Here is a 115343-nt window from a genome sequence, read left to right as displayed (position 1 = left end):
ATGAAGGATCAATAGATACTTTAACTAAAAATGGTATTACAGTAGATTTTTCTTCAAGGTTAGTAAAGGTAGAAGGAGTAAATATTAATTTAACACATACCGAATTTGAAATCTTAACATATTTAATGCAAAATCAAGGAATCGTGATTACAAGAGAACAACTCTTATATAAGATTTGGGGACATGACTACTTTGGTGATGATCGAACGATCAATACACATATTCGTAATTTACGAGCGAAATTAGGAAGCAAATCAAAACTGATTTCAACGATTATTCGAACAGGATATAAGTTTGAGGAGAGTTTATGAAATTCGGTATTGTTTTAAAATTATTTTTATTAACAACAACGTTATGTTTGTTAATTACAGGTACAATTTATATTGGTCAGACCATCTTCTTTAAGCAATACTATGAAAATCAGAAAGTAAATGATTTGAAATCAAGTATCAAATCATTTGAGAAACAATACTTAAAAAGTAATGGAAATGTGCAATCCATCCAGCAATTAGAGCAAGATTTTTATCGTACTCACAATACATGGATAACCACATTGGATCAAAATGGAAATATTATATCTTCAAATGATTATTATGCAGAAATTAAAATAAGTGACGCTAAAAATTCAAATCAATTCGTAACGATTCCACTGTATCATTTATTAAAAGGAGAAGATGTTTATAAAGATACTCCAACCATTATAATAGGAGAGGAAGTGGATCTTTATACGATTGAAAAAAATAATATAATAATCCCGTTTTATCTATATTTGGCACAGAATGATTCATATTTGGTAAATCAATTTATTTGGACAAACCTTGATAAGGAGTTCCAAATGGATCATCATAAAGAATTTAATCTGCAAGATAAAATAGCATTAACAATTAAATATCAATCTCAATATCATTCTAATTTTCAAATCAGTCAATCAAAAGGAATCATACAGAATGTACGATTTCCTGATCAAAATGATGTTTCCAGTATCATCTATAGTAATAGCTTATTTATGGAGCGTATTAGTGAATTCCAAACAGATTTATTGTTTAATGAAGAAAATCATTTCACAACGATCAAAACGCTTGATTATGAGCAAAATGGAATAAAATATAAGCTGTTCATTGATCCGGTTAAAGAAAAAAATGGGAACATCAGTTATATCTTTTCAATGGCTTCCTTACAACCTGTAGATGAAGCTGCACAAATGGTCAACGATTATTTTATATATTTGATAGCTTTTGTGTTACTACTAACTATTTTGGCTTCTTTTTACTATTCAATCAAAATTGCAAGACCATTATTAAAAATCAACAATTCAACTAGAAAAATTGCAGGCTTAGATTTTTCAGAACGAATTGAATATTACTCTAAAGATGAAATAGGCGATTTATCTCAGAATATAAATTTACTATCGGATACACTACATTCGCACATTACTCAGCTACAGCAAGACATTGAAAAAGAAAAACAGTTAGAGAATACTAGAAAAGAATTTATCTCAAGTGTCTCACATGAATTGAAGACCCCACTAAGTATTATGAAAAGTTGTATTTCGATCCTGAGAGACGGTGTTGCTAGTCATAAGAAGGATTACTACTTTGAAGCGATGGAAAAAGAAGTCGACAAGATGGATCGTTTAATTATTGATATGCTTGAACTAGCAAAGTACGAGTCCGGAACGTACAGAATGAAAATGGAATCTTTTTATTTAGACAAAGTAATTGAGCATATTTGTCATGAATTACATTTAGAAATAGAGAAAAAGCAATTAACCATTCATAAAGAATTGAATTCAATAAAAGTTTTAGCAAATCAACATCTTATCGAACAAGTCATTACGAACTACATTACAAATGCAATCCGTTATACGCCTTTGAATGAGCATATCTATATTTCGACCATCGTAGAGAATGAGCAGGTAAAAGTTTGCGTGGAAAATAAAGGGTCGCATATTCCAGTTGACCAATTAGAAAAGGTTTGGGAACGATTCTATCGAGGTGATACGTCTAGACAACGATCAGAAGGTAGTACTGGATTAGGCCTTGCCATTTCGAAAAATATATTAAATCTACATGGTGTGAAGTGTGGTGTCATGAATACTTCAGATGGAGTACTATTTTACTTTTATTTAAATATGAATCTTTGAAATGTACTGTATTTAAACATCACGTTACCATCCAATCTTTCATTTGAAGTAGATGACTGTTATTAAATGTGGTATGAAAGAAAGAGCGTCCTCCTAGCGAACTGCTATGAGACAGGGATCAAATCTCACCCATGTTTTGATTTGTGTTTATTTGGTTTTATAGATACTCAGCTATCTTAATTCACTTGCTCTTTTTAACTTCTGCTGGATAACTTACTATTGTACCCATATAAAAACACCTCCAAGTTGTCTTTAGGTATTACATACCTGTTTTTCAACTTAAGGTGTTTTTATTTGTCTCAAACTATGGGGTCAGTTCCCAGTCAAAAAGAGGAGGCATTCTTGTTTTACTTAAGATTTTAATATTCGAATTTTCTTAAATCGGTAAAGCGGTGAAACAGAATATTAATTCCAAGGTGTTTCAGTTCTGTGCTCAATTACTTTTGTGCTCAATTACTTGTAATACTTTCGGTTCAATATCTTTTAAACGTTGTTCCATTGAAGCAGAGTTTTTAGGAACTTCTCCATTTTCTTCACCTTGAATCTGCACGATAGTTTGTGCTTTCGCAATGACCTCAATCACTTGTTGTGTAGAAACATTTTTAGATGATGCAATTTCATCAACCGATTTTCCAGTTGCTAATTCTTGTTTTAATTCTGCACCATTCATATTTAATAAAGAAAATAGGTCCTGATTATTTAAAAACTCATTCGCAAAGTAATCAGGCTGACCATCCCATGTGAAAAAAGCCTCATCAGTAAAACTATATTGAGTTGGTATTTTTTTGCTTTCTTGTACTTTTACTTCTTGTTTTGTTATTTCATTCGATTCTTTGTTAACTATTTGTACCGCTTTTACTGACTCATCTTTCTGATTTTGTGTAGCATAGGCACTTCCAGTTCCTACTAATAATGCTGTTGAAATACTAAGTACAGTGAATAAATTCTTTTTACCCATTTAAATTCCTCATTTCATAGTTTTATTTGCCTTACAAAAACGATTATAATTGGACAATGTAAAGATGAAACCAAGACGATATCAATTGGAAATAAAGTTTTTTAACTTCTGTGAAATTTTAATATCCCTCATTTCATTGTTTTATTTGTCTTACAAAATGATTATCACCAGACAATGTTAAGATGAAGTCAAGAAGGTATCAATTGGAAATAAAGTTTTTGTATTTTGTGGAATTTTAAACCAAAAGATTACCGATTAACTTACCATAAAGATACTTGCCGTTATTGTTTAATTTTTTTAAAATCCAATTAGTCTTGTCAATGCAGTTCAGAAGTATTTTTGATTATTTTTTATAGACATTAACTTCTTATTTTTTTATATGTGGTTTAAATATTACTACTTAAAGAATCGATTATTCCGTCAACAATTGAATTTGCCGTGTTTTTTTGAAACTCTTCTGAAGTCATACGCGCTTCATCTTTTGAATTTGAGATGAACCCAAGTTCAAGTAAGATGGCTGGTCTTGAGTTTTCTCTTAATACATAAAGGTCTCCTAATCTTACTCCACGATTTCTAGCATCTAGTCCATTTTTAAATATATTTTCATGTATTAATTTCGCTATAGGCTCGTCCGTATTATTATAATAAGTTGTAATGCCTTCAACATCATTTGTAAAAAAGGCATCAAAGTGTATACTAACAAACAGATCTGCATTCTCTTCTTCTGCAATTTTCACACGATCTTCAAGTGATACTTTCACATCGTCTTTACGGGTTAAAATAACAGTAGCACCAGTACGTTCCTCTAAATTATTTTGAATATTTTTAGACATTGTTAATGTTACATCTTTTTCAATTGTTCCATTCTGTCCACTTGCACCAATATCCCCTCCGCCATGACCGGGATCAATTACGATTGTTTTACCTGTTAAGATCTTTGTAGTAGTTTTTACTTTATTTTCATAAGATGCTTCAGCTGAATTCACAATCTTTTCAGAAGATTCTTTAGCTAAACCTTCATTATTTCCCAGCATTCCATTACCTTGAAGTTTTATGATAGAAAATACCACTATAAATGCCATTACTAATAAAAAAATATATCCGTTCTTATTCTTTCTCTTTCGCATGAATATTCCCCCTAATTTTAATAACTATCTTCTAGATTTTAAAAGTCTAATTGTTGTTAATGGCGATAAAATCAATATTTTAGATATGATGAGTATGTAGATTATCCATTTTAAAGACGCCCATCATCCCAGAAATTTAATGGGAAATGTTCTTCGGGATTATATACCTTAATTTCATATTCTTCGCTTCTTAAATAGTTAATAATTTCTGGAAGTGCGTCCAAAGTCGATTGATTTTCATGGAATAAAATGACTTCAATATTTTTTGTTGTTTGCCTTCTTACTTCATTTACAACTTTTGAAGAGTTAACAGAATCCCTCCAATCCTGTGTATCCACACTCCAATCCCAAATTTTAAATCCTGCTTCAACTGAATCATTGCGAAGTCCTAAATTCAAACCTGGTTTCGATCCATAAGGGGCGCGTACTAAAGTGGTATCTTCACCTGTCACTTGTTTGATAATTGAGATTGTTTGTTGCATTTCTAGTACAAATTGATTTTCTTTATAAAGGCTATGATAGTCATGCGTCATACTGTGAGCTCCGACATAATTACCTTCGGTAACGGCACGTTTCACTTCATTGGGATAGCGATTTATGCGGTCTCCAACCATAAAGAAAGTCGCATTTATTTGTTCCCTATTTAATACGTCAAGAAATTGGTGTGTCAACTCACTAGGTCCATCATCGAATGTCAAATAGACGACTTTCTGATTTTTGCCAGAGGGTTGTTTGTTATTTGTTTGAATTACATCACTTTCTGGGTTTGGATTAATTGGATCAGTTTGGTTATTTTCTTTTTTTTCATTTGGTTTCTCCACAGGTGGTTTCATATCATTTGAAAGGTTTGTATCGTCGTTTGCTATCTCTTTGGTGCCATTTTTCGGTTTCTTTATTTGCTGCTGTGCATTCACTGAACCTCTTGCTACATTTACATCTCCAAAATCTTTTAACATTCCAATGAAAAGGTAAATGAGTGAGAATACAATTACTAGCCCAAACAGGCTTACAATTCCTCTTTTTAATCTCTTTTGTTTTCTCGTTTCTCGAGATCTCATCTATATTTCACCACGCTCTCCTCTACTTACAAATTATTACTATTAATCTGCTAACAATAATGATAATGCTCGTAAATAAAGATGGGCTAAAGATGAGATAAATACTAAGGCAAGATTTGAATGAAGTTTACTTCGTCATAAATGATATGTAATAGAAGAGAAGTTGCATCCTAACTAAAGGGGCAGCATTCCTGTTAGAAAGATTTCCGGGGGCTTGCAAGAAAAAGAGCCTTCAACGATGAAAGAAACTCAGAAGACAGAAGTAGTTGTTGGAATTGAACCTACGGGTCACTACTGGATGAATTTAGCTTATTTCCTAGACCAATATGGAATCCCACTCGTCATGGGCAATCCAATGCACGTCAAACGATCGAAAGAACTAGATGATAATTTACCAACCAAACATGAGGAGGGGATGAGAGTTCCACAGTTACCAAGTCCCGAAATTCTTCGTTATTGAAAAATAAAAACAGGTAATGTCTAATAGACAGCACCTGTTTTTATAATACTTACATTTACTTTTGGCTCTATTTGAACATTTTTATAATCTTCATCCCAATTCATTTTCTTCCATATGTCAGGATGTGTATTAGCTAATCTCATTCCAATACCAAATGCATCGCAATTTGCTTGTAAAAGAATAGCTATTACTTCCTTAGCCTGATTGGTTAATTCTACAGAAATTTCTTTATTTAATTTTTTTATATTTAAATCTTTAGTGAGATTTTGTGGATAGGTATTCACTTCTATTTGGATGCTAATATCTATGTTACAAGTTATATCTCCACTTGTTTTGTCTACCTTTATCTCCATATTTCTTTTCATCTTCCGTGTAGAAAAAGCAATGGATCGATCTTCTTCACTCGCTTGAATTAGCATGAGTTCCATATTGTTCGTCTTTTTTAATTGATCGAGTAATAGTAATAATAAACTGCTTTGCTCCTTTGATAAGGTTTTTCCAGAAAACTTATCTCCATTAAAAAGGGCTACCCCAGCAATCGCAATTTTATCTGATTCTCCTTTTTCTAAATATGGTAAGATAAAGTCTTTGCCAGTAGTTAGAATGTTTGTCCATACAGTAAAAATAGTTTCTTCTGGTAATAAGGTAGATTCCTCTGCTTCTTCAATCGTTTGTAAAATAAAGAATGCAATCGGGCTTTTTTCTTTTTCCGAAGATATGATATCTTCTGCTTTGCCTTTTGTAATCGCAATTTTGGCTACAATATTCGAGTCTTTTCCTCGATAAAAAGGATCTAGTAATTGAAGAATCCCATTTTGAGCCAATTCATCACCGATTAAAATAATATGTGCTTGACTGAAATCCACCTGCCCAGCTGTCATGCTATTAATATCGATTCCTAAACCCGCCAAAGTAGGTCTTTCAGCACTCACAAGTTCATCTTCAATTTCAAATTGTCCTCCTCCTTTACTTTTTATATTCAAGGCTCGAACTGTAGCGTGTATTTTGCCTTCTTCTGTTAAATCAAAACTGATTCCGTTTACGAGTGTTTTATTAACAAGCTGGTGTTGGTCCCAACAACCTGCCAAAAAGATATTTATGATTATCAAAATTAGTAAGAGTCTGTTTCTCAAGCTGTATCACCAGTTTCATGCTTTTTAAATATGATTGACAGAATTAATAAGAGAGCTGGAATGACAAAGACAACGGCATAACTTAAATAAGTAACATATTTGCTAAAAAGAAGCGTGATTTCATCAGTATGAGGAATAAGTGAAATCAAAAATATAAGAATTCCATTTATCACGACAGTCTTTTTATAAGACTTTTTCTCATTACTAATACTTTTACTTGCAAGGAATAAATAAGCAATAATTGACGTTGTCATTGGTACAATCCAAATCGAGAGAAAAATCAAATCTACGTGATCAATCATTTTATAAGATAGTCCCCTTAAAAGATATAACACTGGCTCTCTTATTTGATTCATTTGATCAGGACTAAAACTGATTAAACAAATGAAGACTAAATAGGTGTAGAAGCCTGTGACGAAGATATTTGCCATTGATATGGTTTTTAATACTCCTTTGTTATTATGAATAATAAAGGGATATAAAAACAATAATCCTTCAAAACCCAACTTCGATAATAATGCACTCTTGCTGCCAATTAGAATGTTTTTAATGCCTGAACTCCCAATTGGAAGGATGAATTGAATCTCTTTCGGAAGTATTAGAGTAAAAAGAGTAATAAACAGTAATACGATTATCAGCGTAGAAGCTAGAACAAAAAATCTGGCTATTATTTTTAAATTGCTGACGGTCAAATAAATACTGGTGATTAATAAAAGCAAGGATATAGCCCAGTTCGGCGTTAAAGGCAATAATAGTAATTTTATTACTTTCACCATTAGAATGGTTAATAAACTTCCGGTCATAATAAAATAAAAGTAAAAGATAAAATTTAATATTTTTCCCAAAAAACCGCCAAGGATATTCTGGGTTATTTTTGTAAATGTATCATTTGGAAATCTTTTTAATAATAACCAATATACAACCAACAAGAATTGGACAATTATCCCTGCTAAAATGATCGATATCCACGAGTCCCCTTTTGCTGATTCTTGGACAACATTTGGTAAAGAAAAAAGACCAATACCAATCTGACTTTGAATTAATACAAAAAACAACTGAAACTTTGTAATTGATATTTTTTCAGTAATCACTTCTTCTTCCACCCCCGTGTATGCCATTGTTGTTTTTTGTATACGGGCTTGGAGTCTGTTGGTCGTGTGTTAAGTTTCCAAAAAGGGAGTCTCACGAATGTATCTTTTATGTCCGCTATGTTAAAAGGTGCGAATGGCGCAAAGTAAGGCATACCAAAGGATTCTAATTTACAAAGGTGAATAACGAGCACCATTAATGCAAGTACAATTCCAAAAAACCCGAACAATGATGCGGCTATCATGACAGGAAATCCCAATAACCTAGCACTGGTTCCCATTTCATTTACTGGTGCTATGAATGAAGCTATGGCAGTGAGTCCAATTACAACAATCATCGTATTTGAAACTAAATTCGCTTCCACTACGGCTGTCCCAATTACAAGCCCCCCCACAATACCAATTGTTTGAGCAATCGGAGTAGGTAAACGAATGGAAGCTTCTTTTAGTAACTCAAGAATGATTTGCATCGTAAAAGCTTCTATTAAAGGATGAAAGGGGACGTATTCTAATGAAACCCTGATGGAATATAAAATTCCAATTGGAAGTACTTCAGAATGAAAAGAAACGATGGCAATGTAAATTGCCGGCAAACTGATAGCAATGATAAAACTAAAGAAGCGAATAAATCGAAAAAAAGAACCTACTAGCCAACGACTATTATAATCATCAGGCGATTGGTAAAATGCAAAAAAAGTAATTGGCAAAATTAAAATTCTAGGACTACCATCAACAAGTAATATGATTTTCCCTTCGGTTAAGTACGACGCAGCTCTATCAGGCCTTTCAGTAGACAACATTTGAGGAAAAGGAGTATAAGGATTGTCCTCAATGTAATCCTCTACTTCGCCAATTGAAAGTAGTTGATCAACTTCAATAGAAGTAATTCTTCGTTCAACTTCTTCTAGAATTTTTTTATTTGCAAGATTTTCTATAAACACCATACTTACTTTCGTATTTGTAAGTTTTCCTAAAGTGAAAAATTTCACTTTTAATTGAGGGCTTTTTATTCTCCTTCTCAAAAGTAGAATATTAGTACCTAAATTTTCGACAAACCCATCATGAGAACTTATAATACTCCGTTCATTAACAGGTTCTTCTATAGTACGCGCTGAAATTTCTCCTACAGCGACTGACTTTGCAATCGCATCATTCTCTAATAAAATAGTACAGAAACCTTCTAATAAACTAGCCCCTACTTCTGAAATTTTTGAAGAACATTTCAATTCAGTAGCCTTCACTACATTTTGAATTTCTCCTGATTTCATTTCCAATATAGGACCTATAACAGAAGATTGAAGAAAATCTTTTTTCACCATCGAATCTAGAAAAAGAATAGTGCAATCCTTGTTATTAAACATCATATCTTTAACTATTAAGTCTTCTGTTTGACAAAGATATTCTCGGATAGTATGTATATTTTTGTTAATATCATTAGTAAGTTGTTGATCGCTTTCATTGACATGATAATTGTGTAATGAATTTTTTTTAAAGAAACTCATCTTAGAATACTCCTCGCCTCGACTTCTAGTTGCTATTATTCTTTCCGTTTTTTAGCTTTGCTATGCTTATCAAATTATTTTGCTGGATGAAAAACCGAAAGGATTCCATTTTCTGGACCACCTGATGTATGGGCAGCTTCATTGGTGAATTGGCTTTTAGGTTAGCTACTGCAAAAGAAATAAAAGTATATACATCAGAAGATGAACCTAAGAGATATAAAGTATGGGTAGAGTAGAGTTTCCCAATTAAGAGTAAAAATATATCGGCAGGTGCTTTAGTTAAAGAACATTGGGCTGATTTCAGCTCTTTTTTTGAACTAACGGGGCAGTTTAGTTGAAGAAAGATTTGGTACAAAAGGGACGATATACTAAGTTGATTAAAGGAGAGACGATATGATTACTGTCCAAAATGCTGAAGGTTTCCTCAAAGAGAAGATTGGTGAAAATACAACTAATATAGCAAATGTTTGGAATGAATTTAAATCGTTTGGAAGATAACCAGTTGAAGGAGAAGAGGAAATAGCTTACTCTTCCAATGTGGAGTATACGTTTTTACAGGAGAAAAATTATTTTATTTTGATTTCGTTAGACAATTTACTGTCTATGAAGATAACGAATATTCAGTGATGGAACAACTCCATTGTGAATTTGTATTTTCCCCAACTAATGAACTTAGAAGTTTGGAAACGTCAGAATGGTATTTTGATACCGATGGTGATGTGGATGATTTTTATCATTTGGTCGAAAATCTTGAAGAGTTTAAAATACCATTAAAAATAGAACCTTTACGATTAAATTGTTATCAAGAACAAATATAGGTTATTTAACTACCTAGTGCATTGCTTCAATAAGGGAAGCAAAGCACCTTTCTTATTGAACTAACGGGGCAGTTTAGTTCAACAGGGATAGTTAAATAAATTATCTTTAATGATGTAATCACTACATTTAGAGTGGTAGGATATAGAAAAAATGAATGGGGAATTATTATATGGAAAAGTTTAACAGTGTCGAACTAAAGCATTTTTCAAGTGAGTATATGAAAGTATTGAACTCTTTTGTACTTACAGAAGAACAAAAACAATTTTCTGCATTACCAAACAAATTTGGGGAAGTTACAGAAGGACAGTATCGTATTGTTATTTTAAGTGATAATACACCTGTTGGTTTCTTTCTACTAAATTCAAATGACCGAGTAAAGAAATACTCCACTAATCTGAACGCTTTGTTATTAACTGCTCTATCAATTAATAATACAGAGCAAGGAAAAGGCTACGCTAAACAAGGGATGTCATTACTGATTGAGTTTGTTAAATCAGAATTCCCTAAATGTGATGAAATTGTATTAGTTGTAGATAAAGATAATATTCCAGCACAAAAACTATATTTAAAAGTAGGATTTGAAGATACAAATGAGAGACAAATAGGACGTATCGGCGAAGAAATTATCATGAGACTATCAATAAAATAATGTATAAGACCACAACTAAAAATAACTGCATTTTACGATGCACCAAATTTATCAATTATACAAATAGAAAAACGGTTAGCTAATTACCATAAATTTTTAAAAAAGATTGATTAAAATGGATTCATTCGTTGTGATTTAGTTTGCATTATATGAGAATTAAAAGATCAGTTAAATACTAAGTAATACTTTCCGTTTAGAAACGTGTTCGCCAATGATCTTTGAATAAATCGTTACTAAACAGCTGAATATTTGGTAATTCATTTACAGGGGAGTTTATCTGTGATAATATAACTAAATATTCCCAAGATTAAAGGAGATTGAATGATGAAAAAACTATTATTGCTTATTGCTTCACTTTCTTTAGTTCTTGCAGCTTGTACTGAAGACAAAGAAGAGAAAAAAGTTACAACGACTGAAGGAACTAAACCTGAAGAAACTATATCTGAAGAAAAAGCGAACCCTGCTGGAGATATGATGAAGTTTTACTTATCAATCTCTCAATCTATTAATGCTGTAGATGCAGATCTAAATGCATATGAAAATATAGATGTAGAAGCACCTCCAGAAGCTGCTGAGCTTAAAAAAATGCGGGATGCTGCAAAAATAGCTGCTGGAAATGCTGCGGTTAAAGTAGAAGAATTAGAAGTTCCAGCTGGATTAAAAGATCATCAAGAAACAATTGACTTAGCATTAAACAAAATGCAAGAAGCTTATACAATGAAAGCAGACGCATTAGCTGCAGAAGGTGACGTTGTATTAGATGAGGCAAATGCTAAATTTGAAGAGGCTGAAGCTGAATTAAATAAGGTACTTAAAGAAGTCGGCTTAGCAGAATCAAGTATTGCCAGCGAAGTAGCACAATAAGAAAAAATCGTCCGATAGAACGGACGATTTTTTTTTTTAACATTATGTCAGTTGGTATATATACCATGTGAAGCCAGCTGCCTTTAAAGGGCAGCTTTTCTTATGGAGTTATGAAATCGAATACTTCCCAATCCGGGTGTTATGTCTACTAGGAGTGCATGCAGCACACTCGTTCAGCGATAGAATAGATATTTTACAGAACGCATTTTTTCTTCAACTAACTGGTGCTTTACTTCAATAAGGAGTGAAGCCTTTTTTCTTATTGAACTAACAGGGCAGTTTAGTTCAATAAGAGAATGACTGTGTAATGTTGCTTTTGACACAAACTGTGCAACAAAATAAATGAAAAAACGAACACCAAAGGATGTTCGTTAAGAAGTTAAATCTTTGTTGGTGTATTGCCCATTGCAATAGAGATTCTATTCCAACTGTTTATCTGATTAATAATAAGAACTAGATCAACATATTGTTTTTCATCATAATGTTCTCGGACACGCTTGTATAAGTCATCAGGAACTCTTTTAGTAGGGATTAGAGTAATATGCTCAGATAGTTCGAGAGCAACTTTCTCTTCAGGTGTATAAAAAGAACATTCATTCCAAGCATTTAAACAATAAATGCGTTGTTCGGATTCACCCATCTTACGAGCATCAGATGTATGCATATCTATACAGAAGGCACAACCGTTAATTTGAGAGGCTCTAATTTTGATTAACTCTCTAGTAGTTCTATTAATTGTAGTCTGCTTAGTGTACTTCTCCATATCCATCATAATTTTCATACCATCAGGTGCAATATCATAATAGGGAACTCTTTGACTCATAAGGCAAGACTCCTTTGATTTTAAGATACTAATATTATACCTTTATACGAAAATTAGCACTAAGATTTTGTTTGTATGACATTCAAAATCAAGAGGAACTTCAGATGTAATTAGTTGCTTCACAGTTCGATGATGATATGCAAAAGTAGATGCTAACTCAGCTAACGGATGCTTTACTTCAAAAAGAGTAATGCATTTCTTGTTCAACTAACGGGGTCTCCAAATATTGAGGTTATTAAAGAGTTATTGTCAATTTGGGTTTTAGATGATGAATTCACTTATCGACTGACTATTTTTCATTAGAAATGTTAGAATATTTTCCTTTTTCTCCAGCACCATCTTTAATGATGTTTCAAAAGTGGAATATAAATGTCTAGAGTTCGGTAAGATCCGGATATGTTGCCATTTCTGAAAATCAGGACAGGTGTTTATCAATAGTTACGGAGCTGCCGGAGGAGTCCAAATACCTTTTGGAGGATACAAAAAAAAGCGGAATTGGCAGAGAAAAAATCCATCTTGCCTTGAGCAATTACGTCCATTAAATTAGGGATCTAATATAACTAAAATATAGGGAGCGTGTCAGTATGTCAAAATACGTTGAAATTGGTTACCCAATTTATGAAGGAATGCCCGTTTATCCAGGTTTGCCTGAAGTGAAATTAGAACCAAGAGAACGCTTGAACAAAGGAGATGACTGGAACGGCAGCGTATTGAGTATGTATCTTCATGCCGGGACCCATGTTGATGCCCCGCGACATCATTTGAATAATGGCAAGGGAATAGACGCTATTCCTATTGAAGATTTTATCTATCGGAAGCCTTTGGTAATCGATTGCCCGGTAGGCCCTAACGGCTTTATCACCATTGAAAAGTTAGAGGAATATGAAGAGCTGAACGAAGCTGATATTCTAATCTTCAATACGAGTCATTGGAAACACCGGGATACGGATTTCGAGAAATACGCCAATAATTTCCCGGCTGTCTCCCCGGAAGCCGCCGAATATATCCGAACAAAATTGCCTAACTGCAAAGCTGTGGCCATTGATACGTTGAGCATTGAAAACCTGACAGAAGCAAAAGGAAACGGCTATTTTGTGCATCATGCCTTCTTGGATCATGAAAAGTATGAAGAACCGACGATGCTCATCTATGAAGACATCAATCCAGAGCCATTGATCGGCAAAAAGCTCACTTCTGCCTTTACAGCACCGCTTCGCATCAAAGATCACGATGCCTCTATCGTCAATATCGTCGTTGAAGTTGAAGAATAAAAGCCCTTCCTGAATTCTGAAAAGTATGCGAAGCCCATAAAATTCAAAACTTGTAAATAAGGCAGTGGTTTTGGTATCGTACGCTCACGATCTAGGAAATCACGCGTCAAAGTAATTAAATCTATGGGTTGATTATTCAGAATTGAAGAAAGTTAAGAAGGTAAAACAGATATATTTTCAAGATGCATATCTGAAATGTGTAATACGCGAAATGGCTCTCCATCTATTGGTGTATCATCATTTTATAAAAATATTGTTAACGATAAACTGCTTGGTATTCTTATTCCCTCTATAAAAAAAAGAGATAAGACAGTTCAATAAAAATACTAATCAATAACATTCTTAATCTCTTCCTTAATAAATCATAAAACAGAGGAGGAGTGGAGGTTAGCTGTAATTAATTCGATTACTTCCATAGAATATGCCGATAACAGCAAGATGAAGTTAATTTATTTAAGTATAATTAACTCCAGATTCCTAATACTAACTAAACTTTCGAAGCATAACATGGAGGTAGGTTAATCGCGATGAGATTTATTGCTTGGAGTGCAGTAGGTGCTGGGCAAAGTTATATGCCCTAGAGGATTCCACATTTTGGGGGCTTTTTTATTGAACCTCTCATTTTTATTAGGCTTGATCTATTATATAAAAGGCTAATCAATTCATTTATTTTAATTGAAAAATAAGAATTAGTGCACTTTTTTATTGAAGTAGAACAAGGATTTTCTAATTGAGATAACTGTAGCAGAATAGTTACATTTGTAAATGATGGTAAAGAGCGGTGGATTAGTTATGGGAGAACATATTGACTCAAAAATAACCCGATGGGACGACAGTCATCGCCAATGGCCACTACCACATTTACCATGGACGATGAAGCAGACTTGGAACGACCTTTTATTTGCCCACTATCCTATTAAACTTGAGGTGTTACGAAGACTAGTACCCGATGTGCTAGCGATAGACTCTTTTAATGATATGGGCTGGATAGGTGTAGTTCCATTTCATATGACTGGCATACGATTACGAGGCTTACCGCCTCTGCCTGGTACTAATCGCTTTCCTGAGCTCAACGTCCGAACGTATGTAACGATTGATGGTAAGCCAGGCATTTACTTTTTTAGTCTGGATGCTACCAATTTGCTTGCAATAAAGACGGCTAAAATATTTTACCACTTACCATATTTATATGCTGATATTGTGGTGAAGCATAATGGACCTACCGTTGAATATGAAAGCAGGAGACTAAGTGACGATAATTCAAAATTGCTCTGTAGCTATTGGCCAATTTCTGAACCGTTTCACGCAGCTAAAGGCACTTTTGATGAATGGATGTCCGAGCGCTATTGTTTATATACACTGAACAAAAGGGGAGTACCCTTACGATGTGATATTTTGCATCAACCATGGATGCTTCAGCACGCAGAAGCAGAAATAAGTCATAACACGATATTATCCAACCAGGGAATTCAAGTTGAAAGTGCCCAGCCTATCTTGCATTTCTCAAAAAAAATAGAGGTCCGCATGTGGCCTTTAGTACATGCAATTGACTAATCGATAGGATACTTAGGCCCAATTTATATGCGAATTTGGAATCCTTTTTGTATGTTTAATTTAGAGTTTGTACCAGATAACTGAGCGGGTTAAGTGTTTTGTGGAAGGGCTATTATTTTTGGTCACTCGGAGTGAAAAACAAAGAAGAAAGCCACCCACTGGGCTATATGTAACACACTATATCATTAAAAGAAAAAACACCATCTCATAAGAGATAGTGTTTTTTTGGAAGAACTCTTCGTTCCTTAAGAGTTCTCGAGGGTTTGGCACCCAATAAATCTGACTGAGTTGAAAACAAAACATTAACTTCAAACTAACAATCCAAATTATTGGAAGCCAAAACTACAATATGTTAGTGAACTTAAAGTTCACGACTGTTATCATAATAGAACATAATGCAATACAAAACAATGATTATTTTTACTCATAATATTTCAATCAAAATGTAGCCTATTAAAACCTCAACCTTCAAACGAAAAACGATAGCCATTTCGTAATTTAACAGAGCCAAATAAAAAAACCGGTTAGTATACCTAACCAGTTTTACATCACGCCTGAGTTATTTGAAAGTGACCTTCTAGTTTTATTTACTACTTCTCCATTATATTCAAGCCATTTTTCTTTTTCTCGCTCTACTGCTCGATTTTGCCATTCAAACCAAACAAACGTACATTCACTACAATGATTGTCTACACCACTATTATTGTTCATATCTCTACGTGTAAATAAGGTTCTTTTAAGACAGTTGTAGCAATAAATTATTTTATCATCACTTTTTATTATCATAATTATCTTTCCCTCCAATTATACAATATTTATTGTCTATTAATTGGCTACTTATACTTTAATTAAATAATTTTACTAAATAAATAGGACTGTTATTAATTATTAGATGCTAGTAGTCATTCTTATGCACGGTATTAACGCAAATAATGCACCCAATAAAAGCATCGTAAAGGTGGCTATTCAAATGGAAAATTGGATTGAATTATCCGCATTAGAATAGAAAGAGGTATGGGATAGGATTATGATGAATTTAATTTTGAACCATGCATATCAAACTTCCCATCTTTTGAAGTTCCAAATCTATTTATCACCTATGATGTATCTCCGTATTTAAATTGGTCCGGAAATTCAGATACTTATGATGAGATTTATAATGACCTGGAGGATAAGTCATTGCTTGTTTTTCAAGAACTCGTACAGAAGAATGAATATATGTATGCCGTAGATTGGCAGTTTCCAGGTTATTGGGTAAATCCCCGTTTGGAGTTTCCAAAAAGTGAGTTTGATGAATGGACATTACCTATTTTTCCAAACGGTGATTATTACTTTTTTATTCACAACAATTTTGAATGGGGATTATTGGGACACCCGTGGGAAGAGACCCTCACTATTTTTGGGGAAAAATTGATAAAAGGTTTTGAAAAACATCAACCAAGAATGTTTCAAAAGATATTACGTTAGGGATAATTCAGACCTTGTTAAACTAACGGGACAGGTTAGTTGAAGAAGCGTAGTATGGTTGAACTGTGCGACACATCTTGTTCGAACTTGTGCAGTACCTATTTGGTGCAAATTAGAAATTAATAATATAATCTAGAATTGAAGGTAAAATCTTCCACTTTAAATGGTTTTTAATACCAAAGAAAGGAGGAACATTAAATGACTGAGAAGATCCAAGTAGTACTTGAGTCTCTTAAAGCCTATAATTCAGGAGAACTAGAACTATTCAAGAGCTATTATGATGACTCTTGTACTTTCCGTTATGCATCTACCGACAAAATATTAACAATGGAAGAAGTATTTAAGTTTTATGAATCTGCTTTCCAAGCATCACCTAACGCACACTGTGAAGTTGTAAATATTACGTGTGTAGGTGATTTCGTGTCAGTACATGAGCGATTCACTGGAATCATAGACTCTAATGGTGAAGAAACAATCCCTGAGACTATAGCTGTTTACAAAATTCATAATCAGAAAATAATAGAATTACGACATCATTTTGCATAACGTATGATACCAAGACTCATTTAGAGTTTTGGTATCAATTTTTTCAATACTTTTTCAAACTCCTATGAGAGAAGAGTAAATGCATCCTATCTTAGTAATCCTTTTAGTGCGTAGTTTAAGTCAACACTACAATAAGTCTTGTTCAACTAACGGGTGCTTTAGTTGAATAAGAAAAAAGAAAAAAGCTAACGTCTGAGAAAAGACGTTAGCTTTCTGTATTTACAGGTATGCTCCGCATGAACCCTTGAAATATATGGGTTTCAGGCGTTTCTTATTTTCATGTTTAGTTAAGGAAAGTGCATCTAACCGTAAACAAGTAGTAGTAACGAGTATTTAAATAGAACAGAAGATTTTAAAGCCATTGACATGTATAAGGAGGCAAGGGGATTGAATTATATTGTTATAACATAATATCAATATATCGGATATTACATAATGCTTACATTAGATTTACACTCTATTAATATTTATCGCTTACCATTAAGCAGAAAAGCAAATTTGATACTGTAGGGGGGCTTAAAATAATGTTCGGCCGTTTGTAAAAAAGTTGCACCGTTTATAAAAAAGATTGATTAGAATACAGTACATATTTTATAAGAACATTGATAAATCATGATTTATCAATGTTTTTTGATCGAACTTTATTCTGAAAATGTGGTCAACATGAGAGGATTAATGGATTTGATCAATCTTTTTTCAAAAAATAAACTACGTCGTATAAAAAAAATTAAGGGAGATGTTTATGGTTACCTTAACGAAGTTTAACAAGTCATTATTTTCATTTATCCTGATAGTTGGATTCCTGCTCAGCACCAGTGTTGGCTATATGCCGGTGCATGCAGCAAGCGATGCATATAGTCTGACAGAAGCAGAAAGCTTTAGTTCCAAGTCGGGTGCCTACCTAAAAGTCGAAGCTTGCCCAGATGGTGGACAATGTATAGGAGGTACTAATGACAACCAGTATTTAGCATATAACAATATTGACTTTGGTAGCGACGTTAATGGCGCTACGAAATTTAGTGCAAGACTTTCAGTTAAGGGATCAAATGCAGGGGGAAATATTGAAGTATGGATTGACGGTCCGACAAGCGCGAATGGTAAAAAAGTGGGGACACTTACTACCGCAGCTACCGCACCGGATAACTGGAATGTCTATAAAACTATGTCAACCGATATTACTGACGTTACAGGAATTCATGATGTATACCTTGTAGTAAAGGTAGCGGCGGGAAAAACATATGTAGCCAACCTCAACTGGTTTCAGTTTTCAAAGACATTGAAAAGCATTGAGCTTACAAAAACACCAGCAAAGACTGTATACCGTATTGGAGAGAGCCTTGATATCACGGGTATGGAAGTCACAGGCACCTATATTGACGGTTCGACTAGGGGGGAGGAAGTCAGAGCTTCCGACGTAAGCGGATTTAACAGTTCATCTGCAGTGGCAAGCCAGATACTAACCGTCACAGTACGCGGTAAGACAGTAACTTATCCAGTAGAAATAAAGCCGAAGGTACTAACAAGCATCACAGCACCTGCAGCGATTACTGGTGTAGTAAACGGAACAGCGCCTACACCGGTGGCCCTTGGATTGCCTAGCACAGTAGTACAGGTGACCGACGGCGGTAATTTGAATGCACCTGTAACCTGGAATATTGATGCATCAGGCTATGTTCCGTCCGTAAAAACCGAGCAGAGTTTCACGGTAAAGGGAACAGTAAATCTGCCAACAGGGGTTACAAATCCGGATAATGTAGCATTGTCAACAAGCATCAATGTTACGGTTCTTGCTTCAACAACACCTGACAGGGATACTAGTTATAAATTCAGCTTTATGTCCATTTCTGATACACATGCAAATGTACAAGGGGATATCGCCGATGTCAGACTTGACAATGCATTGCAGGAAGCAGTTAGCAATAATGTGCAATCCGTTAGCGTTGGTGGAGATCTTACTGAATATGGCACAGATGCACAATATAATACATTAATGAAAACAATGAACAAATATCCTCAACTTGATCGCAACTTGATTTTAGGGAACCATGATGTAAGGTGGATGGGAGGATTTGAAACCGCTAAAAACAGATTTTTGACACATACTGGTATGCCAGGTGTTTATTATGATAAGTGGATAAGCGGATACCACTTCATCTATTTGGCAACGGAGACTGATGATAAAGACAGTGCATATATATCGGATACCCAGATGAAGTGGTTAAGCGATAAGTTGGCGGAGAATGCAAGTAAAGACAAACCCATATTTCTCTTCCTTCATCAGCCACTAGATAATACTGTATATGAGGAATATCCTTGGGATCCTTATCAAAGCGATGAGGTACAGGATCAAAAGTTAAAGGACATAATTGGAAAATATCCTCAAAGCGTTTTCATAACGGGACATATACATTATCCTCTCACGTTACCGGGTACTTTCTATAACAAACAGTACTTTACAATGATGAGAGATGGAGCTATCAAGGATTCAGGTCAAGGCTTGATTTTAGATGTTTATGCCGACAGGGTGGTAATAAATGGAAGAGACTTCTCGAAAAAAAGTACGGTAACTACCTGGACCATAAATAATTACACTGCGGATGCACTTGCAGCAGATAAACAAGCGCCTACCGAACCAACCAATGTCTCAACGAAAGTAGTAACAGACAAGATGGCAATGCTGTCATGGGATGCAGCTACAGATAATTTTACGGGTAATGTAGGTGTTACAGGCTACGATATATATAATGGAAAAAAACTGATTGGATCTACAACAGGGCGTACGAACTTTAAAGTGACAGGGCTGAAGAAAAAAAAGACCTATCAATTTACTGTAAAAGCCAGGGATGCAGCAGGAAATGTTTCAGTGGCCAGTAGTCCATTAAAAGTTACCACTTTAGCTTTCGATCCAGCTTCGGTAAATTTGGTTCTGAATAAGGAGATTACAGCCAACGGAAGTGTGGTGGGATACGAACCGTCCAAGGCAGTAGATGGATCGGCTGAGAGCGGCCGAAAGTGGTCTTCCAATACGACCGGGGACAAATGGCTGATGGTCGATCTTGGAGGAAATTATGATATAAGCAGGTGGGTAGTAAAGCATGCTGGAGAAGGCGGAGATACCTTATCCCTGAATACAAAAAATTATAAGCTTCAGGGAAGTCTGGATGGAACTACCTGGACTGACCTAGATTCAGTAGAAGGAAACGTTTCGAACAGCACGGACAGGTATATAACGAAATCCACCGCAAGGTATGTAAGACTTTATATTACAACGCCGCAAAATTATGCGGAAACAGGAACAGCAAATATTTATGAATTTGAAGTCTATGGGCGGTAACGATTATGCTCTGCCGCATAGAGGAAGCGGATTCAAGCATGACTGAGTTTTTTACTAGCTAATTATTATAAAACGTAGTGACTTAGTTATTTAGGTAAAAGCAATTAACGGGTTCTGTTTTCGAGTACAAAAAATTAAATAGCACCAATTAGCAGTCATTTTCGTAACTGAATCTGACTGCTTCTTTTTGTGATATGACTGGAATTGGGGACAAAATATAAAAACGCTTTAATTTATACATTTTTTATATCCTAAGGAAATCTTGTATATTGTACCAGTTTAATTCTAGATAGAGATGGTTTTCAGGAATACCATAGTTTTGAACTAAGAGCCCAAATTCACATACGAATTGGGCTCTTTTAAAACGCCTTTATATCAGTATGGTGTTATAACTAAATTAAGAAATTGGTTTAGATATATAAATTCCAAACTTAATTCTCTTTAAAATTTTCTAAGTAGCGATAACCATCATTATCGCTACTTAGAAAAGAATGAAGTTGATTATTCCTACTTTCTAGGGATTATTGATTTGGATTCCGACTAAAGATACTTACTCACTTCCTCGCATTTTTTAAAAACTAAACGAATATGTTTAGTTGTATTGAATTTATGCTATAGGAAGGACGAATTTTGTGAACGGTACCCTATCAGACGAAATTAATCGAATTATAAGCATCTTGAAGAAGGATCAATCTGAAGTTGGAACTTGGGATTATCCTTTTGAAACAGGTATTACAACGGATGCCTATATGATTATTTTATTGCGTTCATTAACTATTGATGATGAAAAATTAATAAAGGAACTAGTAGATCGGATTTTAAGCGAACAACAAGATAGTGGGGCTTGGAAGCTGTTTTATGATGAAGAAGATGACGGTAATGTAGCTGCCACGATTGAAGCTTATTACGCCCTTCTATATTCCGGCTATTGTTCTCACGATGATGTACGAATGCAAGTAGCAAGACAGTTTATTTTATCAAATGGGGGAATAGACAAAAGTAATTTACTAACAAAAATTATGCTGGCAGTAACTGGGCAATTTTCATGGTCAAAAATTTTTACTGTCCCGACAGAATTTGTTTTACTACCACACTCATTCCCAATGAACTTTTTCGACTTTTCTGTCTTTGGTAGGGCAAATATCGCTCCACTCATGATTCTCGCTGATAAGAAATACATAATTAAAACAAATAAAAGTCCAAACATTTCAGATTTATATATTTTGAACCACAACCGGTGGGATGAAGAATATTTGTCAAGAATCCTCTCAAATGAATGGAGTCCTTTTCTTTTATCCATTCAAAAAAGAATTGAGGACCTAATTGGTTTGCCAAAGCAAATTGAGGAACTTGCAGTAGATAAGACAAAACAGTATATGCTGGAACGAATTGAACCAGATGGCACCTTATACAGTTACTTCAGTTCGACATTTCTGCTAATTTTCGCGTTGCTTTCCCTTGGATATAAGAAAGACCATCCCACAATCATTCATGCGGTAAACGGTTTAAAGTCTATGAAATGCCAAGTTGATGGGAAGACTCATATGCAATTCACCACAGCAACGGTATGGAATACAGCTTTAATTAGTTATGCCATGCAAGAAGCAGGCGTTTCCGAATTAGATCCCGTTATAAAAAAAGCAAACCAATTTTTATTAACACGACAGCATTATAAATATGGGGATTGGGTCATACACAGTCCACATAGTCTCCCAGGGGGATGGGGTTTCTCAAATGTAAATACAATGAACCCTGATATTGATGATACTACTGCATCCTTAAGGTCAATTTGCAAAACTGTCATTAAAAAACCCAAGGTCCATACATCTTGGGACAGAGGAATCAATTGGGTATTTTCAATGCAAAATGATGATGGAGGATGGCCATCATTCGAAAAAGGCGTGAATAAAAGCATTCTGTCTATGATTCCAATTGAAGATGCTGAATATTTACTTGCAGATCCATCAAGTGCAGATTTAACAGGAAGAACATTGGAATTTTTCGGGAAATTCACTAACTTAAAGAAGAGTCACGACTCTATAAAGTTAGGTGTAAATTGGCTATTCGATCATCAAGAACCGAATGGATCGTGGTATGGCAGATGGGGCATATGTTATATTTATGGTGCTTGGGCTGCTATAACCGGGCTTGTTGCAGCAGGTATATCATCGGACCATCCTTCTATTCTAAAATCAGTCAAATGGCTTCGTGATATTCAAAATTCGGATGGGGGATGGGGAGAGTCTTGTAAAAGTGACAAAATGAAGACGTACGTTCCATTGGGAGCCAGTACGTTAACTCATACAGCCTGGGCATTGGATGCGCTGATTGCTGCTGAAGACGAACTCACACCAGAAATAATATCCGGCATCAAATATATTTTAGAAAATAATGATAAAGATGACTGGACAACTTCTTATCCAAAAGGACAGGGAATGGCTGGCAGTTTCTATATTCATTATCATAGTTATCGATATATTTTCCCTCTAATTGCACTTGCGCATTATCAAAAAAAATTTCCGAATGAAAGCTTCTTAACTCTCAAGAACGAATAGGTATGAAAGGTAACATACTATACTACGGTGCAAACGGGATAGTTGATTATATAAATCAGTTGATTTTTAATGAAGATCTAATTTTATTGACTGAAGATGGAGGGTAATTTGAAGAATTTGCTAATCGCTCAATCGCTCAATATTTTACTGGATAATATTGGGTTAATAATCATGCTCATGAACAAGAGAAGATCGTCAAAGGCGGTCTTTTTTTAGTTGCCTAAAGTCCATGACGAATCATCCGACAGGGAAAAGCAAAACCGCCAAAAGCCGTCATATCAACGATGTATATTTTCTGTATAAATGATTGGCAAGGAAAAGAAGTGAGGAGTGACTCGTATTATCAGTGGGGATTATTATGAAAAAAACATTGAATATAAGATTGGTTATATTAATCAAATTTATTGAGGGGTTAATTGTGAACCCAGTCACGTTAATTGATTCACCTTCTGAATCCTTATTGCCACTCGTAACTCCCAGAGGATTAGGTATAATATTTTTTAGAAATAGTATTTTGTAGATTTATTTAGCTATTTCACCACATATTACCAAGAATGTTTCGTTAAAAATATTATTCTGAAATAATTATTGACAAATTCACTTCTAATCCGTATAGTATGGGATATTATAAAAAAAATCAGATATAGTTTTCAAAACACAAAGATCAGGAGTAGTAAAAGCTCATTATTCGGTAAAGAGAGCTGCGGGTTGGTGCAACGCAGTCCAATGATACTTTGAACTTGCCTAGGAGTGGTAAAGTGAAAGTTTAGATTTAATCTATTCTCTTATTTTAACGATTGACCTTCGTTACAAGGTTTTTAAAGCAGGGTTCGTAAAGAGCCAATAAGAGTGGTACCGCGGTAAGCTTAAGGCATATCGTCTCTTTCTTCATTTGATTGTGAAGGAAGAGACGATATGCCTTTTTTGATTTTTGGGGAGGTTAGGATATGGAAACCGACAAACAGAATTTACAGAGGACAATGACTTCAAGACATATTACGATGATGGCATTAGGCGGTGCCATTGGGGCAGGTTTATTTAAAGGAAGCAGTTCAGCCATTGATATGGCAGGACCATCCGTAATAATTGCTTACTTGATAGGGGGCATCATCCTATTATTCATCATGCAAGGTTTAGCTGAAATGGCAGTCAGCAATAGCGGTGCAAGAACATTTAGGGATCTTGTCCAATCTATTTTAGGAAAGTATCCTGCCTATTTCCTGGATTGGATCTATTGGAAAATGTGGGTATTGAACATCACCGCAGAATCAGTCGTTGCGGCTATTTTCATTCAATATTGGCTGCCTGAATATCCAATCTGGATACTGGCATTAGCTGTTTCGGTGTTAGTTACAGCGATCAACTTGCTATCGGTAAAGGTTTTTGCTGAAACGGAGTACTGGCTTGCTTTAATTAAAATTACCGTCATCATTGTGTTCATCATAGCTGGATTATTGTTACTGCTAGTGACTTTTGGTGATCATACAGCAATTGGTTTCTCTAACTTGACTGACCATGGTGGTTTTTTTCCGAATGGATCAACAGGTTTAATCACAGCGATGCTGGTGGTAATCTATTCATATGGTGGTACAGAAATTATTGGGGTAACATTGGCAGAAACGAAAGATCCCGAAAAAGTGGTTCCAAAAGCTGTTCGCAGTACATTGGTCAGGATTATTTCTTTCTATATCATTCCATTTTTCATCATCGTTAGTTTAATTCCTTGGAATGAAGTAAACGGGGTGCCTGAAAGTCCGTTTGTGATGGTCTTTCAAAAAATAGGGATTCCAGGTGCTGACCATATTATGAACGCCGTTGTTCTACTAGCGATTATTTCATCAATGAACTCTGGATTGTATGGTTCATCTCGCGTTCTGTATACACAAGCCATCGACGGTCGCATTCCGAAAATATTTTCACGTTTATCCAAGAAGAAAGTGCCTGTTTACGCAATATTAATGTGTACTTCCGCTTTATATGGTGGTGTACTGATTTCCTTATTTGCTGGAAGCAAGACCTTCGATTTCCTGATGGGATCACTGGGATATACCGTATTATTCATCTGGTTAATCATTGCCTTCGCTCATTTAAAATCACGTAAACAACAGTCTGGAAAAACAAGTGCCTATACAGTTAAATGGTTCCCATATACGACTTGGGCTGCGATCATCGCTTTAATTACGATCCTAATCGGAATCATTTTTACGACATCTATCATCGTAACGATCATTACACTTTGCATCTACATCTTTATTACCTTAACTTATGTATGGAAAAGACGCCTTAACAAAATCTAGAGACTTCCTCGATGTATTTTGTAGACTATATAATTTTGATCAGATTCTTTATGTTACCGAGTTATTGGTAAAATAGAATATAGAAAATCATTAAAAAAAATTTCACCATTTTTCTAGGAACTTTTTAGGGAAGGAAGTGCAACGCAGCTATGCAAAAAATGACCAGTGAACAAATGATTGAACTAATGAAAAACATGGATAATGGGGAACGAATTAAATACCTAGAGTGGCTATTTCATAACCATTTCGATTCAAGACCAACAGGTGATATGACTTTAGCAACAAAGAATCATATTGAGGATTCCATAGACAGGAATTTAACGGAAGAAGAAACTTTAATTATGAAGTTAGCTTATGATACTGGTTATAGTGTTGGGTGTAAAAACGGAACGGAACAGTTGTTAAAAAGTAAGGACGAGGACTGATACAAAAAAAGGCAAGGAATAAGTACAATTACTTAAACCCTGCCTTTTTTAAATCGTTTATAACTATCTCACGAATAACACCAAATCCCTATTGAAGAATCGATTTCCGAAATAATCAAACATTTTTATAAAAGTGAATAGCAATAAACAGGTGAAACCTCATATTTTGATCAAAATTTGTTCAAAATGCGAGGTTTATTTTTACCTGGAAAATTGAGTATTCTCGCTAAATATTAATCAATCGTTTTTCAAATATTACATACGCAGCTCTTTTTTCTTCTTGAATTAACGGGGCAGTTTAGTTGAACAAGAAGAGGGAAAATTTATTAGATAGAGAATATTAATTACTACCAAACTTGTAGAAAAAATTGGAGGTATTTATGAGAGTTTTAACGGATAGAAATAAAGTAGATGCGGTAGTATTGGATTTAGATGGTACATTATTAAATTCTGATAAGAAAGTAAGTAATAGAAATTTAGATTCAATAATAGAAATACATAAACTTGGAATACCAATCATAATTGCAACAGCAAGACCTCCAAGAACAGTAAAAGAGTTTCTTCCAAAGGAATTACATGAAGTAGCAATTATTGTTTTTTATAATGGTGCATTAATTATTAATAACCCCTTACAATTAAACGAACATTATTCTATCGATTCAACTTTAAATCAACAAATTATTGAATACTTAATTACCAATGAACCTGAACACTTATTTTCTATTGAAGTCAATGATACTTGGTACAGTTATAAAGATATTGATTATCGCTCATTTACTAAGGTTTCTGAGAATCCTGAAATTATTGAGATTGTTGAAATAAAATTAAAAAGCCCAACCAAAATACTTGTTTCAAACTTAAAGAATATAGAAGACTTTACTAAAAAGTTCGGTGATAAATTAGAAGTGATTAATACGGACTCGAATCAACTTACACAAATAATGAGATTAGGTATTTCAAAAGAATCTGCAATAGCAAATCTTGCTGAAAGATTAGAGTTTTCATTAGAAAAAACAATGGTTTTCGGTGATGATTTTAACGACTTAGGTTTATTTAAGCTATGTGGAATTCCAATAGCTATGGACAATTCGATTGACGAATTAAAAAGTATTGCAAAAGAAATTACAACTTCAAATGATGAAGATGGTGTAGCTAATATCCTGGAAAAGTTCTTCAACTAACGAGTGCTTTAGTTGAAGAAGAAAAGACTGTCATTTGACGGTCTTTTTTGTTTGTGCGCCCAGCATGGGCGTAGTATATAGGGTGTAAGTCCCGAACTACGAAGACAGAAGTAGTAGTTAGCTTAACGCAAGGGTGTCCATGGTGACTTGGAATCTATTTCTATAGGTATTAATTAGAACTCCTTGAATCTAGGGAGTTCTTTTTTCGTGATCAAATGCATACATTGTGGCGAATTACTGAGCTCCGTGGCGAGCAAATTTGGGCCATAAGTGATTTTTCGCATTAGTGATGACAAGCTGCCGCGAATCGCTTATTACGCATAGTGGGAAAGCAAAAAGTTTATTTTAAATAACGATTGCTTAAAAAGAACCTGCAGATTAAGATTTAAATAATCAAGTAGTTTTACCAATATTACCCATTACGGATTACGGATTTTTCATGAAGATAATCAGGAGGTAATTTATGGAGCTTATTATTGAAAGCGTGAGTAAAAAATATAAGGGGAATTTTTACGGGCTTCGTGACTTATCGCTGGAGATCAACACAGGCATTTTGGGATTGTTAGGTCCCAACGGTGTTGGGAAGTCTACATTGATGCGGATTTTATCAACAATTACTAAGCCTACCGAGGGTAAGGTGAGTTGGAACGGGATTGATATTACGAAAGATCCCAATTCTGTACGAGCCATATTAGGTTATTTGCCGCAAGATTTCGGCGTATATCCTCATTTAAATGCAGTTGAGTTTTTGGAGTATTTAGCGGCGATTAGAGGGTTGGATCATAAAATGGCAAGAAAGAGAATTGAAGAGTTACTTCATTTGGTCAATCTTTATGAGGTTCGCAAAAAACCGTTAAATAGTTTTTCAGGTGGTATGAAACAACGTGTAGGTATAGCTCAGGCCTTATTGAACGACCCCAAGCTATTAATCGTTGACGAGCCAACGGTTGGACTTGATCCAGAAGAACGTATTCGTTTCCGCAATCTATTATCTGAATTATCAGGCGACCGAATTATTATCCTATCAACCCATATCGTATCCGACATCGAGGCGACCGCAACAGATATTGCTATTGTTAATCAAGGACGGCTCGTGATACAGGCTGCTCCGAGCAGATTATTGGCAGCGGTGGAGGGAAAAGTATGGGAGTGGTTGATACCGAGTGATACTTGGATGGAAGTGCGCAAACAATTGTTAATCAGCAGCACCATTCAAAGCAGTGAAGGAGTGCGTGTGAGAGTCATCGCCGATATTCAGCCTTCAGCAGAAAGTCGCTTGGTGACACCGACTTTGGAGGATGCGTATTTGTATTACATTTCGGCAAATAAGCAGGAGGCGAAAGCATGACATCGCTTCGTATACTATTTCATATGATGAAAGCTGATTATTTAGAAAGGGTCCGTAGATACAGCTTTTTGATTACAGTACTAGTATCGATTTTTATTGTGTTTAAGTACATTCCTTCAAGTAATGACAATTATTTAACTTTATCGCTACACGGTATACGAGGCATATATAATTCCGCTTGGGTCGGCAGTGCAATAGCTGTATTAGCCTCAATGCTGTTAAGCCTACCAGCGTTTTTTCTCTTGAATAATGCGATTGAGCGAGATATGCAAACTGGGGTGGGACAAATAATAGCAACGACTCCAATTACCCGATGGATATACACCATGGGCAAAATGTGGAGTAACTTAGCTCTCTTGATGACTTATGTTGCTGTATTAATTGTATCTGCTATTGCCATGCAACTGATTAGAGGGGAAGCTTATACGATTGATTTGGTGAATCTATTGTTTCCATTTCTTTACTCTACATTGCCGACTATGGCTTTGGTGGCTTCAATTGCCATACTTTTTGAATCTGTACCATTGTTACGTAAGGGAATTGGCAATTTTATTTATTTTATTTTATGGGGCGTTTCTCTTAAATTTTCTACAACGGCGATTCATTCAAGCCAGGATATGCTCGGCCTTTCTCCGATCCTTAATAGGCTGTCGAGCGAGGCGAATGCGAGGCTTCCTCATAACGATGGGGGCCATATCTCTGGTATAAGTCCGTTGAAGGAAGATTTATTAACATACAACTGGAACGGTGTAAACTGGACTTTACAGATGTTTTTAGAACGTTATATTTGGTTAGCCGTGGCGGTAGTGATTGTAGTAGTGGCTTCAATCTTCTTTCATCGGTTTGATCTAACACGTTCATCCAAAATAAATATAAAAGGTAAACACAAAGAATTTAGAAAAGCTGAGCTACACATTAAGCCTGTGCTTAGGAATGACATTCAAATAAAGTTAACTCCTTATAATCATACACAAGGGCAATCCAGCTATATCAAGACATTAGCCATGGAACTGCGTCTCATGCTCAAAGGCTTACATTTTTGGTGGTACTTGATCGCATTAGTTTTAATCGTTCTAGGTTTATTGTTGGCAATAGATGACGTAATAAAGTTTGTTTTACCCTTTACCTGGGTTTGGCCAATTCTGATTTGGTCGTCAATGGGCACGAATGAAACGTATCATCGTACCCATCAATTGATTTTCACTGCCATGCATCCTGTTCGAAATCAATTTATTGTATTGTGGATGTCTGGAATTATCGTTGCTTATTTGACAGGCAGTGGGGCTATGATTCATTTTCTTGTCGCAGGTGAGTGGGAAAGCTTAACGACCATGGCAGTAGGCGGATTGTTTATTCCAACGCTGGCTATAGCTTTAGGTGTATGGTCGGGGAATGGAAAGCTATTCCAAGTGGTATTTATGTTAATGTGGTATCTGGGTCCCCTAAACAAATGGGGTATTATGGACTTTATAGGTACTACACAACAATCCCTTGACAGAGGTTACTATCGATATTATCTACTAGTCACATTGATTTTGTTATTGTTATCTGTAATTGGACGAGTGCGTCAAGTGAAAGCGTATAATTGAACTTCATAATATGCGAAAAGAACAACCATCCAAATAGGTTGTTCTTTTCTTTGAGATAAAAATTCGCATCTCGAGTGAAACGGTGAACCGTACCAAAAGTAAATGAGGTTTATAAAAAAAATTTGAGAAGGCTTTTTCTTCTGCGTTATTGTTAAAATCAGGAGTTCAATTACGAATAAAAAATTCATAATAATCATAAATGACGACGCATGTACGGAATACGCTTTCTATTATGGAGGATACGAGCAGCATCGAAGGTATCTGAATGTCAGGTTGCGTAATCGTGTCGAGGAACTGCTTGAGATGTATATAAATATGTAAAGTCCAACCACTGATTTGTGGAAGGGCTTGTTTATTTGCACCAAAAAAGAGAAGGCTCACACCATCTCTAATTTCTTCCTATTCAATTCCTCAAACAACTTTGATATTGACCAGATTGAAATCCCCGAAAAACTTTAGTTAGAGTTGAAAAATGAATATTTCTTGTTCAACTAACGGGTGCTTAGTTGAAGATTCGATTTCCGAAATCATCAAATATTTTTATAAAAGTGAATAGCAATAAACAGGTAAAACCTTGTATTTTGATCAAACTTTGTTCAAAATACGAGGTTTATTTATTCAAAGGTTACATTGACGCCATCTAATTTAATTGTTGGTGGTTTGTTTAAGCCAATTATTTCAATTGATATTGTTTTGAATTCATTCGCCATCCTTCAACCCTCCACAATCATATTTACTATTTAACCGATAGCTCGAAGATAATAGATCACTCTCCATTTCTCGAATTTAACTTAGAGTATTGCAAGAATGACCACCGACCTTAATGAGCTAGAAAAAGCACCCACAATTTGTGAGCGCCTAAATGCTTCAATTTCTTTTTCAAGAAAATAAAAAGCACCTCCGAAGAGATGCTTTAGTTCACATAATAAGTATTCACGGATAGTAGCAATGTCCATTATTAGTACAGATAGGCTTAGGACCATTACCTTCGTGATCGTCCATGGCACTTGCTCCCGTAGCAAAAGATAAACTCAATAGTAATAGAAATCCTGTAGCTACTGACAATAATCTCTTTTTCTTTTTCATAATTTCCAGCCTCCATTTTTTTACCATTATTGTGTCACATTTGTTATATTCTACAATATTTTCTAAATTCCTTTTTATTTATTAGAATTTTTAAACTTTTCTAAAGTAAACTTAGACAGTAGTCAATCCTTAATTAATCGTGAATGAACGTATTCATATTGGATATACTTTTAAAGATATTCTAATCAAAAATCGAACTGATGAATATATAACACTGTGAATTACTTCTTCAGTTCGATTTTTTTATAAAATAACATACTGCAATCTACTTTTTAGCAACTCAAATTCTTACTCAAGAAAAACTAAAACTTCAAAGCTACCGCATAATAAAAAGCGAGTAGAAGAAAATTTCCTCTTACTCGCCTGTCTTAAAATTGATTGGAAATTTTAATGAGTGGTAGCAGCTACTTCCTTAATTCCTAATTTTTCTTGTAATATTTCGAGTTCTTTTTTCGCTTCTTCACTCAATTCTTCTTTTTCAGGTACAATTTTCTAACCCTAATTCAACTGCCTCAATTTTATCTAGCAATTCTTTACCTTATTTGTGAATCCACGACCATAACGATTGCATTAGGCTTTATTTTGTTGCTTATAAAGATAAGAATAACATGGAAGAAAAGGATATTTGGAGTAAGATCTGCTCTTGTATGAACTCGTTAACCGTTGTTTTAGGAGTAAGAGTGCTAATGCAGGGAGAGAAACTATGGAGGCTTATGAGATTGCTATGTACATGGTAGAATGTCAGCCTGAGGTCTTGGAAAGGATGTACAGTGTAACAGTAAGTAAACAGTTGGGAGAGCTGAGGTTATATGCTGGCTCTCCTTTTTTCAACTTTTTAGAATTACAGTATACTGGAATACATTTACAAATAATTAATATCATTGTATATTTTTAGAAGGATAACAAAATGGAGGGTAAAAGATGGCTTTAACTGATGAACAGTTTGACTTGCTACTGGAAGATGAAGAACTTGAGAAATACATTAAAGAGTATCAAGATTATAAGATGACCTATAGAGATTGTAAAGCTAAGAGGGATAATATATATAAGAGGCATGGCATAGAGGTTGAAAATATACCTATTAACCATCAGGAAAGAATGGAAAAACTTGAGGAGCTATTGGATGAGGGATATATTGATAAAGCCAATTATGAAAAAAAATTAAAAAGGATAGAGCAGGATATAAAGGATGATAGTTACAGTTTAGAAAAGAAAAAACAGTTAGGTATAGAGATTGATGGCTGTGTATTTGCTGATAATGGAGATATTGACCTAGATGATTTCCTTGATAAATTCATTGAGTTTGTGGAGTCCAATGGATGGCATTATGGTGGAGGTACAAATCAGGTGGATGAGGATGGTAACAACATAAAGTAGGAAATTGGAGCTGTGCTGATGCTGGGCTCTTTTTTTGTCTATTTTTAGCTCAGCCTGTCACAGTCTGTAGTTCCTCTCTAAATACAGCTCTGTAAGAAACATTACAGACAGGAGTTATGGGATTGGTCATAAAGTAATTTACCGCCAGCAGTTAAATGATCAATAGACCCTTTTCGATGCGGATTTCCTGGATTCGCAATTGCTTCTCGAATATATTCTTTGAATTTATCTGTATTTTTTCCCAATATTTCTCACATAATTTTTGAACAGCATTTAAATGTTCTTGAACTGTTTGTATGTCTCCATCTTTTTCACGTATATGTGCAATATACTTCATAATTAACCCCTTTTAAGATTGAAAATTCAAACATTAATATCCGGACATTTTCGTCAAAAATGATTATATTTGAATAAAGATAGCACTGCTGAGTTGTAGTTTTGAAATAAAGTTGTGTTTATCCGAGCAGGATTAACGCTTATTGAACTAACGGGGCAGGTTAGTGGAATAAAAAGTGAATTAATCCATTATTATCTGTATTATGTTAACTGCATAAATCAGTTGTACAGATAATGAAGGAAATATCTTCTTACTGTCGAATATTTGCCTAGAACCATAATTAACTATTCCGATGAGGAGGATTCTTGTGCGTCCACGACCATTATTTATTGAAAATCCAGAGCATGCTAGGTTTGTTAGTCTTGTGCCAGATGGAGATATTGAAGAAATACTTAGTAAGCAACGAACTAAGACCATTACCCTCTTAAGCAGCGTATCAGAGGAGGCAGCAAGGAAGTCGTACGCTCCAGGGAAATGGACTTTAAAAGAAGTGATTGGGCATATGACCGACTCGGAACGTGTGATGTCGTATCGAATGCTTGCCATTGCACGAAATGAAAGTGCACCACTCCCAGCAATGGATCAGGATCAATACGTTGCTGCGGCAAACTTCAACAAATTATCCTGGGAGCAGTTACTAGCTGGTTTTGACACAGTACGCTCCAACACGTTAAGTCTTATTTCAACCATTGATGATGCAGCGTGGGTTCGTAATGGAACTGTAATGAACAGCCCAGTTTCGATAGGTACCATTGCATATGGTATTGCCGGGCACGAGTTACACCATATGAAAGTGATTAGTGATAAATACTTATAAGTCTTTTTCTATTAATGAAAAAACCTAATTTTTCAGCATTAAATGAGAAATTAGGTTTTTTAATATTGAAACTTCCTTAACGTTGTAAATCTGCATTTTCCTGACGCTACCCCTTATAGCGAATTTACTATAGTTTCAATCAGAACTAAGGAGATAATTTATGTTGGATTTAGAAAAACAAAAGAAAAAATCATTGCCTTAGATGAGTCAGATGCTAAAAAGCATTGAAATGATGACCGCCGCATATTTGGAAATGGCAAAAGACGGAAAAGATGACTTTACAAGCGATAAATATGTAGATGTACTAAAAGAGATGTATAAGAAAAAACATCAAGAGAATTAAATAAAACTTCTTATTCAACTAACGGGTGCTTTAGTTGAAGATCACCGGGCTGCTTAGGCAGCTTTTTTCTTATTGAACTAAAGGGGCAGGTTAGTTGAATAAGGGGAAAATCGGAAGGTTACCTATATAACCCTAATAACGTGGAAATTATGGAAAACCTTCTGCTTCAACCACTTTTATTCGTTATTTTTATACTCAATAAGTTCAGAAATAGTTACAAATTTGTACCCTTGTTTTTGAAGTTCAGGCAAAATCTCCTTAAGTGCTTTCACCGTCTGTTTACGATTACCGCCACCATCATGGAAAAGAATGATGTCGCCCTGTTTTGTAACATTCAATACTTTATTGACGATTTTTTTAACACCGGGGTTTTTCCAATCCTCTGTATCTTGATGCCATGACCACATTACAACTGTGTATCCTTTGTCCACAGCCAACTTTATCATGTCATCTGTATATTGCCCGCCAACAGGTCGAAACAACTTTGGGTAAGAACCCGTAATACTGTATATTGTTTCATTGGTCTGTTTTAATTCTTTCTCTAATTTTGTGATTGTTGTTTTTAAAGGATGTGTATATGTGTGATTTGCTATTTCATGCCCTTCATTGTGTACTCTTAATACAAGTTCCGGATATTTTTCTGCATTTTCTCCAATAATAAAGAAAGTAGCTTTAGCATCGTAATTAGCTAATAAATCTAAAACTTCAGCAGTATATTTTCGGTGGGGACCGTCGTCAAATGTAAGAGCTACTATTTTTTCTTCCGTTTTTATATCCCACACCACTTCCCCAGTTTGTTCGTAATGGCGACGTCCCTTATCAGCAAATACATTAAATCCAACATGGAAAATGGAACTTACAAGAATAATTGTAGATAACACTAAAACATACTTTCCCTTCAATTCTTCACTTCCCTAATCCAATTATTATCAAGTATCACATCCATTATATTTTTTACTTTAAGCAATAAATTATACCTTTTTAGCGCTCACTAAATTCGACCTGCTTAGGGCAATTTTGGTCGAACAATGTTTATCAAATCGCCAATTTCCTTTTACTTAGCATTAGAACTCAGAGTGATTATGAAAACACTTGAGGGGGACTTTTGTTGAAGAAATTACTGTGCTGTGACTAACAGGTTCTGTTTAGGTGCACAAAACATTAAAACACAACCGAAAAGGAATTATAAACCGCAATCATTTTTTACGGCGGAAATGCTTAGACATATAGAAAAATAAAGAGTCCGATTCATAAAAGAATCAGGACTCTTTTTAGTAATTGCTTACTTGTACCTCAAAACAGATCCGGTTACTCTGTGACGGTCTTTTATTATTTTGACCAACAAATGCTTGTTCATCTTTACCCTTCTTCAACTAACGGGTGCTTTAGTAAAAATCATTGGGCTGCTTAGGCAGCTTTTTTTCTTATTGAACTAACGGGGCAGGTTAGTTGAACAAATTAACCTGAGAAAGGAGAAAAAATGGAATCGAATCAAAGAAAAATGATGGATAATGCCTTAAAAAAATTGTGATACCGGCTTTAAGAAAACAAGAATTTAAAGGCTCGTTTCCTCACTTTAGACGGACAAATGAAAAGATTATAGATTTAATTACTATCCAATTCAACAGATTGGGTGGTTCATTTGGAGTTGAATTGGAAACGTGTCCAATAGAAGGTGTAACTATGAGTTGGGGAGAAAAAATCCCACCAAACAAAGCAACTACTCATCATCTAAACAATCGGTTTAGGTTAGGAGCAAAATCAGTTGATGAAGAAGGAATATGGTTTGATTTTGAGAATGCAAAAACAGAAGACGATTTTGAGGAAATAGCTTCAAGTGTTGTGGGTTTATTAAATACATCAGACCGTTTTTGGATTTCTATGTTGTTAAACTAACGGGGCAGTTTAGTTGAAGAAGGTGGGGAGCTTCTAATTGGTAAATTATGTTATAGTTTATTTATAAGGGGGGGAGTGATGAGAACTAAGATTTTTGAATGGATTGGTTTCATTATCGTTTGCGTCTCGATATATGCTAATGCATCTATTCGTGCAGATGGTACTAACACGGGGACAGGAATAAACTTAACAGTAATTGGGATGATTATGGGTGCAATTCTTACTTGTACTTTTTTCTATATTTGGAAGTTTGGAAATAAATGGGTACATAAGAAGTCGACAAATTAACCTGCTATTTTATTTAACTAACGAGTGCTTTAGTGGAAGATTCCTAAGTTACTTTTACAACTATAGAGTAGGTCATTTTAATAACGGGAGGATCATATGTTCTTGATAAAGTTGGCACTCTTTGTGTTGATAGTGTTTGGTTTAAATGTGGTAGTAAAGCTTCTTTTGAAAAAAGTACTTAAGATTGAAAAAGAAAAAAATTCCTTTTTTTCTTACAACCACATAAACAATCTGCACAGGAAAATTGATTGGGGTATCAGAATTACTTCTATTATCACAATTATAATTACCAATATATTGGTGATAGTTGAAAATTATCCAAATTACCTTTTACTAATACCAATTTTCTGCATTGGATTAGATTATCCTGTAAGAGCATTTTTTGAGAGGAAATATTCGCAGAACCCCAAACAATATATTCTAACTCTTAGCGAAGGGGTAATAATGTTACTTGCAATAGTAATAGTCATTCAATTTAATTTATTTATTACACAGTAAAACTGCTTAGTAGACAGTGTGGTTGCTAAGTCAGTAAGTAAGTCTTCCTCAACTAACGGGTGCTTTAGTTGAAGATTCGATTTCCGAAATAATCAAACATTTTTTTAAAAAGTGAATAGCAATAAACAGCTGAAACCTTGTATTTTGATCAAACTTTGTTCAAAATACGAGGTTTATTTTTTAACTAGAAATTGAGGATGCTCGCTAAATTTTAATCGAATTTTTTTAAAAGCTTCATAAAGTTTACTATAATTTGTTAAGACAATACCGGATTGTCTGACTAAAGAGGTGGCTTTAGGTTAAGACAATAGATAATTATATTAATATTTCGAATTATATGGTTATAACAACATATCAACATTACAAAATATTTACGTTGGATATACACTCTATTAAAATTTATCACTTACCATTAAGCAGTTAAGCAAATTTGATTCTGGAGGGGGTGGAAATCTTGTAGCAAGTGTTGTATAGGATCAATGCTTGCGAATTTAGCTCAAAAACTTTACGACGAGGGAGGGACAACAAGATTCGACGTTAACGGGGTTTCGCCTTCAAAACACGAATTTTTCCAGCTAAGTGATTAAGTAATATAAAATCCTGATTTTCAACCCCTCTAAGGGACCCCTTAACGGTCTAAGCAAGACGACAAACGGCATATTGAGTATTACAAGAAAAAACAGGAGGATTAATTATGCTATTTCTTAAAAGGCTAAAAAAGTCATTTCTATCACTCATGCTGGTGAATGTAGCCCTGATGGGTGTAGTAGGCAGTACTTCGGCAGAAAGCTCTGCAGCAGGGGTAGAAAACACTACGGAAGATCCTATCTTCAGCTTCATGTCAATGTCGGACACGCATAGCGATACGGGTAAAACGGCTAAAGCTGTAACGGATGCTAAAAATAATAATGTAAGTGCAATAGTTTTAGCCGGGGATATAACCAATCTCGGGGATAGCGGTGAATATGACGCCATAAGAAATGCTATCAATTCTGTAAAAGATCATCCGCCGGTATATTATGCAATGGGAAATCATGAATACGATTGGCAGCCGGATTTTAATGTAGCGAAGAACAGATTTATACAAAAGGCAGGAATACCAGAAGAGAAGGTGTATTACCACCGGGAAATACAAGAATATGATTTCATATTTTTAGGGTTTGATAAGAAACCGACCAATTACGCGTATATGTCCGACGAACAGTTAGCCTGGTTTGAAAGCAAGCTTGCTGAAAATGCTGTTCCGGACAAGCCGATTTTTGTGTTCACGCATAATCCTATTCACCAGACAGTATCCAAGTCATATTCTTCGGACAATTATAATGAAAATTTGGTACAGGAACAGAAGTTCAGAGATATCCTTGAAAAATATCCACAGGTTATTTTAACAACAGGACATCTTCACGACGATACTAAGATAGAAGGCAACATGTACACCAATGGATTCACTGCAGTAAGAGACGGTGCCGTTTTAAATAATCAAGCTATGATTGTTGATGTATATAAAGACAAGTTACATATAAAGGGAAGGGATGTAAATACACAAAAAACCATTTGGGAAGGTACTATGAGTCTGCACCCGAATACAACCGGCATGTATGAAGCCGAGGATAGTGTATTCGCATATGCAACCGCTGGCGACGACGTAAATCCGTCCGGCGGCAAGTACGTGAAAATGAACGATGGAAAAGCATATATCGAGTCGCTCAAGGTTGACGGAGGAGCTTCTGGCGGCAACAAAATATTGAAAATCAGGTATGCTACCGATGCTGCCAATGTTACCAAGGGAATATATGTAAATGGAGCCAAAGTACAGACGCTCAGCTTTCCGACTACCGGAAGCATGAGTTCGTATAACGAATTGGTGGTACCTGTTGAGCTGAATACGGGTCCAAATAACAAGATCGTCATAAAAAGCGATAGCAATGCAGCGGGTGTGCACATAGATAAATTCCAAATTATGGATAGTAACGATCCCAAAAGGATGTGGGGATTTAACGGCAATGGCAACGACAGTATCAAGAATGGGTTTAATGCAACTTTGCATGGAAGTGCTGCCTATGATAAGACGGATAAAATGGAAGGTTCCGCTTCACTCAGCCTGAACGGTGCAGACGATAATTATGCAAGTACAGATCTTGTATCCAATAAAAAGAACAATCTAACGCTAACAGCCTGGGTGAAGTGGAATGGTGCAACCTCAGGATCTCAACAAATATTGTCCAATGGTGATGGCTTTACCAATGGATATTCCATCGTGTTGGATCATGACCAAGGCGATAAGGTGTCCATTGCAATCAACGGGCAGACGATCCTTGGATCGCAGACTGCTTTGACGGCGGGCCAATGGACCAATATCACGGCGGCAAGAAGAAGCGGCACCTGGGAGCTTTATATCAATGGCAAGAGCACACCGGTAACCAATAATACAACAGCTCCTTATACGCCAACAACGGGAACGTATATCGGTGCAGACAGTAGAGGCCAACAAAGCTTCAATGGACGTATTGATGCAGTAAGGGTTTACAATCAAGCATTGTCTACAGATCAGATCATGGCAATTGCCAACGAGACTTCTAACGTTAAGTTGCAAAGCATCGAAATAACTAAACTGCCAACAAAGTTGAATTACCTGCAGGGAGATGGGCTTAATATAGACGGGCTGGTTGTGACAGGCACTTACAGCGATGGAACAACAAAAGTGGAAAACGTAACGGTTGATAATATTACCGGCTTTAAGTCCTTTCGTATAGGAAAAGTGCAACTGGCTGTGACTCTAGGTGGAAAGACAGCCAGCTTTAATGTAAATATTTTAGATGTATTGCCTGGTTCAGCATTGGTGCCAGGAAGGATAGAAAGTGCAAACTACAATTCGAAACAAGGTGCTGTACTTAGAAATCAACGGATTAATGATGGCGGACCCGCATGGCGAGTGGGTGCTATGGAAATAGGCGACTGGATGGAATATAACGTAGATGTGGCAAAATCGGGATTCTATCAATTAAATTACAAGGTGGCATCAAACGCGGGGTATACGGGAGAGGTTGAATTCCTGGTAGATGGAGTACCTCAAACGAGAACCTCAATCTCAACTGGGGGTCCGACCAACTATGTCATTAAATCCGAAACGGTCAGACTGAGTGAAGGCTCACATAAAATAAGGCTGAATGTAAATGCAGGTTTTTGGGTTTTTCGCTGGTTTGAATTGATAGAGATTCAAGAAAAAAAATTGAACAGCATCACAGTACCTGCTGACATAACAGAGGTGGCAATCGGAACGGCGAAGACAGCGGACGCCCTTGGATTGCCAAAGACAGTATCCTTGGATACCGATGCAGGCAGGGTGGATAATGCCAATGTGACATGGAATGTAGATGCTTCAAACTATGATCCCACTGCCACGACGGCGCAGACCTTCACTGTAAATGGAACTGTAACTTTGCCAACTGGGGTGGCAAATCCCAATAACGTGCCTTTAACAACAAGCATTAGAGTAACTGTTAATAAGATCCCAGCGTGGACCGCCGCAGTTACCGCTTCATCGTATTACGATGCCGCTCGTTCTCCCGACAAAGTGTTCGATGGCATCATAGGGCAATCGGGCGAATGGGCGTCAAAGGGAGAACAGAATCCATGGATCCAGGTGAATTGGACGTCGAATCAAACGATCAGCAAGATTACCTTCTATGATCGACCTTATTTAGCTGACTGGGCGCCCGGCGGAACGCTTACCTTTAGCGACGGAAGCACTGTGACGGTTTCAGGAATCCCGAATGACGGGAGCGCTTATTCTGTAACTTTCCCTGACAAGACGGTGACATGGGTCAAATTCCAGGTATCCGGTGGAAGCGGACCAAATGTCGGTTTGTCGGAAATGAAAATTTTAGCGCCAGTGCTTCCGGCTACGGAGATTAGCGTCCTTGAAACAGAAAGTGTAATACCGAAGACATCGTAGACTTCAAACCGGTTGCCGTGAATACGAACGTAGGAGAAATACCCGCACTTCCTGCTAAGGTTGAGGCCATATACAATGACGGAACAACAGGGGCAGTGAATATTGTATGGGAGGAAATCACAGCAGCATGTGCTGCGGGGCGCTCAATATTCATTGACACAATTACGATTCGCTCAATGGATTAGATTTAAACTTTGATGAAAAGAGGTCCCGCGGCAAAATATTTGCTGCGGGACGTTCTATATTAAGGCGCTCAATATTTATTGACACAATTACGATTCGCTCCGAGGGATTAGATTTTAACTTTGATGAAAAGAGGTCTCGCTTTGAAACTACGTGCATTCCTGTCCTTGTTCATAGTCACCTTAATATTTTGTGCGAATGCCAGCACTTCATTTGCCCATACCGACAAAAGTAGGGGTTACTCGAATTTAAACATTAAAGGGAAAACGATTGACTATGAACTTTTTCTTGATCAAATAGACATGCTGGAACAATTTGATACCAACAAGGATAAATATCTGGATAACGAGGAACTGTCCTCGCAGAAAGAAAGAATCGAATCGGTATTACAGAAAGATCTTCGTATAGATGTGGATTCGAAGCCCTTAACGATGGAAATGCTTTCGATGGAGTTGGCAGAAAAGGGTTCCACGATTGGCGTAATTTTTAAATTAAGGATAACCGCCGATGAAGCTATCGAACAATTTAATCTTCATTACAATCTGATGTTTGAAGATGCGCCTCTACATACGAATGTACTTTTGGTCCATTCAGGGGATTATTTCTATCAGAATATTCTTGATACCAAAAAAAAAGATGTTCAGATCACCATTGCTCAGCCTGAAAGTGAATCCGTCCTATGGAAATACTTTGTACTTGGAATCGAACACATTTTGACCGGGTTCGATCATATGCTGTTTTTGTTATCCTTAGTATTAATCGCATCTCGCTTCAAGGATGCGTTGAAAATTGTTACTGCTTTTACAATCGGCCACAGCATAACACTATTCTTGGTGGCCACCGACCGTATTCAGGTCAGTTCGCATTGGGTCGAAGTTTTTATAGCGCTGACCATCTGTTATGTGGCAGTGGAAAATATATTTGTTCAAAAGGTGAAATGGCGGTGGCTATTGACAGCCATATTTGGCCTGATTCACGGTATGGGTTTCGCCGGGGCTTTGACTGAAATAGGACTTCCAAAGAGCAATCTGATTGGCACACTCCTCTCATTTAATTTAGGAGTGGAAACGGGTCAGTTCATGGTATTGTGTCTATTACTGCCTCTCTTGAATTGGCTGCGCAGGTTCCCATGGTATCGTAAAATGATGATCTCAGCGTCTTGCCTTATTTTTGTTTTAGCATTTTATTGGTTGCTTCAACGTCTGCAGTAAACTATAAAATTGTAACTATATCTTTGGAGCAATATTGGAAAGATAAGACAAAGTATGAGCTAGTATGTAAAACGGAATTAAAAAATGAAGAGCCTGAATAGGCAGTATTTTATGTACTCCAATTAGCAGCGCAACTTGGAAATGAAATCTAATGTAGTTGGTCCTTTGACATACGAAGAAAACAATGTAGTGTTTGAAGGGTAATGCTCATCGCCTAAAATAGTAGGATAAAGTTGGTTCCACTTTAATATTGATAATTTTAAATAACCTTCTTCAACAAACGGGTGCTTTACTTCAATAAGGAATGAAGCCTTTTTTCTTATTGAACTATCGGAGCAGTTTTAGCTTTCGGTATTTACAGGTATGCTCCGCATGTATCGTTTTAACGCAAATAACCCACCATTCTTGTAACGCCCAAAACCCTTGATAGATAAAGGTTTTAGGCGTTTTTTGTTTAGGTGTTAAGGTTATAGAAAGAAGGATTAACGCATTTTTCGAACCATTCAGGAGGACCTACTGTTGTATCTGGATCAATGGCAAGATGAACAAACCAACTATCAGCTGCAGCACCATGCCAGTGTTTACATTTGGAAGTATTTCCACTACATCTCCTGGATATATTTCTTGAGCAGGTTTTCCTTTTTCCTAATACCAGCCTCTTCCGCCAGTAACCAAAAGAATCTGTCCACTCGGATGTGCATGCCAATTGTTCGTTAGGTTTTGATTAGATATTGGCTTTAATACAGCACTCCTTTCATTTTAATAAATACTCTGTGATGATATCTCTAAGTCCGTCCAAAGTGGGCTTTTCTTAATAGAATAGTTGGAAATAAAGCATATTTGTTAGAATATGGTTCTATCTTTTCCGTTTTTGATTACACTAAATGTATGTAAGAGAGAGTGAGTGGAGGTGAAGTGGATTTGACGAAAAAATGGGGAATTAATGCTCTTTTCTTATTTGGGGTATATGCTTTCCTGATGTATGTTTATATCTTCCATAGTGGCAGTGGGGGTATACCTGCAACTTTAAAAGGAACTGTTGCAGATCCGCATGTTTTTATGTCGGATCGAGAATTGTACCTTAGTGAGGAGTATTCAAGAATAAAGAATTTTCTCTTTTTTGTATCAATACCGTTTGAATGGCTTGTCTATTTATTTATACTGATTACTGGACTTTCACAAGCGTTTGAAAGATGGATTCCTTTGCAAAAAAAATGGGCAATTTTGCAAAATGCAGTATATGTATTTTTACTGTCTGTTCTTACGTTTATTGTTTTATTTCCTTTAGACTATTACAGATATTTCTTAAGTAAAAAATATGGGATTAGTACCCAGGATTTCAATTCTTGGATGCGAGATAATGTCATTGATTTTTGGGTTAACTTAGGAACGACTGTAGTGATTGTAACGGTTCTTTATTGGCTTATAAATAAAAGCACAAAGAGATGGTGGTTCAATGCCTGGTTACTAATGATTCCTTTCTCCATTTTCCTCATGTTTATTCAACCAGTAATAATCGACCCCTTATATAATGATTTTTATCCACTAACAAATAAAGAATTAGAGACGAAAATTCTCACGTTGGCTGAGCAAGCAAAAATTCCAACAGAACATGTGTATGAAGTTAACATGGCGGAAAAGACAAATGCTCTAAATGCTTATGTTACGGGGATTGGGAATAATTCAAGAATAGTATTATGGGATACGACTTTGAACCGCTTATCAGAAAATGAAATTCTCTTCATCATGGCTCATGAGATGGGGCATTATGTGGAGAAACATATATATTTTGGAATCGCTCGTTATATCCTAATGATGCTTGTCGGGCTCTGGTTAACCGCTAAAATAATGCCTTGGGCTATCCATCGCTTTGGACGTGTATTAAAAATTAAACGAGTAAACGCTATTCATTCATTGCCATTATTTTTACTTATTACATCTTTTCTATTATTCGTTTCAAGTCCAATTTCAAATTATATTTCTAGATATCAGGAAACAAGAGCTGATCAGTATGCAATAAACCTAATGGACGACCCGGAGGCAGCTGTCAAAACTTTTCAAGAACTTACGAAGGCAGGATTGAATGAGGTGAATCCTCCACTACTCGTAAAATGGTTTCGTTATTCACATCCGACAATGCTAGAAAGAATAAATAAAGTTGCAAATGAAAATGAATCAAAAGAGTGAGGGGCAAAATAGTATTATTGTAAATTTAATCGTTCTTCAACTAACGGGGAGCTGCAGTCGGTGCAGGTACAGGCAGACTAGCTGGAGCATTAATTGGGATGGGCATTCCGGAAGATGAGGCAGATTAATACGAACGGGATGTTAAAGATGGAAAGCTGCTCGTGTTGTTAGATCCGAATGCCAGAAAAACGGATTCATTCGGTAACAATGAATTACACATAACTTCAGGTACTACTAGACATTAAGTACAATAAATTCACAAAAAACAAGGTCAATCCTTTCTGAGGATTGGCCTTGTTTTTATGAGCTAAGGAAAGTAGAAACATTCTTAGCTCATATTATAGAAACCTGATTGCTTTATACTATTTCACTATTCTCTTTCTTCAAGTGAAGGAAACGCGGTTGAAATGATGTATTTAACAGAAAATCCAGTTCAATTAAGTGGAGAAAAGTATGAAAATGAAATTAACTATTTACCCCTATATATATAAGGAATACAAGAAACAATTTCTTGGATGAAGAAAAGGGCATGAATGTATTTAACTGTATTTCGTTACATTCAAAATTTTTTTGAAAGTATGTATAAAAGTCAAATTAGTTGCTAATAATATAAGCAAATGACCCAATTTCTTCATTATTGAATTAATAGTTTTATTAATAGATTTGTCCTTAAACTTATCAAATAGTAGATATAGTATATAAAATAAAATATGTAATAGGGTTATTTCTTGAGTTGCTATATGAAAGAGAAAAGAAGAAGGGAGGAAATAACTCTTATGAAAACGTTTATAAACAAATTTGCAGAAGCGATTGGCATAGGTATCCTTTTACTATTATTTAATCCTGAGTTAATGGTGGTAGGATCTAGTATTCGAGAGAATGCATATGAGACGATTGTAGTCAGCCTATTAGTAATAATAATCGTTTTGATTTTAAGAAAACCCAGATCACGAGCATAATGATTGAAAAAAATAAAAATCGTCAATTCTGAGCGAACTATACCCAACTTAATTATAGGGTTAATTAACTTGGAATGTTTCGGATAAAATTAAGGGAGAAGATGAATGACATTATTCCTATTAGCTTCTTCAACTAACTGGTACCTTAGTTTAAGAACTTGCTGCCTTTACAGGGCAGCTTTTTCTTATGGAGTAATGAATTTGATCACTTTATAATCCGGATGTAATGTCAACCTACTATGAATGAAAGGTTTATAGTCTTTAATGTTTAATAATAGATCATTTACAAATCTATAACAGTTAAGATGTATTTTATTAACAATACAGCTTTAATATATATATTAGTGGGGATAGCTTGAGTGGCTATCATGGTATTTGGCGAAGGAGGAGCCAATACCTTTTTATTGTTCGTTTTATTTTTTTGTTCGTTTCTTTCGTTACTAATAAATTATAAATTTAGGGGGCTTACAATGTTAACGTTGTCTGAAAATAATAATGAAGTGCTACCAATGACCCTAAATATTAAAGAAATTGACAAGCAATATATCATTAAGCAAAAAATATTTGAAGCATTAAATTTTTCAGTATACATAGTTACGTGTAAACAAGAAGGTACATTCTATGAACTCCTATTAATTAAAGATTTCAATTCAGAAGGACCATCAGCACATATTTGGCACAAAAAGCTTTGTAAGAACTCAACTATTATAGAGATTGCAAAAGAAGTTGCTGAAGCTATCCAATCTGGATTCATTAAAAACGAATCCTCTCTTGTGTTGGTTTGTAATAAAGTTTGATCAAAAGCATGCTACAAAAATTGATTTTTCAACAGAAGAAACCCAAACATTTTGAAAAAAGTTTGGTCAAAATGCTTGGGTTGTTTGTTGCTAGTGAATAATTTTTTATAAAAAAGTTTTGATCATTTTCTACCTGTGTTTGCACAACAATAGCGCCCTATAATGGAATAACGAAATTACTTTATTAATTTTCAACGGAAACCCTCTTCATTAATCGCTTTAATTTCTTTTCTGTATCTGTTTCCTCTACTGGTGTATAGATACTGCACCGTAAATCCATATCACCTTGAACTTGGAGAGAAGTTAAATTAAACAACATTTTGCCTGCTTTAGCATGTCTGAATTCAATTATCATTTCTGGAGCCTTACTCACTTGACTTTCTAGCCATAAATCTTGGAATTCTGGATGTGAATGACTCATTTCTTTAATAAATTGGTTGTACCATTCATCGCCTAAATAGTGTCCATAATAGGTACGGAAAATGGCAAGAAAACCTTTCGCAAAATGTTCCCAATTGACGGCCAATGCTTTGAATTCTTTTCTGGTGAACACTAAACGAATCAAATTTCTTTGATCATTCGGTATTTGTTCAAAATCTAAAAAAACATGAGCAGCTGCAGGATTCCAGCCCACAATATGGCAATGTCGATCCGTAATGATAGTCGGACAATATGTTAATTCAGCTAGTATTCGTTTTAAAGAAGGGCTAAGCTCTGATTGATCCTTTTTTGGATGTGTAATTTCCGATTTTGCTTCTAATGCCAGGTCATATAAGTAGTCTCTTTCATCATTATTTAATTGCAAAGCTGTAGAAATACAATCAAATACGATTGAAGAAACTTTTATATCTCTTCCCTGCTCTAGCCATGTATACCAAGTGGTACTTACACCTGCTAGTTGTGCAACCTCTTCTCTTCGTAACCCAGGTGTCCTTCTCCGGGTTCCGACAGGCAAACCAATTGACTCTGGCTTAATTTGAGCACGCTTAGCTTTTAAGAATGTCGACAAAGCTTCAAGCCTAGTTTTATCATTCATTTTTAAAACTCCTCATCATACCAATTTAACCTAGTGGTAATTATACCAGGATAAACAATCACTTGTAATAGGATAAAGTGACTGTAAAATACAAGTATATTATTGATTTGGAGTGATGAACAGTGGAAAGAGTTGTGATTACAGGTATGGGAGTAGTCTCTCCTATTGGAAACAACCTCAAGACATTTTGGAACAATCTGATTAACGGAGAGTCTGGTATATCCCTTATTGATACATTTGATGTTACTAATCATAAGGCAAAAATTGCAGGTGTCATACGAGATTTTGATGCAGATGAAATTTTTGGAAAGAAAGAAGCAAGACGTTTAGATCGCTTTTCTCAATTTTCTTTGGCTGCAGCCGAACAAGCTTGGACAGACTCTGAGTTAGACCTCAAACGTATAGACGGAGAAAGGTTAGGCGTATACGTAGGTTCAGGTATAGGGGGACTTGAAACCTTAATTGAAAATATTGATGCGCTTAGACAGAAGGGACCAAGAAGAGTCAGCCCAACTCTAGTACCTGCCATGATTTCTAATGCTGCTGCTGCACAAATTAGTATCCAATGGAACGCCATGGGACCTTCTATGTCTCCTGTTTCCGCATGTGCAATTGGAAATACAGCTATCGGAGAAGCCTTTAGACTAATCCGTTCTGGAGAAGTTGACGTTATGTTTGCGGGTGGAACAGAGGCAGCTATAACAGACTTATCAATAGCAAGCTTTGGTAATGCTACAGCATTATCAACAAGAAACGACGATCCAACTAAAGCTAGTCGTCCATTTGATGAAAATCGAGATGGATTTGTCATGTCAGAAGGAGCTGGAATTCTAATCTTAGAATCCTTATCTCATGCTTTACGTAGAGAGGCAAAGATTTATGCAGAAGTCATTGGATATGGTGCAAGTTCAGATGCACACCATATGGTAGCTACACACCCAGAAGGTAGAGGGGCCTATCTTGCAATGAGATCAGCTTTAAAAAATGCCAATATATCTCCTGAGGAAATTGATGTTATTAGTGCCCATGCAACAAGTACAAAAGTGGGGGACATCTCTGAAACGATGGCTATTAAGCAGCTATTTGGAAAGCTAGCTTATCAGATTCCAATAACAGCTAATAAATCTATGCTTGGTCATATGTTAGGGGCAGCTGGTGGAGTTGAAGCAATTGCTTTAGCAATGAGCATAAAGGAAGAGATAGTTCCTCCAACAATTAACTTAGAAAATCCTGATCCATTATGTGATCTAGATTATGTACCGTCTGTTGCTCGCCAAGTGAAAATAAATATGGGGCTATCTAACTCATTTGGTTTTGGAGGTCATAATGCGGCTATTGTTTTAAAAAAATACGAGTGAATAAACTTTCTCTCGTAAATCTAACCGTTTCCTCTAGAAACGGTTAGATTTATTCAATTAAATGGCCCTTTAGTTGAGTAACTTTATTGCTACTCAATAGTTCCTTAATCCGCGCTTTCCGTTCAGAACTTCTTTTCACTTTTCACTATAAAAACACCCCTTTATATAAACAGATCCAAAGGGGCAAAACATCGCTACTTTTTTATAAACGTCGCGATTTTATTCAAAACATCGCGTCTTTTTTAAAAACATCGTGACTTTATTTAAAAACAGCATCTTGTGTAGTAGCCTGGTTTTGCGCTACATGGATGGCTAACTGCTTAGTTTAAGCTGCCTTTACACGGAGCTTTTTCTTAATGGTAATGAAGTTAATGACTTCACTATAGTAGCATTTGATAGTTAATGCAGAGGGTGATTATGGCGGGTTAGTGCGGAGTGGCAATAGGGGGCGTTCTTTTCTTTAAGCCGTTTGCGTTGTCGCGCCTTCGGTTTTTTTGTTTACCTTCCTGATGTCCCCTAGTTCAACTTTTAACTGAAGGTGATCACTTCCTCATCCGGAAGTATGTCAACCAATGTGCAAGGGCATCCCCTTTCAAATAAAACATTTACTGCCCAACATTCACTTAAAAAAGGGGTGCCGAAAACTCCGGCACTCCTTTTCATTAGGGTCAATTTAATGAGTATTCTATCAAACTATAAAACAGTCAAGTAAAAGTGGATGTAGAGATTACTCTGCTGCATTTGGATCCAATGTTTCCAGCTGTGTTGCCCACCGCTCAATATTAGCTGCGGGGTTCGTTCCTTCGGCAGGATAGTCGGTGATGTGGTACCAGCTGATTGTCCGTTTTTCGCCTGCTGCTACACTTGCATCAAAGGAGGCACCGAAAATATAACCGAAGGCACTGATCCCAGTTGGTTTGTCTTTGACCCAGGCAATCCCATGTGCCGGGCTGTTTATAGCGGTTTTAGGCCCATCATACACATAATTCCCCGTCCATCCGGAAGTCTTGAAGCCGGGATTAACGTTTGCAAAACCTGGAACTATTGCCGTGTCATCAGAACTGTCTGGATCGAGTAAATATTGGAAGTATCCTTTGAAATCTTTTGTTCCGGTATTTTCTAATTCCAAGGTTAGCTTGGCCACCGGTGCATCCGGAAGCAATTGGTAGGTGACCGACGTCTTGATGGACGGATCAATTTGTGCTTCTCCGGAAGCTTTTATTGCGTTTCCTAAGGTCTCGATTTTAGGAAGAGACAGCCATTCTCCAGAACGGTTCCATGGAACTTGTGGATCATTCATAGTCGGTGAAAGGATTAACTCGCTCCAATCCAAGGTTTCCATGGCATTATCATCCTGTAGGGCAAAATCGCCTAGCCATCCAGGCTGGAAAGTACCTGCCTGATTATTGGCAGCCACTTGTGTTGAGATGGTCGCCTCTACCTTGTTATTGATGATGTAATGGTACGGGTTGTCTGTTGTTGCGTCCAAGCGGGTGCTTCCTGCATGAAAATCTGGAGCTTCCTGAGATTCTCCTGCAATCGGCTCGGTGATGGCGTTTAGCTTTAGTTCCTTCGTTTCATTTTTCCCCTCTACCATCGTGACAGAAAGAGAAGTGTCTGAATAAAACCCTCTTCGTTTTGTAGAAAGAGTATATTTGCCTGGTTTTAATCCGATCAGGTATTGGCCATCAGCATTGGCTACTGAAGTCTGGCGGTTCCCCTCGGTATCGGTCGCTACAACGGTCGCACCGGCTACCGGTTTTCCGGTATCAGCATCCGTCACCTTACCGGTTACTCGCGGCCATCTTTGGGCAGATTTTCCTCCAGGTGTGTATGCATAAAGGTTTCCATCATGAGCACCAACAACAAGTGTATTTCCTGAAATCGCAGGGGAAGATGCCACCCAAGCTCCAATTTCATGATGCCATAATGGCTGTCCTGTTATTCGGTCAAGCGCATAAAGATTTCCGTCGTTGGAACCGATGAAGATGGTTTCTCCACTAACGGCTGCTGATGAAATGATTCCGCCATCCGTACGATATTTCCATTTTAAGGAACCTGTGCCCGCGTCTATTGCAGCAACGTTTCCGTCAGGGAATCCCATGTAGACGACTCCATCCGCTACGGCAGGGGAGGAACCAGTTGCCTGACCATGAATGTAGGATTTATCGGAGCTCTTATAGCGCCATAGCTCGTTGCCTGTCGAGGCGTCGAGTGAGACGATTAAACCGCCCTGGTACCCCATAAACACACGGCCATCTGAGATGGAAGGCATGGAGTGCATCCAGCCGCCTGCTGGTTTTTTGCGCCAGATTTCCTTGCCTGTAGCAGCGTCAAGAGAGATCAGCCAGCCGCCGTCTGCACCAACAAATACCTTGCCATCTTGTACTACAGGTGTGGATTCAACGATCCAGCCGCCTGCTAAAGGAGCATTCCATAATTGTTCGCCAGTTTTGGCATCAAGAGCCATGATTGCACCTCCGCTGCCTGTGCTGTATGCCTGGTATAGGATTCCATCGGCTACTGTTGGAGAATAATACATCCAGGATCTCTGTACTTGATCCTTGCCAACGGATTTTTCCCAAATCCTTTCCCCGGTTTTTGCATTCATCGCATAGAGTGTGCCGCGAATCGAATTCGCATAAACGACTCCGTCTGCTACTGCTGGGGATGCTTGGACCTGGGCATCTGCTTTTACTGCCCATTTCTTTAGGCCGGTTTCCAGGTCAACCGCATGGATAGCATTTTGGTCCGTTCCGTTTTCATCACGTGTCCCGATATAAACCATTCCATTTGCAATGGCAGGGGAGGAGGTAAGAATCGTACCTGGTGTCCGGTAGGTCCAACCTAATCGCATACCCGCTTCGAGTGTATCTTTTGCCTCTCCGGTATGCTGGGCATTGCCGTGGAACATCGTCCAGTCAGAACCGCCCTTAGGTGAGATACGCTGAGAGTCCACGATGTTGAACGTGTTGTTTTTAACCCAAACCTTTCCTGCATCGTCGGTTACCCTAACTTCTATGGCATGCTTGCCTTTTGATGCTTTTTTAGCATTCCATTGGGTAAACCAGGCCATTCCGCTGCTTTGTTTCAGTTTTTTCCATGAGCCGCCATCTACTCTGTATTCCACTTTAGAGATATTGCTTGTCGTATTATAGGCATTTACCAATATGTCCACTTCGCCCTTTGGAACATCGCTTCCGGCCGCTGGATGGACAATCGCTGCGCTTTGTTTAACGTCATACATCTTATACTTAGCATTCTTGTGGTCGCCCTGGAAAGAAACCATCCGGAATCCGTTCGGTGACTGATCGATCGTATAAGCACTTGAAACAGTCGTTACATGGTTAGCACCTGGAATCGTATCTTGTGCCACATCGTTAACATGGGTATGTCCAACCATCACCAGTCGTGTCTGATACTGGCTAAGAAGTTCAATAAACTTCTTCGTGTTATCAGGTGACGGGGTTTCCGGTGTATTCAAAGGCTTATGGACGAATACTACTACTTCTTTGTCTTTTGCATTTTGGGCGAGATCCTGTTTTAACCATTCCAATTGGTCATTTTCATTGAAGCCCAATGTATTTTCCAATGTGACAAAATGCCTGTTGCCATAATCGAATGAATACCACTCAGGTCCGAGATACTTGCGGTAACGGTCTACTCTTGTTTGATAGCTAGAACCTGGGGCAAAGTCATGGTTTCCGACAGCTGGGTAGACAGGAACAGCAGATGTAGCTGTGCTCGCTGTATAATCCTGATATTCTGCATCGGTCGCCCGGTTGGTCAAGTCGCCACTAATGGCGATAAAGGCCGGGTTTCCTGTCGATTCGTTAATTTGCGCTAGCTGTGATGTGAATCGTTCACGGTTATTATTTGACCCTGCTTCCACGTGAACATCGGCCACGTTGGCAAAGGAAAAGTTAGGATTATTGCTTTCAGGCTTAAGTAGCAGTCCGAAGTTTTGTTCTCGTGTTTCACCGGCCTCGAGGTTGCCAAGTTGCTTATAGAACTGGGGTGTTTTGTTTTCGTCTGTTGGGACGCTATACCCGCTAGGAACGGTAACAAAGACGATATCCGACTGGCGTCTTTCAATGTTTGCCGTCAGTGTATACTTTCCTGAATCATCGGTAACGGAAATGCTCTTACCATCTGATACAGACACATTTGGAATTCCTTGTTCGTTGTTATCGCGGACTCCATTTCCATTTTTGTCTGCGAACACCGTTCCCGTAACAGTAGCATTAGGATTATCTGCGACAACCGGTTTGACGACAGCCGCCAAAGCAAGACTACACATCACGGCTACGGTAATCGGTTTAAGCTTTTCCTTCACCGTTTTCCCTTTTTCATTTAAAGGTTTCATTCTTATTCCTCCTATTAATCTCGTATTTTTAACACCCTTAAGCTACTCTTTTTGAACCACCCCCTATAAGAAAAGGAAAGAGATTCAGCATTAGGCTAAAAATCGCTCAAAATACCAGAATAATCCCATTCCAAAAATACCAGCGGTTGCCGATCCGTAGACGACAGTTGACCATTCGAATCGGCGGATATAAAGAAGAATGGGAAATAGCAGCATGATGATCAGTGCTTGTCCTACTTCAACACCAACGTTAAAAGACAAAATGGACAAAAGCGAACGCCAGGTTACATCATTTGACAGCTGTAATGCACCGGCAAATCCCACCCCATGGATCAGTCCAAAGCCAAATACGACGGCAAAACGGAGCTTCGTAGAGAATCCGAAGAAATGTTCCAGGGCGACGAATGCAATACTTAACGCAATGAGAGGCTCTATAATCTCGGAAGGGAGATTGATTAGCTTTAAGGCAGTGAGGCCTAGTGTAATACTGTGGGCCAAAGTAAACACAGTAATAATTTTGAGAATATCTGAAAATCGGCGCGTACCAAGTAAAAGAGCGATCACAAACAGGATATGGTCATACCCGATCATAATATGGTGGAATCCGAGTTGAATAAACCGGATGATTTGGCCGATGATGGTTTCCTTGCCGATTTGCAGTTCCCGTTCACCCCCATGAAAAACAAATTGTCCTTTTACTTTATCCAAGTTATAGGTTGCGATGTTCCTGTGCATGGGGTCATTATCGTCAAAAAAGACGCTGTACTGAATTTGGATCGATTTCTCTTTGGCAGGGCGGGGGAACTCAAGCGTGATTTTGGCATAATCTCGGTTCGTTCTTTTTACAACCTCTGTTGCCTTTATCATTCCTTCTGATTTAGCTCCATCCGTGAATAGTTGAAAATGGGAGGCCAGGTATTCCGTTACAGCATCCTGTTTATCTTCCAATGCCTTTGTCAATTGGTCCTTAGAGGAACCTGGATTAACCTCGAAATCTATCAACCTTCCAAGCTCAAAATAGTCTATATAAAGCTCTACATTCAGCTTATCTCGATCCAGCGTGATGTTTGAATATCCCTCGCTGTTATCTGTGTGAGCTGAAGCGTTAACAGGACACAACGTTATCGTAATAATGAATAAGAGCATCATGTTCCATAAAACGAACTTTCTCACCTCTACACACCCTTCAATCTAGTAAATTTTCCTTTGCTTACTCTCCGTCTCTTATGGAGTCGGCAACTTTTTTTAAAGAAAAAGCTGCGTCATCCCAATACCTATGACAACGCTTTAGCTGCATAACCAAAAAAATAATGTATCTCTCTTCTGGGATCAGGGGAAATCGGCTTAGGTGCCGGAGTCTTTAATGCAAGGTAGTTTTCCAATTAAGATCCGAGAAGAGAGAATTCATTCATAGTATTCCTGTCTGGCTTATTGTGAATGAATAGCTCTTAAGTGCATAAAGTGTTTCCTATGCTCAAAAATCCAAAATTCTTACCGGAAATAGTGTAAGCTGTCACCCATCTACTTTTGTCCATTATTAAATGGCTCGTTTCGTTCAAGTTTGATAACAGCGGTCACTGGGAGATGATCAGAAGCTAAAGTTTGAATCACCTCGGCATTGACTGTTTCGATATTATCGGTTGTGAAAATATAGTCGATTCTCACAGTAGGGTTTATTGAAGAATAAGTGTAAGCTGTAGGTTGATCAGCAAAAGCATCACTAAAATTGGAAATCATCAGCTGCATTTCCGGGCTTTCCGGTTTTGCGTTTAAATCACCCATGATAATTTTAGGTCCTTTAACTTGCCCAGCAAGTTCATTGACTTCCCGAATCTGGATTTCGCGTTCTGCGGAAGTCAGCGCTAGGTGAGTATTATAAAAGTGAACTTGATTTCCTTTAACATTGATCGTCGCCTCTAGCAGGCCTCTCTGCTCCGTGTTTCCAATTTTAGTAAGTTTGTGGTTTTCAGAATCTAAGATTGGATATTTGCTTAAAATCGCTGTCCCATACTGGCTGCGCGGTTCCCCTTCGATTAATGGTGCATTATCAAGGTTTGCTCCATACACATAAAACATGCCAAGCCGTTTTGCCAGCCAATTTGCCTGGTCTTCGAAGTTGCTGCGACTAGACCAATGATTGTCCACTTCCTGCAAGCCAATGATATCTGCCTCCGAGTTTTCAATAACCTGAGCAATCCGTTCCAAATCCAAAACCTTATCTGTCCCTTCACCGTGATGAATGTTATAAGACATTACCTTAACGTCAACCGATTCTCCGCGTGGGAACTCGGTTTCATCGGCAAAGGAGTTTTGTCCGAAACCAGAAAGAGCAACAATGGCACAAGCAACAGTCAACATGAACGATACTGCTTTTCGTCTTTGATATTTTGTCATCATAATGAATCCTCCTAATCGATTTATGTATTTCTACTTTAATCATACAAAAGGAATTTATGGTTTTTATAGAAACTAAATTAAGAAAATGTATAATTATGTTACTATTTTGTAAATTATGGTTATTGGGACCTATGACAATGGTACTGTTGAAAATTTATTTTCTTTGGACAAAAAAGTGACCGAAGGAAAAGAAAATGGATAGTTTAGAAAGCCTCCTAAAGAAGAAAATTCTTTAGGAGGTTTTTTATTGGAATATAAACTCGACTTAGAACAGAAACGTAAAGTAGCTTTAGCATTAATAGAGGAGTGGGAGAGGAAACTAGAAGAGGGAAGTGAAATAATCGTGTCTAATATTAATCAGTCACAGAAAATGGACTTATAACCAGAAGTGTTAAGAGTGATATTTAATGAAGAAAGAAGAAATTGAGTCATACCCTCTTGTATTAACAGCAAAAGAGATTAGTTCAATCCTGAAAATTTCTAAACCCAATACATACGAGGTGATGAAAAGAATAGATTTTCTACTTATAAAAATTGGAAGATGTAAGGGAGTATTAAGAGATGAATTTTTTCGTTGGTTAATGAGCCAACAATAGAAAAGGAAAATTTGGTCTTTAAGAAAATCTTCCTTAAGTGAAACAGTATATAACAGTATCAATTAATTTCTATGTAATGTTTATATACTCATGAATATCTTCACATGAGAATAAATTTTAGTCCATTTATAAATATGATAGAATAATAAAAACAAACTATTCTAACAGTTAATAAGGATGTGAGGCAGTTGAAACGAATGCTTGCCATAAGTGATATTCATGGTGATATAGAAAAGTTCGAGAGACTTTTGGAGCTTGTTCAATATGACAAAGACAGAGACCAGTTACTTTTATTAGGTGATTTTGTGGATCGGGGGTCCCATTCAAAAGCTGTTTTAGATAAAGTCATTCAGCTGAAGTGCGAGGGAGCGATTGCTTTAATTGGCAATCATGAAAAGATGATGATAGATACTTTTCATGGTGATCTGATGAACTTGAAAAGATGGTATTACAATGGCGGAATAAAAACGCTTCAAAATTACTACTATGACATTGAAAAGGACGATGCTGAGTATTGGTTTACGACCGACGAAATGCCTGAGCCTATTCAAATGAATGATGACATCCGCACACATATTGAAATACTAAAAGAGTTTCCATACTACTATGAAACAGAAACCCACATCTTTGTTCATGCAGGAGTTGATCCGGAAACACCAATAAAGTCGTCAGAACCTCATACATTAGTGTGGATTCGTGAGGAGTTCCACAAGGGATACAAGGGAGTAAAGACCGTTGTATTCGGACATACACCGACAAAGTATTTGCACGAAAGCAGCGAAGTATACTTTGGGGATAATAATATCATTGGAATTGATGGCGGCTGTGCTTATGGTGGAAGGTTGTATTGTCTGGAGGTTGGGAGTTCACAAGTTTTTTATGTTGAATAGTACATATTAGAGCATGATTTACTTGATAGGTTCGCTCTCTTGAGACTAACATTAGAGTAATTTTTTTCAGAACACTTGGAGATTAGATGAAACAGAAATATTGTTCCAGTCAATTTTTCTTGGAACATTACAATACAAGACGTAAGCAATGGAATCTAAAAAAGATGACTCCAGCACAATACCGGAGTCATCTGATCGCTGCATAATTGCAGGGTACCTTTTATTTAAGTGTCCGTAATTAAGGGTTAGTTCACAACGGTAGAGAAAGCTCTTCTTTCCTATGCAACTTCTGACGATAAAGTTTACTGTGAATATGAAAAATACATACAATTACAAAATCGAAAATTATATGGAGTAGAATCTAGTTGTGTAATAGTTGGTTGTATAGATAAGAGGATCCATGATAAGAAAGGTAATGATTTATGAACTTTAAAGAAATCGAAGTCCCTCAAGAATACTCTTTGCCTTTTCAACTAAAGTTCTTGTCATTCTGTATCCCTTCTTTCATTCAAGACTAGACAGTCATTAACCGGTGCTTTAGTTAAAGATCATTGGGCTGTTTAAACAGCCCTTTTTCTTATAGAACTAACGGGGCAGGTTAGTTGAAGAAGGTTTTTTCAGTTTTAGATATAATTATTAGGAAAAACAAACTGAATTACAGGTGGGGTAAGAAATGAAAAATGATTTAATCAGTGAACTTGAAAATCTTTATAATACAGAATTAATGAATGAATTCCCAAACGAAGATATTGAACAGATTGAAAAAGATTTCGAGGATAGTATCTCAGAAGAAGATTGGCTGGATGCTGATTTTAATGAATTTTGTATGCTTATCGCAGGAAGTTCCTCTTATGTATTAGGTTATAAAAAAATCCCTAATAATCAAATGCAATTCCTATATAAAGACTTTTTTTCACTTTATCCTAAACATTCATTTTTAAAAGATTCCGTAAGTAATTATCCTCATTTTTATAAAGAACTTGTAAGTTTTGAAAAGGCACGAGAATTATTACTGGTTATTATTCAGAATAAATAAGTCTTGTTGAACTAACGAGTGCTTGAGTTGAAGATCAGTGAGCTTATTGAACTAACGGGGCAGTTTAGTTTAACTAAGGTGTGATAAAATATTCCATGTAAATTAGGAGGGGAAAAATGGTATCTAAATTAAAAAAACTTGTTAGTTATTTTATATTTAAGATTGGACAGAAATCAAAACAAAGTTCGGTGGGATGGACAACCTTTGCACCATTAAGAATCGTACCCGAATATACAAATATAGATTTAGAGAAAAAACAAGTCACAGGGGTAGTAAAATATAATGGTGAAGCATATTTAACTGTAATTGTGGATGTTCAAAAAAATAAAACAATGATAAAAGGAAGTCTAAGAAGGATTGGTGAATTAACAAAACCTTTTAAAAAAAGTAACTACATTGAAATAATTAAATCTGAAGCTGAGTATTGCAGGAATTCATACTAAAGGAAAAAGCCTGAAAACGCTGTAATAACAACGTTTTCAGGCTTGAAAATAAGATGATCCCGACTGGGCTCGAACCAGCGACCTCCACCCTGTCAAGGTGGCGCTCTCCCAGCTGAGCTACAAGATCGTTTTTACTAGGACAAATTCTATTATATCGTTCATAGGCTAATAGTCAATGACCTAATAAAGAAATATGCGAATAATTTACTTTAAAAAATATGTCCATTCAGTTTGTGCATGTCCATTTACAATCGACCAGCATTCCAGCGCGACCGCCTTGCCTGATTGTGGTTCAAACGCTAAGCTGGCTCTCTGGAAAAGCGGACCCCACGCTGTGAGAGGCACTTTGTTAATCAGTGATGAATGAGGAACCCATTTACCTGGCAGGTAGGGAGATATTTCATTCGTATGTAAATGCGAAATTAATGAAAATAATTCCCGATGAAACGTCTCCAATTCTTTTGTAACGACGGGAGCCACAAAAAAAGTACCATTCTGTTTGAAGAAACCTAATGAAGAAAAAGAAATGTCTAGTTGTTTTTGTTGTTCTATCCATTTGTTTACTTGTTCTTTTAATGTCGCCGGATTGATCTTTTCAAAAGAAAACAGGCTAATATGTGGAGGCATTTGCGTTTCATTGCCCCGTCTTGAAGCTAAGTGTAAGTCTTTGCTATCATGCTCTAATTTTGTGGAAAGTTTGTAATCAAACCTTAAGACAAGTACTTGCATATTCATTTCTCCTTTACTTATTCCCCAGATTTTTTAAATCCTGCATCCAATGCTTGCTGCTCTGAACAAAACCATTTTTCTGGTTTTGTTTGATTATAATATTTTCCTGTTGGTGTGTGATAAATTTTCTTGTTTTCACGATTGATATTGCCTTTAATTAAGCATTCGCTCGGATGTTTATTTACTTCTGTTTTTTCTTCTTCAACTTTTGTTTCATCGAATCCTCTTTTGGTTACATAGTTTTTATATTCCCATACTCCCAAATTGTTTTTACGGGCAATTGCTTCAGCTTCTTTGTAAGCATCTACATAACGATCATTTGGAGGGAAAACATAGGCAACACGAGCAAGCCCTTCTGATAGCAACGTTTCTTGGACGGATTGTCCATCTGCATAAACATATGCCAAAAGACGCTCGTAATCATCATAGCGGTCTCCTTCATCAAATTTGAGAGACACAGCAACATTCTTCAGTAACTGTTCATTGCGTTCACTCGCTTCGTCACCAAAAGGCTGATTCCCAAGTGTTTGGTGTCTTACTTCGGGAGTATCGATTAATAAATACCTGACAGTTTCTATCTTTCCGTTATACTTTACTTTAATGGTATCTCCATCAATGACAGCAATCAATTCGACTGGAATCGTATCGTTTGCACTGGTTGATTTATCAGTAAAATTCGAACTCACATCACAGCCTGCGAAGAGAACTGGAACGAGAAGGAGCCACAACCATTTTTTCATTTATATCCCTCGATTCTTACTGTCAAAATGTATGTACTAAATATAACCGAACAGGAAGGAAACGACTATGGCAGAAACTATTCATTTAGATTTCCCTTATAATTTCGAGCGTGTGCTCGATCGATTATCAATGGACCCATTAATTTCTTTAAACAAAGAAAAGCGATATGTAATGGTGCCAACTGAAGAGCGCAAAATTTATAAAGTTCAAGCCTTTGGTACAACCGATGAGCCTGTATTCAAAATAATAGGACTTGAAGACGATAAAGAAATCCAGAAAATCAAAGAAATTTTTCATTTCGACCGTTCCCTAGAACCTATTCATGAACACTTTGCAAAAACGAACCTTGCTTTACTATTTGAAGAACACCGGGGGACACCCATCATTCGGGAATTTTCGTTGTATGCGACCTTAATGAAAAGCATTATTCACCAGCAGCTGAATTTATCCTTTGCACATACATTAACAGAGCGATTTGTTCATACATTCGGCGAACAAGTGGAAGGAGTATGGGTGTATCCTGATCCTTTTGCAGTAGGGGAACTTCAAGTTGAAGATCTGCGGAAATTGCAATTCAGTACGAGAAAAGCAGAATATGTAATCGGTGTTTCAAAAGCGATTGCAAACGGAGAATTGGATCTCGAATCACTTTCTTATCAAGATGATGAAACAATTATTGAGACTCTAGTGAAATATCGTGGAATCGGCCCATGGACAGCGGGAAGTTTTTTGCTTTTCGGATTGGGCAGACCTAATTTATTTCCACTTGCAGATATCGGTTTGCAAAATGCATTAAAAAAAATTTGGGGAACAGCAGATAAACCGAAAGCTGCGGAAATTTCTTCACATTTTCCGGAATGGTCTCCTTATTTAAGCTACGCATCGCTTTATTTATGGAGAAGTATTGAGTAAATTCTGTCATTCAGTCGAATTATGTATGTCTATTTTATTGGTCCCAATGATACAATAATTTTATGAAATATCAGATAATGATCTTGGGGAGTAGACATCATGAGAATTAGAGATTGGGATCGAAGTTTGAGAGCAAGGTTAATAGGAGAAGCGTTTATGAACATTACGTTTTGGATGTTTTTCCCTTTCCTTGCCATTTATTTTGCAGAGGAGTTTGGTAAAACCACTGCCGGTTTATTGCTTATCTTATCGCAAGTATTTTCAGTAGGAGCCAATTTAGCGGGAGGCTATTGTGCTGATCAGTTTGGTCGAAGAACGATGATGGTCATATCCTCGTTTGGTCAAGGGGGCGCATTTTTCCTGTTTGCACTTGCAAATTCACCTATTTTAGATTCACCTAGCTTAGGATTTATCGCATTCACTATCGCAAGTATGTTTGGCTCTCTCTATTGGCCAGCAAGTCAGGCTATGGTAGCAGATGTAGTACCAGAAGAGCACCGTAGTGATGTCTTTGCCGTTTTTTATACTTCAATAAATATTGCCGTTGTTATTGGACCGATTCTTGGAGGGATTTTCTTTTTCAGCTATAGATTCGGGTTGATGGTAACCGCAGGTCTCGTTTGTTTATTACTGGCATGGATCCTCATTAAATTTACTGAAGAGACGAAACCAGTTCGTTCAGATGATGATGCACAAGGGGCACCACGTGGATTTATGCATGCCATCCAAAAACAAGTGAAAGATTACGGTGTGATTCTGAACGACAAATTGTTTCTGCTTTTCATTATTGCAGGAATACTAAGTGCACAAACGTTTATGCAATTGGATTTACTGCTACCGGTATATATTAAGGAAGTAATCGGAAATCAATCTTTGGGAACTTGGTTTGGAACAGATATAAAGCTTACAGGTGAACTTGCCTTTAGTGTACTTATTTCAGAGAATGGATTACTTGTAGCTTTGTTGACAGTTGCTGTTACACGGTTTGTTGCGTCGTTTAAAGAGAAAAACATTTTCTTCATCTCATCCATCTTGTATGCATTGGCCATGATTGTTTTTTCTCTGTTTGATTTATTTTGGATTTTTCTTTTGGCGATGGCAATCTTTACATTTGGTGAGTTAATGATTGTAGGCTTGCAACAAAGCTTTATTTCAAAATTGGCACCAGAACATATGCGTGGCCAGTATTTTGCGGCTGCTAGTCTACGTTACACAATTGGCCGAATGATTGCCCCATTATCCATTCCACTAACAGTTTGGTTCGGCTTCTTTTGGACATTTACCATCATTGCGATACTAGCTGTAGTAAGCGCTTTTGTATATTACGGCATGTTCTATTTATTCGAACAAAAAAAGACAGCTTCTCCGTCATCTTCTTGAAGGGGAAGCGGTCTTATGTAGGTTGGAATCGAAATTCTATATTCAAATTTATTGTTCCGTCGTTTCAATTTGTTCAATTTCATTGAAGTAGATGAAGGATTCTTCTTCTAATTCAGCTAAACGTTCCTTATTGATACCTAGGCTTAAGTTTCCTGAAAAGATAGGTTCCCACCAAGTTTCTGTTTTTAACATGTTATTTCCTCCTTTGATTGTCTTAAATTATTTGTTAGTTCTTTACCCTAAAAAGTTACACATATAAACAACTTTTTTGATAAATACTTCTTAAGACCTTAAATTGATGCACAAACTATACGAAGGAGTGAGCGATATGAATCAAACAACATTTGCGGTTATTGGTACTGGAATTGTAGGAGAACGTATTATCAATCAACTTTTAGCTAATCCTAATTGCAAAATTGTCAGTGCGTTTGATGAGAATATACAACGATTACAAGAAATGAAAAGTAAATACGAGTTGCCAATAGCAAATTCTATTGAAGAATTATTTGAGACGAAACCACACTGGGTGTATATAGGAACACCTCCTAATAGTCATGCCTCTCTTGCTTTACAAGCAGCTGAAAAAGGCTGTTTGGTGTTATCTGAAAAGCCACTCGCTCACGATGTGGAAAGCGGGAAATTAATGGTTGAAAGTGCTAAACAAGCAAATATCTTAACGGCGATGCATTTTCCTCTTATGTATAGTCCAGCAATTCAAACGTTAATGAATGAAGTTGCAGACAATACACTTGGAGAAATACTTCGCGTTGAACTTCAAACATATTTCCCGCATTGGCCAAGAAAATGGCAACAGAATCCATGGATTGGTTCTCGTGCTCAAGGTGGGTTTATAAGAGAAGTATTTCCACATTATCTTCAAATCATGTATCGACTTTTTGGGGAATTTACATTTTCAGCACATCATACAAAATATCCTGAAGATCAAAGTTTATCTGAAACAGGAACTTCTGCATTCGGTCAAACTTACAGTGGCATTCCGATTCTAATCAATGGTTTAAGTGGAGTAGGACAGGAAGAACTTTTGGAATTCAAAGTGTTTGGAACAAAGAAAGTGATGACAATTAGAAATTGGTCAGAACTATGGGTAAGCGAAAAGGATGAGCCGGAGAAGAAAGTCGAAATCAATAAAACAACCAAATCTTTGTGGGATGCTTGTCATGATGCGAGAAGTGGAAAAGAAGCTTCGCTTGTGTCCTTTGAAGAAGGGTTAATCGTGCAGCGTTGGATTGATGAATTATTGACTTGAGTAAATTCCTTTTAGGTAAGTGGAATACATATGTAGACACCTTTTTTGAAGGTGTCTTTTTTGCGTGCAATCACACTACACGTTACAATAAAGTGATAGATGACGGGAGTGATAGAATGAATTTCACAGTGCAGGACGTTGACCATATGATTCAATCTCAACATGATTTTTACTATACAGGCGCCACAAAATCAGCAGCATTTCGAAAGCAGCAATTAACTAAACTGAAGCAGGCTATACAACTTCATGAACAAGAAATCGTACGGGCACTTTATGATGATTTACATAAAAGTGAATTTGAAGCATATGCCACAGAAGTAGGGTTTGTATTAGATAGTATCGGATATATGTTGAAGAATCTAGAGGAATGGATGAAACCGGAAGCAGTTAAAACGGCTCTTCATTTACAACCAGCAAAAAGTTTCATTATTCGTGAACCTTATGGCTCTGTCTTGATTATTGGTCCATTCAACTACCCATTTCAACTGGTCATGGAACCACTGATTGGTGCGATGATTGGAGGGAATTGTGCTATCGTCAAACCTTCGGAATCGGCTGCTCATACGGCCATCGTTATCAAGAAAATCATTGAATCAACATTTCCACCAGAATATATTCGTGTGGTTGAGGGTGAACGGGATGAGACATCCATTCTTATTCATGCACCGTTCGATAAAATTTTCTTCACCGGAAGTGTTCAAGTCGGAAAAATCGTCATGAAAGCTGCAGCTGAAAGATTGACTCCTGTGACGTTAGAACTTGGCGGAAAAAGTCCTGCAATCATTGATCATACCGCAAATTTAGAAGTCGCTGCGAAGCGTATCGTCTGGGGTAAATTCGTCAATGCCGGACAAACTTGTGTGGCTCCTGATTATTTACTGGTGAATCACAAAGTAAAAGATCAATTTATTGAGTTATTAAGGAAAACAATAAAAGACTTTTACGGGAAAGACCTACAAAAGAGTCCGGATTATGGCCGTATTATTAATCAAAAACAGTTCGATCGATTAAAACAGTTAATCAGACATGAAGGTGCCCACATTGTCTCCGGTGGAAATATGGATGAAAGTGACTTATATATTGAACCAACCATTCTAGACGGGGTTTCGTGGAATAGCCCGTCTATGGAAGATGAGATTTTTGGACCAATTTTACCAATCATGACTTATGATCGATTGGAAAGTGCAATAAGACAAATTAGAAAGTTACCAAAACCATTGTCTGCTTATTTATTTTCTGAAAATGAAAATGCCATTCAGTACTTTTTGGATGAACTGCCTTTCGGTGGAGGGTGTATCAATGATACAGTGACCCATGTAGGGAGTGCTCATTTGCCGTTTGGCGGTGTGGGGTCATCCGGTCTGAACGCTTATCATGGGAAATATAGTTTCGAAGCATTTACTCATGCCAAATCAATATTGAAAAAGAGTACCAAGTTTCCAGTGAATATTGTATTTCCACCATATAAAAACAAAGTGAAACTTGTGAAGACTCTTCTTAAATAGATGGTTATGTTAACATTTATTAAGATTAGAGGGAATCAGCTCCCTTTCCGCGGATGAACTAGCAAGCCTCCTCGGGGCAACAGGAGGTTGGTCACGAAGGCGTTGCCACACGAGGTGGCGTTCTTAGCCTTCGTTCCTTGAACAGTACAGTTTTACAAAGCTAAGAAAAAAATATACTAATACTAAAAAATCAGCGACCTTCATTTTAATTGGAAGTCGCTGATTTTTCTGCTTTATTATAAGGGAGTAAGATTGATACGGTAGTGCCTTTATTGAGTTGGCTATTAATAGTAATTTTCCCGGCATGCTCCTGAATGATTTTTTCGGAAATCATCATTCCAAGTCCAGTACCTGTGGTTTTCGTCGTGAAGAAGGGTTCAAATATTTGATTCACAACTTCCGGCGTCATACCAGCACCATTATCACGAATATGAATACTGACAAATCCCTCTGTCTCCAAATCTGTAGAGATTTCTAGGGAGCCTTCATTGGTCAGTGCTTCAATTGCATTTTTAACAATATTGATTATTACCTGTTTAATTTGATTCTGCTCACCAATAACTATTGCATTTTGGGCATTCCAAGATTCTTTCAGTAAAATACTTCTTAAATTAAGCTCTGGACTAAATAGAAGCACGACATCTTGAATGATTCTTTCAATATGAAATTCTTTTGCCTTTGTCACATGAGGTTTTGCGAGAATTAAAAACTCACTGATGATTAAGTTGATTCGCTCAAGTTCTGAAGCTATTAACTTTGTATAAGTTTGATAGGGGTGTTGATCATCTGTATTCATCATTTGAATGAAACCTGAAATCACAGTCATTGGATTACGGATTTCATGCGCAACTCCAGCAGCAATTTCTCCTGCCAGTTTCAGCTTTTCAGTCTGGACAATCAGTTTTTCTGCTTCTTTACGATAAGAAATATCCCGTGTAATAACGGACATTGCTACTATATCCCCACTTTTGTTGTAAATGGGACTTAACGTCAATTGCGCATCAAAGAAAGTGCCATTTTTTTTCATATCTTTTGTTTCGAAAGAGTAAAAACTTTCTCCTTTTAAAACTTTTTCGATTCTTTCGTTTGCTGCTGCCACATTCTCAGGTGGTACAAGTGGAATGTGGTTGCCGATACATTCCTCTCGACTCCAGCCATAGAGCAGCTCAAAAGCTGGATTCAGTGCAATAATGCGGGCATCTAAATCAAATACTGCAATGCCATCCTTGGCATTCTCAAAAAACATATGTAAATAGCCTTCCCTGGAATCTAGGGCTCTTTCCAGTGTCGATTGCTGTTCTTCCATTCGATGCCATGTGTTGCGCATAAAGAGTGAATGGACAACAGCTGTCAAACTTATTAAAATCAAAAACAATAGGACAACATATAGATTACCGAATTCAATGGTGCTTTCAAAATTTATATAGTTTTTTTGGAAAAGATAAATGACTTCCAGTGCAGTAATTGGTAAAAGAATTAAACTTGATATGATTGAATGGTATAATGAAGCGATGAATAGTGGATATACAAAAAGTAAAATATGTATGTAATAAGGTGTATCAATAATTAGATATAAAATATATCCATTCATTCCGCCCAGTATCAGGGTTTGCATCACATAATTATTTATGTTCATTCTCCGAAGAATATATAACAGGATACAATATAGGATAGCGAAAAGTGGGATGGAAACTGGATTTTGGTAATGGATAAACAGACTTGATAATGTATGTAAAAGTAATCCAACTGCAAATAAATTTATGAACAATCGATTGCGTTTTGTCAGGAGCATAGATTTGTCCATTTTTCACCTCGTTAATAAGTAGTTATTCCTATATCATACATGATTTAGCGGTGTGCGAACATGCTGAATTTTGATATGATATTTATCATACAGGGGGTTAATCATGTCAAGTGTGTTTAAAGAGAAAGAAACAGTTCAATTACTTAAAAAACTTGTAGAGATTCCAAGTCCTTCGGGATATACGAAAGAAATCATGAATTTTATGGCTTCGCTTTTAGATAACATGCACGTATCATACCACCGATCAAACAAAGGGGCATTAATTGCCACGATTGAGGGAAAAGATAATTCTAAACATAGATTGTTAACAGCACATACAGATACGCTCGGTGCGATGGTAAAAGAAATCAAAGGTAGTGGACGACTTAAACTATCGATGATTGGTGGATTTAATTGGAATGCGGTAGAAGGCGAATATTGTCACATACATACAGCCTCTGGTAAAAAAGTCCGCGGAACGATTTTGATGCATCAAACGACTGTTCATGTCTATAAGAATGCCGGTTCTGCAGAACGCAATGTTGAAAATATCGAAGTACGTATAGACGAGAAAGTGACGAATGCAGAGGAAACAAAAGCACTTGGAATAGAAGTGGGTGACTTTGTATCTTTTGATCCTAGATTTGAGCAAGTAGAATCAGGCTTTATCAAATCACGTCACTTGGACGATAAGGCTAGTACAGCTTTATTATTACAATTGATTGCTTCCATAAAAGAAAATGATTTGAAACTTCCATATACCACTCATTTCTATATTTCGAACAATGAAGAGATTGGCTATGGTGGTAATTCGAATATTCCTGACGAAGTAGTGGAGTATATCGCTGTCGACATGGGTGCAATTGGTGATGGGCAAACATCCGATGAATACACGGTCTCCATTTGTGCGAAGGATTCTTCAGGTCCCTACCATTACGAACTTACACGACATTTGGTTGAATTGGCTAAACAGCAAGGCATTGATTATAAGCTGGATATTTACCCGTATTATGGTTCTGACGCCTCGGCTGCAATTCGCGCTGGATTCGACGTCAAACATGCCTTATTCGGACCAGGTATTGAAGCATCACATGCATACGAACGGACACATATTGATTCATTGAAACACACTTCAGCACTGCTAGAAGCATATGTGCTCTCTCCAATGGAGACAGAATAGGAGGAAAGCAAATGCAGTCAATTGACTTAATCAGCTGCTTGCCGGTTAAAGAAATTCACGGATCACTTCCAGCCGAAGTGTTTGATATAGCGGTTGATTCACGTAGTGTTCAACCAGAAAGTATTTTTATCTGTATTAAGGGATATACCGTAGATGGCCATGAATATGCCTTGCAAGCAATTGAAAGTGGAGCAAAAATAATTGTTTCAGAAAAACAACTGGAATTGGACTATTCCCGAGTCGCCTGTGTAGTCGTTGACGATACAACGCGAGCGGTCGCGTTACTGGCCTCCAAGTTTTATGGATACCCATCCAAAGATTTAACAATGATTGGTGTAACCGGTACAAATGGTAAAACAAGTGTAAGTGGCATCATTCAAAATATGCTTCAAGGACTTGCTGTGAAATCTGCCTTGACTGGTACAATCGGTTTTAATTTAAATGGAGTTTTGTATGATTCTGCGAATACGACAAGTGACGCATTAAGCACACAATTAATGATTCAACGTGCGAAAAGCGAAGGCTGTCAGACAATGATTATGGAAGTCTCTTCTCACGGATTGGTACTAGGGCGTCTAACTGGTGTAGATTTTGATATTGCCATCTTTACAAATTTAACTCACGATCATCTGGATTTTCATGGAACAATGGAACAATATGGACAAGCAAAAGGTCTATTGTTCTCACAATTGGGTCAAGATTTACAACGTACAAAACATGCAATTGTTAATGGAGATGATCCCTGGTCTAACCGATTGAAAGAAATGACGGGTTATCCTGTATGGACATATGCGATTCATTCGGATGCACATTTCCAGGGGCGTAATATTCTGTTGCAATCAAATTGTACAAAATTTGAGATGAAGACGCCTGAAGGGATTTTTCCTGTACGTATGAATCTTCTTGGCGAGTTCAATGTATATAATGCATTGGCTTCAACAACGGCTTTGTATACACAAGGATATACAATTCCACAAATCATTGAACAACTTGAAAAAATTCCGCCAGTTAAAGGACGAATGGAAAAGTTGGATAGTGAGTTGCCCATATCCATCTTTATTGATTATGCTCATACACCGGACGCGATTGAAAAAGCGATTTCATCAGTCCTACCGTATCGAACAAATCGTCTCATCTTCTTAGTCGGAACGGGTGGTAATAGAGATCGATCAAAACGTCCTGCAATGGCTCAGATGGCTTCGGTCGCTGATTATGTGATTTTAACGACGGACGATCCACGCGACGAGCCATACGAATCAATTCTTACTGACTTGGAAAAAGGAATGTTGCATAAGAATTATGCGTGTATTGGTAACCGTGAAGCGGCTGTAAAGCATGCAATCGAGATTGCTGAGCCAGGTGATATTATCATTTTTGCAGGTAAAGGACATGAAGATTATCAAATCATTGGACGTACTAAGTTCCCGCATAGCGATGGAGATATAGCATTGGCTGCTGGTAAATTGAAATTCCAGGATTCTCCCTCTCGTTCTTGAAATAGCAGAAGTTTACACTGAAGCGAGAAATCGGGCTGGAGCTTAGTGCTGGAAATCGTAACAAAGAACCGATCACATTTGCCGATCGGTTCTTTCGACTTTTTGTTCACTTGTAATTTTTTGAAAAACTCCATATGATGATAAAGGAAAAAAAGAAGGAGAATACCTAATAATGACTAATCAAGTTCAAGACCAAATACAAGCAAGAAGAACATTCGCGATTATTTCCCATCCCGATGCCGGTAAAACAACAATGACAGAAAAATTGCTGTTTTTTGGTGGAGCCATTCGTGATGCAGGGACGGTAAAGGCTAAAAAAACCGGTAAGTTCGCTACATCGGACTGGATGGAAATCGAAAAGCAACGTGGGATTTCTGTAACTTCTTCAGTTATGCAATTCGATTACGACAATTGCCGTATCAATATTCTAGATACACCAGGTCACCAAGATTTCAGTGAGGACACATACCGTACATTAATGGCGGTAGATAGCGCGGTGATGATTGTTGATGCTGCAAAAGGAATTGAAGCTCAGACGATAAAATTATTTAAAGTTTGTCGTTTACGTGGGATTCCTATTTTTACGTTCATCAATAAATTGGATCGCCAGGGTAAAGAACCTCTGGAACTAATGGAAGAACTCGAAGAAGTGCTGGGAATTGAGTCGTATGCAATGAACTGGCCAATTGGTATGGGGAAAGAATTTTTAGGGATTTATGACCGTTTCAATAATCGTATTGAACAGTTCCGTACCGATGAGAAGGAACGCTTTTTGCCATTAGACGAAGATGGTGGATTAGCTGTCGATCATTCAATGAAACAAACTTCTTATTACAAACAAGCTTTAGATGATATTTTGTTGTTAAATGAAGCGGGTAATGACTTTGACCTTGAGAAATTAAAAAATGGAAAAATGACACCTGTATTCTTTGGCAGTGCCTTAACGAATTTTGGTGTTCAAACATTCTTGGAAACTTACTTACAATTTGCGCCGACTCCACAACCTCGAAAAACTGATGCTGAAGAAGTGATTAATCCAGTAACAGAGGAATTCTCAGGGTTTATCTTTAAAATTCAAGCCAATATGAATCCTGCTCACCGTGACCGTATTGCATTTGTGCGTATCGTATCGGGTAAATTTGAACGTGGTATGACTGTGACTTTATCCCGTACTGGTAAAACGTTTAAACTGACTCAATCGACTCAGTTTTTAGCGGACGATCGTGAAACAGTGGACTACGCAGTTGCAGGAGATATTATCGGTTTGCATGATACAGGCAGTTATCAAATTGGGGATACCATTGTTGGTGGTAAAAAGTCCTTTAATTATGAGAGACTTCCACAATTTACACCAGAATTATTTGTCCGTGTTACAGCCAAAAACGTAATGAAATCAAAGCATTTCCACAAAGGCATCATGCAATTGGTGCAAGAAGGTGCCATTCAATATTATAAAACGCTTCATACGGAAGACGTCATTTTAGGAGCGGTAGGGCAGCTTCAATTTGAAGTGTTTGAACACCGAATGAAAAATGAGTACAACGTAGAGGTTCGAATGGAACCTATCGGTAATAAAATTGCCCGTTGGATTGAGAACGAAACTGAAGTTCAGGAATCTATGTCAAGTCCTCGAAGCATGCTCGTTCGTGATCGTTATGATCGATATGTGTTCTTATTTGAAAATGATTTTGCAATGCGCTGGTTCCAAGATAAAAACGAAAATATCGAGCTATATAGTTTGTTATAAGGAGAAAACCTGTCTTTTGACAGGTTTTTTATTTTGTTGGCTATGTAAATTTTTAATGGTGTTTTATATGCTCACTTTCCGCGGACCATGGACAATTTGGTTCTAATCTTTGCGACGATTAGCCGCAGGAGTATCGCAAATTCCCTTACAATCAACAACATTACATAACAGAGACTATAGAAAAAATATGTTATCGTTTACAACCGATAATTAAGGACGCAGCTAACACCATTTATTAGTGAATTAATATAGAAATATTGTCAATCACGTTTCCGAATAAAGTTTTACACGATTCACGTTTGAAGTAAGTGGGCGTAACGAATATGATAGAGAGAGAAGTTTTTGCAGGAGAGGAAATTATGAAATGAAAATCAGCGATTTTTCGATAAAACGTCCCGTTTTTACAACAGTCATTATGTTTTTGGTTATTATCTTAGGTTTAGTATCGTACTTCAAAATACCAGTTACGTTAATTCCTGAATTGAACCCTCCTATTGGTGTGGTAGTTACAAGTTATCCAGGGGCGAGCCCGACTGAAGTCAGTGAAAAAGTGACAAAGCCACTTGAATCAAGTTTGTCAACTTTACCGGGGATAAAAACATTGCAATCTACTTCGCAAGAAGGCGTCAATATTATTGTATTGCAATTTGATTGGTCAACCAATATTGATGATATACAAAACGATATCATGCAGCGTATCGATCAAACTCCAGTACCTGACGATTCTCAAAAACCTCGCTTTTTGAAATTTGACCCAGCACAGTTTCCTATCATTCAGTTATCACTTCGTGCTCCTGAAAATGAGGGAGACGTCCGAATCATCGCAGAACAACTGGAAAAAGAACTGCGACGTACAGACGGCGTAGCGAGTGTCAATGTTTCAGGGGCGTTAGTGGAAGAAGTACAAATTTTATTGGATCAACAAAAGCTTGAAGCTAAAGGATTAGCGCAATCTGACATCGTGCAGTTGATTCAAGCAAATAATGTTTCGTTTCCTGGTGATCCAATCGAAACACAAGATGGAAAGCAACTGACTACACGTATTGTCAGTACACTGACAAATGTCGAAGATATAAAGAATTTAGTGGTGACGGTCAATCCTATGGACGGTAAGAACATAACCGTTGCAGACGTAGCAACGGTTGAGTTGGCAGAACAAGAAACCTCAACTGAAACTCGTGCGAATGATGAACCCGCGGTTTTGATGTCAGTACTGCAAGAATCTGGAGCCAATACAGCAGATGTTTCAACCTCGTTAAAAGAATCTTTAGATGAACTTTTAAAGAAGGATGAGTATAAAGGGGTAGAAGCGGATATTTTGTTTGACCAAGGTGATTATGTGAAGTTAGCCATCGGAAACATTGGTTCTTCGCTCATATTTGGTGGACTCTTCGCCATGCTTGTACTTTTTGTTTTTTTACGCGGAATAAAGAGTCCAATTATCATTGGAATCGCTATTCCATATTCAGTCATCGTAACGTTCGTGCTAATGTATTTTGCTGATTTTGCTCTAAATATCATGACGTTGGGTGCACTTGCACTTGGTATTGGGATGTTGGTAGATAATGCAATAGTGGTCATCGAAAACATCGAACGTCATCTCGGTATGGGGAAAGACTCTAAAACTGCTGCTTCTGAGGGAACAAAGGAAGTGGCAGGGGCAATTATAGCATCAACTTTAACAACTGTTGCTGTGTTCGTTCCTGTTATCTTTATCACAGGTTTAATTGGCCAAATTTTCACTGAGTTTGCCTTAACCATTTCCTTTAGTTTAATTGCTTCTTTGGTAGTAGCACTTACCGTCATTCCGATGCTTGCAAGTAGAATGATGAAAAAACCTAGAGGCGACTTCGAAGCAAAACGTCGACGTTCAAAATCATATAATAATTTTGAACGCTCGGTTAAATGGGCTCTAGGACATCGATTAATGGTATTGATTATCACTTCAATCATGCTAATAATTGCAACTTATGGGATGTTCCAAGTGGGAACCGAGTTTTTACCGGCTACTGATGAAGGATTCGTTAGTGTCAATGTCGAGTTAGATAATGGATCTTCTGTAAAAGCAACAAAAGCAGTAGTGAAAAAAATAGAAAATCAATTAAACAAAGAAAAAGATGTGGATGTATATGTGAGTCTCGTTGGAGGAACACAACAAGGCCAATCTCGAGGAACTTCAGAATCGAATAGAGCGGAAGTATATATCAAGCTCATTCCTTTAGATAAACGTGAGCGTTCTGTATTTGAATTTGTGGATGAAGTACAACCAAAAGTATTGAAAGACGTAGGGGATGAGGCAGAAGTAAGTTTTAATTTACAAACTGCTGCTGGCTCCACACCAAATTCATTATCATTTTCCGTAACAGATACGGATGACAAACGTTTAGAAAAAGCCGTTTCTGATATTCAAGGCACTTTAAGTGAATTTGATTCAATTACAGAAATCACGAATGATTTAGATGAGAAAATAGATGAAGTGCAAGTGTCCGTGAATAAAGATGCAGCAACCGAATATGGACTGGCTCCTGCACAAATTGCCCAAACGGTGAACAGTGTGACGAGAGGCGATTTTGCTACACAAATTATTTCAGAAAATGAAGATGTTTATGGTGTATATGTAAAATATGATGAAAAATACCGTAGCAGCATTCAGCAATTGAAGAAACTGAAATTGCGAACACCTTCAGGTCAATTTATTGAATTGCAGGAAGTGGCAGAAATAGAAATTGCCGAAGGTCCTGTTTCCATTCGTCGAATTGACCAAGCAGCTTCGGTCAGCTTTAAGCTAAAATATGAATCGTCTTATACTTTAGGTGAAATGTCCGATCAAGTTGACGAGGCAATTGAAAAATTAAACTTGCCAGAAGAGGTTGATATTAAGTTCGGTGGTGACCGTGAATTATTCGAGAATGCCATTAATGATATGTTGTTGGCAGTCATTCTTGCAATTGTACTTGTCTATATTGTTATGGCTGCACAGTTTGAATCGTTCAAATATCCATTTGTCATCATGTTCTCAGTCCCACTGATGATTATCGGAGTAGCACTGGGGTTGTTTATCACTCAGACTCCAGTCAGTATTACAGCAGTAATTGGCTTATTAGTGCTTGTAGGTATTGTAGTTAATAACGGGATTATGCTGGTCGATTTTATTAATCAACGCAAAAAAGAAGGATATAATTCTTATGATTCAATTGTTTCCTCAGCACGTGATCGAGTGAGACCGATATTAATGACCGCGCTAACCACGATTCTTGGTTTGTTGCCACTAGCGATTGGGATAGGTGAAGGAACTGAGATTAATCAACCTATGGGTATTGTCGTAATCGGTGGTCTGATCAGTTCGACATTGCTGACGCTGTATGTCATTCCAGTAATTTATAGTTTGTTTGATCGTGAAACACGTCGAAGTGCAAAAGAACCGATATCTTGAACAGACAACGTCTATTAATAAATAGACGTTGTTTTTTGTTGTTAATTTTCGTACTATTCAATTATTAAGAGTTTCGGAGGAGAATATATGCAAATTCCATTAATTACTGGATTTCCTGGATTCATTGCACGGCAGATTATACAAGAGTTGATATCCCAAAACAAAGTAGAGACGATATACACATTGGTCTTATCTTCTCAAATGAAACTCGCTAAAGAAATTTCCCAGGAAATTATGAAAGATTCTCCTAATGTAATGATTAAATTAGTAGAAGGGGATATCACATATCCAGGTTTGGATATTGCTACCGAGGAACTTGAAACACTTTGTAGAGAAGTAAACACGGTGTGGCATTTAGCTGCAATCTATGACTTGGCTGTTGCTAGAGATACCGCGTGGAAAGTAAATGTCCACGGTACGTATCACGTAAATGATTTTGTAAAAACGTTACCGAACTTAACGAGGTATATATATTTCAGTACGGCATATGTAGCAGGGAGCAGAGAAGGTCTACTACGTGAAGATGAATTGATTCGTCCTAAGGCGTTTAAAAATTATTATGAAGAAACGAAATTTGAAGCGGAAGTTCTGGTTGAAAAAATGAAGTCTTTAGTCCCGACAACGATTATCCGTCCAGGCATCGTACGGGGACATTCCATTTCAGGGGAAACAATAAAATTCGACGGTCCCTATTTCTTCATCAATATGATTGATAACATAAGGAAGCTTCCAGTGATCCCTTACATCGGCAAGTCTCAATCATTGATAAATGTTGTACCAATCGATTTTGTTATTAAAGCAGTGGTATATTGCAGTGAGGATGTAGGTGCTATAGGTAAGACCATTCATTTAACGGATCCAAAACCTCACCCAGTGGAAGAAGTATACCGACAGATGGTTTGGCATGTAACCGGAAAATGGCCAAAAGGACGAATACCTCTGGCGCTTGCAAAAATGGGTATGCAATTGAAAGTACTGAGAAAAAGCTTGGGTGTTGAAAAAGAAACATTGGACTATTTGACATGGAACGCTCAGTTCGATACGACAGTTGCGAAAGTTATCTTGAAGGACAGTGGAATTCGATGTGCGGATTTTATCGAATCCCTGCCAAGTATGATTGCTTTTTATCAGCTTCATAAAAAAGAACAGTCTTATCATATTCAGATAAAGTAGTGTTAGTTTACAACTCCGTTCAATATGTTATAATTATTGTACATGAAAACTTAATATACTTTTGACTGTTGTCAAAGGGGAGTAGCTATAGGGAAACCTATTTCATAGTCGTCATTACATGGTATACACCATCGGTTATGATAGCCATTTACATAATGTGCTTAGCAAGACCTTTGCCTTTTTATAAGGCAGGGGTCTTTTTGTTTTCAAAAATATTTATTAAAGGAGATCGTTATGGATATTTTTACAGTTGAATTTTTAGTAGCTCTACTATCAATCATTATGATTGACTTAGTTTTAGCAGGAGACAATGCCATCGTTATTGGGATGTCTGCGAAAAACTTGCCCATTCATCACCGAAGAAAAGCCATCATGTGGGGAACAGCTGGAGCTGTAGTGATTCGAGTTCTTGCGACACTTGCCATTGTATGGATTTTGAAAATTCCTGGCTTGCAACTTGTGGGGGGACTTATTTTAATCTGGATAGCTTATAAATTGTTAGTTGAAGATGGGGATGCTGGTGATCATAAAGCATCTAAGACCTTAATGTCAGCTATCGGTACAATAATCGTTGCAGATACAATTATGGGGTTAGACAATGTATTAGCAGTTGCTGGTGCAGCAAATGCTTCAAACCATAGCTTTTTATTAGTTGTAATTGGTTTGATTATCAGTATTCCAATTATGGTCTGGGGAAGTACGCTCTTCGTGAAACTGATTGATAAATACCCAATTATCATTTATATCGGATCTGCTGTTTTGGCATTCACTGCAGCAAGAATGATTACACATGAACCGTTCTTACACGATTTCTTTGATGCTAACCCGTACGTAGGCTGGATTATGATTGCATTGGTGACGGTTGGAGTAGTAATGGCCGGACGATACAAAAATCGTAAGCAATAATTTCAGGATTTAACAGTAAGCTGCGTAAAATCGAAAAGATTTTACGCAGCTTTTTTTGTACCCCCTAAAAAATTAGATATGGCATCGAATAGTTTGATGACGTGAAAGCGTACGCATTTTACAAGGGGTGGCACACATTGAAAAAATTCCAAAAAATCAGTGCAGCTTTGCTAGCAACAGGATTAGTAGCTTCAACTTCTTTTCCGGCCTTTGCCAATGACACCGAAAAAGTAGATTCATCCAATTTTGAAACAGTAAATTTACAAGAGGCATTGAACAATTTGAAAGAACAAACGACTTCAGTTGAAGATTTGCAAACGATTTCCACAAATATTCCTTTGGGTTACCTTGCAAATAATATTTTTGCACTTTCCCTGAACATTGAAAAAATAAATAACCCAACTGCAAAAGCGGCTCTTCAGAGAAATATTGATAAAGCTATTGCCAAATGGGAAGAGAAGAACAAAGAAGAAGATAAAGTAGAAATTCCAACTACAGAAACAACACCATCTGACGAGGCAACTGAACCTGCCCAAACTGATGAAGACACTGTGGAGAATGATAAAGAAAAAACTGAAACTGAAAAAGATTCAGAAGTAGTAAAAGCTGAGAAAAAAGCTGCTAAAGAAGTGAAAAAAGCTGAAAAAGCAGTAGAAAAGCAAGAACGTAAAGATGCTCAACATGCAAAACAACAAGGACGCAAAAATACACATCACGCTAAAAAAGAAGAGCATAAAGCATCGCATCATGCAAAAAAAGAGCATCGTCATGAAGGCGAAAAACATAATGAAGATCACAAAAACAAATAACACTTGGGTTAATTGTTAAGAAAATGAAATACAATGCATCTTTTCATTTTATCAAGAACCCGTTACAATCGATAGGACTTAACTATTGTGCGGAAATGGGGTGAGCTTGTGATACTAGCAACGATTCAAGGACTTTTTCCTAAGAAACAATCAAAAAACGATCTTGAATTGCTAGTAATTCAAGCAAAAGAAGGGAATGAAGAAGTTCTACATGAACTTCTTTCTTCCTACACTCCTTTTATGAAAAAAACTGCTTCGTTTATATGTAAACGTTATATTGGGGAACAAGATGACGAGTATAGTATTGCAATGTACGCATTCCATGAAGCGATCGTTCATTTTGAACATGATAAAAATGCATCATTCTTAACATTTGCTCATTTGCTGATTCGGCGTAAACTGATTGACTTTATTCGAAAAGAAGCAAGAAGAAAAGAAATTAGTCTAGGTCAAATGACTTCTGATTCTGAGATTGAATCAAGTTCTTTTTCAATCCTAGAATCTTCTCATTCATTTGAACAATTTACAGCGACGCAGCAGGCAGATGAAAGAAAACATCAAATTGCTGTATACGAATCTTTGTTAAAACCATTTGGACTAAGCTTTCAGGAACTTGTTAAAGTTTCTCCATCGCATGAAGACTCAAGAAAGACCGCTATCCAAATAGCACAACTCATTGTGGAAACGGACGAGTTTTACGAAGTTCTTCAAACAAAAAAGAAATTACCAATAAAAGAATTGGAAGAATTAGTTGAGGTTTCACGTAAAACCTTGGAAAGACAACGAAAATTTATAATAGCAATTGCTATTCTTCTAAAAAGTGACCTGCACTATATAAAAGATTATTTAAAAGGACGGATGTCATGATGAACACGCGAAGAGGGATCGTGTTTGAGACAACATCTTCATATAGTATTTTCTTCACGGAAGATGGAGTATTTGAAAAAGGCATACCACTTTCTGCTTCTGTTGAAATAGGTGAAGAAGCATTTTATAAACCTTTATTAAACAAGAGAAGCTATAAAGCAACATTTAATTCTTCATGGACAGCGCCGGTTCTTTCGATGGTTGCGACACTTGTATTGCTATTTTCAATATTGCTGCCTTCACAAACTCCAGTGTCTGCATATGTACAGATTGATATCAATCCGAGTGTTGAACTGGGTCTTGATCAGGAAGGGACAGTGTATTCTTTTAAGGGGCTCAATGACGATGGAGAGGCACTTAAGAGAGATATTGCTTTCTGGAAAGGAAAGCCTTTAACATGGGTTTTACATCAAATTGTAGATCGTACGGAAACAACTATCAAGACACAAGAGGAGATTGAGATTACCACCATCTATGAAAATAAAGAAAACCATGCAAAGCTGGAAAAAGTAATTGTTTCGGCAGTGTCAAATTCCAACAGTAAAAGTATGATGCAGAAATACTCCGTAAATGTTAATGAAGCCTCTTTAGAGGATCGTCAAGCTGCTAACAATGAAGGTATTTCCGTACAGAAATACAAGGCACAATTCAAAGACAATAAGGTAGAAAAGCAACAGCAGAAGATAAAGAAAAAAGATGAAAAACAACAGGAAATAAAGAAAAAAGATGAAAATAAGAAACACGAAGACAATAATAAACTGCAGAAAGAAAACAAAAAAGAATCGCAAATACCTGCTGTTGACATGAAAGATCACAAGAACACTCATAATAAAAGTAAACAAAATCCTCAACACCAAAAACAAGAATCTAAACAAGTTAAGCCTAACAAGAAGTGGGATAAGCCAGCAAAATCAGAAGGAAAGACTCAAAGTCATCAACCGAATCAACAAAATGATTCGAATAGAGAAGGAAAAGATAACGGCCAGTCAAAAACAAGTGGCAACCATCCTTCTGAAAAAAAAACGAATTCAGATCACCACGATAACCCTCGCCAAGATAAAAAAGGGAAAAATAAAGATCATGAAAGAAAAGATAATGATCAAAAAAGAAAACAAGATAAAAAACAAAGTGGTAAAGAACAATCAGAACAAGGCAAAAATCGCAATCATAAAAATCATTAATCCGGGTGCTTCTCAATCGAGAAGCACTTTTTTTAAAAGAATAAATACTTGTTCTTTCTTTTTTACGTAATGTTTTTTAGAATAGGAAGATGACCTATTCGTGTCATTTGAAAGGACTTGACCTTTTTATGAATCCAATTATTAAACGCATACGAAATTTAACGCCCGCTCAAGCAATCGTTTCTTATTATTTTTTAGCCATTGGGTTATCTGTGGGGTTATTAAACCTACCTGGAGTTCACCAACCTGGAGTCAGTGTGGCTTTTATTGATAGTTTGTTTACAGCAGTCAGTGCTGTCAGCGTTACAGGTTTAAGTGTATTAAATATTTCAGAAACGTACTCAACTTTTGGAATCGCCATGTTAATGATTATCCTCCAACTTGGTGGAATTGGAATCATGTCTCTTGGTACATTTGTGTGGTTACTGGTTGGAAAAAAAATAGGCTTACGCGAACGACAATTAATCATGATAGATCATAACCAGCATTCTCTGTCAGGGGTCGTTAATTTAATTATTGAAATCATAAAGATTTTATTGCTTATCGAGTTGTTGGGCGCACTCATTCTTACGTTCTACTTTACTCAATTTTATGAAACACTGTCAGAAGCTTTTCTCCATGGTTTGTTTGCCTCTGTTTCAGCAACAACGAATGGTGGCTTTGATATTACGGGCGAATCCATGATCCCGTATCATGATGATTATTTTGTGCAAATCATAAACATGATCTTAATCATTTTAGGAGCAATCGGTTTCCCTGTTTTAATCGAAATTAAAGCCTTTTTATCGAATAAAAATAAAAATTTCCGATTCTCGCTGTTTACGAAGATTACAACTGTTACATTTGGTTTATTGCTGGTCGTAGGAACTGTTGTCATTCTTGCTTTGGAAATGTTCAAATCTTTTCGCGGTATGTCATGGCATGAAGCCTTATTTACTGCAATGTTTCACTCTGTGTCGTCACGCTCGGGTGGTCTTGTTACTGTTGATATCACAGAGTTTACACAAGGTACCGACATATTCTTGAGTGCATTGATGTTTATTGGAGCCTCGCCAAGTTCAGTAGGTGGAGGGATTCGCACTACGACGTTTGCAATAGCGATCCTATTTTTGATTAACTATGCGCGTGGGAAAAATGAAATACAAATATTTAATCGTGAAATTCAATTAATCGACGTGTTACGTTCATATGCGGTAATCATTTTATCTATTTTCATTGTGTTACTTGCAACCATCGCCTTATCAATTTCAGAACCCACATTGTCAATGACGGCAATCATTTTTGAAATTACCTCAGCTTTTGGAACATGCGGTATGTCTTTAGGCATCACGGATAAATTATCGACTTTCGGTAAAATATTGATTATGCTTTTGATGTTCGTAGGGCGCATCGGATTAATCTCCTTCCTATATACTATAGGCGGTCGTACAACCAAAACCAAATTCCATTATCCAAAAGAACGTGTTATCATAGGCTGAAAAAAAGAGCAGGTCCTGTATTCAGGATACCTGCTCTTTTGCTATAAACGAAAATTGTGGTGCTTGTCCCGATTTGAAGAAAGTTAGTAAATAGCCATCCTTCGATACGACTTGCTCTTGGTCAAGCTGTTGTAAATCAAGTGAGAAGGGAACAAGGAGCGTCTGTTTGTAAACTTCACGTTCATGAAGATTGAGTTTTGCAAAAGACTGACCGGCTAGACTTGGATTTTCAATAATTTTTCGATAAATTGCAGACTGTGATTCTTTTTCCATTTCTTTTTCCCACCATGGCTTGCGCGGTTGGAATTGATGATGTACCAAGTAATCAATCTTCATCAAACTTCTAACGACTGCCATGTCAGCACGACCGTCCTGAAGTAAAAATTCTTCTAGTCGTTTAAATAAGTCTTCAAGTTGGTGGCCAATTCGGGACCAACCTTTTTCTTCCCAATAGCTGCCAAAGTCCTGGAAGAAATCAAAAGGCGTTTCAAACGTTTCAGAAACTAAATAGCCAACTGTACGATCGAGTCTATGTGCATTCCAATATTTTTCAAGAACATCTTCAGCTTGTTTGATTCTGAGCATATCATCAAACGACAGGACATTATTGGCGAAGATCTCATATGGGGCTTGATCGACATATACGTAGCCATATTCTTCAGCTTGAACACGCAACCCTGTTCCACGTAACAGTTTTAAGAAGCCTAATTGCAATTCTTCAGGTCCCATTGCAAATACATCATTAAACGTTTGTTTGAATGAAGCATAATCTTCTTCAGGTAACCCGGCAATCAAGTCTAAATGCTGCGCAATTTTTCCGCCTTCTTTTACCATTGTCACAGTACGTGTTAATTTGGCAAAGTTTTGTTTTCTTTTTACGAGTTCATTCGTCAATTCATTCGTTGACTGAACGCCGATTTCAAATCGGAATAATCCAGCAGGTGCATTTTCATTTAAAAACTGAATGACTTCAGGTCGCATAATATCAGCTGTAATTTCGAATTGAAAAACAACACCAGGGCGATGTTCGTCAATCAAAAATTGAAACATTTCCATCGCATAGCTACGGCTAATATTAAATGTCCGGTCTACAAATTTAATGATTTTCGCATTATTATCCATCAAATAACGAATATCTTCTTTCACTTTTTCCCTATTGAAATAACGGACACCGACTTCGATGGAAGATAAGCAGAATTGGCATGAGAAGGGACAGCCACGGCTGGTTTCAATGTAAGTAATTCGTTTGGACAAGTGAGGAATATCTTCTTCAAAGCGAAACGGTGTTGGCATTTCACGTAAATCAATTTTAGGTCCTTGCGGGTGAATCATAAATTTTTCATCCTGCATAAAACAAATACCAGGTACTTCTTTTAAAGGAAGAGTTCCTTCGACAAAATGAAGCAACTGTTTGAACGATACTTCGCCCTCACCCATGACAATAAAGTCGATTTCTTTCATGCGTCTCAACCAGTAGTTTGAGTCATAGGATACTTCTGGTCCGCCAAGTACAATAATAGTATCTGGGCTCACTCTTTTTAAAAGACGAACAACTTTTAAAGTCTCCTCAATGTTCCAAATGTAACAGCTGAAACCGACAACTTTAGGTTTCTTTAAATATATATCAGAAACAATATTAAAAGCTGGATCCTTTATTGTATATTCAGCAATGGTTGGATTAAATTCAGGTTGTGCACTTGCTTTAAGACACCTTAGTGCCAAGTTGGTATGAATATATTTTGCATTTAGTGTTGCTAAGACGATGTTCATTAAGCATTCTCCTTCTTTACATCATTCTATTTTAACAAGGAAAGTTGATTCAAACAATATAAGTCAATATTAGCTAAATCTATATGAAATAATCTGAATTAATTTTAATCTTTGTTTTTTTAGCTATCCAGAATATAAAGGCATTTCACAGCATAATTTGTATAAAAAGAACGAGAAAGGTCCGGTGAATGACTTGTTTGGCGAAAAAATCACAGAGATGTTCGATTATTTATTTTGGAACGATAAAGAACCAGTCATTCTACTCGAGAATGGCAAGGGGATTAAGTTAAATAGAATGGCGAAGGAATTTTTCTCACACAACACAGTTGAAGAGATTATCACACAAATGGACAAGTCTTCTTCTAAAACCTGGAGAAATTTTTTAAAGGAAGCGACATTTTCAAATAATGCAAAATGTCAAATATGCTTAACGGATAATGTAAAAGGCAATAGATTTATCGAAGTCCAGGGCAATTATAATCAATCATCATCCCAATATCTGATTCGCTTCAAACAACGCCCACACGAAATTCTAAGCCATAATATAGTAGATGGTTTAATGAAATATGAATTTCTCTTTAAATATGCTCCGCACGGTATGATTTTGACCGACACTGAAGGAACCATTATTGACTTCAATCAGAAAGCCACAATCTTACTTGACGTAGCTCCACATGAATTAAAAGGCAAAAAAGCACACAACATTTTTGACTTGTTACCTCATTCAAAATCTGATTTCGAACAATTTTTCAAAACACTTTCACTAAAAGGTTCTGCCGAAATGAGTGTATCTAAACTAGATACAACCGGTGAACCAAAGTTTTATCATTTTACATCTGCGTTCAATAATAACTTGGACATGTACGTTACGGTCATTCGTGATGATACCGAAAATGTTCAATTGAAAAAGCAAATTGAACACTCACGTTCGTTATCGACTCTCGGTCAGATGGCTGCAAGTATTGCGCATGAAATTCGAAATCCTTTGACCTCTTTGAAAGGATTTACACAATTACTAACATCGCAAGTAACTGAACAAGGATACGAATATCTAGACATTATCAATAGTGAACTCATTAGAATGGAATCCATACTCAATGAGTTTTTAGTTTTATCTAAACCGCCTTCTCGATCATTTCAATTTATTTCTGTCTCTTCCATCATTTCGCAAGTAGTTGATTTTATGCACCCACAAGGTATCATACAAAATATTGAACTTGTAATGGTACCATGTGAAAATGACTCGGATTGGATTCTTGGTGACGCACATGAATTAAAAAAAGTATTTATGAACGTTTTAAAAAATTCAATGGAAGTCATACCTAATGGAGGGAAAGTGTTCATAACTCAATCCTTACGTGATAACAATCAAGTTTGTGTGTCCGTAAAAGATCAAGGTGGGGGGATGACTCAGGAGCAGATGCAGAAGATTTTTTTACCTTTTTATACATCGAAAGAACAAGGGACTGGGCTTGGACTTGCCCATGCAATTCAAACAATCGAAGATCATGGGGGAAGTATAGAGGTAGAGAGTAAGTTAACTCACGGTACTACTTTTCATATTATCCTTCCAGTTTATCATTTGGAGGCTAAAGGGGGACATACGGTACATGATAAAAGCTTTGGAAAGTCCAATCGGGAAGTTATATCTTCAAATTGATGACGGAAAATTAACAGCTATTTATTTTGATGAACCACTAATGCATTTGGGGACGGTAGCAATCCAGCAAGATGAATCAGTGTATGAAAATGTAAAGAAGCAATTAAACGAATATTTTCAGGGAGAGAGGATACAATTTGATTTGCCACTGTCTGCAAGAGGAACTTTATTTCAACAGAGTGTGTGGCGTCAATTGCCTGGTATTTCCTATGGAGAAACAATCAGTTACCAAGAGTTGGCAAATAGAATTGGCAACACAAAAGCCTGTCGTGCGGTAGGACAAGCAAATCGAAAAAATCCATTACCGATAGTCGTACCCTGCCATCGTGTTATAGGAAAAGACAAATCATTGAAAGGCTATGCGGGTTCACTTACACCGATTAAACAATATCTGCTCGAATTAGAGCAAAAACACATCAATTCCAAACCATTTTGACAAAGTTCTTCTATTCCCTATATACTAGTTTTAATTAGAGAGAATGGAATACAGGTGATAGAGATGAAATCCGAAGAACTGACACAGTCGTTAAAATTATTTATCGTGCTTTCTAGAGCATATAAAACATTGCATGAATGTACGAATCAATTTTTTCAAGCAAATGGACTAAACCCTACTGAATTTGCAGTTTTGGAATTGTTATTCCACAAGGGGCGACAACCGCTGCAGAAAATAGGAAATAAAATACTGCTTGCCAGTGGTTCGATTACCTATGTCATTGATAAGCTGGAAAAAAGAGGCTTCATACACCGCGTTTCATGTCCTTCGGATCGCCGGGTGACATTTGCTGAAATCACTCCTGAAGGAGAGGCTTTCATGGCTCAATTGTTCCCAGAGCATGAGAAACAATTGCATGAAATGATGGGTGCTTTGGATAATGATGAGAAAGAGCAAGCGATTACATTATTGAAAAAATTAGGATTATCAATTAAAGATTTATCATATTAAAAAAATTCCGGCTCACTAAGTGAGCCGGAATTTTTTATTGTTTTACAGCGATTGTTTCGCCCATTTTCAAAAATGCATCCGTTAAGTTCACACTGTTTTGATCAAAGATTGTCAAGCGGACAATCAGATTGCCTTGTTCAAATACCATCCCTGAAACAGTTCCTAATTCAAAAGTAGTTTCGTATCCAATCTGATTCGAAATCCCTTCGCCTTGAGGTAATTTCTCTTGTTTGTCAATCTTCACAGGTTCTTTGCCAATGCTCACAGCTGCAATACTTTCAATCATCGTATCTCTAATAATTTCATAGTCTGCTTCATCTTTGGAGATCGTTTCTACTCGCATGAAGACGGCAGAATTTTCGTCATAGTATATTGAATCTTTATTAGGTTCTTCCCCAGTTAATGAATAGCCATCTAATTTATAGATCGAATAGTTCTGTTCATCACTATCCGTCAACTTTGCGGTTTCTTCTTTCTTTTCGTCATTGATCGAATATGACAGTGACTTTTCAGGTCCTCTTGTTTCAGTAACAGGTGCTGGTTCTTCTGTTTCCTCTTTTGCTTCATCTTCATCAGCTGTTTCATCTACCGTTGTTTCTTCAGAGTCCGCAACAGTAGTTTTATCACTTTCAGAACCATTAGATTCATCTGTGGAGTTACATGCAGAAAGCATGGAAATTGCTAAAGACAATGATGCAAATAGTAGCCAAGATTTTTTCATGTTATATTTCCTCCTTTATGTAGTAGACGTGATGTGGTTGTCATATGTTTCAAGAGTTGAGAGGCAAAACCAGAAACAGTAGAATCGTCATTGTAATATGAGCGATAATGATGAGCGGCATGCTTTTTTTCCATTCATACAAAAGCCCCCACAGTAAACCGGATGTGACTGCTGCAAGCACTCCTAACCAAAATCCGCTGAAAGCCATGGATAATCCGAAAAGTAAGGAGGCCACCAACACAGCGAAGAAAGGGCTCATGTAAGTTTTTAATTTTTGCTGAATAAAGCCCCGCCAAAACAATTCTTCTCCTGGGGCAATAATTAACATCAACAATAAATAATGCCAAACAGTAGTCGGTCCAAAGTCACTTAAGAATTGCTCCACTGAAATTGCTGCTTGATCCGTAAATATGGAAAAGAAGCGATATGCAGTTGCAATAAGTCCATAAGTGAGTGTACCATAACCAATTCCGAAAATTAAGTACTCCCATGTTTGTATTTCATCTTCCATCTTGCCAAGAACAAATGATAAGGACATAAATAACAGCATCGTAAATGTGTACATATACCAAAAAATTACTTCAAATGAAAAAGTGAAAAAAAGTAGCAAATAGACGAGAACTAAACTGAGAGTCCATCTTAGATGAGAAGCCATAATATTCAACTTGCACACCTCCAGTACTTTAGCATTTAGTGATCATTCTTCTTCATCAGTAATGGGTGAAGACTCTTGCTCTTTAAGGTATACTATTTTATACCGTTTATGATTGATAACTGTTTTTTCTTCAATTTCGAGTTCTTCGAAATTTTCCATAATGGAAAGATTCACAATTACGGAGTTTTCATTAACTTTTTCAACAATCCCTTGCAAGCCATCTTTGAATTCAATTATTGATCCAACAGTTGCTATTTCCACAGATACTCAGCTCCTTAATGCGGTCATATTCAATAGTGTGCATGATAATTTTTCTGACGTAAAGTATTTTCTGAAAACATATTTAAATCATTTCAAATTTTTAACTAAAGGGAGACTTTCCATGAATACATATGAACAGCAGTTAGAGGATTTAAGAGCAGGTAAGCTAACCTCCATTACAATCGAAAAAGAAGATTTTTTGACATTTCGTGAAGTACTGGTTCAAAGAGCAGACTTTAAACATATAAGAGGAACTGCTAAACAGGGCGGAATTGTTATCTATACTTATGATCTTGATGCACGAAGTTAACAAGAATGTCATATTTTGTCGGAATAAACTTGTGTTTGCGAGAAGATTTTCGTGTATAATAATGGATAATATGGGTTTGGTAAAGGAGGTATCACGTGCCGGAATCAATTCTTGAGCAAGTGGAACTTACGAGAGAGAAAATGATTAAGTCAGCGCTTGAAAATGGTTTTGGAAACGTTCATACTATCCGACTTAGTAAAAAGTTAGATCGTCTGTTAAATATCTATCAATTGAAAGACTTCCCAAATAAAGCGTCCAACGATAAGGAATTAATCAAAAACTAGGCGATTTCCGCTTAGTTTTTTTATTATAAAGTTTTTTCGGAATAATGGGTTTATTTGGTATACTTATATAACTTAAAGGGGGAAGTAAAATGTCCAAATTAAATCTGTTGAGAAAGAATTTAAATGAATCAATTGTGGGACGTGAAAAAGAAATTGATTTTATGCTGATTGCGTTGATTCAGGGAGGGCACGTGTTACTTGAAAGTGTGCCAGGGTCAGGGAAGACGATGATGGCCAAATCTTTTGCACATGCATTTAAAGGGAACTTTAAACGTTTACAGTTTACTCCTGACGTATTACCATCTGACGTTACCGGTATCAGTTATTTTGATCCGAAAGCTCAGGAATTTGTCTTACGCCCAGGCCCTGTAGCCACCAACATATTGCTTGCTGATGAAATTAACCGTGGAACACCCAGAACACAATCGAGTTTGCTTGAAGCCATGGAGGAAAAGCAAGTAACAATAGATGGAGAAACGATTGCTCTTCCTGAACCATTTATGGTAATTGCCACTCAAAATCCAGTGGAATCGCAACAAGGGACTTTTTCATTACCTGCAGCCCAACTGGATCGTTTCTTGTTCCGAATTGAAATTAATTACCCGAGCTTTGAAGAAGAAAGAAGAATTTTGAAAGAGTTCAGTCATAACCCAGGGGAAGTTAAAACTTCATCGCTCATAGACATTGAAGATGTTAAATTATGGTGCAGTGAAGTCAGGAAAGTGACGGTTCATGAAGATATTGAAACCTATATTTTACAGATTATTCAGGCGACAAGGCAACATGTACAAGTGGAGTTAGGATTAAGTTCACGTGCTTCTCTTGCGTTATTGCATGCAGCGCAGGGACATGCGTACATTAATGGACGTTCGTATGTAAATCCGGATGATGTGAAAAAAATGGTTGCACCACTCGCTACACATCGTCTCATTTTATCTGCTGAAGGATTATTGATTCGTGAACCATCTCATATTCTTAATGATATCATTGAATCCGTACAAACACCTGTAGAGGCCATGGCAAGATGATTTGGCAACGGGAATATTATGGTGCTATGAAAACAAATTGGTTTCTTACAATTATTGCCCTTTGTTTTACAATGTCATTCATAGTTGCACAATATGTTGCAGCAGGCGTTTTTGGTTTCTTTGGTGTCGTTACTGTCATGCAAATTCTTTATTTAAAAAATGTCGGGAAAAAATTGACACTAGTGAATGACAAAAAAAGAAGTCGGATGTTTAAAGGCGGAAAATCTGAATGGGAACTGACATTTGAAAATACAGGGTTCCCGATTTGGAACGGACAACTCAGATTGCATTTTCACGATGCTGTTAAACCACTTAATAATAAAGATATGAGTCATACTAAGCTCATCGAGATCGTTGTTCCACTGACAATCGGATATAAGGAAATTGTTACAGTGAAAGTTCCGATTGAAGGACAGAAGAGAGGTTTATCCAGATTGAAAAATTTGGAATTGACTATCCCACATCTTTTTGGTGAAGGCTCTGTCCTTTTACTTCATCAACCTCTTCTACGAATGGAACAAATGGTTTATCCAAATATTTATACATTAAAAGACAACAGAAAGCCTTCCCCATTAAAACCAGGGGACTATGAGTATAAGCATTCGTTGTTTCAAGATTTGTTTTCACCGATAGGTACAAGAGATTATCAGGCAGGCGATCAATTTCACCATATCCACTGGAAAGCAAGTGCGAGAATGCAACAACTTCAAACGAAAGTTTTCACACAAGTAGCAAACGAATCAGTCTTGCTAGTATTGAACGTCGTTAATCATTATTCAATTATTTCAGATTTGGAAGAACGAATTGAGGAAGTTGCCTCTTTTGTGGATTATTTTTATAGAGAAGGCATACCATTTTCGTTGACGGTCAATGTTAGATCCTTTGGGGCGGTCCCATATTTGCATCTTCCTGTCGGAGATGGCCAAAAACATCGTCAACAAGCAATGGAATTATTGTCGGTCCTATCTAATAATGAATTAACCGTACCGTTTAACCGTATGCTGACGCATCTGGATACGCATGAAAACCTGCCGATGACAGTCATTATATTCACTCATGACTCACAAGAGTTGGATAAATATATTAAGAAATGGTCCAAACAAACTCAAGTGGATGTACGATTATCCAATAGTCTTGGAGGTGATGTGAAATGGCAACAACCGTCTCTTCTAAGCCGTTAGTTCAATTTGAGTCAATCGGAAAGTTTTTGCAAGATGTTTGGTTAATGTCCTTTCTTTTCATATTTATTAGAGTGGATACGACGATTTCCTCTCCAATTGTATGGATTGGTATATTATTGCTGATAGCGATTGCGGTCAATTTGTTTTTCTACAAGACGGGATACCAAATAGCAATATCGTTATTTGTTTCTGCAGTTTTTGGACTGTTAGGATTTCTTTTCGGTGCCCCATTGTGGTTTTTTGCTGCAATATTTGTATTTTCGGTTTGGAGAATACAAGAACGATATTCTAAAATTCAAGAGGATGCCACACATGATGGATACTTCATGACGCTTCTTCTGGTAGTATTCTCTTTATCTTTTTTCTTAGCTACCATATTAAGAAAACCTGAAGCTATAAGAGAATCAATTTTATTGGCCATTATCGGCCTACTATTATTTATGTTGGATCGAATGATTGTTCAATGGAAGCGCTCAAAAAAGGAAAATCGTGTTCCTTTTTATAAACTTGTATTATTTTATGTGGGGATCATAAGCGTTGCAGCAATTGCTTTTGCGGTGATTGCTGGTCTTGCAGGCAAAGCTCGCGTATCCATTGTCTTATTATTTGGGGATATGATTGAATTAATTTTATACCCGCTTGGACTATTAATGGAAGGGTTACATGCTCTTGTTAGTAAATTTATTAGTCCTCCAATTTCCCGAGATTCCCAGGAAAAACCAAAAGGGCAATTCGAACAAACGGAAGCAGATAAACTTAAGGGTCTTGATTTTGGTCTGGATATACCTTGGGTGGCTATTCTGGGTAGTATTATTTTAATCATATTGATTATTATTGTATGGCGCTTAGCTAAAAATAGAGCGGAAGTTGTAGAACTTAAAGAAAATCAAGTGGAATACGAAAGAACTCAAAGCAACACCATGCAAGTAAGCGAACAGAAGGATATGTCATGGACTTATTCAATGGAGACCAATGTAGTGCGAGACGCATACCGAGTTTATGAATTGGAGGCAAGCTCACATAGTTATACACGCAATCACAACGAAACAATACGGGAATGGTTCATCAGAGAAGGATGGCACGTCTCTGAACGCTTCTATGACGTTTACGATGTCGTCCGTTATAGTAAAGGGTTGATGAATGACCATGATGGTAAATGGTTTATTGAAGAATTAAATCATCTTTCGAAAAAATATTTTAAAAATGAGGTTTAACTTTTTAAATTTTGGGGGAAAGTATATTTGAACACAGCAACATTCTCATTTCCCCCTTTTTATAGGACACATTTCCGAAAGGAATGTGTCCTACTTTTTTTTGTCTTCCAAACTTACCTAATAAGAATTCTTCGAATAAGCTTTTTTCCCATCCACTAAACCCACTAAAATTATTAAAGATTCAGGTACGATACAATTCTCTATTTAGTGAGGAAGATCGAAGTCGAAAAATAGTTCATTATTTCAAAATGTTTCGATGCTTAAATCAAGGAACTTTGATAAACTTATAGTCAATTACAGAAATTTTCCAACTTGGAGGTTACATATAATGATTGAAAAAGCACATATCGGTTTTGTAGGCACAGGAGTAATGGGTAAAAGTATTGTTAAACATCTACTGACAGGTGGCCATCAAGTCACTATTTATACACGTACGAAAGAAAAAGCGGAAGATTTACTTGATTTGGGTGCAAATTGGGCACAGTCTCCAGGTGAAGTTGCATCCAAAGTGGATATTATTTTCACTATGGTCGGTTATCCATCAGACGTAGCAGAAGTTTATAATAGCGCAACTGGAATCTTTGAAAACGGAAAAGACGGATTGGTTGTAGTCGATTTGACAACATCAACACCGACACTTGCGATTGACCTTTATAACAAGTCCCAGTCACTGGGCATGAGTTCACTTGATGCCCCGGTCTCAGGTGGGGATGTTGGTGCAAAATCAGGCAAGTTATCAATTATGGTAGGAGGCGAAAAAGAAGTTTTCGATAAGCTGTTTCCGATATTTGAGTTATTTGGTGAACATATCATTTATCAAGGGAAAGCGGGCGCTGGTCAGCATACAAAAATGGCTAATCAAATTGCCATTGCCTCTTCCATGATTGCAGCATGTGAAGCAATCACTTATGCCAAGGAAGCGAAGCTAGATCCAGAAATGGTCTTGCAGTCTATTACAAAAGGAGCAGCAGGTTCATGGTCTTTGACTAATCTTGCACCGCGCATGCTGAAAGATGATTTTGAAGCCGGGTTTTATATGAAACACTTTATCAAAGATATGGGCATTGCACTCGATGAATCGAAAAAAATGAACCTGAAGTTACCTGGTTTAGAAATGGCGTATGCCATGTATCAATCTTTAGCTGATCAAGGATTTGAAAATGAAGGAACACAGAGTTTAATAAAGGCTTACAAAAAATAGAATAGATTATAACGGGGTGCTGAGAGTGAGCCAACAACAAACGACTCCAAGGAGTCCGATAGCTCTTTATTTAACGTTACCGATTTTGTCCTGGGCTTTTTATGATTTTGCCAATACGATATTCTCGTCTAATATCAACACGGTATTCTTTCCTTTTTACACAGATGATGTAATTGGCACAAGTGTAGCTAGACAGCAAGTTGCCAGTACGTTTGTATCATATGCAAATGCTGTCGCCAGTTTTTTCTTGGTCATGTTTACACCTTTGTTTGGCGTATGGATTGACCGAACTGGATACAAAAAACGATTCATCGTCTGGTTCGCTTCTATTTCCATCCTAGCAACTTTCATGATGGGGGTATTCGGGGGGCTAGAATCGAATTCATTAATGTGGGGCGTGCCAATGTCCTATGCATTGGTGGTCATAAGTTTCGTTATAGCTAAATTCTTTTTCAACTCCAGTCTTGTCTTTTATGATTCGATGATGAGTGATTTGGGGACTAAAGAAGAAATGCCATTAATTTCTGGATTTGGAGTGGCTGTCGGTTATATTGGAACGATTGTCGGATTACTTGTGTATCTTCTTGTCAGTGATGGTGAGTTTCATAAAGCATTCATTCCAACCGCTATTTTATATTTACTATTCAGTCTGCCATTATTTTTCATAAACAAGGATATACCGATTCCTAAAAATCAAAGAGTCAAAGGTTCATTTTTTGATGGCTATAAAGTAATAATAAATACGTTCAAAGATATGAAATCCCATAAATCAGTTTTCACTTTTATGATTGCGTATTTCTTTATAAATGATGCCATCTCAACCACTATTGCCATGATGGCCATTTATGCAACTGTCATAGTCGGTTTTTCTTCTGGACAATTCATCATTTTATATCTTATTTCAACTATTTCCACTGTTATTGGGTCTTTTGTATTTGGATACATTACAAAGAGGATAGGAGCAAAAAATGGGGTGACAATTGTTGCTGTATTAATGATTGTATCCCTAATTGTTGCTGTTTTTGCAGTCGAGCAATGGATGTTCTGGATTGCAGGAAGTATGTTCGGAGTTTCACTTGGTTCCATGTGGGTAACGTCGCGTACACTCATAATTGAACTGACTCCAGAAGATAAGCGTGGCCAATTCTTTGGATTGTTTGCTTTTTCTGGGAAAGTGTCTTCTATTATTGGCCCTGCACTTTATGGGACCATTACGTATCAATTACAGGATTATGGAACAATTGCAAGTCGCATTGCCTTGTCTACTTTAATTGTGATGACGATTATTGGTTTAATCATTCATTTACGCTTAAAGCATGATTCAACCATTCCAGTGGATTAAAACACTGCTGAACAAAAAAAGCCGGTAACCATGAAAATGGTTCCGGCTTTTAAAAAATAATTTAATCTAAATAAGTGCTGCCAAAAGTATAAGAACGTTTCTTAACTGGTTGTTTTCGAGACAGTGGGGTGGAGGCATGTGTGGGTTTTTTCTTTATTATCGTTTGATGCAAGCCTGTGTAATCACTTAACAGCTGTTTGGCAAGATTCAAACTCATTCGTCTTTGTGGATTACGATAGTTCTCATCAAGATGTCCCAAATGTGGAAGACTTTGAAAATCCTCTTTTTTGGGTAATAAATGAAAGTAGTAATCAGCACATTGAACTAAGACAGAAGATTGTTGTTGACTAAAACGAGGGTTTTTCACAAAGTGTAATCCCAATTTTTTAGCACGTCCGGTTTCAATCATCTTTTCAATGGTCAATCTTTTTAATTCATATAGAAATTTATTATCAGTAGCAGTTTTTGCATGACGATTAACTGAATAAATAGCAGAAGCCAGTTGTCCATCTGTCCTATCTTGTTTCATGAAACCCCACCCTTCACATCTTGAAAAATTGAGAATATTAGCCAGAATCAAGAAAAATTCAGAGCATTCAATTAACTACTATCATACCAATTCATTCCCAATCTGTATAGTTGAAAACAAAAAATTATGGGAAAGGTGATAAAATTATGGAAAAAAAGAAAACAGCCATTTTAGATATCGGGTCAAATACAATTCGTTTAGTGATATATTCCTATGATGATGTCAGAGGACTTCGGGAATTTGAAAATATAAAAACAGTTGCACGCTTACGCACTTATATTCTACCAGATGGGTCAATGTCTGAAGATGGGATTTTGCTTCTTCAGGAAGTATTAAGATCTTTTAAACAAATGCTTAAAGACTATGATGTCGAAGATGTTCTTGCGACAGCTACTGCGGCTATTCGGCAAGCCACCAATCAACAACAGATTGTTGAACGCATGAAGAAAGAAACCGGATTTGATCTCGATGTCTTAAGTGAAGAAGATGAGGCATATTTTGGTTTTTTAGCTGTTGTTCATTCTGTATCGACTGAGTCTGCCGTAACGATTGATATCGGAGGTGGAAGCACCGAGATTACGTACTTTGTAGATAAAAAATTGCAAAAGACACATAGTTTTCCTTTTGGGGTTGTTTCCTTGCAGCAACAATTCATGAAAGATGAGAAGTTGACGCCCGTCGAAAGAGAACAGCTAGCTTTGTTTGCAGAAGCCCAATTCCGATCTCTTTCTTGGCTAAATGGGCTGAGTTTACCAGTTATCGCAATCGGGGGAAGTGCACGAAATATCGCACAAATCGATCAACAACGGAAGGAATATCCGATTTCCAATGTTCATCAATATCAAATGAAAGTGCATGATTTATACACTTTAAGTGATACATTAGGTGACTTATCGTTTAATGAACTAAACAAAATAGATGGGTTGTCGAGTGACAGGGCAGATATTATATTACCGGCACTTGAAGTGTTCAGAGCGTTAATGAAAGTTGTCCATTCCGAGGAGTTTGTGTTCAGTCGCAAAGGTCTGAGGGAAGGGATTATGTTAAATCGGGTGCTGCAAATACATCCGGATGCTCTGAACAAGTACGATGTTTTTACCCATAGCAGCGAGGCACTAGCAGCAGAATTCGAAATGAATCGACATGAGGCAGAGCACCTTCAATTTTTGGCAGAACAAATTTATGAAGCTTGCGTGAGTCACCAAATGATTGAACGATCGCAGGAAAGTTTAAAGTTATTGAGAAGAGCGGCTGCGTTATTTTATTTAGGTGAATACATTGACGCAGATGCAGCAAGTCAACATACCTTCTATATATTATCGAATCGTTCGATTGATGGTTTGGATCACTTAGATCGAATTAAATTGGCCTTAGTAGCATCCTATAAAAATAAAGAAACGCTCAAGCGTTATGCGGTTCCATTTGAAAAATGGCTGACAAAAGATGAACTAAAACACTTAAGGGATTTGGGGGCAATATTAAAATTTGCTTATGGTTTGAATGGTTCAAAACGTTCGGTGGTAGACAAAGTTTTGATGGAGTCTTCCAGCAAAGGACTGATTATGAGAATTCATGTCAATGGGAATGCAATGGCGGAAGAATATCAGGCAAGGAAACAGAAGAAGCATCTTGAACGATTATGTAAATGCAACGTCGATCTGGAATTTGTAGAAAAGGATGGTCATATTCATGGCTGAACAACATCCAAAGGTAGACATTGATCAACCGGATTACTATAACAATCGTGAACTAAGCTGGCTTGCTTTCAATGATCGGGTTTTACAAGAAGCGGCGGATGAACATAATCCTTTAGCAGAACGATTGAAGTTTTTAGCGATTTTCAGTTCGAATTTGGACGAATTTTTTATGGTACGTATCGCAGGTCTTCAAGATCAAGTGAGGGCGGGGTTTCAAAAACCTGAAAACAAAGCAGGTTTGACTCCTAAAGAGCAACTAAAGGAAATTACCAAGAAAACGCATTCACTTGTAAAAAAACAGTCTGAACTTTATCAGCAATTAATCAATATTCATTTGAAAAAAGAAAATGTGGAAGTTTTATCGATTGCAGAGTTATCTATAACTCAAAAAATCTTCGTTCAACATTTTTTTGAAGAGCATGTTTTCCCGGTACTCACGCCTATTGCAGTAGATGCATATCGTCCATTTCCAACCTTGTTGAGTAAAACCATGAATATTATTGTCATGCTGGAACAAAAAGGGGAAGAAGAAATTCATAAAAAAGTGGCAATCGTGCAGGTTCCATCTGTTCTAGCCAGGATGATAAAAATCCCTTCAAAGGATAAAAGTGATTCATACATTTACTTGGAAGATTTGATTATCAATCAAATCGATACATTGTTTTATGGATATAAATTGAAAGCAGTCAATACATTTCGTATGACCCGAAATGCAGATTTAACAATTCATGAAGAAGGCGCGCGAGATCTATTAGTGGAAATAGAAAAAGAATTAAAGAAAAGGAAATGGGGAGCCGCAAGCCGTCTGGAAGTTCGGTCAAATGAAATCAACACTGATATTTTAGCGTATTTATTAGATGAACTAGAGATTGATAAAGACGATGTTTATGACATTGATTGCCCAATCGATTTAACCTTTCTTTTTTCGTTCATTAAAGAAATTAGAGAGGGTCGTGAACATCTGGAATTTGAAAACTTTATTCCTCAACCGCCATACGATCTGGAATCTGAGGAAGACCTATTTGAAAAAGCATTACACCAGGACTTATTTTTCCATCATCCTTATGAATCATTTGCCCCCATTTTAGATTTTGTTTCTGAGGCAGCGGAAGATCCCAATGTCCTTGCGATTAAACAGACGTTATATAGGGTCAGTGGTAATTCCCCTATGATAAATGCCCTGAAACGTGCAGCAGAAAATGGCAAACAAGTAACGGTATTAGTTGAATTAAAAGCCAGATTTGATGAGGAAAACAATGTACATTGGGCCAAAGAGCTGGAGCAGGCAGGTTGCCTCGTCATTTATGGAATGCATAATTTAAAGACCCATTCCAAAATTACATTGATTGTACGTAGCCGAAACGGACGGATTGAAAGATTTGTCCATTTAGGTACCGGAAACTACAATGATCAAACGGCAAAAATTTATACGGATATGGGAATTATTACAACGGAAAAGAAATTTGGTATTGATGCGACTAATTTCTTTAATTTTTTAAGTGGCTACACAGAAAAACCGAAATTTCATCATTTGATTGTGGCTCCATATGATATTCGCGATGAGTTTATCAAGCTGATTGAACAGGAAATTGAATTCCATAAAAAAAACGGGAATGGTTATATCCGTGCAAAAATGAATTCATTGACTGACAAAGAACTGATTATGAAAATGTATGATGCTTCTATTTCAGGGGTGAAAATTGATTTAATCGTACGTGGTATCTGTTGTTTACGTCCGCAGATTAAGGGAATCAGTGAAAATATCCGAGTCATTAGTATTGTGGGAAGATTTCTGGAGCATTCGAGAATTTATTGGTTTCATCATAATGGTGAAAATCATGTTTATCTATCTTCTGCGGATATGATGACCAGAAACATGATCAAACGGGTCGAGATTCTTTTTCCTGTTTATGAAGAGACAATAAGAAAACGGATTATGAACCTTATTTTATTTCAAATGGATGATACAGCGAAGGCCCGTGAGCAAGATCAATATGGTGAGTATCATCACCGATTGCCGAAAAATGATGAACCTGTCTGGAACAGTCAGGAAGAGCTCTTAAAGTTAGCTTATCGGGTCCCGGACGATAAAGAATGAAGAATATATAATAAAACATATATACTTTTCTACGATAGTAATGGCATAATTGGGATTAAGAAAGAATATTCAGAATAAAAGGGGTGTCTAGTATGTTGTTGAAAGATCAAACCATAATTATTACGGGTGGTTCTAGTGGTATGGGTTTCTATATGGCTAAACGTTTCGTAGAAGAAGGTGCAAACGTTGTCATTACTGGACGCGATATGGAGCGTCTGGAAGCAGCTCAAAAAGCTATTTCACATGATTCCAAGAGAGTAGGTATTTTTCAAATGGACGTGCGCGAACCAGAACATGTGAAGGCAATGGTTCAGTACACTGACGAGAGATTTGGGAAAATAGATGGACTGGTTAATAATGCTGCGGGCAATTTTATCGTTCATGCGGAAAAGCTTTCACCGAACGGCTGGAAATCCGTAATCGATATAGTCTTGAACGGAACATTTTATTGTTCGCAAGCAGTTGGTAACTATTGGATTGAGAAAGAGCAAAAAGGAGCCATTCTAAATATGCTGGCAACATATGCGTGGAATGCCGGTGCTGGTGTTGCTCATTCTGCAGCAGCTAAAGCGGGAGTCATGTCATTGACACGTACATTAGCTGTCGAATGGGGTACACAATATGGAATTCGGGTAAATGGTATCGCACCTGGTCCAATAGAACGTACTGGTGGTGCTGAAAAACTTTGGGAATCCGAAGAAGCTGCAGCACGTACGCTCAAATCTGTTCCACTTGGTCGACTCGGACGTCCAGAAGAAATTGCAGATCTTGCATCATTTATGCTTTCCGATAAAGCTTCATATATGAATGGAGAAATCATTACGCTTGATGGCGGTCAATGGTTAAATAAGTTTCCATTTTAAGCTTAAAATCCATGATTTGACCCATACTAACTTTACTTCAATGAAAGGGTAGGATGAGTATGGATATATGGACTTGGCCTTTGCTATTCGTTATCGTCATCATAAGTTTGATTGGTTTGTACGGGACGTGGCGCGTTATGACGCTTGAAAGTAGACGGCAGCAAGTGAATGATACGCCAATTGCACAATCAGTAAAAGATAATCCCATTTCGTTTAATCCAATTTTCTGGGTATTTGTAGCTGCAGGCGCTTTTGTCTTCGTTATTATCATGTATTACGTAATGGCTTCTTCCGCTTAATCAGGGAAGAAGTTTTATTATGGATAAAACGTTTACATCTATGTTCATTCCCAGAATATGATATGATAAAAGAGTAGTATGCTGTTCGCAAGTAGAGCAGATAAAGGAGTAGAAGTGTATGATTTCGGTTACAAGCAGAGATTTTTTGGATATGCAAATCGAAGAATTCATCATCTCATCAGAAAAAGTAGCACATGTGCAAGTTGGAAATAGTGCAGAACATGCCCTATTAGTATTAACAAAAACAGGTTATTCATCCGTACCGGTTTTAGATTTCAAGTACCGTTTAAAAGGATTAGTCAGTACACAAATGATTACAGATTCCATTTTAGGACTTGATCACATCGAGTACGAACGTCTACCGGATATAAAAGTGGATGAAGTAATGCAATCACCTGTTCCAACCATTCATATTAATGAAAAATTCAAAAAAGGACTTGATCTTTTGATTAATCATCCTTTCTTATGTGTAGTGGATGATGAAGAAACTTTTTTAGGTATTTTAACTCGACGAGTTGTATTGAAGCAATTGAAAAAACATATCTATCAAAATAATCAGTAATATGCAAAAATAAGAGAAGATCTCCATGGGAGGTCTTCTTTTTTCGTTTGTACAAAATTTTTACGTTAATATATCTATTGGATGAAAGCAGTTTTGAATAAAGGAGAGAAGCGCGTGACGACAAATGAATCACAAATCATCAAAATTCTGGCCGAAGAACGCAATATGAGAAAAGCTGCGGAACGACTTTTCCTATCTCAACCAGCATTATCCCAACGCCTTCAATCCATTGAAAAAGAGTGGGGGGCTCAACTTTTTCTTCGTTCCCAAAAAGGCTTGACTGCGACACCAGCTGGCGAGATTGTCATCCAATTTGCTATTGATACGATTGCCAAACAAGAAGAAATATTTGAACTCATACAGTCGATGACATCAAAAGTACACGGCACTTTAAAAATTGCTTGTGCTTCAATTGTCGGACAGAACTGGTTGCCGATAGTCTTGAAAGATTTTGTCACGAAATATCCTGAAGCAAAAATATCCCTTATCACAGGATGGAGTTCAGAAATCGTAAAATCTCTATACGATGGAGAGGCTCACATCGGCATCGTCAGAGGACATACGGAATGGAAAGGTACGAAAATTCATCTTTTCCGAGACACTTTGTTTCTGGTTGATCAAGAGCTAAAGGAAGTAGAAGATGTTTTGTCAACAGACCGACCTTTTATTCAGTTCAAAAGTGATTCCAATTACTATCAAGAAATTCAGGCGTGGTGGCAACGCCATTTCTCTTCGAGTCCTAGGCGCCAGATTACGGTGGATCAGATAGAAACATGTAAACAAATGGCATTGAATGGAATTGGCTATGCTATCCTGCCATCAATTACGTTAAGTGGATTGGAAAAAGTAAATAAAATTGCCTTAACGAATCAAGCAGAAGAATTTGAATTGACTCGTGATACTTGGTTAATTGGTTATGAATCAGCTTTTGAATTGAGACAAGTAGAAGCATTTGTGAGTGTTGTGGAAGAACATGCAAAAAGATTGCATGATTATTCAAATTAAATAGATGTAATATTTTCAGATTTCCTGTACAATTAGTCCATATTTAAGATTGAAAGGAGTTCAACAAGAATGAAGCAGATGGATGCATATGAAATTATTTCTTATATTCAACACGCTAAAAAATCAACGCCGGTAAAGGCTTATGTAAATGGTGAGAACTTACAGAATCTTTCTTTCGGAGAAAACACAAAAATATTTGGCGAAGGCAATTCACTTGTACTTTTCGGAGAATGGTCTGAAATTGAAGCTGCCTTGGCTATGCATAAAGAACAAATTTCAGATGTGGTCGTTGAAAATGATCGACGTAATTCAGCAATTCCATTAGTGGATCTAAAGGGGATCAATTCCCGTATTGAACCTGGCGCGTTTATTCGCGATCAAGTGGATATCGGCAATAACTGTATCATTATGATGGGGGCAGTTATTAATATTGGAGCGGTAATTGGTGATGGCTCTATGATTGATATGGGTGCCATTCTTGGGGGGCGTGCAACTGTCGGCAAAAACTGTCACATTGGGGCAGGAGCTGTGCTGGCAGGCGTCATTGAGCCACCTTCAGCAATGCCAGTAATTGTGGAAGACGATGTACTTGTTGGAGCAAACGCAGTTGTACTAGAAGGCGTGAAAATTGGAAAAGGTGCAGTTGTTGCAGCAGGAGCCATTGTTACAAAAGATGTTCCTCCATATACAGTAGTTGCGGGAACGCCAGCGAAAGTAATCAAAGAAATCGATGATAAAACAAAATCAAAAACAGAAATCATGCACGAACTTCGCCAATTGTAGGAAGCGATGATGAAAACTCTTCAACAAATACGACGTGATTTACATCAAATTCCTGAAATCGGTTTTCAAGAATTTAAAACACAAGCCTATTTATTAGAGGAAATTCAATTGCTGAATCAAGAACGGTTAACTGTCGTGAAGTGGAAAACAGGGATTGTTGTCCATGTTAAAGGGATTGATCCCAAAAAGACAATAGGTTGGAGAACTGATATAGATGGACTCCCAATCAATGAACAAACGGGGTTTTCCTATCAATCAACTCATACGGGTTATATGCATGCATGTGGTCATGATATCCATATGACGGTCGCGCTTGGGCTGTTAAGACAGCTTAATCAAACGCCTATAAATGATGATATGGTATTCCTATTCCAGCCAGCAGAAGAAGGTCCTGGTGGAGCACTGCCAATGCGGGAATGGTTAAAAGAGAAACATCCAGAATTTCTACCTGATGTGATCTTAGCTTTTCATATTGCCCCGGAGTATCCTGTCGGTACGATTGCGACTCGTCCAGGTCTACTGTTTGCGAATACATCAGAGTTATTCATTGATTTACATGGTGTCGAAGGACATGCGGCGTATCCACATCGTACGAAAGACATGACGATTGCCGCAGCCAGTCTATTGCTCCAACTGCAGACGATTGTCAGTCGAGCAATCAATCCGTTGGAATCTGCAGTGGTGACAATTGGGAAAATGACATCCGGTACTGTTCAAAACATCATTTCGGGTCATGCACGTTTAGAAGGTACAATCCGTACGATGGATGCAGTAACGATGCAAACAGTTAAAGAACGAATTGAAGCACTTTGTAAATCGACTGAAATTGCTTTTGATTGTAAAGTGCATATTGATTATGGCTCATCTTACTATCAAGTATTTAATTCAGAAGAAATTACCCAAAACTTTTTATCATTTGCCAATAATGATGATACAACAAATGCAATCCATTGTGACCCAGCCATGACTGGTGAAGACTTCGGCTATTTCCTTCAAGAAATTCCTGGCTTCCTATTTTGGGCTGGCGTTGATTCATCGTATGGTCTGCACAATGCCAAGTTGAATCCTGATGAAAAAGTAGTGGATTATCTCGTTCCATTTACAGAATCTTATATACGTTCGCTTTCGAATCATGATAACGATTAGTTATCATGATTTTTTTAAGTCTCAAATCATGAGGATAACCATTTTATGGTCATTTGTTGATAAAAATGTATTTTTCTAGTTTTTTAAGGAACTTATAGATAGACAATTCGTACTAATCAATATAGAGATAAGGGGGAAAGAAAATGAAGCAAACTATTCGGTGGTGTTTTGCATTAAGCATATTATTTTTGCTTAGTCTTATGCCGATTACAGAAGCATACGCAGCACCGCAACTGGAAGTAAAAGCTACTGCAGGCTTTCAAAATAAAATCAAATATGGAGAAGGATTGCCTCTGACTGTCACCGTAGTTAATTCAGGAGATGAATTTTCAGGTGATTTGGTGATTGATTATTCCGAATCCTACGGAATAGGTTCAGCCAAAGCTATTCCATTTACGATTGGTAAAGGTGAAACCAAGACACTAAATCTGGCTTTACCAGGATTATCAGAAGATATGGCCTATAACTCTGACTATCAAATGTTTTATTTTTACGATGGTGACTGGGAGAATGGAAAGGAAATTCCATATAAAGGGAATAAAAGTATCCGTCCCAATTCTTTTGGTCAAGACACAACTTTCTTCCTTACGTTAACTGAGAGCGCAGACCGTTTGCGTGCCTTATCCACTGTAAAAATGGTGGGTATGGGAGGCTCACAAATTATCCACTTAGGACAGATGAAAGATTTCCAATTCCCGACGGACAATGCTGCGTATGACCTTGCCAATTATTTAGTGATTGATGAGTACGTATTGGGAGATTTGGAACAGGAACAGCAACAAGCGATTCTTGACTGGGTTCAAACTGGAGGGGTTGTTCTTGTTGGGGCATCAGATAATACAAGTGCTGAACTTGGTTTATTATCTGAAAAGCTGCCACTAACTTTGACCGATGAACGAAAAACACTAAAAGCAGAAAAATTAACTGTATTCGCCAATAATAAGGAGTTTACAGAAGACATAGCAATTTTTGGAGCAAAAGCAAATGAGGGATCTCGTGTCGTTATGAAGTCTGATAACGAACCAATCGCTGCTATAAATTCCATCGGAAAAGGTGCAATCATTCAGACGGCTTTTTCACTTGGTGATGAACCTCTTTCCAAACAAGCCAATTACTCATTCCTATTGACAGAGCTAATCAAAAAAGCCAATGTTAATCAAATTTATCAAAATTATGGTGGTCAAAATATAAAAGAACAAATGACAAACGAAGTGGGACAGATGAACGAACTGTTTCCTTCATTCCAAGTATCTACGCCCTTAATGATTACCATTGTCATCATTTACATTATTCTGGTGGGACCATTATTGTATTTCCTATTAAAAAGAAAAGATAAGCGGGAACACGCATGGTGGATTATCCCGGCAATCTCCATTTTGGCTTCTTTAGCCATTTTTGCTTACGGTGCTAAAGATCGCCTTGTGCGTCCTCAAATTCAACAATCAAGTTTTTATGAAGTTCAAGCCGATGGCAGTCTCTCTGGATATTACGTCGAGTCCCTGCTTTCCAATCGCAGTGGAAACTTCACTTTTGAGGCTGAAAACGGAACGACCATGGTTGCTTCAAAACGAATGAATCCATTCGCAGATAACTCCGGCAATGTGCAAGCAATGTCGATTTTAAATGAACAGGCAGATAAGGATCAATTGACCGTACGAGATGTTGGGTATTGGTCCGTTTCATCCGTCCTTGGAGAATCCAATATACAAGAAGTGGGTCAATTTGCTATTGATTTGACGGTTGAGGGTGGAAATGTTCGGGGAACTGTGAAAAATGAATTCCCATTTGCTCTGAAGGATGTTGCCATTTGGTCAGGAACAAAAATGATTAACCTCGGAGATTTAGAATCAAATGAGTCCATTGAGGTGAATGAACCAGTAGGATCGGCATTATTGGTACCAATTGCTATGAGCAACGGTTCACAACAATACATGGGATTTGGTTCAGCAATGAAAGCGGCTGACCTACCTAAAGAACGTAAAAATAGTTTGATTCGCATGTCGCAAATGACAGGTGAACAAAAAACACAACCTGCAATAGTTGCACATACAGAAGATGCAATTGTACCTGTATCCTTGAAGGATGCGCGTGCAGAAATGTCAGCAATCAATATGATTTACCAGACATTCTCACCAAAAACCATCTTTTCTGGTGAATTTACTTTACCGTCTTCAGCTTTCGATATTGCTGTGAACACAGAAGAAACGTCCGGTTATTATAATCAAATGAGTGAAAGTAAGTTCGAATGGTTTATGTCAAATGGTTCGTATTCATATGAATGGACGATTCCAAGTAACGTTCCGGTGAAAGACGTAAAATGGAAAGAACTTCAATTGGCAAATACTGACACTTCTTCGATTTCAGTGGAAATTTATAATGTAGCTACAAAGGCATTTGAAGAAGTTACAAGCGGACGATTTTCTATCAAAGAAAATATAGACCAATATATTTCAGCTGATGGGAAAATTAAGTTCAAAGTGAATAAACAAGCTTCAAACGGTGACGATTATACTCGTTTGCCAGAATTACGCTTAAAAGGGGAGGTCCAAAAATGATTGAAATTAAAGGGCTTACCAAAAAATACGGCTCATTTTATGCATTGAACGACTTAAATTTAACTTTAAGTGAAGGTACTGTATTTGGATTTGTTGGAGCCAATGGGGCAGGGAAATCCACCACATTTTCTATATTAGCTACACTTCTGCAACCGACTGCCGGGGATGCATTTATTAATGGGAAGAGTGTGAAAACTGAACCGCATGAAGTTCGAAAGCAGATTGGTTATATGCCAGACTTTTTCGGTGTATATGACCAATTAAAAGCAGACGAGTATCTTGATTTTTATGGAGCAAGTTACGGAATTCCTGAAACTGAGAGAGCGCAGCTTATTCCTCAGTTATTGGAACTTGTGAATTTGTCACATAAACGATATGAATACGTTGATTTGCTTTCACGGGGAATGAAGCAACGTTTATGTCTGGCACGGGCATTAATTCATGATCCGAAAGTATTGATTTTGGATGAACCTGCCTCTGGATTGGATCCAAGGGCGCGTGTTGAAATGCGCGATATCTTAAGGCAACTGAAAGGAATGGGGAAGACTATCCTTATTTCTTCACATATCTTGCCTGAGCTTGCTGAAATGTGTGATGAAATCGGTGTGATTGATGGAGGCAAACTGATTGCTCATGGCTCCGTCTCCGATATTCAGGCTCAATTAAAAGGAGAACGTCTCATTACGGTAAAACTTAAAGGGTTACCTGATCGTGCAACAAAGTTCTTTGAAGAAGATCCATTTGTTACAGGAATTGAACAACTGCCTGAGGAACACACAATTACGTTTAAATATCGAGGGTCAGAAGATGATCAGATGCGCTTACTGAAGCATGCAATAGAAGAGAATTTGTCTATTTTGTCATTTGCTGAGCAAGAAACAGATTTAGAGGATGTCTTTATGGAAATAACGAAAGGAGTGGAGACAGTATGAGACTCAATGTGAATAATCCGGTTCTCGTTAAAGAAGTGAAGCTCCGCTTCCGATCGCTGAAAAGTTTCACTGGTATTTTGTTTTATTTGATTGCCATGAGTATTTTTGTATTTGGTTTCATCTTTTTGACGACAGCTTTTACTGGTACCGGCTTTTTCAGACCAGAAGAGAGTTTCTTCCTGTTTGGCTTACTGACATTCATCCAGTTAGGGTTGATCTTGTTTATTACACCGGGCTTAACGGCAGGAACCATTAGTACGGAACGTGAAAAACAAACGCTTAATATTTTGTTAACCACATCACAAAGTTCCCTGCAGATCATTCTAGGTAAATTATCTTCATCCATCGCATTTTTGGTGTTGATGCTTATTGCAGGACTGCCAATTTATAGTTTGGTGTTCTTATTCGGTGGCATATCACCGGGGCAATTAGGTTTGATTTTCCTTTTCTTCTTTTTAACCATGATAACTGTAGGGAGCATTGGTGTTATGTTTTCAACCATCACCAAAAAGACAATTGTCTCCATGATTGCAACATATGGGACGATGATTTTCCTGGCAGGAGTTACAGCCTTTTTCTTCATGATTACTATACAAGTAAACATGTTGGGTTCGGGAGCTACCCCAAGTCCATCACCTTTTGCTCACTTCTGGGCGAGCATCAATCCAGGAATATTAATTTTCTCTTTGTTAAATCCCATGACGGAAGACTTTGTCAATGAAGCGACGAAAGTTGATTTCCCGGTTTGGGCAGGATACACCATTTTTTATGTCTTGTTAGCTGCACTTGCGATTACCGTCTCAATCAAGAAATTACGTGTCAATATGAAGAAACAAAAATGAGGAGATGCACACCATGAATAGCCGGGATCAACTATTAGCCTTTGTAAAAAAAGTTCATAGACGATTGATAAGCGAACATTTATTTCGAGTTACACAAACTGCATTATGTTTTGGTCTCTTTGTTGTCGCGGTTGTGTTTCTAGCTTCTCGGTTATTTGTATTTCCTTATTACGTATCGTGGGCTATGGCGGCTGGAGGTATTTGCTTTGCACTTGCGTTGGCTTGGGGCGTTTATAGAAAGCCAACTTATTCGTCCTCACTCCTTCAGTTTGATCAATATTTTCCGGAGAATTTACTGATTACCGCATTACATTCCAACGAGAATGAATCCGGGTTACTGCAATCTCTTCGTGAAAAAACAGCAAATATGACAAAAACAGCTTTTGATTTATTCAAGCTGAGAAAAAAGGATTTATGGCGTATGAAGCCATTGATTGGCATTGGGATTGCGTCAATGGTATTGCTCTTCCTCATTGCCTTTCCATCTGCAACACAGCTTCAAGCTAAAGACGTAGAGCTTGAAAAAGAGTTAGTGAAACAAATCAAGAAAGAAGTAGCTAAAACAATAAAGAAAAAAACACCTGAATCTCTTAAAAAAGAACTTCAGAAATTAGAAAATGATTTAAAGAAAACAGAAACATCGGAAGAAGCGTTGCGTGAGTTAATTAAAAAGCAAAAAGAACTTCAGTTACGTGAGCAACAACTTACTGACAAACAACAGGCTGCCAAATTAAGTGAGGATCCGAAAGATGGACTGACGTCTGCCGAAAAAGAGGAATTGGATGCACTGAAAAAAGCCACAAAAAATCTTGCTGAACAGGCAGGTAAGACACAAACAGCTTTAAGTAAATTAGGGAAACCGAGTGGAACTCCTGTTCAAACTGCTTCAGGGCAAACAAATCCATCAAATTCCAATTCAAGTAACGGCCAGACAGGTACCCAAGGAACTGGACAGGGTCAAACATCATCGGGTACTCAAGGCTCACCTGGTCAAAGTTCAAATCAAGGTCAAGGTCAAGGACAAGGACAAGGACAAGGTCAGGGACAAGGTCAGGGACAAGGTCAGGGACAAGGACAAGGACAAGGACAAGGCCAAGGACAAGGACAAGGACAAGGGCAAGGGCAAGGTCAGGGGCAAGGACAGGGTCAAGGACAAGGTCAAGGGACTGGGCAAGGTTCGGGTCAAGGTGGTTTGAAAGGCGGATCCGGATCGGGTAGTCGAAATTTATTGTCGGTTCCGTCAAGAATAGGTGGTTCGAGCCAGTCAACTGTCGATAGTGGGAAAATTGGAGAAGGTTCTTCAGCGGAAGAACAAGATAGTGCTGTTCCAGTAAAGAAAGGAACAGTCAAACCTTATGATGCGGTAGTTGGTTCATACAGAAATTCGTACTTAAAGAGTTCCGAAAGGCTTCAATTACCACCAGATTTACAACGAATTGTACAGGATTACTTTTCATCACTAGAAACAAGCGAATAATGGAGGTTTCCCATGTCATTTACACCTACAAACTATGAAGAAATGAGTCAGCGTTTAAACGAAGTAAAACAGGAAATCGGTCAATATATCGTTGGCCAGCAAGAGGCTGTCGATTTTACTCTTTACTCGGTCTTGGCAGATGGGCATGCCCTCCTGGAGGGTTTGCCAGGTCTCGGAAAAACGATGTTGATAAGAACCATTTCTGAAGTATTGGATTTATCATTCTCAAGAATCCAGTTTACTCCTGATTTGATGCCTTCAGATATTACCGGAACGAGCATAATCGAACGATCGGAAGATGGCAAGCAAACATTTTCATTTAAACAAGGACCTATTTTTAGCCAACTCGTTTTAGCAGATGAAATAAACCGCGCTACACCGAAAACACAGAGTGCTTTGCTTGAAGCGATGGGTGAAAAAACAGTCACAGTACTTGGCGATACGAAACAAATGGCTAAACCGTTTTTTGTCCTGGCCACACAAAATCCAATTGAAATGGAAGGGACCTATCCACTGCCAGAAGCTCAAATGGACCGATTTTTATGCAAAATAGTAATTCCGTATCCTTCAAAAGAAGAATTAAAAGAGATTGTTATAAGAACAACGGGTGCGAAGAATATACAACTTCAAAAAGTGATGAATGCCGAAGAATTAATGATTGCTCAACATATGGTCAGAGAAGTGTTGATCGCTGACGATATGCTTGCATACGCAATTGATTTGACTTCTGCAACACACCCAAATGAAGAGGCAACAGATGAGGTTAAACAATATGTTCAATATGGAAGTGGACCACGTGGCCTTCAAAGTTTGATTCGATTGGCTAAAGCCCGGGCGCTCGTTGCTGGACGCTACCACGTGTCGATTGCTGATATTAAATCAGTTGCCATACCCGCCCTTCGACATCGCATGCTTTTAAATTACGAAGGAGAAGCGGAAGGGAAATCAGCCGATTCCATTCTCAGTGATTTACTTCAATCCATCAAACAAGGACAAACTTCATGAAAAAAGATTCCATTTTACCAGAGGACTGGTCCTCTAAAATTGGACGCTTACAAATTTCAACGAAGTCTAAATTGCGTGGTCAGCATAAAGGGTCTCATCGCTCGATGCGTTTTGGTTCTTCACTCGACTTTTCAGACTTCAGGGAATATCACCCGGGTGACGATGTAAGGCAAATTGATTGGAATGTCTTTGCAAGGACAGACAAATATTTCATCAAACGGTTTTTGGATGAGCAAGAAATGCGTGTGCATATTTTGTTGGATAGTACAAAGTCGATGCAAGAAGAAAAAAAGTGGCTTCTGGCTAAACAACTGACCATTTCACTTGGACAACTTGTATTGGGGAGAGACGATCGGTTATCGTTTGCGACGCCTACTGAAGAGAAGCTAGCCCCTTTCAGACGAAAGGGTGCCGTGTACAGAAAGGCTTTTACATCATACATAACCAATCTTTCCGAACCTGCAATGAACACCTCTTTCACTAATCAGGCCGCGCAATACAGTGCTAAAGATTGCACGGTATTATTTATCATCACGGATGGACTCGAACCAATTGCTGACTGGGAAAGATGCTTACGTTCGATGCCAAGATTTTCTCAGGATATACGGTTGATTCTCGTACAATCTAGTGATGAAGTGGCTCCACAATTCTCAGGGGACTTACAATTGGTCGATCGCGAAACAGAGGAACGATTGAATGTGTCCGTTTCTACGAGAATAGTGGAAGATTATGAAAAGAAAAGACATCAGCATTTTCAGGAACTTGATATTCTGTGTCGCCGATTTGGTATTCACACTTTAAAAGTGGAGACAAAGGACGATATCAGTCATATTCTTTTCCATCAAATGATTCGGTCAAACTGGATAAATTGAGGTGAGCCGTCTATGGGCTTTGGACAACTAGTATTTTTATGGACGGCGATCATCCCGATCACTGTACTTCTCTATTATTTCTTCCGAAAAAAATATATAGAAAAAAAGATTTCTTCTACAATGTTCTGGGAAACCGTCATGAAAGAAACAAAAGTTTCTCCCTATCTTCAATATTTGCAACGTAATGCCTTATTTTACTTGCAAATGCTCGCCCTGTTATTACTTATGTTCGCATTACTTCAGCCATATCTCAAATCACAGGCGATTGCGGGGGAACACATTATTTGGGTGGTGGATACTTCCGCCACCATGCTTGCAACAGCAAATGGGGAGACCGTCTTTGAACAACATAAAAAAGAAATGAATGCGCTGTCTGAACAATTGGCCGGTAAACCTTTAACGTTGATCACGACGGGTGAAGAGCCGACTATTTTATTACGTGACGAAACGAATGTAAATGTGATCAAATCGACGATTGATAAATTGGAAGTGCAATATGAACAAGAGAACTTACCTAAAATGCTGGATTTCACAAAATCACTTCTGAATGGAAAAGAAACAGCAATATACTTGTTCACGGATCACGTTGAAAGAAACGAACTCCCCTTGGAGAACGAAAACCTTACGTGGTTTGTAAAAGGAGCACCAGAGAATTTGGAGAATGTCTCCATCTTACGTTTTGGTGCAACCGCTTCCGATAAAGGTGTTGCAGCATTAATTCAGCTAGAAAATGAGACTGCAGATGATAAAAAGGGAACATTGGAAATTAGCTCACTGGAAAATGGAGAGGTTTTACTCAAAAGGGCAGTTGTAATTCCGGCAAAAGACACACTGTCTCTTTCATTCAAAGAATTACCTGATGCAGAAGGGTTTACAGCAAATCTGCTAGTAGATGATGATTACACAACTGATAACGAGTCATCCGTTTTATTGCAGAAACAATCGGCTCAAACTTACGTGGATGGGAATCTCCATGAACTCGTTTCAGCAGCCTTTCAAGCCATGGATATTCCCGTAAGTTCTGTTCCCACTGAACAATTAAGTGACTTGCCTGGGGAAGCAGTTGTGGTGACCAATCAAACGTCCCAACTCTCTATTTCTGAATCACCTGTCCTGTTAATAGGACGGAATGATGAAAATGCCAAAGAAGTAAATGGCACGATTGCGACGGAGCGAGATGATGTGTTTGCCTATGCGGATATGTCGGATATATTCGTCAGCAGCTTGTACCCTCCGTTTCCTGAATATGAGACAATCGCCCAAGTAGAAGAGCAGCCGTTCATCCAACGATCGGACAGGGGAGATTTAATCATATTAGCAGACATACAGATGACCGATTGGCCACTACATCCATCATTCCCATTGTTCTTATGGAGTGCACGGGAACAAATGGTAACGAACGATAATGAAATCGGAACTTTTTCACCAAATGAACGAAAATCACTATCGTTGGTGGCGGATGAAGAGAAGAATGAATGGGAAGTTTTTTCAAATTCCAATGAGTATATCAAAACAATACAAAATGGCGGGCAATTTTCTGCGCCAAGTCGACCAGGACTTTATGTTTTGACATCAGGAAATATTGAAAAGCACTTTGCCGTCGCACTGGAACAACAAGAGAAACACCTTGAAAAAGGAACTTCTTTTGCAATCGGCTCGGCTTCGCAAGAAGACATACAGGAGACCGTCAAGACTTCATTAGTTCCGTGGTTCCTACTTCTCATTGTATTATTGCTAATGATTGAATGGGAGGTGCAACGACGTCGTGGGATTACGAATTGAATCGCCTGCCTGGCTTTTGTTATTCCTATTGCCAGCTGTCTATTTTGCGTTTGCATGGTGGAAAACTAAAAACCGAATGACTCGGGAGCATAAGTTTATTTTTGTCATCCGAGTAGTAGCAGTAAGTTTACTGATTTTTGCATTGGCAATGCCTTCTTTACTATTACCGATTAAAGAAGAGCAACTACTGTTTGTGGTAGACCGGTCGGCCTCGACCAAAGGGACTGATAAGCAGTACACAGAGTTTCTCGTTAAAGCTCTTGCTGAAAAGAAAGATCATCAAGCGGTCGGCCTCTATTCGTTTGACGGTAAATTTCAAACCCAGGTACCTTTATCTCTATTAACAGAAGATGTACCAGAATTTATCGGTTCTGAAAATGATAGTAAAACCAATATTTCTGAAAGTATACAACTTGCAACCAATCTTGCGGATCAACAAAAAGCGACGCGCATCGTTTTGTTATCCGATGGACTGGAAAATGAAGGATCTGTATCCGATCAACTATCGAGGATGACAGGCGGTAATGTGGAAATAGATACGTATATATTAAATCGTCCTGAATCGGAAGATGTTGCCATCACTAGTTTTGAAACGCCTCCTGTAGCGTTTGAAGGAGAACAGCAACAACTGCTTGTTCAAGTGGAATCAACGAAAGCCGTAAAAGGTGAACTGATTCTTTCTCAAAATGACCAGTTTCTATCAAAACAATCTGTCCAAATCGAGCCTGGTTCTAATACTTTCACACTCCGCCATGCATCAGTTGGAGAAGGATTGTTGAAATATCAGGTTCAATTAAATGTCACAGGTGATGCTTTACTTGAGAATAATCAGTTAACAAGTGTAACGATGGTTGAAAGCGCACCGCATTTACTGGTAGTGAGTAGTGATAAATTGACTTCCCCCATACCATCCTATATCGATGATCAAGTGGTAAAAGTTGATGCAATTCAAGCTTCAGACTTGCCATTCGACTTGTCGAATTATTTAGCGTATGATGCTATTATTTTTGACAATGTTCCAGGTTATCAAGTAGGCGAAGCCAAAATGACCGTAATTGAACAAGCGGTAAAAAATTTCGGTGTCGGCTTTATGATGGTCGGAGGAGATAATAGTTTTGGACTGGGAGGCTATTTTAAGACACCGATAGAAAAATTGCTTCCCGTTGAAATGGAAGTGAAAGGTAAGCAACAATTGCCTTCCCTAGGACTGATTATTGTCATGGACCGCTCGGGTAGTATGGCTGGCAATAAATTCGAACTGGCAAAAGAAGCAGCAGCACGTTCAGTTGAATTATTGCGGGATGACGACACACTAGGCTTTATTGCTTTTGATGATCGACCGTGGGAAATCATTGAAGCGAAAACCCTGACTGATAAAAAAGAAGCTCTTGAAAAAATCTTGTCCGTTTCTGTAGGCGGGGGTACCGAGATTTACCCTGGCCTCGAACTGGCTTACGAACGACTATCCGATTTGAAATTGCAGCGCAAACATATCATTTTGTTGACGGATGGACAATCTGCTACTCAAAATGACTATGAAGAACTGATTACAGAAGGTCTTGGGGATAAAAACATTACTTTATCAACAGTAGCCATAGGGCAAGATGCAGACCGAGCGTTGCTAGAAGAATTGGCACAATTCGGTACAGGCCGTTTCTATGATGTCAGTGATGAAAGTACGATCCCGGCCATTTTATCACGGGAAACCGTGATGATTTCAAGGACATATATTGAAGACAATCCCTTTTATCCGATTATCCGAGGCGATGCGGCCTGGACTAGTTTATTTTCGGATGGAGTTCCACAACTAAATGCATATATTGCAACGACTGCGAAACAAACTGCGACCGTTGTCGCTGAAAGTACGAAAGAAGATCCTGTTATTGCGGAATGGATGTATGGATTAGGTAGAACAATTGCGTACACATCCGATTCAACCGGTGCTTGGAGTGGGGACTTTGCACGCTTCAGCGAGTGGGGAAATTTCTGGAACACTGCGGTATCAAGATTGCTACCATCTTATAGTGAAGTTCCATTCGATATCCGAAAATCCCAAGATGGATCTTATTCGGTTACGGATCCATCCGGTCAATCGTCCTTTCTGGATATTGTAGCGGTGAACGAAGCGGGTGAAGAAATCGAAAGTCTGTCTGAACCGATTTCACCTGGCAAAAGCCGTGTTTCATTCGATGCGGATCCAGGGCTGATTTTCCTTAGAATTTCAAATGAACAAAACAGCATGTATCAGGCGGGTATTTCAATTCCTTACAGTGAAGAATACAAAATTCAGCCGCCTAATAAAGGGCTGATGGAGGAAATCGCCAAGCGTACAGGCGGAAAAGTGATTACCAGTCCTGAACAAGCGATGCGGGATATACAATTTGAAAGCTCAGAAAGTAAAAGTATTCAAAAGTGGTTAGTCCTAATCGCAATGTTATTATTTTTCATTGATATCACATTAAGAAGATTTGGTTGGCGTACGATTTCTGGAGTGACTTCTCATTTGAAAAAATCGACAGTTGAAAACGTTACACGAGCTAATGATACGAATGTTGCTCAACTGCTGAAAGGGAAAAAGAAACGTTAAAGGTAAAGTGGGGAATACAAAATGATCGTCAATGAAAGTGATCGATTGGCATTAAAGGTTTTTTCGGTTGAAGATGAAGAGGCGGCAAAGAATTTTTGGGGGAATGCCGAAGTGATGGTGCATTGTGGGGGGCCAACACCACATGAAATGTTAGGAAAAGTTCTAATGTCCTATCAAGCATGTCATGAAAAAAAGGGGCTCTCTGTTTATGCGGTGGTCGAGAAAGAGACCAGTGAAGTGATTGGAGCAGCTGGTTTCAATGTAGCGAGCGGCTTGGAAAAAGTTGAATTGATTTATCATCTTTCTAAAGACAGCTGGGGGAAGGGGTATGCGACAGAAGCAGCAGTAGCATGCACCGAAATTGCGAAGCAAACCGATGGAGTGGAAACGATTTTTGCCTCTGCCGACCCTCACAATGTCAGTTCCACTAAAATTCTCGAAAAAGCAGGATTTCAGTTTATCGAAATGAAGTGGTTTGATGACACTAATCAAGAAGAACCCTACTTCGAATATCAAATTTTACAAGATGATAAATGAAAAAGGTTGTTCTCGGAAGGTAAGCCTTCCTGGAACAACCTTTTTCTTATTTATTATTCTGACTCTGTTCTATAAAAAGAGGGAATCTGCTCCCTTTCCGCGAACAAACTACCAAGCCTCCTCGCTGTGGGGTCTTGGCAATCCATTTTTCCGCAGGAAGGATAGGGCCAAAAATAGTTTGGCACTAGCCTTTGCGACGATGTTAGCGCAGCGATGCAGAAACAGGAGCATTGGTCTAATCTTTGCGACTAAGCTAGCGCAGCGATGCAACGCACTTTCATGTTTAGAAGCTAGCGCAGCGATGCAGGAGCATTGGTCTAGTCTTTGCGACGAAGCTAGCGCAGCGATGCAGGAGCATTGGTCTA

Annotated in this window: 96 protein-coding genes, 1 tRNA gene, 4 pseudogenes and 1 other annotated feature (1 of these 102 running past the window's edge); of the genes and pseudogenes, 76 read left to right on the top strand and 25 right to left on the bottom strand. The window is 37.4% G+C overall.

Going from position 1 to position 115343, the window contains the following annotated elements; translation table 11 throughout:
• Together HMPREF1210_RS07065 and HMPREF1210_RS07060 are read left to right on the top strand one after the other, a co-directional pair.
• A protein-coding gene (locus tag HMPREF1210_RS07065) for a response regulator transcription factor (RefSeq protein ID WP_016427949.1) crosses the window boundary here: on the top strand, window positions 1-311 show its 3' end. Its footprint begins 370 nt before the window's first position; the window shows 311 of its 681 coding nt (coding positions 371-681); its start codon lies beyond the left edge, outside the window; the stop codon is at window positions 309-311.
• Entirely contained in the window at window positions 308-2143 is a 1836-nt protein-coding gene (locus HMPREF1210_RS07060; RefSeq protein ID WP_016427948.1) for a cell wall metabolism sensor histidine kinase WalK, read from the top strand. Before HMPREF1210_RS07065 ends, HMPREF1210_RS07060 begins: the two co-directional genes overlap by 4 nt.
• 433 nt (window positions 2144-2576) lie before the next feature.
• On the opposite strand, the gene HMPREF1210_RS18625 is transcribed toward HMPREF1210_RS07060, so the two are convergent.
• The 3 genes from HMPREF1210_RS18625 to HMPREF1210_RS07045 form a co-directional block, all read right to left on the bottom strand.
• On the bottom strand, window positions 2577-3101 hold the full coding sequence (locus tag HMPREF1210_RS18625; protein WP_016427947.1) for a hypothetical protein: 525 nt from the start codon (window positions 3099-3101) through the stop codon (window positions 2577-2579).
• A 386-nt stretch (window positions 3102-3487) separates the two neighbouring features.
• Complete coding sequence (locus tag HMPREF1210_RS07050; protein ID WP_016427946.1) at window positions 3488-4228, bottom strand: N-acetylmuramoyl-L-alanine amidase; 741 nt, start codon at window positions 4226-4228, stop codon at window positions 3488-3490.
• 110 nt (window positions 4229-4338) lie between these two features.
• The gene (locus HMPREF1210_RS07045) at window positions 4339-5286 is read right to left on the bottom strand and encodes a polysaccharide deacetylase family protein (protein ID WP_016427945.1); all 948 of its coding nucleotides are present in this window, start codon (window positions 5284-5286) and stop codon (window positions 4339-4341) included.
• A 202-nt stretch (window positions 5287-5488) separates the two neighbouring features.
• On the opposite strand from HMPREF1210_RS07045, the pseudogene HMPREF1210_RS07040 reads away from it, so the two are divergent.
• Window positions 5489-5695: pseudogene (locus tag HMPREF1210_RS07040) on the top strand (transposase); the annotation flags it as partial.
• 71 nt (window positions 5696-5766) lie between these two features.
• Here the strand turns inward: HMPREF1210_RS07040 and HMPREF1210_RS07035 are convergent.
• Genes HMPREF1210_RS07035 through HMPREF1210_RS07025 form a run of 3 tightly spaced genes read right to left on the bottom strand, consistent with a single transcriptional unit; the run spans window position 5767 to window position 9469 of the window.
• Window positions 5767-6879: a Ger(x)C family spore germination protein gene (locus HMPREF1210_RS07035; RefSeq protein ID WP_016427943.1), complete on the bottom strand. Its 1113-nt coding sequence runs from the start codon at window positions 6877-6879 to the stop codon at window positions 5767-5769.
• A complete protein-coding gene (locus HMPREF1210_RS07030) occupies window positions 6876-7970 on the bottom strand; it encodes an endospore germination permease (protein WP_016427942.1) in 1095 nt (364 codons plus the stop codon). The genes HMPREF1210_RS07035 and HMPREF1210_RS07030 overlap by 4 nt, the downstream gene beginning before the upstream one ends.
• On the bottom strand, window positions 7967-9469 hold the full coding sequence (locus tag HMPREF1210_RS07025; RefSeq protein ID WP_016427941.1) for a spore germination protein: 1503 nt from the start codon (window positions 9467-9469) through the stop codon (window positions 7967-7969). The genes HMPREF1210_RS07030 and HMPREF1210_RS07025 overlap by 4 nt, the downstream gene beginning before the upstream one ends.
• A gap of 988 nt (window positions 9470-10457) precedes the next feature.
• Between HMPREF1210_RS07025 and HMPREF1210_RS07015 the strand changes: the two genes are divergently transcribed.
• Together HMPREF1210_RS07015 and HMPREF1210_RS07010 are read left to right on the top strand one after the other, a co-directional pair.
• Window positions 10458-10937 (top strand): N-acetyltransferase, encoded by a 480-nt coding sequence (locus HMPREF1210_RS07015; protein WP_016427939.1) that lies wholly within the window; start codon window positions 10458-10460, stop codon window positions 10935-10937.
• A gap of 324 nt (window positions 10938-11261) precedes the next feature.
• Window positions 11262-11801 carry a hypothetical protein gene (locus tag HMPREF1210_RS07010; RefSeq protein WP_036659421.1) on the top strand — a complete coding sequence of 180 codons (540 nt, stop codon included), beginning with the start codon at window positions 11262-11264 and terminating at the stop codon, window positions 11799-11801.
• Window positions 11802-12180: 379 nt separating this feature from the next.
• Here HMPREF1210_RS07010 and HMPREF1210_RS07005 read toward each other — a convergent pair whose 3' ends face one another.
• On the bottom strand, window positions 12181-12624 hold the full coding sequence (locus HMPREF1210_RS07005; protein ID WP_016427937.1) for a carboxymuconolactone decarboxylase family protein: 444 nt from the start codon (window positions 12622-12624) through the stop codon (window positions 12181-12183).
• A 412-nt stretch (window positions 12625-13036) separates the two neighbouring features.
• On the opposite strand from HMPREF1210_RS07005, the pseudogene HMPREF1210_RS18370 reads away from it, so the two are divergent.
• The 3 genes and pseudogenes from HMPREF1210_RS18370 to HMPREF1210_RS06995 form a co-directional block, all read left to right on the top strand.
• Window positions 13037-13166 (top strand): annotated as a pseudogene (locus HMPREF1210_RS18370) (aldehyde dehydrogenase family protein); the annotation flags it as partial.
• A 42-nt stretch (window positions 13167-13208) separates the two neighbouring features.
• Entirely contained in the window at window positions 13209-13895 is a 687-nt protein-coding gene (locus HMPREF1210_RS07000) for a cyclase family protein (protein WP_016427936.1), read from the top strand.
• 792 nt (window positions 13896-14687) lie between these two features.
• The gene (locus HMPREF1210_RS06995) at window positions 14688-15449 is read left to right on the top strand and encodes a YqjF family protein (RefSeq protein ID WP_016427935.1); all 762 of its coding nucleotides are present in this window, start codon (window positions 14688-14690) and stop codon (window positions 15447-15449) included.
• Between the two features lie 543 nt (window positions 15450-15992).
• Here the strand turns inward: HMPREF1210_RS06995 and HMPREF1210_RS06990 are convergent.
• Window positions 15993-16235, bottom strand: a complete 243-nt coding sequence (locus tag HMPREF1210_RS06990) for a hypothetical protein (RefSeq protein WP_016427934.1) — start codon at window positions 16233-16235, stop codon at window positions 15993-15995.
• A 184-nt stretch (window positions 16236-16419) separates the two neighbouring features.
• Between HMPREF1210_RS06990 and HMPREF1210_RS06985 the strand changes: the two are divergent.
• From HMPREF1210_RS06985 to HMPREF1210_RS06945, 9 genes and pseudogenes are all read left to right on the top strand, one after another.
• Window positions 16420-16916 (top strand): annotated as a pseudogene (locus HMPREF1210_RS06985) (DUF2716 domain-containing protein).
• Between the two features lie 198 nt (window positions 16917-17114).
• Entirely contained in the window at window positions 17115-17462 is a 348-nt protein-coding gene (locus HMPREF1210_RS06980; protein WP_016427932.1) for a nuclear transport factor 2 family protein, read from the top strand.
• 742 nt (window positions 17463-18204) lie between these two features.
• The gene (locus HMPREF1210_RS06975) at window positions 18205-20796 is read left to right on the top strand and encodes a carbohydrate-binding protein (protein ID WP_016427931.1); all 2592 of its coding nucleotides are present in this window, start codon (window positions 18205-18207) and stop codon (window positions 20794-20796) included.
• 632 nt (window positions 20797-21428) lie between these two features.
• On the top strand, window positions 21429-23351 hold the full coding sequence (gene shc, locus HMPREF1210_RS06970) for a squalene--hopene cyclase (RefSeq protein ID WP_016427930.1): 1923 nt from the start codon (window positions 21429-21431) through the stop codon (window positions 23349-23351).
• Window positions 23352-24002: 651 nt separating this feature from the next.
• Window positions 24003-24238, top strand: a binding site (T-box leader).
• A gap of 60 nt (window positions 24239-24298) precedes the next feature.
• Window positions 24299-25648, top strand: coding sequence for an amino acid permease (locus HMPREF1210_RS06965; protein WP_016427929.1), 1350 nt, complete (start codon window positions 24299-24301; stop codon window positions 25646-25648).
• A 149-nt stretch (window positions 25649-25797) separates the two neighbouring features.
• Window positions 25798-26073 carry a hypothetical protein gene (locus HMPREF1210_RS06960; RefSeq protein WP_016427928.1) on the top strand — a complete coding sequence of 92 codons (276 nt, stop codon included), beginning with the start codon at window positions 25798-25800 and terminating at the stop codon, window positions 26071-26073.
• Window positions 26074-26453: 380 nt separating this feature from the next.
• A complete protein-coding gene (locus HMPREF1210_RS06955; RefSeq protein WP_016427927.1) occupies window positions 26454-27254 on the top strand; it encodes a Cof-type HAD-IIB family hydrolase in 801 nt (266 codons plus the stop codon).
• Between the two features lie 463 nt (window positions 27255-27717).
• The gene (locus HMPREF1210_RS06950) at window positions 27718-28602 is read left to right on the top strand and encodes an ABC transporter ATP-binding protein (RefSeq protein ID WP_016427926.1); all 885 of its coding nucleotides are present in this window, start codon (window positions 27718-27720) and stop codon (window positions 28600-28602) included.
• Entirely contained in the window at window positions 28599-30191 is a 1593-nt protein-coding gene (locus HMPREF1210_RS06945) for an ABC transporter permease (protein ID WP_016427925.1), read from the top strand. The genes HMPREF1210_RS06950 and HMPREF1210_RS06945 overlap by 4 nt, the downstream gene beginning before the upstream one ends.
• A gap of 933 nt (window positions 30192-31124) precedes the next feature.
• Here the strand turns inward: HMPREF1210_RS06945 and HMPREF1210_RS18000 are convergent.
• Window positions 31125-31277 carry a hypothetical protein gene (locus HMPREF1210_RS18000; RefSeq protein ID WP_016427923.1) on the bottom strand — a complete coding sequence of 51 codons (153 nt, stop codon included), beginning with the start codon at window positions 31275-31277 and terminating at the stop codon, window positions 31125-31127.
• Between the two features lie 921 nt (window positions 31278-32198).
• Between HMPREF1210_RS18000 and HMPREF1210_RS18365 the strand changes: the two genes are divergently transcribed.
• Window positions 32199-32654, top strand: coding sequence for a hypothetical protein (locus HMPREF1210_RS18365; protein WP_016427921.1), 456 nt, complete (start codon window positions 32199-32201; stop codon window positions 32652-32654).
• Window positions 32655-32805: 151 nt separating this feature from the next.
• Here the strand turns inward: HMPREF1210_RS18365 and HMPREF1210_RS06930 are convergent, their stop codons facing one another.
• On the bottom strand, window positions 32806-32991 hold the full coding sequence (locus tag HMPREF1210_RS06930) for a hypothetical protein (RefSeq protein WP_016427920.1): 186 nt from the start codon (window positions 32989-32991) through the stop codon (window positions 32806-32808).
• Window positions 32992-33298: 307 nt separating this feature from the next.
• Here HMPREF1210_RS06930 and HMPREF1210_RS06925 point away from each other — a divergent pair, with 307 nt between their 5' ends.
• On the top strand, window positions 33299-33808 hold the full coding sequence (locus HMPREF1210_RS06925) for a DinB family protein (RefSeq protein ID WP_016427919.1): 510 nt from the start codon (window positions 33299-33301) through the stop codon (window positions 33806-33808).
• Window positions 33809-34019: 211 nt separating this feature from the next.
• Window positions 34020-34151, top strand: coding sequence for a hypothetical protein (locus HMPREF1210_RS18485; protein WP_255349282.1), 132 nt, complete (start codon window positions 34020-34022; stop codon window positions 34149-34151).
• 176 nt (window positions 34152-34327) lie between these two features.
• On the opposite strand, the gene HMPREF1210_RS06920 is transcribed toward HMPREF1210_RS18485, so the two are convergent.
• Window positions 34328-35053, bottom strand: coding sequence for a polysaccharide deacetylase family protein (locus HMPREF1210_RS06920; protein WP_016427918.1), 726 nt, complete (start codon window positions 35051-35053; stop codon window positions 34328-34330).
• 625 nt (window positions 35054-35678) lie between these two features.
• On the opposite strand from HMPREF1210_RS06920, the gene HMPREF1210_RS17585 reads away from it, so the two are divergent.
• From HMPREF1210_RS17585 to HMPREF1210_RS06880, 8 genes are all read left to right on the top strand, one after another.
• Entirely contained in the window at window positions 35679-36047 is a 369-nt protein-coding gene (locus tag HMPREF1210_RS17585; RefSeq protein ID WP_196930501.1) for a DUF4304 domain-containing protein, read from the top strand.
• Window positions 36048-36125: 78 nt separating this feature from the next.
• Window positions 36126-36335 carry a hypothetical protein gene (locus HMPREF1210_RS06910; RefSeq protein WP_016427916.1) on the top strand — a complete coding sequence of 70 codons (210 nt, stop codon included), beginning with the start codon at window positions 36126-36128 and terminating at the stop codon, window positions 36333-36335.
• Window positions 36336-36431: 96 nt separating this feature from the next.
• Complete coding sequence (locus HMPREF1210_RS06905) at window positions 36432-36833, top strand: DUF4181 domain-containing protein (protein WP_016427915.1); 402 nt, start codon at window positions 36432-36434, stop codon at window positions 36831-36833.
• 694 nt (window positions 36834-37527) lie between these two features.
• The gene (locus tag HMPREF1210_RS06900) at window positions 37528-40788 is read left to right on the top strand and encodes a LamG-like jellyroll fold domain-containing protein (protein WP_016427914.1); all 3261 of its coding nucleotides are present in this window, start codon (window positions 37528-37530) and stop codon (window positions 40786-40788) included.
• A gap of 17 nt (window positions 40789-40805) precedes the next feature.
• Complete coding sequence (locus HMPREF1210_RS18620) at window positions 40806-40973, top strand: Ig-like domain-containing protein (RefSeq protein WP_196930500.1); 168 nt, start codon at window positions 40806-40808, stop codon at window positions 40971-40973.
• A 141-nt stretch (window positions 40974-41114) separates the two neighbouring features.
• Window positions 41115-42182: a HupE/UreJ family protein gene (locus HMPREF1210_RS06895; RefSeq protein ID WP_016427913.1), complete on the top strand. Its 1068-nt coding sequence runs from the start codon at window positions 41115-41117 to the stop codon at window positions 42180-42182.
• A gap of 921 nt (window positions 42183-43103) precedes the next feature.
• Complete coding sequence (locus HMPREF1210_RS06890) at window positions 43104-44369, top strand: M48 family metallopeptidase (RefSeq protein ID WP_016427912.1); 1266 nt, start codon at window positions 43104-43106, stop codon at window positions 44367-44369.
• Between the two features lie 1429 nt (window positions 44370-45798).
• Window positions 45799-46125 carry a hypothetical protein gene (locus HMPREF1210_RS06880; RefSeq protein WP_016427910.1) on the top strand — a complete coding sequence of 109 codons (327 nt, stop codon included), beginning with the start codon at window positions 45799-45801 and terminating at the stop codon, window positions 46123-46125.
• 184 nt (window positions 46126-46309) lie between these two features.
• Here HMPREF1210_RS06880 and HMPREF1210_RS06875 read toward each other — a convergent pair whose 3' ends face one another.
• Window positions 46310-47161, bottom strand: coding sequence for a helix-turn-helix transcriptional regulator (locus HMPREF1210_RS06875; RefSeq protein WP_016427909.1), 852 nt, complete (start codon window positions 47159-47161; stop codon window positions 46310-46312).
• A 122-nt stretch (window positions 47162-47283) separates the two neighbouring features.
• Here HMPREF1210_RS06875 and fabF point away from each other — a divergent pair, with 122 nt between their 5' ends.
• Entirely contained in the window at window positions 47284-48519 is a 1236-nt protein-coding gene (gene fabF, locus HMPREF1210_RS06870; protein ID WP_016427908.1) for a beta-ketoacyl-ACP synthase II, read from the top strand.
• Between the two features lie 727 nt (window positions 48520-49246).
• Here fabF and HMPREF1210_RS06865 read toward each other — a convergent pair.
• The 3 genes from HMPREF1210_RS06865 to HMPREF1210_RS06855 all read right to left on the bottom strand — a co-directional run bounded on the left by HMPREF1210_RS06865 (window position 49247) and on the right by HMPREF1210_RS06855 (window position 55282).
• Entirely contained in the window at window positions 49247-52885 is a 3639-nt protein-coding gene (locus HMPREF1210_RS06865; protein WP_016427907.1) for a PQQ-binding-like beta-propeller repeat protein, read from the bottom strand.
• A gap of 90 nt (window positions 52886-52975) precedes the next feature.
• Complete coding sequence (locus tag HMPREF1210_RS17270; RefSeq protein ID WP_051123195.1) at window positions 52976-54058, bottom strand: HupE/UreJ family protein; 1083 nt, start codon at window positions 54056-54058, stop codon at window positions 52976-52978.
• A gap of 348 nt (window positions 54059-54406) precedes the next feature.
• Window positions 54407-55282: an endonuclease/exonuclease/phosphatase family protein gene (locus tag HMPREF1210_RS06855; RefSeq protein ID WP_016427905.1), complete on the bottom strand. Its 876-nt coding sequence runs from the start codon at window positions 55280-55282 to the stop codon at window positions 54407-54409.
• A gap of 247 nt (window positions 55283-55529) precedes the next feature.
• Between HMPREF1210_RS06855 and HMPREF1210_RS18480 the strand changes: the two genes are divergently transcribed.
• The 6 genes and pseudogenes from HMPREF1210_RS18480 to HMPREF1210_RS06835 all read left to right on the top strand — a co-directional run bounded on the left by HMPREF1210_RS18480 (window position 55530) and on the right by HMPREF1210_RS06835 (window position 58247).
• Entirely contained in the window at window positions 55530-55664 is a 135-nt protein-coding gene (locus HMPREF1210_RS18480; RefSeq protein WP_016427904.1) for a hypothetical protein, read from the top strand.
• A gap of 25 nt (window positions 55665-55689) precedes the next feature.
• Window positions 55690-55878: a hypothetical protein gene (locus tag HMPREF1210_RS06850; protein WP_016427903.1), complete on the top strand. Its 189-nt coding sequence runs from the start codon at window positions 55690-55692 to the stop codon at window positions 55876-55878.
• Window positions 55879-56066: 188 nt separating this feature from the next.
• On the top strand, window positions 56067-56768 hold the full coding sequence (locus HMPREF1210_RS06845; RefSeq protein WP_036659418.1) for a metallophosphoesterase family protein: 702 nt from the start codon (window positions 56067-56069) through the stop codon (window positions 56766-56768).
• A gap of 116 nt (window positions 56769-56884) precedes the next feature.
• Window positions 56885-56974: pseudogene (locus tag HMPREF1210_RS17990) on the top strand (IS3 family transposase); the annotation flags it as partial.
• Window positions 56975-57441: 467 nt separating this feature from the next.
• Complete coding sequence (locus HMPREF1210_RS06840; protein WP_016427901.1) at window positions 57442-57804, top strand: YxiJ family protein; 363 nt, start codon at window positions 57442-57444, stop codon at window positions 57802-57804.
• 116 nt (window positions 57805-57920) lie between these two features.
• Window positions 57921-58247, top strand: a complete 327-nt coding sequence (locus HMPREF1210_RS06835) for a hypothetical protein (RefSeq protein ID WP_016427900.1) — start codon at window positions 57921-57923, stop codon at window positions 58245-58247.
• 54 nt (window positions 58248-58301) lie between these two features.
• Here the strand turns inward: HMPREF1210_RS06835 and HMPREF1210_RS06830 are convergent.
• The 3 genes from HMPREF1210_RS06830 to HMPREF1210_RS06820 all read right to left on the bottom strand — a co-directional run bounded on the left by HMPREF1210_RS06830 (window position 58302) and on the right by HMPREF1210_RS06820 (window position 59716).
• Window positions 58302-58374: transfer RNA gene (locus HMPREF1210_RS06830), tRNA-Val, on the bottom strand.
• A gap of 77 nt (window positions 58375-58451) precedes the next feature.
• Entirely contained in the window at window positions 58452-58976 is a 525-nt protein-coding gene (locus tag HMPREF1210_RS06825; RefSeq protein ID WP_016427899.1) for a 2'-5' RNA ligase family protein, read from the bottom strand.
• A 17-nt stretch (window positions 58977-58993) separates the two neighbouring features.
• Window positions 58994-59716, bottom strand: coding sequence for a thermonuclease family protein (locus tag HMPREF1210_RS06820; RefSeq protein WP_016427898.1), 723 nt, complete (start codon window positions 59714-59716; stop codon window positions 58994-58996).
• Window positions 59717-59783: 67 nt separating this feature from the next.
• Here HMPREF1210_RS06820 and HMPREF1210_RS06815 point away from each other — a divergent pair, with 67 nt between their 5' ends.
• Window positions 59784-60629: a DNA-3-methyladenine glycosylase gene (locus HMPREF1210_RS06815; protein ID WP_016427897.1), complete on the top strand. Its 846-nt coding sequence runs from the start codon at window positions 59784-59786 to the stop codon at window positions 60627-60629.
• Between the two features lie 99 nt (window positions 60630-60728).
• Window positions 60729-62009 carry an MFS transporter gene (locus tag HMPREF1210_RS06810; protein WP_016427896.1) on the top strand — a complete coding sequence of 427 codons (1281 nt, stop codon included), beginning with the start codon at window positions 60729-60731 and terminating at the stop codon, window positions 62007-62009.
• Window positions 62010-62057: 48 nt separating this feature from the next.
• Here the strand turns inward: HMPREF1210_RS06810 and HMPREF1210_RS18185 are convergent, their stop codons facing one another.
• A complete protein-coding gene (locus tag HMPREF1210_RS18185; protein WP_016427895.1) occupies window positions 62058-62201 on the bottom strand; it encodes a hypothetical protein in 144 nt (47 codons plus the stop codon).
• Between the two features lie 136 nt (window positions 62202-62337).
• Here HMPREF1210_RS18185 and HMPREF1210_RS06805 point away from each other — a divergent pair, with 136 nt between their 5' ends.
• Entirely contained in the window at window positions 62338-63276 is a 939-nt protein-coding gene (locus tag HMPREF1210_RS06805) for a Gfo/Idh/MocA family protein (protein WP_016427894.1), read from the top strand.
• A 116-nt stretch (window positions 63277-63392) separates the two neighbouring features.
• Window positions 63393-64781 carry an aldehyde dehydrogenase gene (locus HMPREF1210_RS06800; protein ID WP_016427893.1) on the top strand — a complete coding sequence of 463 codons (1389 nt, stop codon included), beginning with the start codon at window positions 63393-63395 and terminating at the stop codon, window positions 64779-64781.
• 205 nt (window positions 64782-64986) lie between these two features.
• Here the strand turns inward: HMPREF1210_RS06800 and HMPREF1210_RS06795 are convergent, their stop codons facing one another.
• Window positions 64987-66585 (bottom strand): ATP-binding protein, encoded by a 1599-nt coding sequence (locus tag HMPREF1210_RS06795; protein WP_016427892.1) that lies wholly within the window; start codon window positions 66583-66585, stop codon window positions 64987-64989.
• A 103-nt stretch (window positions 66586-66688) separates the two neighbouring features.
• Here HMPREF1210_RS06795 and HMPREF1210_RS06790 point away from each other — a divergent pair, with 103 nt between their 5' ends.
• The 10 genes from HMPREF1210_RS06790 (at window position 66689) to HMPREF1210_RS06745 (ending at window position 80834) form a co-directional block, all read left to right on the top strand.
• Complete coding sequence (locus HMPREF1210_RS06790; protein WP_016427891.1) at window positions 66689-67744, top strand: M42 family metallopeptidase; 1056 nt, start codon at window positions 66689-66691, stop codon at window positions 67742-67744.
• Between the two features lie 11 nt (window positions 67745-67755).
• Entirely contained in the window at window positions 67756-69240 is a 1485-nt protein-coding gene (locus HMPREF1210_RS06785) for a UDP-N-acetylmuramoyl-L-alanyl-D-glutamate--2,6-diaminopimelate ligase (RefSeq protein ID WP_016427890.1), read from the top strand.
• Window positions 69241-69412: 172 nt separating this feature from the next.
• Window positions 69413-70987 carry a peptide chain release factor 3 gene (locus HMPREF1210_RS06780; protein ID WP_016427889.1) on the top strand — a complete coding sequence of 525 codons (1575 nt, stop codon included), beginning with the start codon at window positions 69413-69415 and terminating at the stop codon, window positions 70985-70987.
• Window positions 70988-71351: 364 nt separating this feature from the next.
• Window positions 71352-74420, top strand: coding sequence for an efflux RND transporter permease subunit (locus tag HMPREF1210_RS06775; RefSeq protein ID WP_016427888.1), 3069 nt, complete (start codon window positions 71352-71354; stop codon window positions 74418-74420).
• Window positions 74421-74507: 87 nt separating this feature from the next.
• Window positions 74508-75593 carry an SDR family oxidoreductase gene (locus HMPREF1210_RS06770; protein ID WP_016427887.1) on the top strand — a complete coding sequence of 362 codons (1086 nt, stop codon included), beginning with the start codon at window positions 74508-74510 and terminating at the stop codon, window positions 75591-75593.
• Between the two features lie 234 nt (window positions 75594-75827).
• The gene (locus HMPREF1210_RS06765; protein WP_016427886.1) at window positions 75828-76499 is read left to right on the top strand and encodes a TerC family protein; all 672 of its coding nucleotides are present in this window, start codon (window positions 75828-75830) and stop codon (window positions 76497-76499) included.
• Window positions 76500-76636: 137 nt separating this feature from the next.
• Window positions 76637-77308, top strand: coding sequence for a hypothetical protein (locus HMPREF1210_RS06760; protein ID WP_016427885.1), 672 nt, complete (start codon window positions 76637-76639; stop codon window positions 77306-77308).
• A 108-nt stretch (window positions 77309-77416) separates the two neighbouring features.
• Window positions 77417-78175, top strand: coding sequence for an RNA polymerase sigma-I factor (sigI, locus tag HMPREF1210_RS06755; RefSeq protein ID WP_051123194.1), 759 nt, complete (start codon window positions 77417-77419; stop codon window positions 78173-78175).
• Window positions 78176-78372: 197 nt separating this feature from the next.
• Window positions 78373-79356, top strand: a complete 984-nt coding sequence (locus HMPREF1210_RS06750) for a hypothetical protein (protein ID WP_196930499.1) — start codon at window positions 78373-78375, stop codon at window positions 79354-79356.
• 128 nt (window positions 79357-79484) lie between these two features.
• Window positions 79485-80834, top strand: a complete 1350-nt coding sequence (locus tag HMPREF1210_RS06745; protein ID WP_016427882.1) for a TrkH family potassium uptake protein — start codon at window positions 79485-79487, stop codon at window positions 80832-80834.
• Between the two features lie 21 nt (window positions 80835-80855).
• Here HMPREF1210_RS06745 and HMPREF1210_RS06740 read toward each other — a convergent pair whose 3' ends face one another.
• Window positions 80856-82604, bottom strand: coding sequence for a B12-binding domain-containing radical SAM protein (locus HMPREF1210_RS06740; protein WP_016427881.1), 1749 nt, complete (start codon window positions 82602-82604; stop codon window positions 80856-80858).
• Window positions 82605-82788: 184 nt separating this feature from the next.
• Between HMPREF1210_RS06740 and HMPREF1210_RS06735 the strand changes: the two genes are divergently transcribed.
• From HMPREF1210_RS06735 to HMPREF1210_RS06725, 3 genes are all read left to right on the top strand, one after another.
• Window positions 82789-84264 (top strand): ATP-binding protein, encoded by a 1476-nt coding sequence (locus tag HMPREF1210_RS06735; protein WP_016427880.1) that lies wholly within the window; start codon window positions 82789-82791, stop codon window positions 84262-84264.
• Window positions 84215-84700 carry a methylated-DNA--[protein]-cysteine S-methyltransferase gene (locus HMPREF1210_RS06730; RefSeq protein WP_016427879.1) on the top strand — a complete coding sequence of 162 codons (486 nt, stop codon included), beginning with the start codon at window positions 84215-84217 and terminating at the stop codon, window positions 84698-84700. The genes HMPREF1210_RS06735 and HMPREF1210_RS06730 overlap by 50 nt, the downstream gene beginning before the upstream one ends.
• Window positions 84701-84763: 63 nt before the next feature.
• Window positions 84764-85210 carry a MarR family winged helix-turn-helix transcriptional regulator gene (locus tag HMPREF1210_RS06725; protein WP_016427878.1) on the top strand — a complete coding sequence of 149 codons (447 nt, stop codon included), beginning with the start codon at window positions 84764-84766 and terminating at the stop codon, window positions 85208-85210.
• Window positions 85211-85244: 34 nt separating this feature from the next.
• On the opposite strand, the gene HMPREF1210_RS06720 is transcribed toward HMPREF1210_RS06725, so the two are convergent.
• The 3 genes from HMPREF1210_RS06720 to HMPREF1210_RS06710 are packed head-to-tail and all read right to left on the bottom strand — an operon-like array spanning window position 85245 to window position 86847.
• Window positions 85245-85931, bottom strand: coding sequence for a hypothetical protein (locus HMPREF1210_RS06720; RefSeq protein WP_016427877.1), 687 nt, complete (start codon window positions 85929-85931; stop codon window positions 85245-85247).
• Between the two features lie 49 nt (window positions 85932-85980).
• Window positions 85981-86595, bottom strand: coding sequence for a CPBP family intramembrane glutamic endopeptidase (locus tag HMPREF1210_RS06715; RefSeq protein ID WP_016427876.1), 615 nt, complete (start codon window positions 86593-86595; stop codon window positions 85981-85983).
• 33 nt (window positions 86596-86628) lie between these two features.
• A complete protein-coding gene (locus HMPREF1210_RS06710) occupies window positions 86629-86847 on the bottom strand; it encodes a DUF2187 family protein (protein WP_016427875.1) in 219 nt (72 codons plus the stop codon).
• A 121-nt stretch (window positions 86848-86968) separates the two neighbouring features.
• Between HMPREF1210_RS06710 and HMPREF1210_RS06705 the strand changes: the two genes are divergently transcribed.
• The 7 genes from HMPREF1210_RS06705 (at window position 86969) to HMPREF1210_RS06675 (ending at window position 93407) form a co-directional block, all read left to right on the top strand.
• Window positions 86969-87157 carry a hypothetical protein gene (locus HMPREF1210_RS06705; RefSeq protein ID WP_016427874.1) on the top strand — a complete coding sequence of 63 codons (189 nt, stop codon included), beginning with the start codon at window positions 86969-86971 and terminating at the stop codon, window positions 87155-87157.
• Window positions 87158-87252: 95 nt separating this feature from the next.
• Window positions 87253-87441 (top strand): aspartyl-phosphate phosphatase Spo0E family protein, encoded by a 189-nt coding sequence (locus tag HMPREF1210_RS06700; protein ID WP_016427873.1) that lies wholly within the window; start codon window positions 87253-87255, stop codon window positions 87439-87441.
• A gap of 89 nt (window positions 87442-87530) precedes the next feature.
• Window positions 87531-88469 (top strand): MoxR family ATPase, encoded by a 939-nt coding sequence (locus HMPREF1210_RS06695; RefSeq protein WP_016427872.1) that lies wholly within the window; start codon window positions 87531-87533, stop codon window positions 88467-88469.
• Entirely contained in the window at window positions 88466-89650 is a 1185-nt protein-coding gene (locus HMPREF1210_RS06690; protein WP_016427871.1) for a DUF58 domain-containing protein, read from the top strand. Before HMPREF1210_RS06695 ends, HMPREF1210_RS06690 begins: the two co-directional genes overlap by 4 nt.
• On the top strand, window positions 89620-90864 hold the full coding sequence (locus HMPREF1210_RS06685; RefSeq protein ID WP_016427870.1) for a hypothetical protein: 1245 nt from the start codon (window positions 89620-89622) through the stop codon (window positions 90862-90864). The genes HMPREF1210_RS06690 and HMPREF1210_RS06685 overlap by 31 nt, the downstream gene beginning before the upstream one ends.
• 328 nt (window positions 90865-91192) lie before the next feature.
• On the top strand, window positions 91193-92065 hold the full coding sequence (locus tag HMPREF1210_RS06680) for an NAD(P)-dependent oxidoreductase (protein WP_016427869.1): 873 nt from the start codon (window positions 91193-91195) through the stop codon (window positions 92063-92065).
• A gap of 25 nt (window positions 92066-92090) precedes the next feature.
• Window positions 92091-93407, top strand: a complete 1317-nt coding sequence (locus HMPREF1210_RS06675; protein WP_147640290.1) for an MFS transporter — start codon at window positions 92091-92093, stop codon at window positions 93405-93407.
• Window positions 93408-93468: 61 nt separating this feature from the next.
• Here HMPREF1210_RS06675 and HMPREF1210_RS06670 read toward each other — a convergent pair whose 3' ends face one another.
• Window positions 93469-93936, bottom strand: a complete 468-nt coding sequence (locus HMPREF1210_RS06670) for a YkyB family protein (protein WP_016427867.1) — start codon at window positions 93934-93936, stop codon at window positions 93469-93471.
• Between the two features lie 146 nt (window positions 93937-94082).
• On the opposite strand from HMPREF1210_RS06670, the gene HMPREF1210_RS06665 reads away from it, so the two are divergent.
• The 17 genes from HMPREF1210_RS06665 (at window position 94083) to HMPREF1210_RS06585 (ending at window position 114978) form a co-directional block, all read left to right on the top strand.
• A complete protein-coding gene (locus HMPREF1210_RS06665) occupies window positions 94083-95633 on the top strand; it encodes a Ppx/GppA family phosphatase (protein ID WP_016427866.1) in 1551 nt (516 codons plus the stop codon).
• Window positions 95626-97731, top strand: coding sequence for an RNA degradosome polyphosphate kinase (locus HMPREF1210_RS06660; RefSeq protein WP_016427865.1), 2106 nt, complete (start codon window positions 95626-95628; stop codon window positions 97729-97731). Before HMPREF1210_RS06665 ends, HMPREF1210_RS06660 begins: the two co-directional genes overlap by 8 nt.
• 92 nt (window positions 97732-97823) lie before the next feature.
• Entirely contained in the window at window positions 97824-98594 is a 771-nt protein-coding gene (fadH, locus tag HMPREF1210_RS06655; RefSeq protein ID WP_016427864.1) for a 2,4-dienoyl-CoA reductase, read from the top strand.
• 59 nt (window positions 98595-98653) lie between these two features.
• On the top strand, window positions 98654-98893 hold the full coding sequence (locus HMPREF1210_RS06650; protein ID WP_016427863.1) for a hypothetical protein: 240 nt from the start codon (window positions 98654-98656) through the stop codon (window positions 98891-98893).
• 118 nt (window positions 98894-99011) lie between these two features.
• The gene (gene cbpB / locus HMPREF1210_RS06645) at window positions 99012-99455 is read left to right on the top strand and encodes a cyclic-di-AMP-binding protein CbpB (protein WP_016427862.1); all 444 of its coding nucleotides are present in this window, start codon (window positions 99012-99014) and stop codon (window positions 99453-99455) included.
• An 81-nt stretch (window positions 99456-99536) separates the two neighbouring features.
• On the top strand, window positions 99537-100460 hold the full coding sequence (locus HMPREF1210_RS06640; protein ID WP_051123193.1) for a LysR family transcriptional regulator: 924 nt from the start codon (window positions 99537-99539) through the stop codon (window positions 100458-100460).
• A gap of 69 nt (window positions 100461-100529) precedes the next feature.
• On the top strand, window positions 100530-101243 hold the full coding sequence (dapD, locus tag HMPREF1210_RS06635; RefSeq protein WP_016427860.1) for a 2,3,4,5-tetrahydropyridine-2,6-dicarboxylate N-acetyltransferase: 714 nt from the start codon (window positions 100530-100532) through the stop codon (window positions 101241-101243).
• Window positions 101244-101252: 9 nt separating this feature from the next.
• Window positions 101253-102389 carry an N-acetyldiaminopimelate deacetylase gene (locus HMPREF1210_RS06630; protein ID WP_016427859.1) on the top strand — a complete coding sequence of 379 codons (1137 nt, stop codon included), beginning with the start codon at window positions 101253-101255 and terminating at the stop codon, window positions 102387-102389.
• A gap of 143 nt (window positions 102390-102532) precedes the next feature.
• The gene (locus HMPREF1210_RS06625) at window positions 102533-104944 is read left to right on the top strand and encodes a hypothetical protein (protein WP_016427858.1); all 2412 of its coding nucleotides are present in this window, start codon (window positions 102533-102535) and stop codon (window positions 104942-104944) included.
• On the top strand, window positions 104941-105876 hold the full coding sequence (locus HMPREF1210_RS06620; RefSeq protein ID WP_016427857.1) for an ABC transporter ATP-binding protein: 936 nt from the start codon (window positions 104941-104943) through the stop codon (window positions 105874-105876). Before HMPREF1210_RS06625 ends, HMPREF1210_RS06620 begins: the two co-directional genes overlap by 4 nt.
• Window positions 105873-106718 (top strand): ABC transporter permease, encoded by an 846-nt coding sequence (locus HMPREF1210_RS06615; RefSeq protein WP_016427856.1) that lies wholly within the window; start codon window positions 105873-105875, stop codon window positions 106716-106718. The genes HMPREF1210_RS06620 and HMPREF1210_RS06615 overlap by 4 nt, the downstream gene beginning before the upstream one ends.
• Window positions 106719-106731: 13 nt before the next feature.
• A complete protein-coding gene (locus tag HMPREF1210_RS06610; protein ID WP_016427855.1) occupies window positions 106732-108195 on the top strand; it encodes a hypothetical protein in 1464 nt (487 codons plus the stop codon).
• A gap of 12 nt (window positions 108196-108207) precedes the next feature.
• The gene (locus HMPREF1210_RS06605) at window positions 108208-109200 is read left to right on the top strand and encodes a MoxR family ATPase (protein WP_016427854.1); all 993 of its coding nucleotides are present in this window, start codon (window positions 108208-108210) and stop codon (window positions 109198-109200) included.
• Complete coding sequence (locus HMPREF1210_RS06600; RefSeq protein ID WP_016427853.1) at window positions 109197-110072, top strand: DUF58 domain-containing protein; 876 nt, start codon at window positions 109197-109199, stop codon at window positions 110070-110072. Before HMPREF1210_RS06605 ends, HMPREF1210_RS06600 begins: the two co-directional genes overlap by 4 nt.
• A gap of 12 nt (window positions 110073-110084) precedes the next feature.
• Window positions 110085-111854, top strand: a complete 1770-nt coding sequence (locus tag HMPREF1210_RS06595) for a BatA and WFA domain-containing protein (RefSeq protein WP_016427852.1) — start codon at window positions 110085-110087, stop codon at window positions 111852-111854.
• Window positions 111838-114441 carry a VWA domain-containing protein gene (locus HMPREF1210_RS06590; RefSeq protein ID WP_016427851.1) on the top strand — a complete coding sequence of 868 codons (2604 nt, stop codon included), beginning with the start codon at window positions 111838-111840 and terminating at the stop codon, window positions 114439-114441. The genes HMPREF1210_RS06595 and HMPREF1210_RS06590 overlap by 17 nt, the downstream gene beginning before the upstream one ends.
• Window positions 114442-114462: 21 nt before the next feature.
• Window positions 114463-114978, top strand: coding sequence for a GNAT family N-acetyltransferase (locus tag HMPREF1210_RS06585; RefSeq protein ID WP_016427850.1), 516 nt, complete (start codon window positions 114463-114465; stop codon window positions 114976-114978).
• The last annotated feature ends 365 nt before the right edge of the window (window positions 114979-115343 follow it).

The sequence above is a fragment of the Paenisporosarcina sp. HGH0030 genome, assembly GCF_000411295.1.
In the GTDB taxonomy this organism is placed as follows: domain Bacteria; phylum Bacillota; class Bacilli; order Bacillales_A; family Planococcaceae; genus Paenisporosarcina.
Note: the sequence above shows the minus strand (reverse complement) of the source record. Positions and strands in the feature narration are given on the sequence as shown.

Bases quoted from the DNA above. Each gene is read 5' to 3' on its own strand.
- HMPREF1210_RS07060 (WP_016427948.1), top strand. From the start codon at position 308: ATGAAATTCGGTATTGTTTTAAAATTATTTTTATTAACAACAACGTTA.
- HMPREF1210_RS18625 (WP_016427947.1), bottom strand. From the start codon at position 3,101: ATGGGTAAAAAGAATTTATTCACTGTACTTAGTATTTCAACAGCATTA.
- HMPREF1210_RS07050 (WP_016427946.1), bottom strand. From the start codon at position 4,228: ATGCGAAAGAGAAAGAATAAGAACGGATATATTTTTTTATTAGTAATG.
- HMPREF1210_RS07045 (WP_016427945.1), bottom strand. From the start codon at position 5,286: ATGAGATCTCGAGAAACGAGAAAACAAAAGAGATTAAAAAGAGGAATT.
- HMPREF1210_RS07025 (WP_016427941.1), bottom strand. From the start codon at position 9,469: ATGAGTTTCTTTAAAAAAAATTCATTACACAATTATCATGTCAATGAA.
- HMPREF1210_RS07015 (WP_016427939.1), top strand. From the start codon at position 10,458: ATGGAAAAGTTTAACAGTGTCGAACTAAAGCATTTTTCAAGTGAGTAT.
- HMPREF1210_RS07010 (WP_036659421.1), top strand. From the start codon at position 11,262: ATGAAAAAACTATTATTGCTTATTGCTTCACTTTCTTTAGTTCTTGCA.
- HMPREF1210_RS07005 (WP_016427937.1), bottom strand. From the start codon at position 12,624: ATGAGTCAAAGAGTTCCCTATTATGATATTGCACCTGATGGTATGAAA.
- HMPREF1210_RS07000 (WP_016427936.1), top strand. From the start codon at position 13,209: ATGTCAAAATACGTTGAAATTGGTTACCCAATTTATGAAGGAATGCCC.
- HMPREF1210_RS06995 (WP_016427935.1), top strand. From the start codon at position 14,688: ATGGGAGAACATATTGACTCAAAAATAACCCGATGGGACGACAGTCAT.
- HMPREF1210_RS06990 (WP_016427934.1), bottom strand. From the start codon at position 16,235: ATGATAATAAAAAGTGATGATAAAATAATTTATTGCTACAACTGTCTT.
- HMPREF1210_RS06980 (WP_016427932.1), top strand. From the start codon at position 17,115: ATGACTGAGAAGATCCAAGTAGTACTTGAGTCTCTTAAAGCCTATAAT.
- HMPREF1210_RS06975 (WP_016427931.1), top strand. From the start codon at position 18,205: ATGGTTACCTTAACGAAGTTTAACAAGTCATTATTTTCATTTATCCTG.
- HMPREF1210_RS06965 (WP_016427929.1), top strand. From the start codon at position 24,299: ATGGAAACCGACAAACAGAATTTACAGAGGACAATGACTTCAAGACAT.
- HMPREF1210_RS06960 (WP_016427928.1), top strand. From the start codon at position 25,798: ATGCAAAAAATGACCAGTGAACAAATGATTGAACTAATGAAAAACATG.
- HMPREF1210_RS06955 (WP_016427927.1), top strand. From the start codon at position 26,454: ATGAGAGTTTTAACGGATAGAAATAAAGTAGATGCGGTAGTATTGGAT.
- HMPREF1210_RS06950 (WP_016427926.1), top strand. From the start codon at position 27,718: ATGGAGCTTATTATTGAAAGCGTGAGTAAAAAATATAAGGGGAATTTT.
- HMPREF1210_RS06945 (WP_016427925.1), top strand. From the start codon at position 28,599: ATGACATCGCTTCGTATACTATTTCATATGATGAAAGCTGATTATTTA.
- HMPREF1210_RS18000 (WP_016427923.1), bottom strand. From the start codon at position 31,277: ATGAAAAAGAAAAAGAGATTATTGTCAGTAGCTACAGGATTTCTATTA.
- HMPREF1210_RS18365 (WP_016427921.1), top strand. From the start codon at position 32,199: ATGGCTTTAACTGATGAACAGTTTGACTTGCTACTGGAAGATGAAGAA.
- HMPREF1210_RS06930 (WP_016427920.1), bottom strand. From the start codon at position 32,991: ATGAAGTATATTGCACATATACGTGAAAAAGATGGAGACATACAAACA.
- HMPREF1210_RS18485 (WP_255349282.1), top strand. From the start codon at position 34,020: ATGCTAAAAAGCATTGAAATGATGACCGCCGCATATTTGGAAATGGCA.
- HMPREF1210_RS06910 (WP_016427916.1), top strand. From the start codon at position 36,126: ATGAGAACTAAGATTTTTGAATGGATTGGTTTCATTATCGTTTGCGTC.
- HMPREF1210_RS06905 (WP_016427915.1), top strand. From the start codon at position 36,432: ATGTTCTTGATAAAGTTGGCACTCTTTGTGTTGATAGTGTTTGGTTTA.
- HMPREF1210_RS06900 (WP_016427914.1), top strand. From the start codon at position 37,528: ATGCTATTTCTTAAAAGGCTAAAAAAGTCATTTCTATCACTCATGCTG.
- HMPREF1210_RS06880 (WP_016427910.1), top strand. From the start codon at position 45,799: ATGTTAACGTTGTCTGAAAATAATAATGAAGTGCTACCAATGACCCTA.
- HMPREF1210_RS06875 (WP_016427909.1), bottom strand. From the start codon at position 47,161: ATGAATGATAAAACTAGGCTTGAAGCTTTGTCGACATTCTTAAAAGCT.
- HMPREF1210_RS06865 (WP_016427907.1), bottom strand. From the start codon at position 52,885: ATGAAACCTTTAAATGAAAAAGGGAAAACGGTGAAGGAAAAGCTTAAA.
- HMPREF1210_RS06855 (WP_016427905.1), bottom strand. From the start codon at position 55,282: ATGATGACAAAATATCAAAGACGAAAAGCAGTATCGTTCATGTTGACT.
- HMPREF1210_RS06850 (WP_016427903.1), top strand. From the start codon at position 55,690: ATGAAGAAAGAAGAAATTGAGTCATACCCTCTTGTATTAACAGCAAAA.
- HMPREF1210_RS06840 (WP_016427901.1), top strand. From the start codon at position 57,442: ATGAAAAATGATTTAATCAGTGAACTTGAAAATCTTTATAATACAGAA.
- HMPREF1210_RS06835 (WP_016427900.1), top strand. From the start codon at position 57,921: ATGGTATCTAAATTAAAAAAACTTGTTAGTTATTTTATATTTAAGATT.
- HMPREF1210_RS06825 (WP_016427899.1), bottom strand. From the start codon at position 58,976: ATGCAAGTACTTGTCTTAAGGTTTGATTACAAACTTTCCACAAAATTA.
- HMPREF1210_RS06820 (WP_016427898.1), bottom strand. From the start codon at position 59,716: ATGAAAAAATGGTTGTGGCTCCTTCTCGTTCCAGTTCTCTTCGCAGGC.
- HMPREF1210_RS06815 (WP_016427897.1), top strand. From the start codon at position 59,784: ATGGCAGAAACTATTCATTTAGATTTCCCTTATAATTTCGAGCGTGTG.
- HMPREF1210_RS06810 (WP_016427896.1), top strand. From the start codon at position 60,729: ATGAGAATTAGAGATTGGGATCGAAGTTTGAGAGCAAGGTTAATAGGA.
- HMPREF1210_RS18185 (WP_016427895.1), bottom strand. From the start codon at position 62,201: ATGTTAAAAACAGAAACTTGGTGGGAACCTATCTTTTCAGGAAACTTA.
- HMPREF1210_RS06805 (WP_016427894.1), top strand. From the start codon at position 62,338: ATGAATCAAACAACATTTGCGGTTATTGGTACTGGAATTGTAGGAGAA.
- HMPREF1210_RS06800 (WP_016427893.1), top strand. From the start codon at position 63,393: ATGAATTTCACAGTGCAGGACGTTGACCATATGATTCAATCTCAACAT.
- HMPREF1210_RS06795 (WP_016427892.1), bottom strand. From the start codon at position 66,585: ATGGACAAATCTATGCTCCTGACAAAACGCAATCGATTGTTCATAAAT.
- HMPREF1210_RS06790 (WP_016427891.1), top strand. From the start codon at position 66,689: ATGTCAAGTGTGTTTAAAGAGAAAGAAACAGTTCAATTACTTAAAAAA.
- HMPREF1210_RS06785 (WP_016427890.1), top strand. From the start codon at position 67,756: ATGCAGTCAATTGACTTAATCAGCTGCTTGCCGGTTAAAGAAATTCAC.
- HMPREF1210_RS06780 (WP_016427889.1), top strand. From the start codon at position 69,413: ATGACTAATCAAGTTCAAGACCAAATACAAGCAAGAAGAACATTCGCG.
- HMPREF1210_RS06775 (WP_016427888.1), top strand. From the start codon at position 71,352: ATGAAAATCAGCGATTTTTCGATAAAACGTCCCGTTTTTACAACAGTC.
- HMPREF1210_RS06770 (WP_016427887.1), top strand. From the start codon at position 74,508: ATGCAAATTCCATTAATTACTGGATTTCCTGGATTCATTGCACGGCAG.
- HMPREF1210_RS06765 (WP_016427886.1), top strand. From the start codon at position 75,828: ATGGATATTTTTACAGTTGAATTTTTAGTAGCTCTACTATCAATCATT.
- HMPREF1210_RS06750 (WP_196930499.1), top strand. From the start codon at position 78,373: ATGGTTGCGACACTTGTATTGCTATTTTCAATATTGCTGCCTTCACAA.
- HMPREF1210_RS06745 (WP_016427882.1), top strand. From the start codon at position 79,485: ATGAATCCAATTATTAAACGCATACGAAATTTAACGCCCGCTCAAGCA.
- HMPREF1210_RS06740 (WP_016427881.1), bottom strand. From the start codon at position 82,604: ATGAACATCGTCTTAGCAACACTAAATGCAAAATATATTCATACCAAC.
- HMPREF1210_RS06730 (WP_016427879.1), top strand. From the start codon at position 84,215: ATGATAAAAGCTTTGGAAAGTCCAATCGGGAAGTTATATCTTCAAATT.
- HMPREF1210_RS06725 (WP_016427878.1), top strand. From the start codon at position 84,764: ATGAAATCCGAAGAACTGACACAGTCGTTAAAATTATTTATCGTGCTT.
- HMPREF1210_RS06720 (WP_016427877.1), bottom strand. From the start codon at position 85,931: ATGAAAAAATCTTGGCTACTATTTGCATCATTGTCTTTAGCAATTTCC.
- HMPREF1210_RS06705 (WP_016427874.1), top strand. From the start codon at position 86,969: ATGAATACATATGAACAGCAGTTAGAGGATTTAAGAGCAGGTAAGCTA.
- HMPREF1210_RS06695 (WP_016427872.1), top strand. From the start codon at position 87,531: ATGTCCAAATTAAATCTGTTGAGAAAGAATTTAAATGAATCAATTGTG.
- HMPREF1210_RS06690 (WP_016427871.1), top strand. From the start codon at position 88,466: ATGATTTGGCAACGGGAATATTATGGTGCTATGAAAACAAATTGGTTT.
- HMPREF1210_RS06685 (WP_016427870.1), top strand. From the start codon at position 89,620: ATGGCAACAACCGTCTCTTCTAAGCCGTTAGTTCAATTTGAGTCAATC.
- HMPREF1210_RS06680 (WP_016427869.1), top strand. From the start codon at position 91,193: ATGATTGAAAAAGCACATATCGGTTTTGTAGGCACAGGAGTAATGGGT.
- HMPREF1210_RS06670 (WP_016427867.1), bottom strand. From the start codon at position 93,936: ATGAAACAAGATAGGACAGATGGACAACTGGCTTCTGCTATTTATTCA.
- HMPREF1210_RS06665 (WP_016427866.1), top strand. From the start codon at position 94,083: ATGGAAAAAAAGAAAACAGCCATTTTAGATATCGGGTCAAATACAATT.
- HMPREF1210_RS06660 (WP_016427865.1), top strand. From the start codon at position 95,626: ATGGCTGAACAACATCCAAAGGTAGACATTGATCAACCGGATTACTAT.
- fadH (WP_016427864.1), top strand. From the start codon at position 97,824: ATGTTGTTGAAAGATCAAACCATAATTATTACGGGTGGTTCTAGTGGT.
- HMPREF1210_RS06650 (WP_016427863.1), top strand. From the start codon at position 98,654: ATGGATATATGGACTTGGCCTTTGCTATTCGTTATCGTCATCATAAGT.
- cbpB (WP_016427862.1), top strand. From the start codon at position 99,012: ATGATTTCGGTTACAAGCAGAGATTTTTTGGATATGCAAATCGAAGAA.
- HMPREF1210_RS06640 (WP_051123193.1), top strand. From the start codon at position 99,537: ATGAAAGCAGTTTTGAATAAAGGAGAGAAGCGCGTGACGACAAATGAA.
- dapD (WP_016427860.1), top strand. From the start codon at position 100,530: ATGAAGCAGATGGATGCATATGAAATTATTTCTTATATTCAACACGCT.
- HMPREF1210_RS06630 (WP_016427859.1), top strand. From the start codon at position 101,253: ATGAAAACTCTTCAACAAATACGACGTGATTTACATCAAATTCCTGAA.
- HMPREF1210_RS06625 (WP_016427858.1), top strand. From the start codon at position 102,533: ATGAAGCAAACTATTCGGTGGTGTTTTGCATTAAGCATATTATTTTTG.
- HMPREF1210_RS06620 (WP_016427857.1), top strand. From the start codon at position 104,941: ATGATTGAAATTAAAGGGCTTACCAAAAAATACGGCTCATTTTATGCA.
- HMPREF1210_RS06615 (WP_016427856.1), top strand. From the start codon at position 105,873: ATGAGACTCAATGTGAATAATCCGGTTCTCGTTAAAGAAGTGAAGCTC.
- HMPREF1210_RS06610 (WP_016427855.1), top strand. From the start codon at position 106,732: ATGAATAGCCGGGATCAACTATTAGCCTTTGTAAAAAAAGTTCATAGA.
- HMPREF1210_RS06605 (WP_016427854.1), top strand. From the start codon at position 108,208: ATGTCATTTACACCTACAAACTATGAAGAAATGAGTCAGCGTTTAAAC.
- HMPREF1210_RS06600 (WP_016427853.1), top strand. From the start codon at position 109,197: ATGAAAAAAGATTCCATTTTACCAGAGGACTGGTCCTCTAAAATTGGA.
- HMPREF1210_RS06595 (WP_016427852.1), top strand. From the start codon at position 110,085: ATGGGCTTTGGACAACTAGTATTTTTATGGACGGCGATCATCCCGATC.
- HMPREF1210_RS06585 (WP_016427850.1), top strand. From the start codon at position 114,463: ATGATCGTCAATGAAAGTGATCGATTGGCATTAAAGGTTTTTTCGGTT.